This is a genomic window from Demequina sediminis, from assembly GCF_039545075.1.
In the GTDB taxonomy this organism is placed as follows: domain Bacteria; phylum Actinomycetota; class Actinomycetes; order Actinomycetales; family Demequinaceae; genus Demequina; species Demequina sediminis.
This window is the reverse complement of sequence record NZ_BAABRR010000007.1, coordinates 57,672-168,388: the sequence shown is the minus strand read 5'-3', so window position 1 is coordinate 168,388 and position 110,717 is coordinate 57,672. Positions and strand designations below refer to the sequence as shown.

Sequence of the window (110,717 nt, the reverse complement as noted above, 5' to 3'; positions counted from 1 at the left end):
GGGTGCGGCGGCACTGGTGGTAGCCGCCGGCGTCGTGGGTGCGACGATGCTGGCCGGCGGTGAATCGCCCCTCGCGCCTGCGGGGACGCGCGGCGACGCGCTCATGGCCGAGGACGTGCTTGCCTTGTCACGGGCAGCCGTGGGCCCCGAGTCGACCGGACCGGGACAGGAGATTGCGCACTGCGTGGTCGACCCGCGCGACAACCCGTGGAGCGCGCAGGCACAGGCCGCGTTCATGACCCTGGCCATGGACTGTGGCCGCGCCTTCGCTGGAGACGCACCACTGGTGGAGATGACCACGACGTCCCTCGCGAGCGACGGCAACGGTGTGATGGTCGAGTGGGAGGTCCGCAACGCGTCCGATCAACCGCTGCGCCTCGATCCCGCGGGAAGCGCGGTGGCGGTGATGGTCGTGTCAGAGGACGTCGAGCTGACGCCGTGGGTGTCCGGCAACATCTACGTGGGTCCGCCGGTACGACACCCGGACAACACCCTGGGCGTGGTGCTCGAGTCCGGCTCGGCGCCGCTCACGCTGGCTCCCGGCGACACGCTCAGCGGCGCCGAGTACATTCCCACGGGACAGCAGGTCGAGGGGGTGCCGGACGCCGTCGCGATGATCGTGGCGGGTGAGCTCACGCCCTCGATCGCCGTGCAGCTGCGCGTGGCGCCCGCGGGAGAGCCGTCCACCTCCGAAGTGTTCCTCCACGTCGAGTCGGACGCGGTCGAGATCATCCACCGGGGAACGCTCGCGCGCACCGCCGAGGAGTTCGCTGCGGCCTCCGAGCCGCGCGTGCGCGACGGTGTGCGCGGCGGCACTCAGGCCGCGCTTGACTGCGCGGTGCCGCTCGGCGGAAATCCCCGTATCGCGGGCGTGGAGGACGAGCTGGCGTGGGTCGAATGCGATGCGCGCTGGCTGCTGACCGAGACGCCGCTCGTCACCCTCACTGAGTTCTCCACCTCCTACGACGCCTCCACGGGCCAGCTCACCGTGACATGGACGGCGCAAAACACCGCCGGCGAGCCTTTGCGGCTCGACACCGGTGGCGCGATGGTGACGGTCGAGACGCATCCCACCATTGCGCCACCCGACAACGAGATTGCCGAGTCGAGCACGCTCGGCACGGTGACCGCACAGACGCTGTGGCTCGACGAGGAACACAGGTCGGGCGTGATGAGGAGCACCTCCGCTCTCGAGACGGTCGAGCCGTGGCAGCTGTTCGCCGGGGAGGCCATCTTCGACTGGGATGTCACTGAAGGCGCCGTCGATCCGCGATTCGGGCTCCAGGTGAGGATCGCGCGGGAGGACGATGCCGCGGAGGTCCCGGGCTCGAGCGAGCTTCTGCTCGAGGTGCCGTGGGACGCGTGACTCCGGATGCCCGTCCCGCCTGTTCGATGGCACGATGAGGGGTACGGCAGAGGGGGCGGCGTGAAGGCGTGGGTAAGGGCGCTCGAGGAGCTGTCGCGCGACTGGGGGCACGAGCTCCTCAGGGACGCGCGCACTCTCACAGGCGATGACTCCGCCGCCGAGGCCGTGGTCGAGGCCGCGCTGGTCGCGGTGTTCTCACGGCAGGCTCCTCCGGCCACGATGGACGATGCGCGGGTCGCCATGAGTGCCGCGTTGCGTCACGCCGCGGTCCGCCGGGTGCCCGGCGACGCGCCGACCGACCCCGACGACCCCTTCGCGGTCCTCACACCGCGCGAGCGGGCGGTCCTCGCGATGCGTTACGTCGACGGCTGGGCGGTTCCCGTCATCGCCCGCGAGGCGGGCCTGCGCGAGGACGGCGTGCGGGACGCGCTCACGTCCGCGATCGCGCGGCTCGACGGGAGCGAGATGGCGTGGGAGCTCTCGGTGGAAGACGCGCTCCACGGCGGCTCGATCGCACACGAGGACACGAGCGTGGGGGACGCACGGTGAGCCGCGGCGTGGTTGATGCGCTGACGCGTGGGGCGGACCCCGCAGAGCCGCTCTCGCCCGACGTGGTGGTGAGGGCACGGTCCAGGATCGCGGCCGCGCGCCGCAGGCGTGCCTCGTGGTGGGCGGGCGGGAGCGTCGCGCTGCTGGCGATCGCCGCGGTCGCGGTCGGGACGTGGGCCGCGCCGCCGGTCGTTCCTGCGGCGGCAGCAACCCCCACCCCGAGCGAGACGGCGGATCCCCTCCCTGCCGTCCTTCACGCCGAAGACCTCATGGCGATGTCGGAGCCGCGCACGCGCGGCGTCGAGCCCGAGGGCCCGCGCCAGGCCGGGCTCGTGTGCAACCTCGACGACGTCCCTCCGGAGTCGGCGAGACCGGGAGCGACCGCGGGGACCCCCTGTGACGCCGTGTGGGTGGGTGAAGACATGCTCCTCCGGTTGGAGCCGGAGGCGACCACCGCGACCACCTACGTCGTCGGGGATGCCTCACAGGTCCGGGTCATGTGGGTGGTGCGCAACGCGGGAAGCATCCCCCTCCAGCTCGATCCCGCGGGAGCCGTGGCGTCACTGGTCGCGGACCCGGGCTCGGTCGCGACCTCGGGATCGCAGTCCGGATTGACCCAGGTGGCGAGCTCGTTGTGGCAGGACGATCACCACCGCAGCACCGTGCTGACTCGTGGCGCTGCCACGTCGGATTCCTCGCTCGACGACTCGTGGATCCTCCAGCCCGGCGAGTACGCGAGCGGCGAGGCGACATTCATCACCGAGCGGGACGACCCTGTGTCGCGCGTCATCGACGCCGCGACACGATTCACCATGCCCACCCTCTCCGTGCAGATTCCGGTGGTCCCGCTCGGGGCACCTGCCGGCAGCATGATCCTCCTGGAGGTCGAGAGCCAGCTCGTCACTGTCGACCCGGGCACGGCCGGCGACACGCTCGCCTCGATGGGCGTGCCGCGACGGCTCGGGGAGGAGCCCCGGGCGGATGCGCAGGCGGCGCTGCTGTGCGAGATCTCGGATGCGCTCGTCGAGGGCCGCACCCTCGCCATCGCGGGCGAGTTCTCCTCATACTCGGCAGAAGAGTCCTCCTGCACTCCCCTGTGGGTGCCTGGCCCGATCTTCGTGGATGGCGGGGGCCTCGACGTGGTCGGCGACGAACTCGCGACTCCCGACGCCACGTCCCAGCGGCTCGTGTGGACTGTCGAAAATCGGTCCACGTGGACCGTGCTCACCGAGAACTTCTCCCTGCTCGTGGAGGCAGCGCCAGCGAGCCCGCGTCCGGATGGCGACGTCTTGTCACGGCTGGGCGACACGGTGGTGACGGAGTCCAGCGCATGGATGGCAGACGGCAGACGCGCGGTGATGTTGTCGAGCCAGGCCTGGCGATTCGGAATGGAGCCCGGCTCCATGTTTGGCGCCGAGTCGACCCTCTTCCCCGGCATGCTGACGTCGACTGACGTGGTCGACGTCGACGAGCTCGTGGAGTCCCTCAATGGCGACGGCGCCGCCACGGCGCTCATCGAACTCCCCCTGCTCGGTACACCGACCCAGGTGCTCGTCCTTGAGGTACCCGTGAGCGCCGCAGTCGACGGCTAAGACCCGTTGAGTTCCGCGCGATGTTCGCGCCACGGCGGCAGGAACGTGTCCATCACGGACTGGAAGTCCGGTCCGTGGTTGCTCACGAGGAGATGGGCGAGCTCGTGCACCACGACGTACTCCACGAGGTGCAGGTCCTTGCGGGCGAGCTCGACGCTGAAGGTGATCGAGCGGCGCAGCCGATTGCAGCTCCCCCATCGCGTGTGCATGACGCGCAATCGCCAGGTCGGAGTCGGCACCCCCATGCGTGGCACCCACTCGCGGACCAGCTCATCGATGAGGGGCCGCAACTCCCTCTTCAGCGCCTCCGCCTCCGCGCCGGGCGACAGCGGCGCCGGCCTCGCCACGGCATCGGCCCTGCGCGCCTCGATCCACGCGGCCTTGGACCTCACCCACGCATCGATGTCCGCCGTCGCCATGCGCAGCGGCGCGCTCACCCGCACCTCCCCCGTCCCCGGCTGAACGACCATGCGCACGTTCTTCATACGCTTGCGCGTGAGCGTGTACGGAGGAACCGGGCCTGACATGCGACCACTGTAGGCGCGGCCTCCGACACTCTTCGTCGTTATCCCCAACCCTGGAGACGCCGGCTGCGTACTACCCGGCATGAAACGGAGTTGCAGCGCATGAGCGCCTGGTCCCGACTGCTCGACACGCTGGTCCGCGAGCGCGGCCCCGCCCTGTTCGGCTACGCCTACGTGCTCACCGGAGACAAGGATCGCGCCGAGGATCTCCTGCAGGACGCGCTCGTGCGCACCTTCCGCAGCGGCAGGGCACTGGGCTCGCTCGACTCCGCTCACGCCTACGTCAAGCGTGCGATCACCACCGCCTTCATCGACAGCGGGCGCCGCGAGGCCGCGCGGCCCAAGAGGGACGGCGTCGACATCCTCGACCGGCCCGGAGTGGCCGTCTCCCCCGACCCGTCGGGCCGCGTGGACGATGCCGTGGACCTGCGGGCGGCCCTGCTGAGTCTGGCGCCGCGCGAGCGGGCGTGCGTCGTGCTGCGCTACCTCGAGGACCTGCCGGTCGCTCACGTGGCGTCCACGCTCGGTCTCGCGGAGGGCACGGTCAAGAGGTACCTCTCGGATGGGGTCGCACGCCTGCGTGCCGCCGCGCCGGGAGTCGAATTCACGGAGGTCGAGACGGTCGGCGTCCACACCCACTCAGGAGGTTCACGATGAGTTCGGCACACGACACCCTTGCCGCCCTGCGCGACGCCGGGGCCCGCGACTTCGCGGGCACCTCTCTCGCGCTCGACCTCACTCCGGTGCGCCGCCGCGTGCGCCGCCACCGCGTGGTGCGCACGGCCGTCACCTCGATCGCGGGAGTCGCCGTGGTGGGCGCCGGCGCGTACGGGGTCAAGCTGTGGGATCCGACGTTCGGGGCGACCCTTGCCCCCGCCTCGAGCGCCCCGGCGGAGGACACTCCCGCGCCCTCGCCGAGTGCTTCTCCCAGCGAGAGCACTGTCCCGCTCGGCTTGACGGCCTCCGACATCGTGGTGGAGGGCGAACGCGTCGAGGCCACGATCGACCGGCTGGCGACGACGCACGGTGTCACGGTGGAGCGTGCCCGCGAGGCGCTCGTGGCCGCGCTTCCCCCTGAAGCGGGCGGCGAGCCGGAGGGCTGGGTGTCGCCGGGCGACTACCCGATCGGCGCCACCGTCGAGGAGACCGCCCACCTGCTGGTGAACATCCAACTCCAGAACCTGCAGTCGATGGGCGTCGCGTCCGAGGACAGGCAGGCGACGCTGACCGTGGCGTCCATCTTGGTCAAGGAGTCGGGCAACGCGCAGGAGTGGCCCGCGCTGTCGCGCATGATCGCGAACCGTCTCGACGCAGGCATGCGCCTCGAGCTCGAGTCACCGCTGGTCTACATCACCGGCGCCGACGAGCAGACGGTCACCGACGACGGCTTCGCCCTCGACTCGCCGTTCAACACCTTCATGTACGAGGGGCTACCGCCGACCCCGATCGCTGCCGTGGACCTTGGAGCGGTCGACGCCGCGGCTCATCCCTCGGAGGGCGACCAGCTCTACTTCGTCCGCAACGCGGACGGCGCGCTGCTCTTCGCGGACACCTTCCACGACTTCCAGCTCCTCCTGGTCGACCAGGGCCAGCTCGCTCCGGAGGACGTCCTGCCGGAGTAGCCGGCCCAGAAGCAACTCAGCGCCGCTACTCGGCGTCGCCCTCGGCGGTCTCCTCCGCCGGGGGCGCGTCGAGCACCCGGCGCATCCACCCGTGGGCGTCTTCGCCGCGTCCATACTGGAGGTCGGTGAGACGGGCGAGCACGGCATCGGCCACGCTTCCTCCCTCCCCTGCCCCGCGTACCGTGACGTCGAGATCGTCCGACACGAGCCGGGCGATGGGCGTGACCACAGCGGCGGTGCCGCATGCGAAGAGCTCGAGGATCTCCCCCGACTCGATGCCCTCGACCAGCTCGGTGAGGGCGATGTCGCGCTCCTCGACCGCGCGGCCCTCGTCCCTCAGCAGCGTGAGGATCGAGTCACGGGTGACACCGGGGAGGATCGTGCCGGTGAGGCGCGGGGTGAGGATGCTGCCGTCGGCGCGCACCGCGACGAGGTTCATGCCGCCGAGTTCCTCGACGTACGTGTCCTCGCGCGCATCAAGGAACAGCACCTGTTGGCATCCATGCGCCTTGGCCTCGGCCTGCGGGAGCATGCTCGCGGCGTAGTTGCCCGCGGTCTTAGTGTCGCCGGTGCCACCCGCATTCGCGCGGTGGTAGCCGCGGGATACCCAGATGGATACTCCACCCGGGGCGGCCATGTAGGCACCCACGGGAGAGGCCGTCACGATGAAGTCGACCTCCGCGGCAGGCTGCACCAGCAGGCTGGCCTCGGTCGCGATGACGAGGGGTCGCAGGTAGAGGCTCGATCCCGGCGTGCCGGGAACCCAGGCATGGTCCGCCGCGATGAGGGCCTCGAGGGCCGCGAGGAAGTCCTCCTCGCTCACCTCGGGAAGCGCCATGCGACGACACGATGCCGCGAGCCTCGCGGCGTTGGCCTCGGGGCGGAACAGCCACACCGAGCCGTCCTCGTGCCGGTACGCCTTCAGTCCCTCGAAGGCCTGCTGCGCGTAGTGCAGCACGGCGGCACCGGGGTGCAGGGGCAGGGGGGCCAGGGGGACGATGCGTCGATCGGCCCAGCCGTGCCCGTCGCGCCACGTGGCGCGGGCCATGTGGTCGGTGAAGACCTTCCCGAAGACGGGATCCTCCATCGCGATCCACCGCTCCTCGTCCGTGGCGGGACGGCGGTTGGGGATGACGGTGAACGGGGTGGGCGTCTGCGTCTCCATGCGCCGAGCCTAGTCCCGGCGGGCGATGACGAGGCGCGTGGCGATCTCACCGATCTCGCTGACCGTTCCGTCGGCGACCGCCCACACGAGTGCGAAGGCCTGGTCCTGAGACAACTCGACGCGATAGCCGTTGAAGCCCACGAAGACGGTCGCCGCGAGCCAACCGAGACGCTTGTTGCCATCGACCAAGGCATGGTTCTTGACGAGCGAGTGAAGGAGGGCCGCGGCCTTCTCCTCGAGCGTCACGTAGGCGTCGCGTCCGAAGACTGTGGTCGCAGGCCTCGCCAGCGCAGACTCGAGAAGACCCGGCTCGCGGACGGGACCAATCCCGGCGAGGGCGACGATGTCGAGAAGGTCGTTGAGGTCGAGGTACCGCGTCATGATTCGCTAAGCGGACCCGAGTCGGGCGAGCGTCTCGCTCCAGTCGTGCAATGCCTCGCGTGTCAAGGTGTGCACCTCTCGCGCCCGATCGACGCGTTCCGCCCGTTCGAGCACTGCTCGCCGAATCACCTCCTGTCGCGACAGCCCCTCCTCCTTGACGAGAAGGTCCAGGGCCGCCTCAAGGGCGGAGTCGGTACGCAACGTGAGTGCCATACACGCCACGGTATCACCGCGGTATCACGCGGTCGAGGGTCGGGAGCGCGCTAGAGCCGGGTGCGCCCCGGCTTGGCCGCGGGACCCTGCGGCGCCGTCTCGGGTGCCGCGGGTGCGGGCTCGTCGACCGGAGCGGGGAGCTCGGCCACCTCGGCAAGCGAGATCCCGTGGTCGATGCGCGCCCAGTTGCGCAGGAAGTCGGCCGCCATGGCATCGGCGACCTCCCTCTCGATGGCCGCCGCGGCGCGGCGACCTCCCCCGCCTTCGTGTCGGGACGTGGCGAGACGCGTCTCCGCGGACAGGCGCAGGTCCCGCACGGTCCACCAGTGATCGACGAACGCGTCGCGAGCGTCGTGGAGGAGCTGCTGGGCGCGGCGATAGCGGATGATGTCGGCCACCACCGCGGGATCACCCATCATCGCGGCATGCGCCTCGGCATTGTCGATGCGCGGAATCGCGTCGGCCGGCGTGGGGTCCTTCTGAATCGCCTGCTTCGCGAGCTTGAGCACCAGCTTGTGCTCGAGCGTCTGCGGCGCCGCCGCCATCGCATGTTCGAGCCGCAGGTCGAGCGCACGCCCGCGCACCGCGAGGTCCTCGAGCGCACGATCCATCTCGCGCACCATGTCGATCGCCGGCAGCGCGGCCATCTGGCGCCGCGTCCCGCCCTGCAGCCGTGCAGCCTGCTCGCGCAGGGCGTTGGCGAACTCGGCGGGCGGCACCAAGGAGGTGGGGTCCTTCGCGATCCCCGCAATGAGCAGCTCATGCGCCGCCGACACCGCGACGGGCGCCTCGCGCGTGAAGCGCCGCCGCGCGTGGCGGCGCTCCTCGACGCGTCGGGACAGGTCGAGGTAGCCACCCACGGACGCACCCGTGACCACGGCGATGATCAGGCCGGGGACCAGCAGCGACCAGTCGATAGACATGGCACGACCCTAGGCCTTCGCCGGCGCCCCCACCAAGGACGGAAGGCGCAGAGTCGTCCTATGCGACGACCGGCACTCCCAGCGAGTCCAGCAGTCCCACCACACGCGTGCGAATCTCGTCGCGAATGGGACGCACGGACTCGATGCCCTGACCCGCGGGGTCCTCGAGCTTCCAGTCCTCGTAGCGCTTGCCGGGGTAGTACGGGCACGCGTCACCGCAGCCCATGGTGATGACCACGTCGGAGGCCTGGACGGCCTCGGGCGTGAGCACCTTGGGCTTCTCCGCGCGGATGTCGATGCCCTCCTCGAGCATCGCCTCGACAGCGACGGGGTTGATCTGGTCCGCGGGCATCGAGCCGGCCGAGCGGACCTCGACGGCACCGCCGGAGAGGTGGCGCAGGTAGCCCGCGGCCATCTGGGAGCGGCCCGCGTTGTGCACGCACACGAAGAGCGCGGAGGGGGTGGAGGCGGTGGTGTCGGTCATGAAGGTGTCCTGTCTACGGTCGGGTGGCGGGCAAGGAGAGATCGGGAAGGAGTTGGCGTAGCAGTTCGCGGACGCGACCGTCGATGTCGTCGACGATCGCCGCGACACCGGCCTCCGAGGCCAGCGCGGGGTCGCCCACCTGCCAGTCCTCGTAGCGCTTGCCCGGATAGATCGGGCAGACGTCGCCACAACCCATGGTGATGACCACGTCGGACGCACGCACGGCATCGTCCGTCAGGGGCTTGGGGAAGGCGGCCTCGCCGGCGTCCAGCGCGTCGAGGTGCGGGCGCACCGCGTCGTGGACGCTGGCCGCGGGCGCGGATCCGGCGGAGCGCACCACGACCTTGTCACCCGCGTAGCGGTGCAGAAGAGCGGCGGCGATCTGCGAACGGCCGGCGTTCTGCACGCACACGAAGAGCACCTGCGGCGGATGACCCTCAGGCGAGGCGGCGCGCCTCAGATCCTCAAGGCGCTGGCGCGCGAAGTGGCGCGTCAAGGGGACCAGGTGTTGGCGGATGGTCGCGCGGCGCGCGAGCGACGTGTAGCTATCCCGCACGATCCTCTCGGCCGCCGGCGCACCGAGTTCGGGGAAGCGCTCCGCGAGGTCGCGGATCACGGCATCGAGGGCGCGGTCGACGTGCTCGAGCTCGCCCTGCTCGTGGACCACGTGGCGCGTCGCGCTCGCGGGCACCAGGGTCTCGAGCAGCGCGCGGACGGTCGGGACGTACGGCTCCGCGACCCGGTAGTAGACCCACGTCCCGCGTCGCTCGGACGTGACGAGCCCCACGTCCTTGAGGGTCTTGAGGTGGTGAGAGACGGTCGGCCCGGTGACCTCGGCAAGCTCGGTGAGGTCGCAGACGCAGGCCTCGCCCGTGGGTGCCGAGGCGATGAGGGCCACCATCCGCAGCCGCAGCGGGTCCGCGACCGCCTTGAGTACCGTCGCGGCGCGACCCGCGATGTCCGGCGCGATCGTGTGCGCCTCCAGATGCATCGAGACGCAGCCCTCGTGGGCCGGGTGCGGTTCCGAAACGGCGGCGGTGGCGGTCATGTCAGGCTCCGATGGAGAGGGGTGGGGAGGTGTCAAGGGACGATGCCGCGGCCGGGTGTTCCCGACCGTCGAGGTAGTGCTGGGCGTCGAGGGCGGCGGCGCAGCCCGAGCCGGCGGCGGTGATGGCCTGGCGGTAACGGTTGTCGACCAGGTCACCACACGCGAACACACCCTCCACGTTGGTCGCGGTGGTCCGCCCGATCACCTGGACGTAGCCCTCGCTGTCGGTGTCGACCTGTCCCTTGACCAGCTCGGAGCGAGGATCGTGACCGATCGCGACAAACAATCCCGTCGCGGCCAGCGTCGACTCCTCACCACTCACACGGTTACGGATCCGCACACCCTCGAGCTTCACGTCACCATCCAGACCCGTGACCTCGGAGTTCCACACGAACTCAATCTTCGGATCCGCCGCAGCACGATCCGCCATGATCTTCGACGCCCGCAACTCATCCCTGCGATGCACCAGATACACCTTGGACGCGAACCGCGTCAGGAACGTCGCCTCCTCCACCGCGGAGTCCCCACCACCGACGACCACGACCGTCTGGTCACGGAAGAAGAACCCATCACACGTGGCACACCACGACACACCCTTACCACTGAGACGCTTCTCATCATCCAGACCGAGCTCCTTATACGCCGACCCCGTCGCGAGAACCACCGCGGCAGCCGTGTACTCACCCGACATGCCCGTCACCACACGCTTCACATCACCGACAAGATCAAGCTCCGTCACATCATCAAAGAGCACCTCGGCACCAAAACGCTCCGCCTGAGCCTGCAACGTCTCCATCAACTCAGGACCCTGCACACCCTCCACAAACCCAGGAAAGTTCTCCACCTCGGTCGTGTTCATCAACGCCCCACCAGCCGTCACCGACCCCGCCACCACCAACGGCGCCAACCCCGCACGCGCCGCATAAATAGCCGCCGTATACCCGGCAGGACCAGAACCGACAATGATGAGCTGACGCTGATTCGACATGTCTCTATTTAGACGCAGGTCACAGCAGAAGGCAACCCTTGTCACCCACTGTTCACCCGCATCGGCCGAATCCTGGCTCCCGCCTAGTGCGAGGCAAGCAACTCCCGCACGTGCGCGGCGGTGGGGACGCGACCGGCGACCACCACCTGCTCGTCGACCACGAGGCCGGGCGTGCGCATGATGCCGTAGGCCGCGATCTCGCCGTCGTCGGTGACCTTCTCGACGGTCGCCTCGAGACCAAGCGCGTCGAGCGCCTCGCGGGTGACCTGCTCAAGGCGGGTGCAGTTGGCGCATCCGGGGCCGAGAATCTTGATGTGCATGGCAGTGCTCCTTGCGTGTCAGAGGATGGCGTTGAACAGGTAGCCGACGGCGATGATGCTCGCGCCCGTGATGGCGATGAACACCGCGATGAGCCGGGGCTTGAGGACCCGGCGTAGCAGGACCATCTCGGGCAGGCTGAGCGCGACCACGGCCATCATGAACGCGAGCAGCGTGCCCATCGGCAGGCCCTTGGCGACCAGCGCGTCGAGCAGCGGCAGGACTCCCGCGGCATTCGAGTACAGCGGAATGCCGATTCCAACGGCGACGAGCACGCCGAAGGGGTTGTCGGCGCCGGCGTGCTCCGCGAAGAAGTCCTCGGGCACCCAGCCGTGGATGAACGCGCCGATCCCGATGCCGACCAGCAGGTAGGGCCAGATTCGGCGCAGGATCGCGCCCGCCTCCTCGACGCCCATGCGCAGACGGTCGTCCCACGGGAGGCCCAGGGCGGGGTCGATCGCTTGGCCGCGCAGGTGCGTCTCGAAGACGAACGACTCGACATAGCGCTCCATTTTCAGGCGCCCGATGATGAAGCCCGCGACCGTCGCGATGGTCAGCCCGGCGGCCACGTACAGGGCGGTGGGGCCGAACCCGAAGAGGCCTAGGAGGAGCGCGATCGCGACCTCGTTGACCAGCGGGCTCGCGATGAGAAAGCTCATGGTGACGCCGAGCGGCACCCCGGCGGACACGAAACCGATGAACGCGGGCACCGCCGAGCACGAACAAAACGGCGTGACGACCCCGAGTCCGGCGGCGGCCACATTGCCGACGCCCTCGCGCTTGCCCCCCAGGAGTCGGCGCGTGCGCTCGACGCTCATGAAGGAGCGCAGCACGGTGACCAGGAAGATGATCCCGGTGAGCAACAGAGCGATCTTGACGGTGTCGTAGAGGAAGAAGTGGACCGCGCCGCCCACGCGCGAGTCGAGGTCGAGTCCCAGCCAGTCACCCAGGACCAGGTCCCACCAGGGCTTGTTGACCGAGTACAGCGCCCACCAGGCGAGGGCGACCACGGCGACGATGCTCCAGCGGCGCAGCGCTCGGCGCGCCGTGGTGCGGGGTGCGGCGGGCGCGCCACCTGACCGCCCATCTGACGGCGGGGCGGGGCGTTCCGCGGGCGCGGTCATGGCCGGCTCGCGAGCGCGAGGGTCCGCAGCGGGGCGGGCAGGGCGTCGTGCAGACGGGAGAGCGCGTCAGGGGTGAGGGAGTAGTCGATCCAGCGGCCGCGTCGCGTGCCCTCGATGAGTCCGGCCTCGCGCAGCACCTTGAGGTGATAGCTGAGGAGGTTGCCCGGCACGGCGGGCTCGGTGACCAGGTCGCACACGCACGACGAACGGTCCGCGAGCTGCGCGATGAGCTGGAGGCGAATCGGGTCCGCGATCGCACCCAACAGCGCCGCGTCGGCCGCGTACTGTTCAAGAACCTTTGAACCAATCACAATTGAAGTGTCTCGCCGCACCGAGGCGCTCCGGTGGGACCTCGGTCCCGTGCGACTGCCGGCCTGTTTGACTGCGGGCGCGCGCCGTCGATCTGGGAGGATGCGCGCATGCCCGTGACCGCCGCCGTGCTCGAGCGCCACCAGGTAGCGGTCTACGCGGCCGCACTCGCGGCGGGAGCGACCGTGGGCCTCGCGGCACCCTCCTCCGCCGACGCCGCGGGCACCCTCGCCACCCCAGTGCTGGCGCTCACGCTGTTCGCGACATTCCTCGGCGTGCCCCTGGGACGCCTGGGCGACGCCGCACGCGACCGACGTTTCCTTGGTGCGGTGCTCGCAGTGAACTTCGGGGTGGCGCCCTTGGTCGCCTTTGGCCTGTCTCGCCTGGTGGTGGACGATCACGCGGTGCTGGTGGGCGTGCTCCTGGTCCTGCTCACTCCGTGCATCGACTACGTGATCGTGTTCACGGACCTCGCCGGGGGTGCGCGTGAGCGGCTCCTTGCCGCCACTCCCCTGCTGCTGGTCATCCAGATGGCCCTTCTTCCCGCGTACCTGTGGCTCATGGCGGGCCCCGAGGTGGCCGCCCCCGTCGAGCCGGAGCCCTTCATCGAGGCGCTCGTGTGGCTGATAGCCGTGCCGCTCGCGGCCGCGGCGGTGGTGCAGCGCGCTTCGCGCTCGGGGCGGGCACGCGTGGCCCGGGTCGGGCACGGGGTCGCGCGCTCGGGGGCCGATGCCATGGTTCCCCTGATGGCTCTCACCCTCGGCCTGGTCGTGGCGTCGCAGATCGCGGGCGTGGCACGCGATCTCGCGGCGCTCGTTCCCGCGGCGATGGTGTTCGTTGCCTTCGCAGGCGCGATGGTCGCGATGGGCGCCGCGGCGGGGCGCGTCGCGGGACTCGACGTGGCGGGTCGGCGCGCGCTGACGTTCTCCGGCGTGACCCGGAACTCGCTCGTCGTGCTGCCGCTCGCCCTCGCGCTCGGCCCGGGCTTCGAGCTCACCCCCGTGGTGGTGGTGACACAGACGCTCATGGAGCTCGCGGTGCTCGTCGCGCTGGTGCGGCTGGTGCCGCGGCTCATCGCCACTTGATCACGACAGCGCCGCCGGCACCGGACCCAGCAACGGCAGCGCGGTGTCCTGCTGCTCCCATGGCCACGGGCCCCACAGGTCGGGAGACGGATACACGAGTTGAAGGGCACGCACGGGCCGCACGCCGTGTTTGGCATGCGTGTTCGCCGCAAGGAGGTGGCCGCCGGAGTCGTCGACATCGACGAGTGCCATGCGCACGCCGATGTCGTTGAGGCCATCCACCACAGCTCCGGCCACCAGCTCTACCTCGCCGCTTGTCGCACGGCGGGCCAACTCGTTAAGGATGCCCAGCGAGTCGGGGTACGGGATCCCGAACACGATCACTTCTGGGAGCCCGCGCCGCTCGAGACCCACGGTGTAGGCGTACGGGGGCGATTCGCCGTCAGCCATCACCGCCTGCACCGCCCACCCGTGCCGGGCGATGAGGTGCTCGAGGTGGCCATAGCCACCGGGACCGTCCATGCGCGCCATGCCGCCGCCTCCCGTCGTGATGCGATCAGGCTCGCATCGGGGCGCGGCCCCTCAGGCGCGCCGACGTGAATCTGTGGAGAGCGCCGGCGCCGTGCCGAGTTGGGGGCATCGACTGCCCATCGAGCTAGCGTCCGGGCGCTCCCCAGGTCCAGCGCCACAGGGGCGTCACGGACCACGCGTCCTCACGATGGGAGCGCCACTTGATCATGCCGCGACCACCCTGCGCCGACCCACTCGGCGTTGCTGCTCGTTCGCGGCGAGGACGACTGCCGGCACGAGGTCGATGGCAACCAAGATCGCGCTGCGGAACACGGGCATGACGCGAGCGTCCCAGTGCGCCATTCACCCTGCAAGCCCCCCATTATGGGGGCACTGCTCACGCGCTCGGGTCGAAGCTCACAATCGTCGCAAAGTCCGGCCAGGTGTCCCGCCTAGGCTCGACGACCGTGACATCCTGCAGCCCGCGTTCTACGGTCCAGAGGTGCGAGCCCGCCTCCACGTGCAGACGGGGCAGGTCGCCCCGCTCGAGGTACGCCGTCGCCCCGGTGAGGGAGATGGCATCCCAATCCCCGGCATCGTCCCCGGTCGCGAGCGGGCCGGAGGCCGTGAGGATGTCGTAGAACGACGTGAGCACCACGCCATCCCCCTCGATCTCGCGGGTGACGCGGAAGCCGCCCTCGATCTCCGTGACTCGAATGCCCGGTTCGTCGACCACGAGGATTCCCTGCTCGGCGGCAGCGGCGCGCGCCGCGGAGTCATCGCCCGCGGGCGCGAACATGAGGAGGTACGCCACGACCGCGGCGGCGGCCACCGCCGCCATCGACACCCAGATCACCCACAGGCGCGGATGATTGCTCGCCGGCTCCGAGGTGTCACCGCCGGGCGTGAGCCCGCCGATCACCGGATCCTTCGTGGGCGTCGCGCCTTGGTGAGCCGCGGGATACACGCCTGGATACATACTGACCCCCCTGCTAATGGGGCAAACGCTACTCCTGAAGGGCGCGCCCCGCTACTGCTGCTGGACGCGCTCGACCGTGGGGAGGATCGCCTCGAGCTCGGCGCGAGTGGTGCGCTTGCCGTAGGCCGGCGTGTCGCGCTCGACGCGCCACGACTCCGCGAGGGGACCCACGTCCACGGCGTCGTAGCCCAGGCCATCGAGCAGGGCGATCACGTGCGCCTTGGCGGACTCATCGTCACCCGCGATGGGCAGCGCGCGGCGATCCGGAGTGCCGGCGGGCGAGCCATCGGTGGGGATCTGGGCCGCGTAGATGTTGTTGAAGGCCTTCACGACCTTCGCGCTCGGGACGAGGTCCTGCAGGAGCTCGGACGTGGTCTTCTCGTTGGTGTCGAGCGCCTCGATGCGGCCGTCACGCTGCGGGTAGTAGTTGTTGGCGTCGATGACGGTTTTGCCCGCGAGCGCGTCCACAGGCAGGCTCGCGATCTTGCCCAGCGGAATCGCGACCACCACGATGTCGCCGTCCGAGGCGGCCTGCGCCGCGTCGACGGCCTCGGCGCGCGAACCCAACTCGTGGATGAGCGCGGTGAGCGACTCGGGGCCACGCGAGTTCGAGACGAGGACGTCGTAGCCCTTGGCGATGGCCGCGCGAGCGACGTTCGAGCCGATGTGTCCGGCGCCGATGATTCCGATAGTGGTCATGGTGGGCGGAACCTCGCGAGGCGCGTGGGTATTCCTGTGAGGGTGCTCCTGCAGTGGTGTGGCGGAACGATGCGGTGGTTGCCTTGCGTGGATCTTGCTGGGAAGCTGCGGGAGTGATTCAGGACGGCGAGGCCACTCGCGCACGCATCTATGCCGATGTCATGGCAGCGAGCGGTGGCGGTCAAGCACCACTAGCGCGCGACTGGCTTCTCAACTACACGATCGACGGCGAGCGACTTCCCCTTGTCGATTCGCAAGGGCGGGGTATTCGAAACGTCGACGGCTGGGCTCACACACTGTCGATCACGCGCGTCGAGCGCGGGCGCTATCCGAACCGAGAGTCCGAACCAGGTCTCTGGACCTATCCATACTCAGTACGTCGAGACGGCACCATTGATCCGTCGAACAAGAAGCTGAGCCAATCGGTTCGCGATGGCGTCCCGGCGTTGTACTTCTACAAGCCAGTGAGGAACGTGTACCTCGCGATCGGGTCGGTCCTGCCGATCGACGACTTCGTGAACCGGCGCGAGTTTGTTGTGTCACTTCTGGATGGCGATCAACTCATAGGCGGATCGTCCTCGGTCATTGAACGCGCGTGGGCATCGACGGTCGTCGACCGCCGGCTCCACCAGCCACGCTTTCGCGCAATCGTCATGGCGGCCTACGAGTCCAGCTGTTCGATCTGCGGCCTGCCTGAGGCGACGCTCCTCGATGCCGCCCACATTCGCGGAGATAAGGACCCGAACGGTCAACCGGTTGTCGAGAACGGCCTCGCGCTGTGCTCGATCCACCACCGCGCGTACGACAACAAGTACGTCGGAATCGATGAGGACCTGCGCCTTCACGTGCGTCCAGACGTTCTTGAGGTCTCCGACGGTCCTGTGTGGGAGCACGCACTCCAGCGGCTTCCCGGGCAGACGCTCGCCGTCGTCCCCCGCCGACGCAACGACCGGCCCGATCCCTACCGGCTCGGGCTTACGTTCAAGGAGTTTCTCGACGCGGTTCCCAGGTAGTCTCGCTCGCCGTACTCCTGCCAGCCACACCTCGATCGCGCCGATTCGGCATTCCAGCCTCCTCGATCGAGTCGCCTGCGTCGTCCGAAATGGATACGTAGTGCGTCACCGGCAACTGTGCATCCTCGAGCCACCGCGGCACCACAGAGAACGCCGGAACGCCGCGGTGCAGAGGGGTCGGGATTGGGGCCGCTCTCGCCCGTGTACCCCGCGAGCGCGAGCACCACCGCCATCCCAATCGGCACCGCCACCCGTGGACTCACCCCGGCCTCGGCATCGTCCCTGGTGAGAGGCGCGGTTGCGCGCCGGCCAAGTGCGCGCGCGACCGGCGCACCGAGGCGCCTCTCCAGGAGGTGCGCCATGACCACGGCGGGCGCTCACTCGACGGCACCCCGCACGAGCGGTTCGCGGAACCTGCGCCTCGCGTGGTGGTCGCTCGTGCTCTACCCGGTCGCGTTTGTGGGAGCGTTCGTGGTGGGACAGGCCGTGCCCTGGTGGATGGGGTACGACGTCGCCACCACCGCGGCACCGCGGTGGGTGATGGGACTCGCACTCACCGCGGCGCTCGCCACGTTCGCGTGGCCGTTGCTCGTGACCGCACTGTTCAGCCGCCGCGCGGTCGCCGACTCTCAGCCGGGCGCACGCATGCCCGTCCTGGTCGGCGGCATCGTGGTGGGCGGATTCGCCCTCATCAACCTGTTCAGCGGGCTGATGATGCTGATCTTCGAGTGAGAGGCCGCGGCGCACTCGGGCGCAAGCTCAGCCGCAGTAGTCGCAGACCCCCGTGGCCGGAAGCTTGGTGAAGCACGTGCCGCACGCCGCGACCGGGCGGTCGAACTCGACGCGACGGCTCTGCGTGTAGCCGCCCGCGCGCGTGGGCGCGATCGGCAGGTCGACCCAGGCGCTCTTGCCGCCGCGCGGGTGAAGCGCCACGAAGCCGGCGCCGACGAACGCGAGGTCGGGGCCGCCGTCCTCCGCCTCGAGCCCGATGTGCGAGCGAGAGTTCGGGATGTAGGCGCGCGAGAACTTGACGGAGGCCACCGCCGCACGGATCGGCTCGAGGTTCTTGGCGGGCGGATCGAAGTCGGTCAACGCCGCCTCAAACGACTCGAAATAGGTGCGGGACTCGGACTCCAGGGCGGCGTTCATAGGGCCATCATCCGCTGTTTCGCGCGATTGCGCCCAGGACGAAAATGGCGCCCCTGGGGGCGAACGTGTGCATCGGCCGATGCCGGGCTGGCGTCGGCCCTAGTCTGACCCTATGGGGCGCCTCATCATCGAGCAGATTGTCACCGTCGACGGGTTCGCATCGGGCCTGGACGGGAACCTGGATTTCATGGACATGGCCACGGAATTCGACTCGACCGACCATGACCAGCTCGCGATGCTCGAGCACGTCGACGCGATCCTGCTCGGACGCAACACGTACGCGCTCTTCGAGGACTACTGGCCGGGACGCACCGTCGAGGACGACGCCGTCGCCGAGCCCATCAACCGCCTGCCCAAGCACGTGGTGTCGAACACGATGAGCCGCGCCCCGTGGGGACGCTACGACTCCGCGACCGTCGAGAACGGCGAGCCGCGCCTGACCGTGGCGCGGCTCAAGCGCCACTACTCAGGGGACATCGTCGTATGGGGTTCGCTCATGTTGTGCGGCGCCCTGCTCCAGGCCGAGCTCGTCGACCAGGTGCGCCTGCGCATCGTCCCCGTGCTGTTGGGCGAGGGCCGCACCGCAACCCCCGGCCTGCGCCACGCCCGCACTCTGCGTCACGTCGACACCCACACGTTCGACACCGGCCACGTCACGCTCGTCTACGACGTCCTGTAGCGGGCGGCGCGCCGCCGCGGCTCGCTCAGTAGCAGTAGTCGCAGCGGCCCGTCGCGGGCAGGTTGGTGAAGCACTCGGGGCACGTGGCGACCACCGGCTCGGCGTTCTTCGATGCCGCGGCAACCTCCGTCGCGACCTCCGCGAAGCCCTTGGCACGCAGCTGGTGCGACGGGAGCTCGACCCACGTGTTCTCGCCGTCGCGCGGGTGCAGCGCGATGTAGCCGTGCGAAATGTACGCGATCGCGGCGCCGCCGCCGCGCGGCTCCAGCGCGATGAAGGCGCGCGACTCGGGGATGTACACGTGCTCGAAGTCGAGGTCGCGGACCACCTCGACGATCTGATCGATGTTCTCGGCCGGGGGGCGGAAGTCCGCCAGCGCCGACTCGAAGGACCGGAAATAGGTACGGGGTTCGATGTCCATCGCAACAGTCACCGGAGCATCATTCCGTATCCGCGAGGCGTCCGAGGACACCCGAGGTCCCGGTCGGGTCGGCGCCGCGCGGGGCACGTTCGAGCGCCATGCGGGGACCGTGCGGGCGCCGCTGCTTCGATACATCAGGCGATGTACTATCGGTGTATGACGATCACCGTCGCTGCCCCACTCGAGGCGCTCACGCGCTTCGGACACGCCCTGTCCGACGGCACCCGCGCCAGGATCCTGCTCGCGTTGCGCGACGGGCCCTCCTACCCCGCGGACCTTGCCGAGCGGCTCGAGGTCTCGCGCCAGTCCATGTCGAATCACCTGCGCTGCCTGCGCGGATGCGGTCTGGTCGTGGCCGCTCCGGAGGGCCGACGCACCCGCTACGAACTCGCGGACTCGCGGCTGGGCCACGCCCTCGCCGATCTCGAACAGGTGGTGCTCGCGGTCGACCCCGCGCACTGCGATGCCACCGACGCAAGGAGCGCGCTCGCATGACCACTCACGCCCACCCGGTGATCTCGGCCGCCCGGCGCGCCACACTCTCGCGGCGCATCCGCATCCTCGTGAGCTTCACCATCGCCTACAACGTCGTCGAGGCGACGGTCGCACTTTGGGCGGGTGCCGCGGCGGGATCCAGCGCGCTCATCGGCTTCGGGCTCGACTCGGTCATCGAGGTGTCCTCGGCGGTGGCGGTGGCCTGGCAGTTCGCCGGACCGCGCCCCGAGGAGCGCGAGCGCATCGCGCTCAAGGTGATCGCGGCATCGTTCTTTGGGCTGGCCGCATTCGTCACGTTCGACGCCGTCACCGGCCTCGTCGAGGGCCACGCGCCCGAGCACTCCGGCGTCGGCATCGCGGTCGCCGTGGCGAGCCTGCTCATCATGCCCACGGTGTCGCTCATTCAGCGCCGCACGGGCCACGAGATGGGCTCGCACTCGGCGGTCGCGGACTCGAAGCAGACGCTGCTGTGCACGTACATGTCGGCCGCGCTCCTCGTGGGGCTGCTGGCGAACTCGGTGCTGGGCTGGTGGTGGGCGGACTACGCCGCCGCGCTCGTGATCGCGGGGCTCGCGGTGCGCGAGGGCATCGAGGCGTGGAACGGCGACTCGTGCTGCTCCGCCGAGGTCCTCTTCGAGCGCGACGGGGACTGAACCTCGACGGGCGCCCCGGCGACGGCACTTCTACAGCAAACCTTCATCCGGTAGGCGTCCTATCTTGACCCGCAATCTGGACCATGGAGACCGGCGCCGACATCCGGCGCCACGCTGGCGGCCCGCGCGGCCGCGCCCCGCAAAGGAGGGTCCGATGCTGCCGTGGTGCGGGCCGATGGATCTCGCGGGTTGGCTGATCATCGCCGCCACGTGGAGCGCCATCGTCGGTCTCGCGGTGTGGGCGGTGCTGCTGCTCTTCCCAGTGCGACGCTCGTCGCGCCCGCGTCGCGAGCCCAACGGCCCGCGCGCTACCGAGGCACCATCGACCGCCGTCAGCTGGCCGGCGCCACCACCGGAAGCGTGACCTCGAAGCGCGCGCCCTCGCCCGGTCCCACGCTGTGGGCACTCACCCGGCCGCCGTGCGCCTCGACGAGCGCACGCGTGATGGCGAGCCCCACCCCCGAGCCACCATGCTCACGGTCGCGAGCCGAGTCCGCGCGATAGAAGCGCTCGAACACGTGCGGCAGGTGCTCCGCCGCGATTCCCGTGCCGGTGTCCGTGACCGAAAGCACCACGTGACCCGGGTGGTCGCCCCGCACCGCGGCGAGCGCGACACGGCCGTCGCGTGGCGTGTGACGCAGCGCATTGTCGACGAGATTGCCGAGCACCTGCGCCATCCGGTCGGGGTCCACGGTGATCCGTGGTAGCCCCGGCTCGACGTCGAGCACCAGGTCCACGCCCGCCTGCGCGGCGCGATCGCGGGCCGCGAGGAGCGCCTGCTCGAGCAGGTCGCCCGGCTCCGTCTGTGTGACATCGAGCGTCAGCGCGCCGCTCTCTGCGCGCGTCACCGACGCCAGGTCCTCGCTGAGTCGGACCAGGCGGTTCCCCTGCGCACGCAGCACCTCGACCGTCGCAGGGGTCAGCTGGGCCACCCCGTCCTCGAGCGCCTCGAGCGCCAGATTGATGGTCGCCACCGGGGTGCGCAATTCATGCGCGACATCGGAGATCAGCCGCCCACGGAGCCGCTCCGACTCGTCGAGGCGGTCCGCCATGCGGTTGAACGCGTCCGTGAGCGCGGTGAACTCCGCGCCCATATCCGGACTCTCGACCCTGACACCCACCGCGCCCTGGGCGATGCGGTGCGCCGCAGTGGCCACCGACGCGAGCGAGCGACCGATGCGCCTGGTGAGCACCACGCTCACGGCGAAGGCCGCCGCCGCACCCAGGGTGAGGGACAGCGCAAGAGCGACCGCGCTCGCGGTGCGGAACGCGAGCTCGGCATGCTCGACCGCGGCGTCGGGGTCGTCCACCTGAGAGGCGAGCAGGTGCGCGTGGAAGATCGACGGTCCGATCGCGCCCGCGACCAGCCATGCGGTCAGCGCCGCCGTCGCCAGCACCAGCCCGATCGCGACGAGGAGGCGGGGGGCGAGCCCGCCTCGGGTGATGGCGCCGCGCGTCACTCGCCGGTGCCGATCCGGTATCCCACGCCGCGCACGGTGCGGACATACCGCTGCTGCTCCGCGCTGTCACCCAGCTTCTGCCGCACGTGGAGCACGTGGACGTCCACCAGGTGCTCGTCGCCGACCCATCCACCTCCCCACACCGCCTCCAACAGCAGGGCACGGGTCATGACATGCGCCGGGCGGACGGCGAGGGCGGCAAGGACATCGAACTCGGTGCGCGTGAGCCGGACCAGGTCGCCGCCGACGCGCGCCTCGCGAGCCCCGAGATCGATCTCCAGATCACCGACGGTCACCACGCGCTCGTCGGTGGCCGGGCCCGCCGCCGCGCGGGGGCGCCGCAGCATGGCCCGCACCCGCGCGACGAGCTCACGAGGGCTGAAGGGCTTGGTCATGTAGTCGTCCGCACCGACCGACAGCCCCACGAGCGTGTCGAGCTCGTCGGCCCGAGCCGTCAGCATCACCACGTAGCTGTCCGAGAAGGTTCGCAGCTGGCGGCACACCTCCAGGCCATCGATTCCGGGAAGGCCCAGGTCTAGGACCACCACGTCCGGATCGAAGGCACGGGCGCTCGCGAGCGCGGTCTCGCCGTCGCCCGCGCGCTCGACCTCGAAGCCGTCGCGGGAGAGGTAGCCGGCGACGAGGTCGGCCAGCACCGGCTCGTCGTCGACGACGAGGGCCCGCAGGTGCGTGGGTGCTGATGCCGTCATGCGCACCATTGTCGCGGAACCGCCACGCGTCCCGCGACCCCGGCGGCGCCAACCTTCATCGAACGTTGACCAAACGCCCGGCATCCGCACGGGGCGGCGCCACCACGATGGCCGCATGCGACCCATCCTCTTTTCCATCCTTGGTCTCGACGTCCAGACGTACGGAGTCAGCAAGGCCGCCGCGGCAATCGTGGCGGCGTACGTCCTCGCGCGTGCGTTCCGGCGCCACGGCCTCGCGAGGGACGATGCGTATGGCCTGGTGACGTGGGCGACGGTGTGGGGATTCGTGGGCGCCAAGATCTACTTCATCCTCGAGCGGCTGCCCGATGTCACGCCGCATGACCTGGGCGGCTCGGGGTTCACCTGGTACGGCGGCTTGCTGGGCGGCACCGCCGCCGCCCTCATCATGATTCGACGGCGTCACCTGCCGTTCGGCGTGGTCGTCGACGCGACGGCCGTGCCGCTCAGCCTGGCTTACGCGATCGGCCGAGCGGGATGCTGGTTCTCGGGAGACGGCACGTACGGCAAGCCGACCACACTGCCATGGGGCATGAAGGTGACGGCCGGGATGCTGCCCAGCGATGTCGCCGTGCATCCGACGCCGCTCTACGAGGCGGGCGCCGCCCTCATCATCGCCGCCCTCCTCTGGGCCCTGAGCCGCCGCGCGATCCCACCATTCACGGTCTTCGCCGCGTACCTGGTCCTCAGCGGGGTCGCCCGGTTCGGCGTAGAGCTGCTCCGGACCAACCCGCCCGCGTGGTGGGGCCTCACCCAACCGCAACTGTGGTCGGTCGTGAGCGTCGCGGCGGGCATCGCGCTGGCCACCCACGCGTTGCGAAGGACGCGACCGCGCGAGCACGCTCACGCCCGCGACTCTTCATCGAATGTTCACGAAACGCCAGTCGATCCTGCGGTGGCCCGCGCGCACACTGGCGGCGTCCCAACACCGTGAGGAGAACCGCCTTGCCTTCCGCCCCGTCGCATCGCACGCAGATCACGATCGTTCACAGCCCCGCGTGCCACTTCTGCGAGGACGCCGCCGCGGCGCTCGACGATTTCGCCTCGCGCTACCCGCTCGAGATCACCACCGTCGAACTCGAGTCCCCCGCCGGCGCCGCGCTGGTGGCCCGGCACCGCCCGGCCATGAATCCCCTTGTCGTCGTGGACGGCGAGTTCTTCAGCTCGGGCCGCCTGCCGCGCAAGAAGTTGGCGAGGCTGCTCGAGCGGCACACGGACGCCGCGGTCGCCGTCGCCGAGGCGCGCTGACATGGGCTCCGAGCTTCTCGCGACCGGAAGCATCGTCGCGGCGTTCTTCGCGGGCGGTGTGGCGCTCTTCGCGCCGTGCTGCATCGTCTTCCTGGCCCCGAGCTACCTCGCGGGGGCCGTCAAGAACCGCCGCTGGCGGCTCCTGCCCCTCACCTTCATCTTCGCCGCAGGTCTCGCCGTGGTGCTGGTGCCCATCACGCTGGGCATGAGCCTGCTCTCCGGCGCGATCGCCAAGTATCATGCGCCGCTGTACTGGGCGGGCGGACTGCTCATGATCGCGCTCGCGGGACTCGCGATCTCGGGACGCATGTGGTCGTTGCCGTCGTTCCTGCGCGCGCCGGACACCAGCCGCGGCGACAGCGCCAGCTTCTTCGCCCTCGGCGTCTTCTCGGGAATCGCGTCGAGCTGCTGCGCGCCGGTGCTCGCCGGAGTGATGACGCTGTCGGTGCTGTCCGGATCTGCCGCAGGGGGCCTGGTGCTTGGCCTCGCCTATGTGTTCGGGATGGTGTTCCCACTGTTCATCATGGCGTTGGTGTGGGACAAGGCGCGCCTCGGGGAGAAGCGGTTCCTCCGTGCCCGCCCGGTCCGCCTGACCGTCGCCGGGCGCACGCTCGTGACCAACACCGTCAACGTGGTGGTCGCGGTCGCCTTCGTCGTCATGGGCGCCTTCATCATCTCGCTCGCGGGTTCGCCCGGCATGACCGGCGGCACCGCCGCACAGGCATGGGCCTCCGACGCGCTGACGCGGGTCTTCGGGACCGTGCAGGACGCCCTGAGCCCCATCCCCGAGCCCGTCCAGGCTGCCGCGCTCATCGCGGTCGCTGCGGTGTTCGTGTGGGGCACGATCGCGGACCGTCGCACGCCCTGGCGCAGGACCGCCGAGCGGAAGGCCGACTTCGCGCCGGCGGCGCCCATCCCAGCCCCAGCATCGTCCCCAACTGACCAACGCGATAACGCCGTGCACACCGCGCCGCCCGCCACCGACAAGGAGTGACCCATGACGTCAGGATCCACGACGCGACTCAACAAGGAGCGCGACAGGCTGCTCACGCAGACCGGCTCCGCGCGTGAGCGTGAGCAGCGGCGGCGCACGCTGCGGGTGCGGCTGGCGTGGCTCGGCGCGCTCGTCCTGATCGCCGGGCTCGTGACGGCGGCCCTGCTGTCCGCGCGTCCCGAGACCGGGACCGGCGCCGATCAGGCGACGCCGTTCACGCTGCCGCTGAGCGACGGCGGCGAGGTGTCGCTCGCCGACTACGCGGGTAGCCCGGTGCTGCTCTACTTCAACGAGGGAGCGGGCTGCGATTCGTGCCTCATGCAGATGGCGGCGATCGAGCAGAACCCCGACTTCGCGGCAGCGGGCATCGCGGTGCTTCCGATCGTGATGAACACCGCGGAGCAGATCAACGCCGACCGCGACCGTCTCGACGTGCAGGCACCGTTCGCCCTCGACGACGGCGTGGTGTCGGACGCATACGGCACGCTCGGCACCGGCATGCACGCCGGTCTGCCCGGGCACGGGTTCGTCCTCATCGATGCCGACGGTGTCCAGCGGTGGTACGGCAACTACCCCTCGATGTGGGTCGACCCGGCCGAGCTCCTCGAGATCGTGAACGCCAAGCTCGCCTGAGCCGGCGTCGCGTGTCAGCCGGCCTCGACCACGCCCATCATTCCGAGGTCCTCGTGATCGAGGATGTGGCAGTGATACACGGTGACGCCAGCGAAGCGGTCGAACGCGATCCTCACCGTCACCGTGGCGCCGGCCGGCACGTCCACCACGTCCCGGACGTCGACGACTCCGGGAGTCGCGTCCATCACCTGCATCGGCCACGTATGGAGATGGAAAGGGTGATGCATGGGCGAGGCGTTCTCGAGCACCCACTCCTCGACGGTCCCGAGCGACACGTCCTGGTCTACGCGGTCAGCGTCGAATGGCCTGCCGTCGAAATCGAAGGTCATGGCGGCCATGCTGGACATGCCGCCCGTCATCCGAATGATCCGGCGACGGACGACGGGCGCGTCGCGCAGGTCACGGCGGGGGCGCGACGTACGGGGCGCGACGGGGCGCGACGCACCGCCGGGGCCGAGCGTGAGCACCGTGGCATCCGCGGGCGTCGCACCCATCCCGCCCATGCCGCCCATGCCGCCCATGCCGCCCATGCCGCCGCCATGAAGCGCGTAGGCGCGGGCGACGAGGTCGACGGGCTCGGCGGGGACCTCCATCTCCAGGTCCACGCGTCCGCCGGGCACGACCAGGACGCGGCGCGTCTCGACGGCCGGCTCGAAGGCGCCTCCGTCACGTCCGCGCACCCGGACCGTACGCCCGCCGAGGTCGAGGTCGAGGTACCGCGTCGCGCACGCGTTGATGACCAGCACCCGTTCGACCCCGCCGGGCCCGCCGGTGAGCAAGGGCGCGACGAGGCCGTTGGTGAGGAGCGTGTCGCCCACCCGCCCGTCCCCGCTCGCCGCGGCGTTCGGCTGGGCGACCTCCCCGCGCACGATGGTGGTGTCCGAGACGACCGCGATCCGCGGAGCGGCTGCGGACCAGTCGTCGCTGTCGACGACGATCGCTCCGTAGAGCCCCCCGAACACCTGCGCGGCCACGAGGCCGTGGCGGTGCGGGTGGTACCAGAACACGCCGGAGGGGTGATCGGCGGGGATGGAGAGCTCGTAGTCGAACGCCTGTCCCGGCGCGATCTCGATCATCGGGTTGTCGCTCGCGCCCGCAGGCGAAACCTCGAGCCCGTGGGTGTGGAGATTCGTGGGCTCGTCGAGCTCATTGACGAGCCGGACCCGCAGGGTGTCCCCTGGCCGCACGTGAAGGGTGGGGCCCGGCACGGTGCCGTTGTAGGTGAGCATCCGGGCCGCGCCTCCCGCGACCTCAACGGGCGCCGCCGCGACGCGCAACTCGCACGCGAGCAACCCGCCGCTCGATTCCAGGACCGCTGGCTCGGACCACGGGGCCCCACCCGCGGCATCGTCCCCCCGCTGGGTTTTCTCAGGGACGCCTCCGCCCGCGGCCAAACCGGCCACACCCAGCGCGATCGACCCCGCGCCGCACGCCCCGATGGCGATCGCGGTGCGCCGCGAGACGCGAACGGTCACGGGCCCTCCAGGACCCTCAGTCGCTCGGTGAACTCCTCGGCATCGATCTCGCCACGCGCGAAGCGCTGCTCGAGGATAAGCCGCGGGCTGGGTCCGGGCTGCGCCGATCGGCGCGGCGGCTCGGCAACCTCGCGCACCTGAGCGCGAACGCCATCGCGGCCATTCCGATCCCGGGGCTGCCCGGCGAGCTGCACCACCGCGAAGATCAGTGCCGCGACCCCCGCGATGACCAGGACCCACAGCAACACCATGCCGGCGCCGCCGCCCATCATTCCGCCGTATCCATTGCCCCACATGATGACCTCCGCGTCTCGTCCGCGCGTGCGGCGAACGTCTCCCTCCAGTGTGCCCCCGGGGGCATGGTGCACGCGTCGAGAAGCGATGAAGAGTCCGTGAAGATTGCGTCGCTACAGCGGGTGCAGGAGCCTGCGGACGAACTGGCGCGTGCGGTCGTGTTGGGGGTGGCGTAGCACCTGGTCGGGAGGGCCCTCCTCGAGCACCCGACCCCCGTCGACAAAAGCCACCCGGTGTGCGACCTCGCGCGCGAACTGCAGTTCGTGCGTGACCACCACCATGGTCCAGCCCTCCGCGGCCAGGTCCCGCATCAACCCGAGGACGTCTCCCACGAGCTCGGGGTCGAGAGCGGAGGTGGGTTCGTCGAACAGCAGCACGTCGGGCCGTAGCGCGAGCGCGCGGAGAATCCCGACGCGCTGCTGCTGCCCGCCGGAGAGCTCATGCGGGTATGCCCCCGCGCGATCCGCGAGTCCCACCCTGTCGAGCAGCGCCAGCGCCTCCGCGTTGACCTCGGCGCGCGGGCGCCGCTGCACCACCACGGGTCCCTCGACGATGTTCTCGAGCACGGTGCGGTGCGGGAACAGGTGGTAGTGCTGGAACACCATGGCCGAACGGTCGCGCAACGCGCGCAGCTCCCGCGCGGGTGGTCGGGTCGCGAAGTCGACCGAAGTGTGCCCGATGCTCACGCGGCCCGAGTCGGGCACCTCGAGACCATTGAGGCACCGCAACAGCGTGGTCTTACCGGACCCGGAGGCCCCGATCACGGCGAGCACCTCGCCGCGGGCGACGCTCACGTCGACCGAGCGCAGCACCTCGACGTCCCCGAAGCTCTTGGACACGCCTGCCGCGGTGAGTAGGGACGATGCCCGCGCGCCGGTGGGGTCCGGGGTGGCACCCGGCGGGGTATCAGTGGGCGACATATCGATCCAATCGCTTCTCGAGTGAGCCCTGGCCTCCGGCCAGGGCCAGGCAGATCACCCAGTACACGAGCGCCGCCTCGACGTAGAGCACCATGAACTCCTGGCTGAAGGCCGCGATCTGTTGCGCCTCACGGAACAGCTCCGTGACGAGGATGAGCGACGCCAGCGAGGTGTCCTTCACCAGGGAGATGAAGGTGTTCGACAGCGGCGGCACCGCCACCCGCGACGCCTGGGGAAGGATGACCCGCCGCAGCGACGTGGGCCTCGACATGCCGATCATGTAGGCCGCCTCCCACTGGCCCTTGGGGACGGAGAGGATGGCGGCTCGCACCACCTCGGCCGCGTAGCCGCCCACGTTGAGCGAGAACGCGATGATCGCGCTGGGCCACGGGTCGATTGTGAGTCCGAGCGACGGCAACCCATAGAACACCACGAACAGCTGGACCAGCAGCGGCGTGCCACGGATCACGGACACATAGAGCCCCGCGACCGCGGCCACGGCGCGGTTGCCATACAGCCGCATGAGCGCGACCGCCACCGCGAGCACCATGCCCGCGGCGAACGACACCAGCGCGAGCGGGATGGTGCCTCGGATCGCCCCGCTCAGGAGAGGGCCGAGCGATCCGAGGACCAGATCCCAGTCGATGCCGGTCACGAGGCGGGTGCCACCGACACGTCCTCGCCGAAGAACTCGGTCGAGATGTCCGCGAGGGTGCCGTCGGCAGCCAGGGTGGCCAGGGCATCGTCCACCGCCGCGGCGAGCGCGTCGCTACCCTGCGCGAACGCGAAGGCGCTCCGCGACACGTCGTCGGTCTGCGCCGCGACCACCAGGCCGGTCGCGCCGGTCTGCACCTGGTAGTCGAGGAACGTGAGGCGATCGTTGATGGTGGCGTCGACGCGGCCCTGTTCCACCAGCGTGGCGGCCTGGGCCCAGCCCTCGACCGCCTCGATGACTGCGCCGGACTGCTCGGCGAGCACGTACCAGTTCGACGTGAGCGACTGGGCCGTGGTCCGGCCCTCGAGGTCCGCGAAGGAGGCGATGTCGGTAGTGGACTCGGCGACCACGATCACGCCCGGCGAGTACGTGTACGGGGAGGAGAACGTGTAGCTCTCCTCGCGGTCCGGGGTGATGGAGACCTGGTTGGCGATCACGTCGAAGCGACCCGCCTCGAGACCGGCGAAGATCGCGTCCCACTGGGTCTCCTCGAAACGAACCTCGACGCCCAGCTCCTCGGCGACCGCGCGAATCACCTCGACGTCATAGCCGGTGAGGTCGCCCGAGCCGTCCTCGTGGTAGCTGAACGGGCGGTACGTGCCCTCGGTGCCGACCACGAGCTCGCCGGCCTCGAGGACGTTCGCGAGCGAGTCGTCGGTCGAGGCGGACGCGGTCGCGGTGGGCGATGCGGTCGCGACCGGGTCGCCGGCACCGGTAGAGCACGCGGCGAGCAGGGCGGACGATCCGAGGACGGTGGCGGTAAGGACAAATCGGCGCTTCATGGGTGAGCCTTTCGTGAGGGTACGGCCGGGGGAGGCGACCGTGCGAGGGCCGCGCGGCGCGCGGCGGATGCCGGGTGGCGGGTGGGGAGTACCGGGGGACGCCAGCATGTGCGTGGGCACGATGCCGCGGCGAGGTGGCGGGCGATACCGCCTGGCTGTCGAGGGGTCCGCTAGAGCGCGGAGGGCTCGATCAACAGCGGTGCGAGGGCGCCCCACAACACGACGACATGCGGCGGCCATGGGGCGCGGGCATGAGCATCATGGGGGTGGCGTGCATGGGGATGAGGTTAGCCCACGGATCCCGCGACCCGTCACGCGCCGGCGATCTTCATCAAACCTTCATGGTCTGGCGACGGCAGGTTGACTGTCCGATGTGAGGATGAAGACCCCTGCACGAGTCCGCCCTCGGGCGCGACAACCCCGACCCGGCGGCGCCCGAGGCACCGCACGACAAGGAGAGATCCATGGCACGCACGGCTCGCATCACCGTCCTGGTCTCCGGTGCCACCGCGCTGGCGCTCACGCTCGCGGGCTGCGCCTCCTCCGCCGAGCCTGGCACACCTCGCGTGACGATCACGGCATCGGCGCCAGCGGCCACCACCCATAACGCCGCCGACACCGAGTTCGCTCAGATGATGATCGTGCACCACGAAGGCGCGGTCGAAATGGCCGACCTGGTGGTCACACGTGCGGCGACCGAGCAGGTTCGCACGCTCGGTCAACGGATCAGCGCCGCCCAGGGACCCGAGATCGCGACCATGGAGTCGTGGCTTGCGGCATGGGGCGAGGACCTGCCGGACGCCGCCGAGCACGGCGCGATGGATCACGCAGGCATGGACATGAACGGCATGGATCAGGGCGAGGCCATGGCGGCGCTCGACGCACTTGACGGCGAGGCCTTTGATCGGCTCTTCCTCGAGCTCATGATCGACCACCATCGCGGCGCGGTCGAGATGTCGACCATTCAGGTGGCCGAGGGCGAGAACACCGGCGCGATCGAACTCGCTCGCGACATCATCGCCGCCCAGCAGTCCGAGATCGCGGAGATGGAGGAGCTCCTCGCCGAATCCGCCCTGTAGCCGCGGCGCCGGACCGCCCGCCCGGACCTACCGCGGGTCGCGGTACTTCCACATCGTGAGCGAGCCGAACACGGCCACGAGTCCCGCCGCCCACACGAGCGTGGTGACGAGCTCCGCGCCTACCTCGGTGCCGTTCATGAAGCCGCGCACCGCGGTGACCAGGTCGGACACGGGGTTGACGTTGACCCACGCCTGCAGCCAGCCGGGCATCGTGGAGGGGTCCACGAAGATGTTCGATCCGAACAGCAGCGGCATGAGCACAAAACTCGCGACGCCCATGATCGAGCCCGGGGTGCGCAGCAGCATCGAGAGGAAGGTCCAGATCCACCCGAGCGAGAACGCGAACACGAGCAGCAAGGCGACGCCCGCGACCACGCCAGCGACACCGCCGGCGGGACGCCATCCGATCGCGAGACACACGATCGCGGTGACGATCGACGCGACGGTGAACCGCACGGCGTCTCCCAACAGCATTCCGACCAGCGCGGACGGCCTCCAGATGGGCAGCGACCGGAAGCGGTCGAAGACGCCCTTGTCGATGTCGGTGCGCAGCGTCGTGCCCGTGTACATCGTGATGAACAGCACCGACTGGACCAGGACGCCCGGTGCGATGTAGGCGATGTACTCCTCGACCGAGCCCGCGATCGCGCCACCGAACAGGTACGTGAAAAGGAGCGTCATGATGATCGGGAACACCGTGACGTCGAAGAGCTGCTCGGGCACGTGCTTGATCTTGAGCAGTGCGCGCCACCCGAAGGTGACGGAGGTCGACACGGCGGAGGGTCGCGCCGGGCGAGTCGCCCCCGTGAGAGCCGAGGCGATGGCCTCGACCTTGGGAGCGGGCGCCTCCCCCTGAGGCGCGGTCTGCGAAGCGGTCTGAGTGCTCATGCCGCCTCCTCCTCTGCGGGTGTGTCGTCCGACTCGGCATGATGGCCCGTCAGCGCGAGGAAGACCTCGTCGAGAGTGGGCTGCCCGAGCGAGAACTGTGCGAGCCCGATGCGCGCGTCCTCGAGTGCGGTGAGCGCGCGCGTCACGCCCGAACGGTCCTCGAGCCCGGCCACGAGCGCCTGCGGATCGTGCGTGGTGTCGAAGTCGACCCCGAGCTCGCGCACCAGGATCGCGCGCGCCGCGTCGCGCTCATCGCGGTGCATGACGCGCACGTGCAGGGTGCCGGACCCCACGGAGGCCTTGAGTTCGCTCGAGGTGCCCTCCGCGATGATCCGCCCCTGGTCGATCACGGAGATGCGGTCCGCGAGTTGGTCGGCCTCGTCGAGGTACTGCGTGGTGAGCATCACGGTGGTGCCGTGCGCGACCAGCGCACGAATGATGTCCCACACCTCATTGCGCGCACGCGGGTCGAGTCCCGTGGTGGGCTCGTCGAGGAACAGCAACTCGGGACTCACCACCAGCGACGCAGCAATGTCGATGCGCCTGCGCATGCCTCCGCTGTACTTCTTGACCTGCCGGTCCGCAGCATCGGCCAACCCGAACGCCTCGAGCAACTGATCCGCGCGGCCCGCGCCCGCCGCGCCGCGATACCCGTACAGGCGCGCGATGAGCCGCAGGTTCTCCTTGCCCGTGAGGTCCTCGTCAACCGACGCGAACTGCCCCGTGAGGCTCACACGCGAGCGCACCTCATCGGCCTGCCTCTCGACGTCGTAGCCCAACACGCGAGCGCGACCCTCGTCCGGCCGGATGAGCGTGGCGAGCATGCGAATCGCCGTGGTTTTGCCTGCGCCGTTGGGCCCCAGAAAGCCGTGCACACCTCCGCGAGCGATCGCGAGATCGATCCCGTCGACCGCCCGCTGCTTGCCGTAGATCTTCGCGAGACCCTCGGTCTCGATTGCCAGGTCCGTCATGAATACTCCCCCCGGCGCCACCGGGGACGTAGCGCCTCCGTCAGGCTACGCCCGAGGTCCGACAACGTGAAGGGTCACGGCCGCATCCTCGGGCCTCTCCACCACCGCACGATCGCGCGCGCGTGACCCACGGCATCGTCCATCCAGGGCTGATGGCCCTGACCAGGGAGGATGCGCACGGTCGAGCCGGGTGCGTGCGCCGCCCACGCGCGCACCCTCGCGGGAGAGGAGAACGGATCGCGGTCGCCCACGAGCCACAGCGAGGGCGCACGCACTTCCTCGAGCGTCTCGCGACCCGGCGCCCAGCCCGCCCGCAGACCGCGCCAGGACGCGGCGAGGCGGATGAGCGCGAGCTCGTGCGCATACGTGTCCGTGTGGCGCGCGACGGCGACGCGCCACGCGAGATCCGGCCCGGCGAGCCCGCCGCGCGAGAGCAGCCGCGCGTGGCCCATGGCGCGAAAGGAGCGGCGGAGATCGGCCTCCGTCACGCGGCGGCGAGTGACCGCGCGTGCCACCGGTCGCAGGGACGATGCCCGCAGTGGGGCGGGCAGCCGGGCGCCGGCGAGGAGCGGCGCGCCTTCGAGGACGAGCGTGCGCACGAGCTCGGGGCGACGTGCCGCGAGCGTCAGGGCCGCCGCTCCCCCGGCGGAGCTGCCGACGACATCCGCGGGGCCGGCGGAGTGGGCCTCGATGACCGCGGCGAGGGCCGCGGTGGTGGCGTCGAAGAGCTCCCCCGAGGTGGCCGGCGGCGGGTCGAGGGGGTCGCTGAGCCCGCAGCCGGGGCGGTCGACCACCAGCACCCGCAGCCCGGACAGCGGACCGCTCGCGAGCGCTCCCGCGAGCGGCACGAGCGAGGCTCCCGCGGTGGGACTACCGTGGATGAACAGCACCGGGCGGCCCTCCCCGCGCGCGAGCACCCGGATGCGCCCGCGGGGGTGGTCGACCCAGTGCTCGGTCGGACTCGGGAGTTCATGCCGCTCCCAGACGGCCGCCTCCGCGGCCCTGTAGCGGGCATCGTCCCTCATCCCGGGCCTATCGCGAGAAGGTGCCCACGGTGCGCGCCTGCCCGATCACGGCATCCGCGTAGCGCGCGAGGAACTCCGCGCGGGTGGGCTCGCCCTCGACCGGGCGGGAGAGCGCGTAGACCCAGAAGTAGTAGCGATGCACGCCGTGGCCGGGCGGAGGGAAGGCGCCCACGTAGCCGACGCCGGAGTCGTCCTGGGGCCCGGACCTTCCCAGCGCGACCGCGATCTCGCCCTCGATGGGCGGCAGTCCGTACAGCGTCCAGTGGGTGAAGCCGTGCGGGAGCGGGGCGTCGGGGTCGTGGCACACGAGCGCGAGCTCGACGGACCCCTCGGGCACCCCCTCGACGCTCATGCGGGGCGCGAGCGCGCCGTCCTGCCCCGCGAAGGTGTCCGGGATGCGGGTGCCGTCGGGGATGTCGGGGCTGGTCAGCGTGAAGTCGGAGGCGGGCATGAGTTCAGCATGACGCAGGCGGGGTCGCCGCGCGCGGGGAGTACTCAGTGTCCCGCAGCCCGCGAGACTCGCGACGGAGGAGTACTGAGTGTCCCGAACGGTGGCCGGGGGCGGGGCTCGGTGGGGCGCGGGTGGGGTTAGGCGTGGCCGCCGGGGGGCGAGGACTTCTGCTGCGAGTAGATCGACTCGATGAGGTCCTTGAAGTTCTCCATGACCACGGCCCGGCGAATCTTGAGCGAGGCCGTGATCTCCTCGCGGGCCTCGGTGAACTCGCGGGGAAGGATGCGGAACTCGCGGATGGCCTCGGCGCGCGAGACGTGATCGTTGGCCGTGGCGATCGCGCGGCTGATGAGCTCGCGCACGCGCTCGTGTGTCGAGGCGGTCGCGACGTCCATCTCGGGCAGGTCGTGAGCGGCGAGCCAGCTGGGCAACAGCACCGGGTCGAGCGTCACGACGGCGGACACGAAGTGGCGGCCGTCGCCGATCACCACGGAGTCCTGAATCGCGGGGTGCGAGCGGATCGAGTCCTCGAGGATCGCGGGCTGGATGTTCTTGCCCGAGGACAGCACCAGGATCTCCTTCTTGCGACCCGTGATGGTGAGGTTGCCGTCGTGGATCTCTCCCAGGTCGCCCGTCGCGAACCAGTCGCCGCGCATCACCTGAGCGGTCTCCTCGGGTGCGTTCCAGTAGCCCGAGAACAGGTTGACGCCCCTGACCAGGATCTCGCCGTCCTCGTCGAGCTTCACCTCGCAGCCCGCGAGCGGGTGGCCGACGGTGCCCATGACCTGGCCGGTGCTGGGGGTTCCCATGTGCGCTGCGGTGGTCTCCGTGAGTCCGTAGCCCTGCATCACGGTGACGCCCAGTCCGCGGAAGAAGTGGCCGATGCTCGCGTTGAGCTTGGCTCCGCCCGCGAGCACGTAGCCCAGCTGCCCACCCATGAGCGCGCGGATCTTCTTGAGCACCAGCGCGTCGGCAATCCGGAAGCGCACCTTCAGCCCGAGCGACGGTCCGCCGGTCTCGAGCGCCATCGAAGACTCGCGCGCGACCTTGGCCGACCAGCGGAAGATCCGCTTCTTGAGGCCGGTCTGGGCGGCGTCCGCGCGGTTGTAGATCGTCTCGAGCACGCGCGGGACCAGCGGCATCCACGTGGGCCGGAAGCTCGCGAGGTCGGCGGCGAGCGTCTTATGGTTCGGGGTGTAGCCAATCACGGCGCCCGAGGACAGCGCGAGCACCATCGCGTAGCGCGCGAAGACATGCGCGAGGGGAAGGAAGAGCAGCACCCTCGTGTCGCCCTGCACGAACGCGCCGAACTCGGAGTCGAGCTCGACGTTCTTCGCGTGCTCGACCAGGTTGCGGTGGGTGAGCATCGCGCCCTTGGGCCGGCCCGTGGTGCCCGAGGTGTAGATGATGGTCGCGAGGTCGGTGAGCACCACGTCCGCGGTGCGGGCGTCGAGGTCGGCGTCGGAGACGCCGTCACCGGAGGCGGCGAGCGCGTCGAGGCCTTCGGCGGTGAGCGCGACCACCCGGGGAGCCTTGTCGAGGCCCGCGAGCATGGCGCGCAGGTCCTCGGTCTCCGCCGCGACCAGGGACAGCCCCGCGTCCTCGACGATCCACGCGCACTGCTTCGCCGACGACGACGGGTAGATGGGCACGACGATGCCCCCGGCGGCGAGCACCGCGAAGTCCATCACGGACCACTCGATGCGGGTGTCGCCCATGATGCCCACACGGTCGCCCGCGGCCACGCCGGACGCGATGAGGCCCTTCGCCACGGCGCGCACCCGATCCCTGAACTCGGCGAGCGACACGGGGACCCATGCCCCGGCATCGTCCTTCACCTCGGCGAAGGGACCGCTGGGGTTCGCCGCGACGCGAGAGTCGAGCATCGCGGTGAGGTTCATCGCGGGGTCGATGCTGGCGAGCCCCGGTGCTGCCATGTGGTTCTGGGTCATGCTCAATCTTAACCTACGCGCCCGTAGGTTACGCATGCGTAGGCGTGCGACGCGCCGGGCCAGGCCGGGCCGTCGACGCGTCAGAGAACCCGGTGCATCCAGCCGTAGGGATCCTCGGCGCGGCCGTACTGGATCGCGGTGAGGCGCTCGCGCACCGCGGCCGTCACGGGGCCCGGCTGGCCGTCGCCGACCGTCACGTCGAAGTCTGTCGAGGCCATGCGCCCGACCGGGGTGACGATCGCCGCGGTGCCGCACGCGAACACCTCGGTGATCTCGCCGTCCTCGATCCCCTGACGCAGCTCCGCGAGCGTGATGTCTCGCTCGACCACCTTGAGGTCCTGGTCCTCGAGCAGCCTGATGACGCTCGAACGGGTCACTCCCTCGAGGATGTTGCCGTTGATGATCGGGGTGAGCACCGTGCCGTCCGCGCGGACGGCGAACACGTTCATGCCGCCCAGCTCCTCGAGCACGGATCCCGTCGCGGCGTCGAGGTACAGCACCTGGTCGAAGCCGCGCTCGTACGCGGCCATCTGCGGGCGCAGCGACGCGGCGTAGTTGCCGCCGCACTTGGCCGCGCCGGTGCCACCCGGGCCCGCGCGGTGATAGTCGCGCTCGACCCAGATCGACACGGGCTTGATGCCGCCGGGGAAGTACGGCCCCGAGGGGGATGCGATGAGCAGGTAGTCGACGCGCTTGGGCGCGCGCAGTCCGAGGAACACGTCGGTGCCGATGAGGAAGGGGCGCAGGTAGAGCGACGTCTCGGGGGCGTCGGGCACCCACGCGTGCTCGAGCTCGACGAGCGCGCGGATCGAGGCCATGAAGTCGTCGACGCTCAGCTCCGGCAGCGCCATGCGCCATGCGGAGCGCTGGAGGCGCTCGGCGTTCGCGTGCGGACGGAACAGCCGGATGCTGCCGTCGGCCCACCGGTACGCCTTCAGGCCCTCGAAGACCTCCTGCGCGTAGTGCAGCACGGAGGCGGCGGGGTCCATCGGAATGGGGCCGTAGGGCTCGATGCGGCGGTCGTGCCAGCCCTCGTCGGCGGTCCACGTCACGCGCGCCATGTGGTCGGTGAACTGCAGCCCGAAGGCGAGGTCGCGTAGCTTCTCCGCGCGCTCGGCGTCCGTGGCCGCGTGGGGATTGCGGACGACGCGGAAGGCCTCGCCGGTGGACGATGCGATGGTGTCAGTCACTTCTGGGCCTTCCTTGGTCTTGGCATGGGGTGAGTCCTGCGAGGTGCTGAGTGCTCAGAATCGGCGGATTCGCGCACTCAGCACCTCACAGGGCGTCCTAGAGGGGATGGGTCCTAGGCGCGGATGCGGGCGGCGAGGGCGTCGCCGACCTCGGCCGTCGAGCGAACCAGCCCGGACTCGGCCTTGGCCGCGGCATCGGCCGCGACCGCCGCCTCGACCTTGGCCGCGAGCTCGCCGTGGCCCAGGAAGTCCAGCATCATCGCGACCGACAGCACGGTGGCGGACGGGTCCGCCTTCTGCTGACCGGCGATGTCGGGGGCCGAGCCGTGGACCGGCTCGAACATCGACGGTCCGGTCTTGTCGGGGTTGACGTTGCCCGAGGCCGCGAGCCCGATGCCGCCGGAGACCGCGGCCGCCTGGTCCGTGAGGATGTCGCCGAACAGGTTGTCCGTGACGATCACGTCGAAGCGCGAGGGGTCCGTGGTCATGACGATCGTCGCGGCGTCGATGTGCAGGTAGTCCCACGTGACGTCGGGGAACTCCGGCGCGACCGCCTCGACCGTGCGGCGCCACAGGTGACCCGCGTGCACGAGCACGTTGTGCTTGTGCACCAGGGTCACGTGCTTGCGGTCGCGACCCGCCGCGACGGAGAACGCGTAGCGGACCACGCGCTCGACGCCGTGACGGGTGTTGACGGAGACCTCGGTCGCGATCTCGTGGGGGGTGTCGACGCGCAGCGCGCCGCCGTTGCCCACGTACGGACCCTCGGTGCCCTCGCGCACCACCACGAAGTCGATCTCGCCCGGCTCACGCAGCGGCGACACCTCCCCGGGGTACAGGCGCGACGGACGCAGGTTGACGTACTGGTCGAGCGCGAAGCGCAACTTGAGCAGCAGCCCGCGCTCAAGCACGCCCGACGGCACCGTGGGGTCGCCGATCGCGCCCAGCAGGATGACGTCGTGGCCCTTGATCGCCTCGAGGTCGGCGTCCGTCAGGGTCTCCCCCGTCGCGTGCCAGCGCTTGGCACCCAGGTCGAACTCGGTGGTCTCGAACACGATTCCGGTGCCCTCGGTCGCGGCGGCGAGGCACTTGAGCCCCTCCGCGACAACCTCCGGGCCGATCCCGTCGCCCGCGACCACCGCGAGGCGGTAGGTGGTCTCGGTCATCGGGCCGCCGAGCCGTCCACGTAGTCCTTGTCCTGCGCGGCGCCGGACCACGAGAACAGGGCGCGGAGCTCCTTGCCGGTGGTCTCGATGGGGTGCGACTCCTCCTTGGCGCGCAGCTCCTTGAACTCGACGGCGCCGTTGTCCTGGTCGTCGATGAAGCGCTTGGCAAACGCGCCGGACTGGATGTCGGCGAGCACGGCCTTCATGTTCTCCTTGACCTCCGGGGTGATGATGCGGGGGCCGGAGACGTAGTCGCCGTACTCGGCGGTGTCGGAGATCGACCAGCGCTGCTTGGCGATGCCGCCCTCCCACATGAGGTCCACGATCAGCTTGAGCTCGTGCAGGACCTCGAAGTACGCGATCTCGGGCTGGTAGCCGGCCTCGGTCAGCACCTCGAAGCCGTACTGCACCAGGTGCGACGTGCCACCGCAGAGCACGGCCTGCTCGCCGAAGAGGTCCGTCTCGGTCTCCTCGGTGAACGTGGTCTTGATGACGCCTGCGCGCGTGCCACCGATCGCCGAGGCGTAGGACAGCGCGGTCGCCCACGCCGAGCCCGACTCGTCGTGCTCGACGGCGATGATGTCCGGGATGCCGCGGCCCGCGACGTACTCGCGACGCACGGTGTGGCCGGGTGCCTTGGGGGCGATGAGGATGACGTCGACGCCCTCGGGGGTCTCGATGTAGCCGAAGCGGATGTTGAAGCCGTGCGCGAACGCGAGGGTCTTGCCCGGCGCGAGGTGCGGCTTGATCTCGTCGTTGTAGATGCCGCGCTGGTGCTGGTCCGGCGCGAGGATCATGATGAGGTCGGCCCACTGCGTGGCGTCGGCGACGCTGAGGACCGTGAAGCCGTCCTCCTCCGCCTTCGCGACCGACTTCGAGCCGTCGCGGAGCGCGACGCGCACCTCGACGCCCGAGTCGCGCAGGTTCTGCGCGTGAGCGTGGCCCTGCGAGCCGTAGCCCACGACCGCGACCTTCTTGCCCTGGATGATCGAGAGGTCTGCGTCCTTCTCGTAGAACAGCTCAGCCATGCTGGGATCTCCTTCAGTTGATTGTCGAACGTAAGTGAAGACGGGGGTGAGGGGACGATGCTCGGGCGGGCCGGGCATCGTCCCTCAGGACATCAGGCGGAGGCCACCCGATCGAGCGCACGCTCCGTGATCGAGCGGCCGCCACGGCCGATCGCGACCGTGCCGGACTGGACGATCTCGCGGACGTCGTGGGGCGCGAGCGCAGCGAGCAGCGCCTCGAGCTTCTCGGGCGCGCCCACCGCCTCGATGACGAGCGAGTCGGGAGCAACGTCGACGACGTGGGCGCGGAACAGGTCGACCACCTGGAGGACGTCGGTGCGCTGGCGCGAGTCCGCGCGCACCTTGACCAGCAGCAGGTCGCGCTGGACCGAGCGGTCCTGCTCGAGCTCGACGATCTTGAGCACGTGCACCAGCTTGTTGAGCTGCTTGGTGACCTGCTCGAGCGGGAGGGCGTCCACGTCGACCACGACGGTGATGCGAGAGATCTCCGGGTGCTCCGTCTGGCCCACCGCGAGCGAGTGAATGTTGAACGCGCGGCGCGAGAACAGGCCCGCGACGCGCGCGAGCACGCCCGGCTTGTTCTCGACCAGCACGGACAGGGTGTGCTTCGTCATGGGTCAGTCCTCCCGGTCCCACGCGGGGGCGATGCCACGCGCGTACTGGATCTCGTCATTGCTCTTGCCCGACGCGACCATGGGCCACACCATCGCGTCGCGCGACACGGTGAAGTCCACCACCACGGGCTGGTCGTCGATCTCGTTGGCGCGCTTGATCACCGCGTCGACGTCGGCATCGGACTCGCAGCGCAGGCCCACGCAGCCCATCGCCTCGGCGAGCTTCACGAAGTCGGGGACGCGGCGCGTGCCGTGACCCGTGTGCAGGTCCGTGTTCGAGTAGCGGCCCTCGTAGAACAGGGTCTGCCACTGGCGCACCATGCCCAGGCTCGAGTTGTTGATGATCGCGACCTTGATGGGGATCTCATTGATCGCGCACGTGACAAGTTCCTGGTTGGTCATCTGGAAGCAGCCGTCGCCGTCGATCGCCCACACCGTCTGGTCGGGCTGGCCCACCTGGGCGCCCATCGCGGCGGGGACCGAGAAGCCCATGGTGCCGAGGCCGCCCGAGTTGATCCAGGTGTTGGGGCGCTCGTACTTGATGAACTGGCTCGCCCACATCTGGTGCTGGCCCACGCCGGACGTGTAGATGGTGCTCTCCGGGTCGTTGAGCTCACCCAGGCGCTGGATCACGTGCTGCGGGCTCGACAGTCCGTCGTGCGTGGGCGTGTAGCCCAGCGCGTACGTCGAGCGCCAGTCGTCGAGCTGCGCCCACCAGGCCTCGAGGTCCGGCTTGCCGTGGCGCTCATGCTCCTGCGCGAGTGCGGGCACCAGCGCCTCGAAGACCTCCTTGAGGTCGCCGACGATCGGCACGTCCACCGCACGGTTCTTGCCGATCTCGGCGGGGTCGATGTCCGCGTGCACGATGGTCGCGTGCGGCGCGAAGCTGTCGAGGGCGCCGGTGACGCGGTCATCGAAGCGCGCGCCGAGCGAGACCACCAGGTCCGCCTTCTGCAGCGCCGCGACGGCCGCCACGGTGCCGTGCATGCCCGGCATGCCCAGGTGCTGCGGGTGGCTGTCGGGCAGCGCGCCGCGGGCCATGAGCGTCGTGACCACCGCCGCACCGGAGAGGTCCGTGAGCTTGCGCAGCCCTGCGCTCGCGCCGGAGCGGATCACGCCGCCACCCACATAGAGCACGGGCCGGCGGGCGGTCGCGAGCAGGCGCGCGGCCTCCTGCACCGTCTTGCTGTGCGGGCGGGCGCCCGCGTTGAAGCCGGGCAGCTCGATGCGGCCGGGCCACTGGAACGCGGCGGTGGCCTGCTGCGCGGACTTGGCGATGTCGACGAGCACCGGGCCGGGGCGGCCGTGGCTCGCGATGTAGAAGGCCTCCGCGATCGCGCGCGGGATGTCAGCGGCATCGGTCACCAGCACGTTGTGCTTGGTGATGGGGGCCGTGATGCCCACGATGTCCGCCTCCTGGAAGGCGTCCGTGCCGATCATTGCCGCACCCACCTGGCCGGTGATGGCCACCATGGGGATCGAGTCCATGTTCGCGTCGGCGATCGGGGTCACGAGGTTGGTCGCGCCGGGCCCCGAGGTCGCGATGCACACGCCGACCTTGCCGGTCGCGTGCGCGTAGCCCTGTGCCGCGTGGCCCGCGCCCTGCTCGTGGCGCACGAGGATGTGGCGCAGCCGCGTCGAGTCCATCAGGGGGTCGTACGTGGGCAGGATCGCCCCGCCGGGAAGACCGAAGACGTCCGTGACGCCGGCGTTCTCCAGCGCGCGGATGATCGCCTGTGCCCCCGTCATCTCGACGCCGTTGAGCGCGGGATCCGGGTTCGACTGCGGCGTGGGGTGCGCGAGCGAGGGAGTGCTCGACGCCTGGCGGGAGCGGGACGCTGGTGCGCCCGGCTTGGCCTGGACCTGTGCCATCTTCTCTCCTGGTGGTGGGTGGGAGGCGGGCCTCGCGTCCGCCTCGCATGAAGAAACCCCTGGGCCGAGGTGGCCTTCGGGGTCTGCGCGCGGACGATGCGTGGGTTAGGGGTGGCTGTCCGCGCGCCCGATAACTCGTACGAGGATCGTCTGCATGGTGAGACTCTACGCCCGGGGTGGGGGCGGTGTCGCCCCGCGGTCGCACAATCTCACATCTTGGTTCACCGTCTTGCATTCTAAGACGCAGTAGGCGGGCGTCGGCACCGGTGCCACGCGGCCCGCCCTTGCGCAGGTCACACATCTGACGACCGGTCCTCGCGCTCCAGACGGGAATCCGCGCGCACCCGGCGCCAGATGTGTGACCTCCGACGGGACGGGCGGCGGAGACGCGGGCGGGGGCGGGCGTCACGGAAAGGCACGGCACAACGAGCCGCCCGTCCCCCGCATTGACAGATTGTCAATAGCGCGCAGTGGTGGTCGCATGGACCAGGGCCGTTCCCGCGCAGGGCGCACCGGGCGCGCAGGGCGCACCGGGCGCACCGTCAAGGCGCCCCAGGTGCGCCGCGAGGAGATCGTCTCGGCAGCGCGCCGCCTGTTCGCCACGCAGGGAGTCCACGCGACCACGTTCCAGCACATCGCCGACGCGGTGGGCGTCACGCGAGGCCTGGTGTACCACTACGCGGGATCCACCCCCGAACTGGTCGAGATGGTGCTCGACGCATGTGTCTCCGACTTCGCCGATGACCTGCGCGCATGGGATGCGGCCCGCACACCCGGCGACATCGACGGCGCCGTGCGCGACTACATCGCGCTGTTCCACCGCCACCTGCCCGGTCGCGACGTCGAGCCGGGAGCGGACCCCGCCAGGGCATCGTCCGCTCCCCCGGTCCCGCGCGTCGACGACGCCGGACTGTACGTCCGCTATGTCGACGCCTCCGTCGATGCGCTCCTCGCGGTCCTCGAGGCCACGACCATTCCCGCGTACGCGGCTCGCCACCGCATCGAGATCCGCCACGTGCGGGAGACGTTCGCGATGTTGCTTCACGGCCTGCTGGGCCTGATGCGCACGCGACCCGAGGTGGGCGACGACGTGCTCGCCGACCTCGTGCGCCAGACCCTCCGGCTGGCGCCCACCCCCTCCAGCGACCCCGGCCTGGACCCACCACTCGAAGGAGAGTGAGATGTTCCTGTTCGGAGACATCGGCTGGCAGGCCGCTGTCATGTTCTTTGTGGTGCTCGGCGCCCTGATCGGGCTCAACGAGCTGTCACGCCGCTCGAAGCTGTGGGGCCTCGGCCTCTTCGTGGCGGTGCCCCTGGTCCTCACGGTCTTCGTGTGGCCTCACACGGCAGGCGAGGGCTCCTCGACCGGCACGTGGTTCCACTGGGTCAAGGTGTATTCGGCGCTCGCCGGATGCCTGGGCTTCATGGCGATCCGCTACTACCCCCGCCTCGCGGCCAACCGCTGGGTGCTGCTGTTCCCGCCGCTGATTCTCGCGATCAACATCGCGGAGGCCGTCACGCGCGACTTCGAGGTCGCCGGCCTCACCGAGGGCATCCACGACGGCGCCTACATGGTGCCCGGCATCTGGAACACCATGAACGGCGTCGCGGGCATCCTCAACATCGTCACGATCTGCGGCTGGATGGGCATCTACATCTCGCGTGACAAGACCAAGGACATGATCTGGCCCGACATGCTGTGGTTCTGGATCATCGCGTACGACCTGTGGAACTTCGCGTACGTCTACAACTGCGTGGGTGACCACGCGTTCTACGCCGGCGCCGCGCTGCTGCTGTCCTGCACCATCCCGGCGTTTTTCCTGCGCAAGGGCGCCTGGCTCCAGCACCGGGCCCACACCCTCGCGTTCTGGATGATGTTCACGATGGCGTTCCCTGCGTTCGTGTCGACCTCGCAGTTCTCGGTCGACGCGTCGCACGACCCCACCGCGCTGTTCGTGGTCTCGGCACTGTCACTCGCCGCCAACGTCGCCGTCGTGATCTACCAGGCGCGGCGCATCATCTCGCGCCGCCTCAACCCGCTCACCCAGGAGCTCTACACGGATCACGCGAAGTTCCGCGAGGTCGTGGAGTCGATCCCCGGACGTGGGGACGACGCCGTGGAGGCGGCCGCTCCCGCCGTCGCCGGGGCGCGGGGCTAGGTCGGGAGGGGCTAGGTCGGGTAAGGCTCAGCCGCGCAAGACTCGACCGCGCGGGGCAACCCCCTCGCCACGTGCAGAAGTCACACCTCTGGTGACAGGTGTCCGCGATCCACATGGGGAGCGGCGCACACCCGGCGCCAGCGGTGTGACTTCTGGGCGGCGAGGGCCCAGCAACCCGCCGCTACGAGAGCACTGCGCCCTTCGACGCCGAGCCCACGAGCTTCTGGTACTTGCCCAGCACACCCTTGGTGAAGCGCGCGGGGATGGGCTCCCAGCCCTCCTTGCGCGCCTCGAGCTCCTCCGCGTCGACGTGCAGCTCGAGCGTGCCGTTGGCCACATCGAGCGTGATCCGGTCGCCGTCGCGCACGTATGCAATCGGTCCGCCGTCGACCGCCTCGGGGGCGATGTGCCCCACGCACAGCCCGGTGGTGCCGCCGGAGAAGCGGCCGTCCGTCACGAGCAGCACGTCCTTGCCCAGTCCCGCGCCCTTGATCGCGGCCGTGATCGCGAGCATCTCGCGCATGCCGGGGCCGCCCTTGGGGCCCTCGTAGCGGATGACCACGCAGTCACCCTTCTGAATCACTCCCGCCTCGAGAGCGTCGAGGGCCGCGCGCTCACGGTCGAACACGCGGGCGGTCGCCTCGAAGACGTCGTCGTCGAATCCGGCCGACTTCACCACGGCGCCCTCGGGCGCGAGTGAGCCCTTGAGGATCGTGATGCCGCCCGACTTGTGGATCGGGTTGTTGAGGGCACGCACCACGCGGCCGTCGATGGTCGCGGGCTTGAGCTCGGCCATGTTCTCCGCGAGCGTCTTGCCGGTCACGGTCATGACGTCGCCGTGCATGAGGCCCGCCTCGAGCAACGTGTTCATCACCGCGGGCACGCCGCCCACGCGGTCGACGTCGTTCATCACGAACTGGCCGAACGGCTTGAGGTCACCCAGGTGCGGAACCTTGGCGGCCACGCGGGAGAAGTCGTCGAGCGTGAGGTCGACCTCGGCCTCGTTGGCGATCGCGAGCAGGTGGAGCACCGCGTTGGTCGAGCCGCCGAACGCCATGACCACGGCGATCGCGTTCTCGAACGCCTCCTTGGTCATGATGTCGCGCGCGGTGATCCCCAGGCGCAGCATGTTCACCACGGCCTCGCCCGACTTGTGCGCGTAATAGTCGCGGCGGCGGTCGGCGCTGGGCGGCGACGCGGAACCGGGGATCGACATGCCGAGCGCCTCACCCACCGAGGCCATGGTGTTCGCGGTGTACATGCCGCCGCACGCGCCCTCGCCGGGGCAGATCGCCTTCTCGATCGCGAGGCGGTCCTCCTCCGACATGAGGCCGGCGGCGCACGCGCCCACGGCCTCGAACGCGTCGATCACCGTGACGTCCTTGGACGTGCCGTCGGAGAGCGTGACGTGCCCGGGCATGATCGAACCCGCGTAGAGGAACACGCTCGCGAGGTCGAGGCGTGCGGCGGCCATGAGCATGCCGGGAAGGGACTTGTCGCAGCCCGCGAGCAGGATGCTGCCGTCGAGGCGCTCGGCCATCATGACGGTCTCGACCGAGTCGGCGATGAGGTCACGCGACACCAGCGAGTAGTGCATGCCCTCGTGGCCCATCGAGATGCCGTCGGAGACGGAAATGGTGCCGAACTCGAGCGGATAGCCGCCGCCCGCGTGGACGCCGTTCTTCGACGCCGCCGCGAGGCGCTGCAGGGACAGGTTGCAAGGAGTGATCTCGTTCCACGAGGAGGCGATGCCAATCTGCGGCTTCGCGAAGTCCTCGTCACCGAGTCCGACGGCGCGCAGCATGCCGCGCGACGCGGTCGCCTCCAGGCCGTCCGTGACCTGGCGGGAGCGGGGCTTGATGTCGGGCGTCTCAGTCATAGCGCCGAGTGTAGGACCAGACGCGCGCGCGAGGGCGCCGCATCGTGGACACGGCGAGTGACGGACGATGCCGGGGCCGGCACCGCACTCAGGTGGCAGTCGGCAGGTCCATGCCCGGGGCATCGGCCGGGCGGGGGACAAAACCGTGGCGCGCGGAGAAGTCCGCACGACCCGTCGCGGCGAACAGTTGCACCTGCACCACGCCGGCGCGCTCGGCCGCGTCGACCAGGCGGCGCAGGATCCGCGCGGCTCACCGGCGTGACCAGCCGCACCTTGCGCCACTACGACGCGATCGGCCTGCTCACACCCGCGCACACCGGCGCCGACGGCAGGCGCCGCTACGGGGACACCGAACTCGCGCGGCTCCAGCACATTCTGGTGCTCCGCGAACTCGACGTGCCGCTCGAGACCATCGCCGCCATCGTCGACGGCGACGACCCCGCCACCACCGCCGCGCGTCTGCGCGACCACCACGAGGCGCTGCTCGCCCGGCGCGACCGCCTCACGACGCTTGCGGCGACCGTCGCACGCACGCTCACCCGCCTGGAGAAGGGACTTCCCATGACTGCCACTGACATGTTCGACGGCTTCGATCACGCACGCTACGAGCCCGAGGCGCGGGCGCGATGGGGGGACGATGCCGTCGAGTCGTCGAACGCCCAGTGGGCCTCGCTCGGCGAGGGTGGTCGCGCCGCTCACCTCGCGGAGCACCGCGAGATCGCGGCAGCGTTGGGTCGCCTCGCGGCGGAGGGTGCGCAGGGGGCGGACGCCCGCGTGCAGGCGCTCGTGCAACGGCATCGCGCATGGGTGTCGACATTCTGGACGCCCGACGCGCAGGCCTATCGCGAGCTGGCCCGGATGTACGTCGAGGACGCACGGTTCAGGGCCACTTACGCCGCTCATGGCGAGGGCACCGCCGAGTTGCTGCGGGCAGGAATCGAGGCCGCCGTCGCCGAGTGAGGTTCGTCACTATCTGACACTTGTCGGGAATGCGCCTGGGAGGACAGACGTTACGGATCCCAACCGCGAGGGGGGCGGCTGCAGTTCTTCCACTCCACCGTTGCCGAGGAAGGAATAGTCGATGCCGGTCATCGGTCTGCTGTTGGGTCAGTTGCCCGAGGTGCGCACCACGCGCCTGCTCTCGACGCTTCTCCACACCGTTGCCCCCCGGGGCACGACCGTGGTCGAACTCACCGCGTCGGACCTCCCACTCCACGCCCCGTACACGGACGCGCCCTTGCCCACCGCCGGCATCGCCCTGAAGCGCGCGATCGACGAGGTCGATGGCGTGCTGGTCCTCACTCCTACGCACGAGCGCTCGATACCCGGCGCGCTCAAGCACGCGATCGACTGGGCCACCGCGTCACCCTCGTCGCTCGTGGGCCGTCCGGTCGCGATCGCGGGTGCCGCCGCGCCTCGCGCCGGTTACTTTGCCGCGCTCACTCACCTGCGGACTGTCCTCAAGGACGCCGGAGCGACGGTCATGGGCCAGCCCGAGCATGCGCTCTCGGTCGACGCGGCATCGTTCGACGAGCACGGCGCGTGCGTCGACGCGGACCTCGAGGCGCAGGCCAAGGAGCTCCTCGCGGCGATCGCCGGCTTTGTGGTGCATCAAGCTCGCGCGTCGCTCGCGGCGGGCGAGCAGCCCGCGACGCCCGTCGCCCCGGTCACCCCCGCGACTCCCGCTCGCGGCCTCACCGCGCCGTCAGACCCGGTCGCGGCAGTACTCGCCGAACGCGCGCCGGGACCACCAAGCCCCACCGTGGGAATCCCGGCGTTCGTCGATGCCGTGTCGACCGCAGACCCCCTGGTAGAGACGAGCGACCCGCTCGCCGTCTCGCTGCGGACCGACTCCACCACGGGCGCACCCACACCCTGACTCGGCTCACCGCCGCGGCAACCGACTTCCGTAGACGCGTCACCTTCTGGAATAGTTGACGCGTCACCGTCGTTGCGGTGACCGTCCGGCACTGTTGTCGGAGCCTCCCACCACACCTTCAAGGAGACACCCATGCCCCGCATCGGCATCATCGTCGGATCGCGCTCGAGCGCGTCCATCAACCGCAACGTCGCCCGCGCGCTCCAGGCGCTCGCCCCCGCCGGCGCCGAGCTCGTCGAGCTCGACTACAGCGACCTCCCCGTGTACTCCCCCGACTTCGACGCGGACTACCCGACGGCCGCACGAGAGTGGAAGGCCGCGATCGAGGGCGTCGACGGCATCATCATCGTCACCCCCGAGTACCTCCGCTCGATCCCCGGCGCGCTCAAGAACGCGATCGACTGGGCCTCGCGCCCGTGGGGCACCAACTCCTTCAACGGCAAGCCCGTCGCGATCGCCGGCGCCTCGATCGGCTCGATCGGCACCGCCGCCGCGCAGCAGCACCTGCGCGCGATCCTCGGCCACCTCAACGCCCCCACGCTCGGCCAGCCCGAGGTCTTCCTGCACTACACGCCCGCGGCCTTCGACGCCGAGGGTGCGCTGGTGGACGAGGGCGTGAAGGCGATCCTGACCGGCTTCGTGGCCGCCGCCGTCGCGCACGTCGAGCAGTACGCCGCACAGGGCGCCACCGCGTAACGCGCACCACTCTGCACGAGCGTCGCGGCCCCGTCGGAATCATCCGGCGGGGCCGCCGCGTTGTGGGGTCATGACCCTGGCAGGCTGGCGCGCATGACCGAGATGTGGTGGATCCGGCGTGATGCACGCCTCGCGGACAATCCGGCGCTGCTCGGCGCGCAAGAGCACGGCCCCGCGGCGGCCGTGTTCGCGTGGACCCCTCCGATCGATCAGTGGTCGGGACGCCGCCGCGCGCACCTCGCACGCGTGCTGTCGAGCCTGCGCGAGGCCACCGGAGGGGCGGTGGGGATCCGCCGCGACCGCGCGGACAACGCCGTGCTCGCCGTGGCACGCGAGCACGACTCCCGTGTGGTGTGGGCCTCCCGCGAGTACTCCCCCGCAGGAATCCGCGCACAGGAGGCCGTGCAGCGCGCCCTCGCCGACGACGGGCGCGAGCTGAGGTTCGTCGGTTCGCCGTATGCGGTCGCCCCCGGCCGTGTGGTCAAGAATGATGGCGACGAGTACCGCGTCTTCACGCCGTTCTCGCGTGCGTGGCGCGAACACGGCTGGCGCGCCCCCGCGCACGCGGCGGACCCCGACTACCTCGCGGCGGTCGACTCGGACGTCGACCTGGAGGCCGAGGCGGCACGCGGGGACAGCGAGGACCCCCTGGCGGAACCGGTCGAGGCGCGCGAGGCGGGCGTGCTCGACGCGTGGCACGAGTTCGTCGAGAACGGCCTGGGCGCCTACGCGGCCGAGCGCGACCGCCCCGATCTCGAGTCGACGTCGCGACTCTCGGTGCCGCTCGCGTTCGGGCAGATCCACTCACGCACAGTGCTGGCCGCGACCGGCGCGATACGCGGTGACGCCGCGCGCAAGTTCGAGTCCGAGGTGGCGTGGCGCGAGTTCCACGCGGACGTGCTCTTCCGCCATCCGCGCGCGCAACGCGAGTCGCTCACCCCCGTGATCCCCGAGGATGCGTGGGCTCGGGACGACGAGTCCGCCGATGCCTGGGCCGCCTGGCGCGACGGCCGGACCGGCTACCCCTTGGTGGATGCGGGGATGCGCGAGCTTGCGGCGACCGGCACCATGCACAACCGCGTCCGCATGGTGGTCGCATCCTTCCTGGTTAAGGACCTCCACGTGCCGTGGCAGCGCGGAGCGGACCATTTCCGCCGCGCACTGCTCGACTACGACCACGCGCAGAACCAGCTCAACTGGCAGTGGGTCGCGGGCACGGGGCGCGATGCGGCGCCGTACTTCCGTATCTTCAATCCCGAGTCTCAGGCCGCGAAGTTCGACCCCGAGCGCCGGTACGTGCGGCGCTGGATCTCCGAACTCGACACGCCGGACTACCCCTCCCCGATCGTCGACCACGCCACCGAGCGCGCGGCCTCGCTCGCGGACTTCCAGCGCGGCAAGGCGCTCCGCGCGGGCTGACGCACGCCGGCTGACGCACCCACCCGCGAGACTCGCGCATCGTTCCCCCGTGGTGTCCGATTTCCGCGAGCCCGGTCACGGAGGATGCGTCACACTCGTGCCTATGTGGGACGACTCGATGCGCTATGCGGTGATCCGCGGCAAGGACGCGCGTTACGACGGTCAGTTCTTCACCGCGGTCCGCACCACGGGCATCTACTGCCGGCCGTCGTGTCCCGCGCGCACCCCCGCGCGCGCCAACGTGACCTTCTTTCCCAGCGCCGCGGCCGCGCAGCGCGCGGGTTACCGCTCGTGCCGCCGATGCTTCCCCGACGACACCCCCGGCTCCCCGCGGTGGCGCGTGGGCGAGGACGTCGCGAGCCGCGCGATGCGTCTCATCGAGGACGGGGTCGTGGATCGCGAGGGTGTCGCCGGGCTCGCGCGGCGGCTGGGCTACACCGAGCGCCACGTGTCTCGCGTCCTCACGGATCAGCTGGGCGCCGGCCCGCTGGCCCTCGCGGTCGCTCACCGCCTGCAGCACGCCCGCACCCTGCTCGAGACCACCCCGATGCCCGTCGCGGACGTCGCCTTCGCCGCCGGCTTTGGGTCGGTGCGCCAGTTCAATGATGCCGCGCGCACCTCATGGGATCTCACGCCGTCCCAGGTGCGCGGTCGCGCGAGCGCCCGCGGCACCGCACTGGCCGGGGGCGCCGGGGGCGCCGCGGGCGAGATTCGCCTGCGCCTGCGTCACCGCGAGCCCGCCGACGTCCCGCGCGCACTGGCATTCCTGGGGGCGCGCGCGATCGCGGGCGTCGAGGCGTGGGACGGAGAGGAGTATGCGCGGACGATGCTCCTGCCGCACGGCGGCGCGACGGTGCGCCTGCGCGCGGGCGCGGGGCATGTCGCGGCAAGCCTGTCGCTCGCCGACGTGCGCGACCTGGGCGCGGCGGTGGCACGGTGCAGGAGGCTGCTCGATCTCGACGCGGATCCGATCGCGATCGACGCGACGCTCGGCGAGTCTGCGGCAATGGCTGCCCTCGCGGCTGCCGCACCGGGGCTACGCGTGCCCGGCGCCGTCGACGGATTCGAGATCGCAGTGCGTGCGATCGTGGGCCAGCAGGTGAGCGTCGCGGGGGCGCGGAGGACGCTTGGGACGATGGTCGAGCGGTGGGGAGGAGTGAGCGTCCCCCATGGCCCCAGGGAGGCCGGATCGGAAGTCCTGAGCGTCCCGAACCGGGTCTTCCCTGGCGCGGAGGCGCTCGCGGACGTCGATCCCGGAGTGGGGCTCATGCCACGCTCGCGCTGGAGTGCCGTGTCCGCCGTCGCGCGCGCGGTGCTCGACGGTTCGCTCGACCTCTCCCCCGGCGCGGACCGCGCCCACACCCGCGCCGCGTTGCTCGACCTGCCGGGCATCGGGCCGTGGACCGCGGACTACATCGCGATGCGCGCCCTCGGCGATCCCGATGCCCTACCGTTCACGGACCTCATCCTTCAGCGCGCGAGCGGTCTCGACGCGCGCGGACTCGCCCACGCGGCGGAGTCCTGGCGGCCATGGCGTGCGTACGGCGCGATCCACCTGTGGACCGCGAGCGCGGAGGGGCGTCTGCCTGGTTCGACGCGCGCGACACCGGCCGCCCGCGTAGCCTGAACCCATGGCGGACAATCAGGTGGACGTCTGGATGGCCCACTACGACAACCCCATGAAAGTGGTGGTCGAGAGGGTCCGACGCATCCTGCTGACCGCGGACGATCGCATCGAAGAGTGCATCAAGTGGCAGGCACCCACGTTCACCTATCGAGGCAACCTCGCGAGCTTCTTCCCCAAGTCCAAGGACCACGCCACCCTCATGTTTCACCAGGGCGCGCTCATCCCGGGGCGCTATCCGCACCTCCTCGGCAGCGGGCGCGAGGCGCGTTCGATGCAGTTCGTGTCGATCCACGAGGCCGAGGAGAGGCGCGACGAACTCACCGAGATCGTCAAGGCCTGGATCGCGTTGCGCGACGAACAGGCGGGGCAGCAACTCTGAGGGGCGGCGCCTTCCCCGCGACGGTCGCGCTACGCGGGGAAGGCGCCCATCATCACGAAGTTGACGGGATCGTCCCCATGGCGGCGCGCCTCGATCTGGCGGTGGACCAGGCCCGTGTAGCGACGGTCCGTGAGTCGCTCGACGCCCGCGACGTGAGGGACCACAATGCAGCGCGGCGCCGTCCAGAGCGGGTGCCCCGCGGGCAGCGGCTCGGGGTCGGTGACGTCGAGCGCGGCCCGCAGGCGACCGGACTCGAGCTCCGCCACCAAGGCCGCCGTGTCCACCACCTTGCCGCGACCGACGTTGATGAGCAGGGCATCGTCCTTCATCGCCGCGAGGAAACGGGCGTCCACCAGGCGGTCCGTGTCCTCGGTGTGTGGCGTGACCACGATCACGATGTCGTGGTGAGGCAGCAGGCTGAGCAGGTCGCTCGCGGCGTGCACCAGCGTGCCGTCAGGGGCAAGACGCGCGGTGCGGGCGACTCCTTCAACGTGGGCCTCGCACGCGCGCAGGCGAGCGCCGATCGCCTCGCCGATGCTCCCGTAGCCCACCACGAGAACCCGCGTGTCCGCGAGGCTGGGGGCGTCGAAGTCCGGCGCCCACTCGCCACGGCGCTGCGCCTCAAGGAACTGCGGAAGCCGCCGCTGAGAGGCGAGGGCGAGCAGCAGGGCCATCTCCGCGACGCGCGTGTCGTGCACGCCGCGAGCGTTTGCGAGGGAGACGCCGGGCGGGACGAAGGGCACCGCGTGCTCGAAACCGGCCGAGGGGATCTGGATCACCTTGAGGTCGGGACAGTCGGCAAGGCGGCCGTAGACGGTGCGGCCTCCCGTGTAGTGCGCGAGGCACGCGATCGTGACGCGCTCACGCTCGGCGGGCGGAACGTCCTCGACCGCCGGATCCCACACGATCACCCTGGCATCGGGACCGGGGTGACCCAGGGCATCGGCAACCTCCTGCGTGGGAACCGAGACGGTGATCATGTCGCCAGTGTGCCAGCGGCGTCACAGCGCGCGCAGCGCGACTCCCGCGGGGTCGGCGAGCAGCGGGGCGAAGGCGCGCTCCGCGGCGCCGATCAGCAGCCGATTGCCGCCGAGCGCCGCGCGGGCGATCGCCACGTCCTCGGCATCGGGCCGGAACGCGAGGTCGCGCACTCCCGTCTCGATCGCGGCGCGCCGCTCGTCGTACAGCGCACCCAGGTATCCGCCGAGCACCACCAGGTCCGGGTCGAACGCGACCTCGAGGTTGGCGATCGCCGCCGCAAGGATGCCCGCGAGAGCATCCAGCGCGGACGCCTCGTGGCCCGCGGCGTCGAGCCGCTCGGCGTTGAGCTCCGTCTCGAGGCACCCCGCGCGTCCGCATGAGCAGCGCTCGCCGTCGGAGCGAATCATCATGTGGCCGAACTCGCCGCCGTAGCCGCGCCCGCCGCGCAGCATGCGTCCCCCGATGAGCGCGGCGCCGCCGATTCCCGAGGCGGAGCCGTTGAGGTACACCACGGTGTCGACGCCGCGGGCGGCGCCATAGCTCCACTCGGCACGCAGCCCCAGGTTCGCGTCGTTGCCGACGGTCGCGGGCAGGTCGAGCGCCTCCTGCAGCGCGGTCGCGAGCCTCACTCCGCGCCAGCCCAGGTGGGGGGCGTCGACCACGGTGTCGCCGTCGACCGCGACCAGTCCGGGCACGGCGGCAGCGACTCCCGCGACGCGCGCGTCGCCCAGGTCGCGCGCGAGCTCGCGGGCAGCGGACTGCGCGAAGACGACGGCCTCCTCGGGGCTAGGCGACGACACGACCGACTTGCGCCTGCGCGCCACGACGGAACCGTCGATCGCGACCGCTCCGAGTTCGAGCGCATCGACGTCCGGGTGCAGCGCGAGCGCGACGACATCGGTGCGCGGACGGACGATGAGGCTCGGCCGACCGACGGCGCCCGTCTCCTCGGCCGCATCCTCGATCACGAGGCCCAGCTCGGCGAGCTCGGCGACCAGGCCGCCGATGGTCGAGCGGTTGAGGCCCGTGTCGCGCGTGAGCTGCGCGCGCGTCAGCGGACCGCCGTAGTGCACCGCAGTGAGCAGGGCGGACAGATTGTGGCGTCGCGTGTGGTCGTTGCGGCTGCCGCGCGCGGGCGCCACCCGCGGCGTGTCCGACCCCGCACGTTCCTCAGCCATCTGCTCCTCCTCCGTGCCCGTCAGTATGCCCGCTCCGGCGCACCCCGCCGCACCGCGTCAGCGTCATGTCCGCCACCGCCCGGGCATCGTCCCCTCTCCGTTTTGACAGGACCCCTCTGCGGGGATATGTTTTATGCGGGAACATTTTAACCCGATTCAACGACGATAGGAGAGGCGCGATGTCGCTCACCCCCACCCCGGCCGACAAGTTCACGTTTGGTCTGTGGACCATTGGCTGGAACGCTCAGGACCCCTTCGGCTCCGCGACGCGCGGCCCGCTCGACGCCGTGACCGCGATCCACACGCTCTCCGAGCTGGGCGCGTACGGCATGACGTTCCACGATGACGACCTCTTCCCGTTCGCCTCGACCGACGCGGAGCGCCGCGCCGCGATCGACGCGCTGAAGAAGGCGTGCGAGGAGACCGGGATGACCATCCCGATGATTACCACGAACACGTTCTCGCACCCGGTCTTCAAGGACGGCGGCGTCACCTCGAACGCCCGCGACGTGCGCCGCTTCACGATCCGCAAGATCCTGCGCAACATCGACCTGGCCGCGGAACTGGGCGCCAAGACCTTCGTGATGTGGGGCGGCCGCGAGGGCGCCGAGTACGACTTCTCCAAGGACATCCGCGTCGCGCTCGAGCGCTACCGCGAGGCCGCCAACATCTTCGGTCAGTACGTGATCGACCAGGGCTACGACATCAAGTTCGCGATCGAGCCCAAGCCCAACGAGCCCCGCGGCGACATCCTGCTGCCGACCGTCGGTCACGCGATGGCCTTCATCAACACGCTTGACCACCCCGAGCTGGTGGGCCTCAACCCCGAGGTGGGCCACGAGCAGATGGCCGGACTCAACTTCACCGCTGGCATCGCTCAGGCGCTCGATCACGGCAAGCTCTTCCACATCGACCTCAACGGTCAGCGCGGCATCAAGTACGACCAGGACCTGGTCTTCGGCCACGGCGACCTGTTCAACGCGTTCTCGCTGGTCGACCTGCTCGAGAACGGTGGGCCCAACGGCGGCGCCGCGTACACGGGCCCCCGACACTTCGACTACAAGCCCTCGCGCACCGAGGACATCGACGGCGTGTGGGAGTCCGCGAAGGCGAACATGCGCATGTACCTGCTGCTCAAGGAGCGCGCGGCCGCGTTCCGCGCCGACCCCGAGGTGCAGGAGGCCATTGCGGCCACCCGCCAGCTCGAGCTCGCGCAGACCACGCTGAACGAGGGCGAGACCGTCGCCGACCTGCTCGCGGACACCTCCGCCTACGAGCAGTTCGACGCGGACGCGTACTTCGACGGCAAGGGCTTCGGGTTCGTCCGCCTGCAGCAGCTCGCCGCCGAGCACCTGATGGGCGCTCGCTAACCAGCCTCCTCGACCCAGGCGCCCGCCCCGTCAGTGCACCCGGACGGGGCGGGCGCCGCTCTCTCGTCTCACGACGAGGACTGAGTGTCCCGAACCGCGCTCTTCGGCGAGGATTCGAGTACTCAGTGTCCCGAACAGTAGATCGTGCGTGAAGGAAGACCCCATGACCCTCGTTGTCGGCGTCGACTCGTCCACTCAGTCCTGCAAGGTCGTCATCCGCGACCTCGACACCGGCGCCGTGGTGCGCACGGGGAGGGCGTCTCACCCCGACGGCACCTCGGTCGACCCCGAGCGCTGGTGGGATGCGCTGCAGACCGCGCTCGCCGAGGCGGGCGGCCTCGCCGACGTCGCGGCGATCTCCGTGGGGGGCCAGCAACACGGCATGGTCGCGCTCGACGCGGCGGGAGCCGTGGTACGCGACGCGCTGCTCTGGAACGACACCCGGTCCGCCGGCGCCGCCGCCTCCCTGATCGAGGAGTTCGGGGCCGATGCCCTGGCCGAGCGGACGGGACTGGTGCCCGTCGCCTCCTTCACCTCTACCAAGCTGCGCTGGCTGCGCGACGCGGAGCCCGAGAACGCCGCGCGGGTCGCGGCGGTGGCGCTGCCTCACGACTGGCTCACCTGGCGGCTACGCGGATACGGACCCGAGGGCGAGTCGCCGCTCGGTCCGGTGCTCGAGGAGCTCACGACGGACCGCTCGGACGTCTCGGGCACCGGCTACTGGAACCCCGCGACCGGCGAGTACGACCGCGATCTGTTGGTGGCGGCGCTGGGGCACGATGCCGTGGTCCCGCGGGTGCTCGGACCCGGCGAGCGCGCGGGCTCGGTCCACGGACTGGAGTGCGTCGTCGGCCCCGGCGCGGGCGACAACGCCGCCGCCGCGCTGGGACTCGGCGCGACGGTGGGCGACGTGGTCGTGTCGCTCGGCACGTCCGGAACCGTCTTCGCGGTCACCGAGCAGGGCTTCCGCGACGCGACGGGAATTGTCGCGGGCTTCGCGTCCGCCTCGGGAGAGCACCTTCCCCTGGTGTGCACCCTCAACGCGTCGCGCGTGCTCGATGCCTTCGCGCGGGTCCTGGCCGTGGGCTACGACGAGCTCGGCACCCTCGCGCTCGAGGCCGAGCCGGGCGCGGGCGGACTCACACTGGTCCCCTACTTCGAGGGCGAGCGCACCCCCAACCTTCCCGACGCTACGGCGACGCTGTCCGGCATGACCCTCGCCAACACCTCGCGCGCGAACATGGCGCGGGCGGCGATCGAGGGCATGCTGGCGGCTCAGGCCGTGGGGCTCGAGGCGATCCTGTCCGCGGGCGTGGTCGCCAAGCGCGCGCTCCTCGTGGGCGGCTCCGCGCAGAACGCTGCGGTGCAGGCGATCGCGGCCCAGGTCTTCGACGTCCCCGTCGAGGTGCCCGAGCCAGGCGAGTATGTCGCCGCCGGCGCGGCCGTGCAGGCGGCGTGGGCGCTGACGGGATCGCGACCCGAGTGGCCCCTCGCGGTGGTTGCCTCGCCCGCGAAGGACACGCGGCCGGAGATCATGGCGGCCTACGCCGTCGCGGCCGGGGCGTACCTGAGCTAACGCTGCGCGGGTACCGGCGCGTCGAGTGCGGGGTTGTCGAGTGCAGCGTTGTCGAGCGCCAGCGCCTGCGGCGCCGCGACCGGCGCGGCGGGGAAGATGATCTTGAAGACCGGGAAGTAGATCATCAGCTGCACGCCGCCGTTGATCACCGTGACGAGCAGGTTGTAGACGGCGGGATCCGCCCACTCCTTCACGAGCGGCACGTACAGGCTCATGAGGAAGCTGCACAGCACCGTGATGAGCACCAGCGCCACCACGTACCACGCGAGCTGGAACCCGACGCGTCCCTTCGACCGGAACACCACGTTGCGCTGCAGCGGGAAGTTCACTCCCTGCGAGATGACCAGCATGAGCACGAAGGCGACGAAGTAGCTCAGGCCACCCAGCGCATCCCCCGTGGCGGGGTAGTCGAACACGTACGTGTCGAGCGGGCCGAGGGTGACGTGAAGGAACTGGGCCGGGATGGAGCCCCAGTCGGTCGCCCGGAAGAGGACGCCGGGAAGGAACGTGAGCAGCAGGTACTGCAGCGCGGCCACGACAAACGACAAGCCCGAGAACTTGATGATCTCGGCCACCACGGTGTGCTCGGCGCTGAAGTCTCGCCATCGCTGGGCGGGCGTCCGGTCGAGTGTCATGGGCCGTCTCCTCGTGGGCGTCGTGCGGGAGCGGCGCGTGCAGCGCGCCGCGGTGCACGCTAGCGCGGGACGGGGTGCCCGCCGCCCCCTCACTCACAACCTGTCGCCGCTGCGGCTCAACCTGTCGTGGCGGCGCGCGAGCGCGCGACGCGAGAAATGCCTTGGCCTACGCCGCCGCTGTGAAGGCCTCGGCCGGGAGGCACTTCGAGGACAGCTCAAGGATCTGCGAGCGGTCCGGGTACATCCACAGCTCCGCGGCCCATGCGGCGCGGAGAACAGGGCACGCGCGGGGGTCTCGCCGTGAAAGGCCTCCCACAGCTTCTTGTCCTTGGCCGTTCCCTTCATGCTCGCGGAGCGGACGTAGCCCCCCGGCATGGCGTCGACCTCGACGCCGAACGCACGGTCGCTGCGCAGGTCCTCGCCGAGGTCGGCCGGGTTGATGGGACGCAGCTTGATCACGGTGTCCCCCTCCTTGCCCTGGATGCGCCGCGCGCGCACCACGACGCCGTGGCGGTTGAGCAGGAGGTCGGGGGTGTCGAAGAAGGCCACCTGTCGCAGCTCGGCCTCCAGCGGGTCCATCCCAAGCCGTTGGACCACGCGCCGGCGGTCGGCGCCGGGCACGGTCGCCTTGAGCTCGACCGAGTCGGAGCCGGGCAGGAGGGCGAGCACCTCGCCGAGGTGCTCGGCGGTGAGGTCCGGCAATGGTGCGCCGGTCGTCGTTGGAGCGGACATGGCGCACTCTTCCGGTCGGACCTGGGGGCGACGTTGCCACCTCCGCCAGGAGAAAACCGCACGGCAGGTGCTCGCCTGTCGGCTCGGAACGCCCCTACGCCGGGCCGAGGTCCAGGCGACGCAACAGCTGCGCGTTGAGCGCCACCACGATGGTCGACAGACTCATCGCGATCGCCGCGACAGCGGGCGGCATGGTGACTCCCGCCCACCCCAGCGCACCCGCCGCGACCGGAATCGCGATCGCGTTGTAGCCGGTCGCCCACACCAGGTTCTGGCGCATCTTCCGGTAGCTCGCGCGCGACAGGTCGATCACACTCAACACCGCGCGGGGATCGGAACCCGCGAGCACGACGCCGGCCGCCTCGATCGCGACATCTGTGCCGGCCCCGATCGCCAGGCCCACGGTCGCACGGGCGAGAGCGGGGGCGTCGTTCACCCCGTCGCCGACCATCGCGACCCGACGCCCGCGCGCCTGAAGATCGCCGACTGCCTGATCCTTGTCCTCGGGCAGCACCTCCGCGAAGACGTCGTCGATGCCCAGTTCCTCCCCGACCGCGTCCGCGACCGACCGCGCGTCGCCCGTGATGAGCGCCACGCGAATGCCGCGCGCGTGGAGCGCGTCGACCGCGGCACGCGATTCGGGCCGGATCGGGTCGGCGGTGGTGAACGCCCCCACTACGGCGCCGTCGACCACCACGTGAAGCACCGCGCCGCCTCGCGACCGCCACCGGTCCGTGGCCTCGCGCAGCACCGGCGCCGCCTCGAGATCGAGACTGTCGAGGAGCGCGGGCCCTCCCACGGCGACCGCACGCTCGCCCACGGCGGCGCGCACGCCGCGTCCGGGCATCGTCTCGATGTCGCGGGCCTCCGGGACGTCCAGGCCCCTGTCGCGCGCCGCGTCGACCACCGCACGTCCGATCGGATGCTCGGAGTCCGACTCGGCGCCCGCGGCGAGCGCGAGGACCCGGTCCTCGTCCCAGCCGTCAACGGTCGCGACCTCGGTGAGCTCATGCGAGCCGCGCGTGAGGGTCCCCGTCTTGTCGAACAGGACGGTGTCGACGGTGCGCATCGCCTCGAGAGCGGCGGTGTCCTTGACCAGGATCCCGTGCCGCGCGCTCGACGAGGTCGCGATCGCGATCACGAGCGGGATCGCGAGTCCGAGCGCGTGTGGGCACGCGATGACCAGTACCGACACGGCCGCGGTGAGGCCACCGGTCGGATTGCCCGCGATGAGGTGTGCCGCGAGCGTGATCCCCGCTGCAGCGAGGGCGATCCAGAACAGCCACGCCGCGGCACGATCCGCAAGCCTGCGGGTCCCCGAGCGCGACTCCTGTGCCCCCGCGACCAGTCGCTGGATCCCGGCAAGGGCCGTCGCCTCGCCCACCGCCGTGACCTCGACGCGCAACGACGCATCGGTCGCGACGGTGCCGGCCACGACGGGATCGCCTTCCCCCTTGCGCACCGGGGCGGACTCGCCCGTGATCATCGACTCGTCGACGCTGGCCTCACCACGGGTCACCCGCCCGTCCGCGGGGATGCGCGCGCCGGGCCGGACCACCACCACGTCGCCCTCGCGCAGGCCGCTCAGGCTCACGTGCTCGGTGCCGTCGGCGGTGACGCGCTCGGCGTCGTCGGGCAGCAACTCGGCGAGCGCCTGCAGCGCCCCGCGCGCCTGCCCCACCGCCTTCATCTCCTGCCAGTGGCCCAACAGCATCACCACGATCAGCGCGGCCAGCTCCCACCAGAAGTCGAGCTCCCCCACGCCGAGCGTGGCGGCCGCCGAGGCAAGAAACGCGACGGTGATCGCGAGCGAGATGAGCGTCATCATGCCCGGCCGGCGCCGCGTGAGCTCGTCCCGCCAGGCCATGGTGAGGAACGGGCTGCCGCCCCACAGGTAGATCACCGTGCCGAGTACGGGCGGGATCCACGCCGTGCCGGGAAGGTCGTAGCCCAGCCAATGCTCGACCATCCCCGAGGTCGCGATCACCGGCACCGCAAGGATCAGGTTCCACCAGAACAGGCGACGGAACAGGTCCGCGTGGCCAGAATGGTCGGTGCCATGAGCGTGCGCATCATGGGACTGGGTGCCTCCGGACGATGCCGGGGCCGGGTGGGCGTGTGCGTGGGCTGGGGACATGGGGACCTCCGTAGGTCGAGCCGTCCCGACCACCATATTCCTTCCAGTTGGAGAGAAGGTCAAGGGGCGGAGGCGACGCGCGCTACGGCAGCTCGGGCAGCACGAAGCGCCACCCCTCGGCGAGCCGCTCGTCGACGACCTCGATGACGGCGTCCACCGTCCCGCCTCGCGGTCCCCCGCCGTCGTGCACCAACACGAGCTCGCCCGGAGTCATCGCGAGCCGCAGCCGCGACGCGAGCACGGCCGGGTCCTGGTCGACCCAATCCTCGATGGTGTTGACCACGTCGAGCGGCTGCATCCCCAGCGCCACGGCGACGGCGGCGGTCTGGCCCCATGAGCCGTTGGGCGCGCGCCAATACGGCACGGGCACCTCATCGCCCACGGCGCCCTCGATGATCTCGAGAGCGCGCAGCATGTCGTCGCGCACGTCGAGCACGTTCCACTCGCCCATGTCCGCGAACGACGTCGAGTGGTTGCACAGCACGTGCCCCTCCGCCACGATGCGCCGCAGCACATCGGCGCCCGACGGGATGAGTGTGCCGTCGGCCGCGATGCCGGACGGCCTCAGGATCTCCGCGCCGATCACGGCGAACACCGCCCGGATCCCGCGGTCGCGCAGGAAGTCCAGGAGGCGCATCGTGTCGAGCCCGTTGGGGCCGTCGTCGAAGGTGAGCGCGCACGCGGGGGCCGACAATGCAAGACCCCCGCTCGCGACGCGGCGAACGGGGGTCTGGCTGAGCATGCGCGCCCCTAGCCCTCGACGCCCGCGCGCTGCAGGATGATCTCCCGCACGCGTCCGGCATCGGCCTGACCCTTGGTGGCCTTCATCACGGCGCCCACGATCGCGCCGGCGGCCTGCACCTTGCCGTCGCGGATCTTGTCGAGCACCTCGGGCTGCGAGGCCAGGGCCTCGTCGACCGCCGCCTCAAGGGCCGAGTCGTCCGAGACCACCTCGAGGCCGCGTGCGGCGACCACCTCGGCGGGAGAACCCTCGCCCGCGAGTACGCCCTCGAGCACCTGGCGCGCGAGCTTGTCGTTGATGCGACCCGAGTCCACCAGCCCCTGCAGCTCGGCCACGGCGGCCGGGGTCACGGGCAGCGAGCCCAGCTCGACCTCGCGGTCGTTTGCGACCCGCGACAGCTCACCCATCCACCACTTACGGGCAGCCTGGGGAGCCGCGCCAGCGGCGACCGTGTCCGCGATCAGGACCAGGGCATCGGCGGCCACCGCGTCCCTCATCTCGAGATCGCTGAAGCCCCACTCCTCGCGCAGGCGCGCCCGCATCTTGGCGGGGTGCTCGGGGAGGGTCGCGCGGAGCTCCTCGACCCACTCGCGCGACGGCTCGACGGGCAGCAGGTCGGGCTCGGGGAAGTAGCGGTAGTCCTCCGCCTCCTCCTTCGAGCGACCCGGCGTGGTGGAGGAGGTGTCCTCATGCCAGTGGCGGGTCTCCTGAATCACCGGCTCGCCGTTGAGCAGCAGCACCGCCTGGCGCGCGGCCTCGTAGCGCACGGCACGCTCGACGGCGCGCAGCGAGTTGACGTTCTTGGTCTCGGAGCGCTTGCCGAAGGGGATGTCGTCCTGCGACTCGCCCGCGACGGCCTTGGGGCGCAGCGACAGGTTGACGTCCGCGCGCACCGAGCCCTGCTCCATGCGGCCATCCGAGATCCCCAGCGCGCGCACGATGTCCCTGATGGTCGCGACGTATGCGCGCGCTACCTCGGCGGTGCGGTCTCCCATGCCCGTGATGGGCTTGGTGACGATCTCGACCAGGGGCACGCCACCGCGGTTGTAGTCCACGAGCGAGTAGTCGGCGCCCTGGATGCCTCCCGAGCCGCCCACGTGCGTGTTCTTGCCCGCGTCCTCTTCGATGTGCGCGCGCTCGATGCCCACGGTCACCACCGTGCCGTCGTCGAGCACCACGTCGAGGGCGCCCTCATAGCAGGTCGGCTCGTCGTACTGCGAGATCTGGTAGTCCTTCGACAGGTCAGGGTAGAAGTAGTTCTTCCTGGCAAAGCGCGAGGACTCGCGGATCGAGCAGCCGAGCGACAGGCCCAGGCGGATCGCGGACTCGACGGCCTTCTCGTTGGTGACGGGCATCGCGCCGGGCAGACCGAGGCACACCGGGCACACCTGCGTGTTGGGCTCCGCGCCGAACTCGTTGGCGCAGCCGCAGAACATCTTGGTCTTGGTGTTGAGCTCGACGTGGACCTCGATGCCGAAGACCGGGTCGAACTCCTCCATCGCCTGCTCGTACGTCATCGTGGTCACTTGCCGACCTCCAACTCGGGTGCCTGCGCGGACAACGGGCCGCCCCACTCGGCGGCCAGCGAGGCCTCCAGCGCGGCGCCGATGCGGTAGAGGCGGGCGTCCTCGCGCGCGGGGGCGAGGATCTGGAAGCCCACCGGCAGCCCGTCCTCGGGCGCGAGACCCGCGGGCAGCGACATGCCGGGGATGCCGGCGAGGTTCGCGGGGATGGTCGCGATGTCGTTGAGGTACATCGCGAGCGGGTCATCGATGCGCTCGCCGAGCTTGAACGGCGTCGTGGGCGTCGTGGGCGACACGAGCACGTCGCACTGCGCGAACGCGGCGTCGAAGTCGCGCTGGACCAGGGTGCGCACCTTCTGCGCCGAGCCGTAGTACGCGTCGTAGTAGCCAGCGCTCAGCGCGTACGTGCCGAGGATGATGCGGCGCTTGACCTCGTCGCCGAAGCCGGCGGCGCGCGTCGCGGCCATGGTGCGCTCGATGGTCGCTCCCTCGACGCGTATGCCGAAGCGCACGGAGTCGAACTTGGCCAGGTTGGACGAGGCCTCGGACGGCAGGATCACGTAGTACGCGGCGAGCGCGTACTCGAAGCTGGGGCAGGACACCTCGACCACCTCGGCGCCCATGCCGCGCAGCCTCTCGAGGGACTCCTCGAAGCGCTGCTTGACGCCGTCCTGGAAGCCACCCTCCGCGCCCGACAGCTCGCGCACCACGCCGACGCGCACGCCGGTGAGGTCCATGCGGGCGCCCTCGAGGGCCGCGTCCACCACGGGGGGCACGGGCTCGTCGAGAGACGTGGCGTCCATGACGTCGTGACCGCCCATGACCTCGTGCAGCAGCGCGGTGTCGAGCACGGTGCGGCCGCACGGGCCCAGCTGGTCGAGCGACGAGGCGAGCGCGATCGCGCCGTAGCGCGACACGCCGCCGTACGTGGGCTTGACGCCCACGGTCGCGGTGACCGAGGCCGGCTGGCGAATCGAGCCGCCCGTGTCGGAGCCGATCGTGAGCGGCGCCTCGAAGGCCGCGAGGGCCGCGGCCGAGCCGCCTCCCGAGCCGCCGGGGATGCGCTCGAGGTCCCACGGGTTGTGGGTGGGGCCGTAGCCGGAGTGCTCGGTCGACGAGCCCATCGCGAACTCATCCATGTTGGTCTTGCCCAGGATGGGCATGCGCGCCTCGCGCACGCGACGGGTCACGGTCGCGTCGTACGGCGGGATCCAGCCCTCGAGGATGCGCGAGCCGGCGGTCGTGGGCAGGCCCTGTGTGACGAGGACATCCTTGATGCCGATCGGCACTCCCGCGAGCCGCGGCAGCTCGACGCCCGCGGCGCGGTCGGCGTCCACGGCGCGCGCCGTCTCAAGGGCACCCTCCGCGTCGATGTGGAGGAACGCGTGAACCGCGCTCGGCGTGTCGAGTCCGTCGACGGCGGCGATGCGGTCGAGGTGCGCCTGCACCAGCTCGACGGAGGTCACCTCCCCTGCCGCCAGGGCATCGGCCATCTGCGCGGCGGTGGCGCGGGTCCAGTCGGTCACGCTCATGCCTCCTCCCCCAGGATCTGAGGCACGCGGAAGCGGCCGTCCTGGGCGTCCGGCGCGCCCGACAGGGCGGCCTCCTGCGCGAGGGACGGGCGCACCACGTCCTCGCGGTGGACGTTCGCCATCGGGATGGGGTGGCTGGTCGCGGGCACGTCCTCGCCGGCAACCTCGGCCACCTTGGCGACGGCGTCGAGGATCACGTCGAGTTGGCCCGAGAGGCGGTCGAGGTCCGCGTCGGTCATGTCGATGCGCGCGAGCGCCGCGAGGCGCGCCACATCGGAACGGTCGAGGGTTGACATGGGCCCGAGTCTAGTGGCTGGGAGTCAGGGCTCCCACGAGTATCCGAGCAGGCGCACGCCCTCCGTGGCGCACGAGGGTTCGCGCTCGAGATGAGCGGGCGACAGCCGCGTCACGGTGCCGTCCTCGTTGTCCTTGACCACCCAGTCGAGCTCCTCGCGCCGCACGAATCCCATGCGCTCGTAGAGCCGATGGGCGACGTGCATGGTCTCCATCGTGGACAGGACGATGCGGGAGGCACCCTGCGCGACGGCGCGGTCCATCGCGGCCTGGGCGAGCGTGCGGCCGATACCGCGCCCGCGCTCGATGGGCGACACCGCGAGCATGCGCAGTTCAAACTCGCCGTCCTGGGCAAGCTCGATGAAGGGGCTGCCCGGCGGGACGAGCGTGATGGTGCCGACGATCGCGCCCTCGCCCCGGTCTCCGTCGAACATCGCGAGGAGGTCCGCGTGGCGCGCGCGCGCCGCGGCGTCACGCAACTGCGGAAGATAGGGGTGCGCGTGATCGATCAGCCCGTCCGCGAGGTATGCGAGGGCCGTGAGTTCGCCGATTTCTTGGAGCCGTGAGGTCTCGTCCGGGGATACCGCCCGCACGGTCGCCGTCACTGGGGTCCCTCGTTCGGGTCGATGCGACGGTCCCAGTGCGGGGTCGACGTGTCGGACGGTGTTCCCTCGACGGGATCGGGGTGCTGGCCGGTCGGGCCGCGACCCGGTTCCTCGGGCGGCTCGGACTTGCGGTTGGCGACGCTCACAAGCGCGATGACGACCGCGATGAGCACGATCACGCCGACGACGATGCCGATGACTGCGGTGGTGTTCATGGCTCCTCCAGGGGTCCCGCTGGGCCCGTCTTCCAGACTACCCACGCACGCCGCGACACGCCCGAGCGCGGGTTCAGGCGCGTCGCCTCGGCCCGCGGGTCATTCGCCGGCGAGCGCCTCGGGCCCGCCCTCGAGGAGGCGCACGAAGGCGGCCTCGTCGAGGATCGGCACGCCCAGCTGCTCGGCCTTCGCGGCCTTCGAGCCCGCGTTCGCGCCCGCGACCACGTAGTGCGTGTTCTTGGACACCGACGAGGCCGCCTTGCCGCCCCGGGACACGATCGCCTCCTTGACCGAGTCGCGCGTGAATCCCTCAAGGGAGCCGGTGGCGACCACGGTGAGACCCTCGAGCGTCCTCTCGATCGACTCGTCACGCTCGTCGACCATCCGCACGCCGGCGGCGGCCCACCGCTCGACGATCTCCGCGTGCCACGGGACGGTGAACCACTGCAGCACCGACTGCGCGATCACCGGCCCGACGCCGTCGACCGCCGCGAGCTCCTCCTCCGAGGCCGCGCGGATCGCATCCATCGAGCCGAAGGCGGTCGCGAGCGCGCGGCTCGCGGTGGGGCCCACGTGTCGGATCGACAGCGAGACCAGGACACGCCACAGCGGCTGGCTGCGCGCGGCGGCGAGGTTGTCGAGCAGCTTGTGCGCGTTGGCCGACAGGTCGCCCGCGCTGCGCGTCACACCCCCCACCTTCGAGTCCTTCTCGAGCACGAAGAGCGGCACCCGCCGGAGATCGTCCTGGGTCAGATCGAAGAGTCCGGCCTCGTTCTCCAGCACGCCGGACTCGGCGAGCGCCGCCGCAGCCTTCTCCCCCAGCACCTCGACATCGAAGGCCCCGCGCGAGCCGATGAAGGCGATGCGATCCACGATCTGCGCGGGACAGAACTGCGCGTTGGGGCAACGGAGGTCCTTGTCGCCTTCCTTCTGTTCGACCAGCTCCGTGCCGCACGACGGGCACGCGGTGGGCATCGTCCACTCGCGCTCGGCTCCGGTGCGCGCCGCGACCACGGGGCCCACGATCTCGGGAATGACGTCGCCCGCCTTGCGCAGCACCACGGTGTCGCCGATCCGCACGCCCTTGCGCGCGACCTCATGGGCGTTGTGGAGCGTCGCATACGTCACGGTGGACCCGGCGACCGTCACGGGTGTCATCACGCCATAGGGCGTCACGCGACCGGTGCGTCCGACATCGACGCGGATGTCTTCGAGGGTGGTGTGCACCTCCTCGGGAGGGAACTTGTACGCGATCGCCCAGCGCGGCGCTCGGCTCGTCGAGCCGAGCTGTCCCTGGACCGCGCGGTCGTCGACCTTGAGCACCGCGCCGTCGATCTCGTGCACCATCGCGTGACGACCGGACTCGAGTTCCCTGAGGTACGCGTCGACCGCGTCGACACCCTCGACCACACGCGCGTGCGCGGTCACGGGCAGGCCCCACGACTCGAGCATCGCGTAGATGCCGTGCTGCGATCCCACGCGCGGGTCGGGAGCACCGTCGCCCCAGTCGAGCGCCCCCAGCGCGTACGTGGTCACGGCGAGCGGACGCGTCGCCGTCACCGCGGCGTCCTTCTGACGCAGCGAGCCCGCGGCCGTGTTGCGGGGATTCGCGTACGGCGCCTTGCCCTCCTCGAGCAGCCGAGCGTTGAGCTCCTCGAACGCCGCGACGGGCAGGTACACCTCGCCGCGCACCTCGACGAGCGCGGGCACGTGCTCGCCCGCGAGGGTGCGCGGCAGCCCCGCAATCGTGAGGACGTTCGCGGTCACGTCCTCCCCGGTGGTGCCGTCCCCGCGGGTGACGCCGCGCGTCAGCTCGCCGTGCTCGTACGTGAGGGAGATCGACAGGCCGTCGATCTTCGGCTCGCACACGACGGGCTGCGGCCCCGCCTCGCGCTCGACACGCGCGAGCCACGCCTCGACGTCCTCGAGGGAGAACGCGTTGTCGAGGCTCATCATGCGCTCCCGATGCGTGACGGACGCGAAACCGAGCGCGACCGTTCCACCCACGGTCTGCGTGGGGCTCTCCGGGGTCGCGAGCTCGGGATGAAGCGCCTCGAGCTCGCGCAACTCGCGCTCAAGGGCGTCGTACTCGGCATCCGACACCGTGGGCGCATCCTCCGCGTAATACGCGTGACGATGCGCCTCGATCTCCTGGACGAGCTCCTGGTGGCGGGCGCGAGGGTCGGTCACGGTCCTATCCCACCACGGCCGTCCGACAGCGCGCACCAGCGACCGGAGTCGCGCGCGGGACCGTTCACTAGTCTGTACGCATGCGTGCCGCCCCCGTGACCCTCGCCGCGCTCGCCGCGTTGGGGCTCTCCACCCTGGTCCTCGCCGCGTGTGCGGGCCCGGCGGAGCCCTCGCCGCGCGTCACGGTCACCGCGACCGCGACCCCCGACCCCGGCATCGTCCCCTCGCCCACCGTGACCGTCACGGCGGACCCCTTCGCACGTCCGGAGTGGCTCGGCAGGGCCGTCCTGGAGAAGCAGGACAACGACCTCGCGTTGCCCGTGGAGACGCCTCCCGAGCTGCGCGACCGCCGCCTCTCGCCCCGTCCTGGCGCGCATCCCGACCCGTCGTCGGACGCGTGGTTCGTCGAGATCACGCCCGTGCCCGATGAGGTGCTCGAGCGGTCCTCGTGGCGCGAGGAGTGCCCCGTGCCCGCGGAGGACCTCGCGTACGTCGTCATGCCATTCTGGGGCTTCGACATGCGCCCGCACACGGGCGAGATGATCACGTCGGCCGCGCACGCGGAGGACCTCGCGAGCGTCTTCGAGCAGATGTACGAGCGCCGCTTCCCGATCGAGGAGATGCGCGTCACGACCTGGGAGGAGGTGCGCGGGGACCACACGGGCGACCTCAACGTCACCATCTCCTTCGAGTGCCGCATGGTCACGGGCGGCTTCGACCGCTGGTCGCAGCATGCGCACGGCCTCGCGGTCGACATCAACCCCTTCCACAACCCGTGGGTGCGGGACGGATACGTGTTCCCCGAGCTCGCGTCGGCGTATCGCGACCGCACCTGGCTGCGCCCCGGCATGGTCGAGACCCAGCGGCAGATGATCGCGGACTTCCAGGGAATCGGCTGGGACTGGGGCGGCACGTGGACCGACCTCGACGACTGGATGCACTTCTCCGCGACCGGCCTGTAGCGCGCGGGACCTCCGGCCACACGGGACGATGCCCACGAGGGCCACACTGGGGGCATGAGCGTTCACGTGCCCACCGCCGCCGAGATTGTCGCGGCCGCGGCCGCGATCAAGCCCCACGTGCGGCACACCCCCGTCATCGAGATCCCCGGCGACACGCTCGGGATCGACGCGACGCTGGTCTTCAAGCTCGAGTACCTGCAGGTCACGGGGGCCTTCAAGGCGCGCGGCGCGGTGCACTACGTCGCCACGCAGCCCATCTCGCCGTCAGGGATTGTGGCGGCGTCAGGAGGCAACCACGGCGCCGCCGTCGCGTACGCGGCGCAGCGGTTCGGACACGAGGCGCACATCTTTGTGCCCACCACCGCGAACCCGGCGAAGGTCGAGCGACTGGTCCACCTGGGGGCCCACGTGCACCGCGTGGGCACCACGTATCCCGAGGCGCGTGAGGCCTCGTACGTCTACCTCTCCGAGCACGAGGCCACCACGATCGAGGCGTTCGACGACCCCGTCGTGATGGCGGGCGCGGCGACCGTCGCGCGCGAGTTCGAGGCCGATGCCGTGGGCGAGGACGGCCGCGGCCTGGACGCCATGCTGTGCGCGGTGGGTGGCGGCGGGCTCGCGGGTGGCGCCACGGCCTGGTGCGGAGACCGCATGCGCATCGTGGGCTGCGAGACGGTGGGGACGGCGTCCTTCGCGGCCTCGCTCGAGGCGGGCACGCCCACGCCCGTGCCGATCTCGGGCGTCGCGGCCGATCACCTGGGAGCGCAGATCGGGCTCGTGCCGTGGGCCGCGCTCACGGCCGCCGGCACCGAGTCCGCCGTGGTCACGGACGAGGAGGTCCTCGAGGCCCAGGCGCGGCTGTGGAGGCTGCTGCGGGTCATGGTCGAACCGGGAGTCGCGGCGCCCTTCGCCGCGTTGCTGACGCGTCGCTGGGTGCCCGAGCCCGGCGCACGCATCGGGGTGGTGCTGTGCGGGGCGAACGTGGTCAATCCGGCCGTGGTTCCCGCGACTACCCTGGTGTGATGTCCCCACTGACACTGATTGAGGGCGGTCACGTCGCGACCGTCGACGCCGTCGGAACCGAATGGGAGCGCGGCTGGATCGCCGTCCGCGGCTCGCGCATCGTCTCGCTGGGCGAGGGCGCGGCACCGTCCGAGGTGCGCGACGCCGCCGCGACACGCATCGACGCCACCGGCACGCTGGTCACCCCCGGCCTCATCAACACCCACCACCACCTCTATCAGTGGCTCACGCGCGGATGGGCGCAGGACGCGATCCTGTTCGACTGGCTGGTCGCGCTGTACCCCACGTGGTCACGCATCACCGCGGACACGGCCGGCGCGGCCGCGGCCGGGGCAATGGCGGTGCTCGCGCGCTCGGGCTGCTCGACCGTGGGCGACCACCACTACATCTTCCCGCGCGGCTCGGGCGACATCGTGGGCGCGATCGCGCACGAGGCGTCCGCACTGGGACTGCGCCTGCACGCGACGCGCGGCTCGATGGACCTCGGAGAGTCGGCGGGAGGCCTCCCTCCCGACTTCGCCGTGGAGACCACGGCCGATGCCCTGGCGGCGTCGGCCGAGGCCGTCACCAGGTACCACGATGCCTCGTTCGACGCGATGACGCGCGTCGCGATCGCGCCGTGCTCGCCGTTCTCCGTGACGGCCGACCTGTTGCGCGAGGCCGCGGTGCTCGCGCGCGACCTCGACGTGCGCCTCCACACCCACGGCGCCGAGACCGTCGAGGAGGAGGCGTTCTGTCGCTCGCGGTTCGGGATGTCGCCTACCGACTACCTCGAGTCGCTGGGCTGGCTGGGACCCGACGTGTGGATGGCGCACTGCGTGCACCTGTCCGACGACGACGTCGCGCGCTTCGCTGCCACCGGCACCGGGGTGGCCCACTGCCCGTCGTCCAACGCGCGCCTCGCGGCGGGAATCGCCCCCGTGCGCGCGCTGATCGACGCGGGCGCCCCGGTGGGGCTGGGCGTGGACGGCGCGGCCTCGAACGAGCACGGCCGGCTCGGCTCCGAGATTCGCCAGGCGGCGCTCATGGCACGCCTGCGCGACGGCGCAGGCGCGATGCCCGTGCGCGACGCGCTGCGCCTCGCGACCATGGGCGGCGCTCGGGTGCTGGGGCGCGAGGCCGAAATCGGCTCTCTCGAGGCGGGCAAGCTCGCGGACATCGCGCTGTGGGAGCTCGGAGAGGTCGAGCACGCCGGCATCGCGGATCCCGTCGCTGCGCTGGGGCTGGGCTCGCTGCCGCGTGTGCGGCGCCTCCTGGTGCAGGGGCGCGATGTCGTGGTCGACGGCGAACTTGCTCGCGCCGACGCGCGAGAGATCGCGGGGCGCGTGGAGGTGGCGGCGGCCGCGCTGCGTGGTTGAAAAGGCGGCGTGGTTGAGAAGGCGGCGTGACTGAGAAGGCCGCGCGACGGTGAAGCAGCCGGGCTAGCGTGCCTGCTGCTTCACCACGAGGAGCCGGTACGCCCCCGAGTCCGACCACCAGCGGTGACGCACGCCGCCCGCGTAGTAAATCGAATCCCCCATGCCCAGGCGGTGGGTCTTGCCATCCGTCTCGACCACGGCCTCGCCCTCGAGCACGTACACGAACTCGTCCTCGGCGTGCACGAAGGTCTCCCCCGGCTCGAGGGCGTCCGAGTCAACCACGATCGGCGTGAACGGCCGCGAGCCGCGCACGAGAGACGTGGCCGTGCCGCGCGCGAAGCCCTCCGCGGTGGACCGGCGCGATCCCGAGCGCACCACCTCGACGCGGCGCGGCGCGGGCCCCTGCTCGACCGCCGCCACGAGTTCGACGGGGCTGGTCTCGAGCGCGAGCGCGAGCCGACGCAGCGACTGCAGCGACAGGTTCGCGAGTCCACGCTCGACCTGGCTGAGGAACGGGTGCGAGAGGTCGGTCGCCTCCGCGAGCGCCACGAGTGTGAGGCCGCGCGCCTTGCGCAGCTCGCGCACGCGAGCGCCCAGCCGCACGGCGGCCTCGTCCACGTCGGCCTCACCGTGCGTCGTCGCCAAGGTCACACTCTCTTCTCCGGATGCATGCCCATCCGCGCCAGCACCGTGTTTTCCACGATGAGCACCAGGTTATAGAGCACGAGCGAGACGAGCGTGACCACCACGACGGCGGCCCACACATCCGAGAACTGTGCCGAGGAGACGTAGCCGCCGATCGCGCCGCCGATCCCCCGTCCTGTCGCGAGCCACTGCGCGAGGAGGGCACCCGTGATGGCGCCGGGGGCCGAGATCCGGACCGCGGCGAAGAACGCGGGAAGGGAGGAGGGCAGCGCCACCTTCCGCAGCGCGGTGGCGGGGCCGCCGCCGTACACGGCCACGACATCGTTCATCTGGGGCGAGGCGCTCTTGAGCCCGTACGCGATGTTCACGAGCGCCGGGAAGAGCACCACGATCGCGCCCATCACGGCGGTGGTCGCGGCTTCGCGTCCGAAGATCATGATGATGACCGGCGCGAACGCGATGAGCGGCACCGAGCGCAGCAGCAGCGCGAGCGGCATGAGCGCGTGCTCGAGGCCCTTCGACAGCTGGAAGGCCGATGCCGTCGCGAGCGCGAGCGCGAGTCCCGCCACGAATCCGATGCCCGCGTCGACGAGCGTCTCGCCGAGCAGTGCCATGAGCGTCGAGAGGTTCTCCGCCGCGTCGTCGTCGACGAAAAGGTGCTCCCACACCTGCACGGGACCCTTCGCGATGTAGGGCGACAACCCGAAGGCCCAGATCGAGCCCTGCCACATCACGAGGACCGCGACGAGGGTGAGCACGAGGGTCAGCACCGAGGAGCCGAGCGCCCTCAGCGTCGCGCGGCGCGATTCGCGCCGAATCTCGCCCTGGAGAGAGGACGATGCCACGGTCGCGGTCATGAGGCGGCCCCCCTCGACCACGGAGTGGCGAGCCGCGTCAGCAGGCCCACGATCAGGTAGCCGGCGAGAGCGACGGCTCCCGACGCGAGCGCGATGCCCCACACGCGGGGCGAGTTGAGCGACTGCTGCGCGATGACCATCGCGGGGCCGATTCCCGTCTCGACCTTGCCCAGGTACTCGCCGAGCACGGCGCCGAGGAACGCGGCGGGCACGGCGATCTGCAGCGCCGTGAGGATCGCGGGAGCCGCCGCGATGATGCGCACCTTGCGCAGCTGCGTGAAGCGCGAGCCGCCGTACACGGCCACCACGTCGAGGCTCGCCTTGTCCGCGGACTTGAGGCCAAGCAGCGCGCCCACGACGGTGGTGAAGAACACCGACAACCCGGCGAGGAACACGGCAGTGCCCGAGGGCTCGCCCGGCTTCGGCGGGCCCAGGATCAGCAGGATGATGGGGCCGATCGCGACGATCGGGATGCAGTAGGTGATGACCGCGATCTGGTTGACCACGCCGTCGAGACGGGGGGCGACGAGCACGATTCCCGCGAGCAGTAGCGCGATGCCGTTGCCCCACAGGTAGCCCTGGGCCGCCTCGTTGAGGGTCACCGTGAAGTTGCGGACGTAGAACTCCCAGCCGGAATCGGCATAGCCCTGCGCCACCTGCCACGGCGTGGGCACCGCCTTGGTGTTCCCCGATCCCACGTTCGCGAACACGGTGACGGAGAGAATCCACCACGCGGCGACAATTCCGACCGCGCCGAGCGCGCCACTCGCCCACGGCGGCAGTCGACGCTCCATCAGTCGTCTCCCCCGAACAGCAGCTCGGAGGCGTGGTCGACATACGCGTGGAACTCGGGAGAGCGCTGGATCTCGGGGGTGCGCGGGCGCGGCAAGTCGATCTCGATGATCTCCTTGACGCGGCCCGGCCGCGGGCTCATGACCGCGACCTGGTCCGCGAGGAAGATCGCCTCCGTGATGCCGTGCGTCACCAGCAGAGTCGTGGCCGGCTTGGCGGACAGGATCCGCATGAGCTCGAGGTTGAGCTTCTGGCGCGTCATGTCGTCGAGCGCTCCGAACGGCTCGTCGAGCAGCAGCACCGAGGGCTTGAGCACGAGCGCGCGGGCGATCGACACGCGCTGGCGCATGCCGCCGGACAGCTGGGCGGGCTTGGCCTTCTCGAATCCCGTGAGCCCCACGAGCTCGATGAGCTCGCGGATGTACGCGTCGTCGACCGCGACGCCGGCCACCTCGAACGGCAGCCGGATGTTCGCGTAGACGCTGCGCCACGGCAAGAGCGCCGAGTCCTGGAACGCGATCCCGAGCTCGTTGTACGCGCGCAGGTCCTTGGGGCTACGGCCGTCGACCCGCGTGGTGCCCGTGGTGGGCTGCTCGAGACCGGCCAGGATGCGCAGGATGGTCGACTTGCCGCAGCCCGAGGGACCCAGCAACGCGAGGAACGACCCGCGATCCGTGTGCAGGTCCGTGTCCTCGAGCGCGACCACCTGGCGTCCGCGCGTGGTGAAGACCTTGGACAGTCCGGTGATCTGCAGGCCGGTGCCCAGGGGAGTTCCCTGGACACCGGCCTCGGCAGTGGGGCTCACGATCAGCCCGCGTACGCGATCAGCTCGGGGTACTCCTCGTAGACCTCGGCCAGCAGCGAGAGGTCGAAGAGGTCGGCCGCCTCGATCGTGATGCCCGCGCCGGCGAGCGACGCGACCGTCTCGGTCTGCAGCGACTCCGAGATGGTGAAGAGGCCGTTAGCCTCGGTCTCCTCGGACACCAGCAGGTCCTCGGCCTGCTTGATGGCTCCCGCGATCGAGTTCTCGGGGATGAGGTCGAGGTCGACGCCGTACTCCTCGTACGCGAGGCGAGCGCCCTCCTCGGGGTCGTTCACGGCATCGGTCCAGCCCTTGATCTCCGCGACCAGGAAGGCCTTGAGCGCCTCACGGTTGTTCGCGATCGCCTCGTCGGTGACGGAGAAGGTCTCCGCGACGAACGGCAGTCCGTTGTCCGCGAAGGGCAGGTCCACGATCTCGTAGCCGGCCGCGGCAACGGTGATCGACTCGTTGGTGAGGTACGCGACGAAGCCGTCGACCTCGCCGTTGGTGAGCGGCGCGGGGTCGTACTGCACGGGCACGATCTCGAGCTGGTCCTCGGTGATGCCGTTCGCGGCGAGCAGCGCCATGAACAGCGACGTGTTCGAGTCCTGCACGCCGATCTTCTTGCCGATCATGTCCTCGGGCGTGACGATGTTGCCGCCGTCGGCCAGCGACAGGATCGTGAAGGGGTTCTTCTGGTACGTGGCGCCGATGATCTTGAGCGGCGCGTCCTCGTTGGCGACGGCCGAGCCGATCGACACCGCGTCGGAGAGCGCGACGTCGACGGTGCCGGAGACCAGCTCCGCGACGCCGGTCGACGGACCGGGGGTCAGCGTGACGGAGTCGAAGCCCGCCTCGGTGTAGTAGCCCTTCGAGTCCGCGAAGAACTCGCCCGCAAACTCCTCGTTCTTGATCCACGACAACTGGACCGAGAAGTCGCCGAACGATGCGGCGGCCTCGCCCTCGGCGGACTCGCTGCCGGCAGGCGCGGCTTCGCCGGACGAGCAGGCCGCGAGCGCGAGCGCGGCGACGGCGGCCGCGGCGGTGACCGCGGCGCGACGCCCGGCCTTCCCGAACGTGAAACGCATGTGGTTCTCCCTCGTTGAGTGGACGCGGCATCCGTCGGGCGGAACAGTGGTGGGGTGGTTCCGTCGACGGCCGGGCGCATGCCCGGGGCGTCGCGGTCGACGCTAGGGAATGTAGATTTCACCAACATGCGCACTTGTGTTTCGCCCTCGTAAATTCGTGCGCACGTGACACAAACGTGACATTCGGCCGTGGCAGACTTCCCCGAACCAAGGCCAGCCAGGAGGGAGGCGACATGGATCTCACCGCCGTCACCGGCTTCCGCCGCGCGACCACCCGCGCGGACCTCACCCTCGCCGCCGGCGAGCGCTTCCTCGCGGGTGGTACCTGGCTGTTCTCGGAGGCCAACCCCGATGTCACGGGGCTGGTCGACCTGTCGGGCATGGGGTGGGACGTCCTGCGGGTGGACGATGCCGGGCTCGCGATCGGCCCGACGTGCACCATCGCGCGGCTCCTCGCGGAGCCCGCGCGGCCCGGCTGGGCCGCGCAGCCGCTGTTCGAGATGGCGGCCCATGCGCTACTTGCGGGCTTCAAGATCTGGAACGAGGCCACCGTCATCGGCAACATCTGCCGCGCCTACGCCGCCGGAGCGATGCTGGCCGCGTGCGCGACGCTCGACGCGGATGCGGTGATCTGGACGCCCGATGGCGGCCAGCGCATCGTCCCCGTCGCGTCGCTGCCCACGGGAAACGGCACCACCTCGCTCGCCCACGGCGAGCTCGTTCGGGAGGTGCGCATCTCCGCTGACGCGCTGGGCGCGCGCACGTCGCTGCACAAGATCGCGCTCGCGGAGCTGGGCCGTTCGGGCGCGGTCGCGAGCGGCCGCGCGCACGCGGACGGCACCGCGGTGGTGGTCATCACCGCGGCGACCCTCACCCCCACCGTGCTCCGCTGGGATGCCCTTCCGTCCCCGGCCGAGGCGCGCGAGGCGGCCCAGTCTGCCGAGGGTTACTACTCCGACGCGCTCGGCGCCGCGGATTGGCGCAGGCACGTCGCCGGGGTCCTCGCGGCGCGCGTGATCAACGATCTTGCGGAGGCCTCGTGAGGATCAGCGTCGACGGCGCACCCCTCGAGGGCGAGCCGCGCCCCGGCCAGTGCCTGCGGACGTACCTGCGCGAACGTGGCACCTTCGAGGTCAAGAAGGGCTGCGACGCGGGCGACTGCGGAGCATGCACCGTGCTGGTGGACGGCACCCCCGTGCACTCGTGCCTGTATCCCGCCCAGCGGGCGGACGGCGCGGCAATCACCACCGCCGGCGGCCTCGCTCCGGGCGAGGACCTCCACCCCGTGCAGGAGTCCTTCGCGCGCCACTTCGCCTTCCAGTGCGGCTTCTGCACCCCCGGCATGACCGTCACCGCGTCGACGCTCACGGAGGACGACCTCCCCGATCTGGACCGCAAGCTCAAGGGCAACCTGTGCCGCTGCACCGGCTACCGACCCATTCGCGAGGCCGTCGAGCACGCCGTCCGCGGCTGCGGCGGCGCATGCGTGGGATGCCCCAGCACGGGCGCGGCGGACAATGCGCCGGTCGCCGTGGGCGCGAGCGCCCAGCCTCCCGCGGCGGCCCGGGTGGTGCAGGGTCGCGAGCCGTACACGTTCGACGCGGACGTGCCCGGCCTCACTCATCTCAAGGTGCTCGGCTCCCCGCACGCCCACGCGCGCATCGTCTCCATCGACGCCTCCGCGGCCCTCGCGATGGAGGGCGTGCTCGCGGTGCTCACCCATGAGGACGCGCCCGCCATCCGCTTCTCGACCGCCCGGCACGCCTCCCGGATGGACGACCCCCGCGACACCCGCATCCTCGACTCCGTGATGCGCTTCCGCGGCCAGCGCGTCGCGGCAGTGGTGGCCGAGACCGCCGGGATTGCGGAGGCGGCGTGCGCCGCGCTGCGAGTCGAGTACGAGGTGCTGCCGGCCGTGCTCGACCCCGAGGAGGCGCGCTCCCCCGGCGCGCCGGTGATCCACCCGGGGCTGACCCCCGAGGACGGCGTGGCCGAGTCGGGCCGCAACGTCATCGCCTCGTGGCGGGGCAGCTATGGCAACGTGGGCCGCGGCCTCGCGCGGTCCACCGCGATCGCGACGGGCACCTGGTCGACCGCGCGCGTCAGCCACGCGCAACTGGAGACGCACGGCAGCCTGGGATGGATCGACGAGGACGGCCGCCTCACCCTTCGGACCAGCAGCCAGGTGCCGTTCCTGACCCGCGACGAGCTCGCGCTCGTCCTGGGCCGCGACCCCGGGTCCATCCGCGTGTTCACGGCGCGCGTGGGCGGGGGCTTCGGCGGGAAGCAGGAGATCTTCACCGAGGACATCGTGGCGCTCGCGGTGCTGCACACCGGGCGGCCGGTCGCGTACGAGATGACGCGCGAGGAGGAGTTCATCCGCACCGCGACGCGTCACCCGTTCCGCGTCACCGCCACGCTGGGTGCCGATTCGGACGGCCGCCTCACCGCGATGGACATCGAGGTGCTCTCGAATACGGGCGCGTACGGCAATCACGCCATCGGCGTGATGTTCCACGGCTGCGCGGAGTCCCTCGAGGCCTACCGCTCCCCCGCCAAGCGGCTCCACGCCGAGGTGGTGTACACGAACACGACCCCGGCCGGAGCGTTCCGCGGGTACGGGCTGGGGCAGGTGATCTTCGCGGTGGAGTCCGCGCTCGACGAACTGGCGCTGAAGCTCGGGATCGATCCGTTCGAGCTGCGGCGCATCAACGCGGTCCGCGACGGCGACAAGCTCGGCGTCACGGAGCGGCGCCACCATGAGGACCTCGTCTTCGGTTCCTACGGGCTTGACCAGTGTCTCGACCTGGCCGAGGCCGCGCTCGCACGCGGCAACGGCGTCGAGGCCCCTGCCGGTTGGTCCGTGGGCGAGGGCATGGCGCTCAGCATGATCGCCACCATCCCGCCGCGCGGTCACCCCGCCACCGCATCGGTCACGGCCTTCCCCGACGGCACCGCGCTGGTCGCGGCAGGCACGGTCGAGTTCGGCAATGGCACGCACACGGTGCTCACGCAGATCGCCGCGGAGGCGCTGGGCCTCGCGCCCACCGCGGTGCGGCTGCGCACCTCCGACACCGACGCGACCACGCACGACACGGGGGCGTGGGGATCGACCGGCATCACGGTCGCGGGCAAGGCCGTGCACGCCGCTGCCGTCGCGCTACGGGCACGCCTCGACGCGGGAGCGGAGATCCCGCCCGAGGGGCTCTCCGCGGAGGGCGCCACGGACGGCAAGGTCCGCTCGCTCGCGTTCAACGTCCAGGCGTTCCGCGTTGCCGTCGAACCCGATACCGGCACGGTCAGGATCCTGCAGTCGGTCCAGGCCGCCGACGCGGGCGTGGTGCTCAACCCCGCCCAGTGCCGCGGCCAGGTCGAGGGCGGCGTCGCGCAGGGCATCGGCTCGGCGCTGTACGAGGAGGTCCTTGTGGGCGAGGACGGCGCCCCTGCCAACCCCGCCTTCCGCGTGTATCGCGTGCCTCAGATGGCCGACGTGCCCGACACGGAGGTCTACTTCGCGGACACCTCGGACGTGCTCGGGCCGATGGGCGCGAAGTCGATGTCGGAGTCGCCCTACAACCCCGTCGCGCCCGCGCTCGCGAACGCGATCCGCCGCGCGATCGGGGCGCGGCCCATGGAGCTGCCGATGACGCGCGACCGCGTGTGGCGCCTCGCGTCATCCGCGCCGCGGGACGCTCAGGACTCGTGACGGGGATGAATCGGCCCGCGCGTCTCGCCCAGCGGCCTCCCGCTCGCGCCCGCGCGCGTCGCGATCACCTCGGCGAGGATCGCGACCGCGGTCTCCGCGGGACTCGACCCGCCCAAATCCAGGCCGATCGGCGAGCGCAACCTCGCCAGGGCATCATCCCCCACCCCGGCCTCGCGCAACCGGGCGAGCCGGCGCTCGGACGCGACCCGCGAACCCATCGCGCCCACGTAGCCGGCGGGACTCGCGAGCGCGGCCGCGAGCGCGGGAACGTCGATGCGGTCGTCGTGCGTGAGGACGCAGATCACCGTGCTGGGCTCGATCTCGAGGCCCGCGAGGAAGCGGTCGGGCCACGCGACGTGCACCTCGTGCGCCGCGGGCAGCCGCTCGGGGGTCGCGAAGACCGGCCGCGGGTCGACCACGATCACGCGGTATCCCAGCGCCCGGCCGGCCGCCGCGAGCGCGGGCGTGAAGTCGACGGCGCCCACGATGACCAGCCGCGGCGCGCGCGGTCGGGTCACGACGGCGCCGCCGGGGAGGGTCAGCGTGACCTCGCCGTCCTCGAGGGATCGCTCGAGCGCGGAGACGATGTCGTGGTCGCCAGGTCCCACGTGGAAGGCGAGGACGTCGACGGCTCCGCCACACGCGAGGCCCGGGCGGTAGAGATCGCCCTCACCGCCGAGTGTCTGCGTCAGCGGAGAGCGATCTGCCAGGCGCGACAACGCGAGCTCGTAGGCCTCGCCCTCGATGCAGCCGCCCGAGACGGCGCCCAAGGCGCGCCCGTCCGCGCACACCGCGATGGCGGATCCCGGCGCGCGCGGCGTCGAGCCGTGCACTCCCGTCACCACCACGACCCCCAGCGAGCCGCCCTCGTGGAGCACTGCCAGCGCCTCTCGCGCGATCTCGAACACGAGCGCCAGTCTGTCACCCGACCCGGAGGGATCTCATGACCTCGGACCTCGTCATTCGCGCGCCGCGCGCCATCCTGCCGGGCGGCGAGGGCCCCGCCGCGGTCGCCATCGCGGGCGGGAGGATCGTCGCCATCACCTCTGTCGATGCGCCGGTCGATGCGCGAGCGGAGATCACGCTGGCTCCTGACGAGGTCCTGCTGCCGGGCGCGGTCGACACCCACGTGCACGTCAACGAGCCCGGCCGCACCGCGTGGGAGGGCTTCGACTCGGCGACCCGTGCCGCGCGTGCGGGCGGCGTGACCACCCTGATTGATATGCCGCTCAACTCGATCCCGCCCACGACTACTCCGGCGGCTCTCGACGCCAAGCGCGCGGCGGCCACAGGCAAGACCCACGTCACGGTGGGGTTCTGGGGCGGAGCGGTACCCGAGAATCTGGGCTCCCTGCGCGAGCTGTGGGACGCGGGGGTGTTCGGCTTCAAGTGCTTCCTCGCGCCCAGCGGCGTCGACGAGTTCGGCCACCTCGACCGCGGGCAGCTGCGCTCCGCGATGGAGGAGATCGCCGGCTTTGGGGGCAGGTTGATCGTGCATGCGGAGGACCCTGCCGGGCTCCTGCCCCATGCGGGAGGCCGCGACTACCAGGGCTTTGTCGACTCGCGCCCCGAGGCGTCCGAGCTGAGCGCGATCGCGGCCGTCATCGACGGGGTGCGCGCCACCGGGGTGCGCGCGCACATCCTCCACCTGTCCGCGGCATCGGCCCTGCCCTTGGTGGCCGCCGCGAAGGCTGAAGGACTGCCCCTCACCGCCGAGACCTGCCCTCACTACCTGACCTTCGATGCCGAGCACATCCCCGCGGGCGGCACGCAGTTCAAGTGCTGCCCGCCCATCCGCGACGCCGCGAACCGCGAGGCGCTGTGGGCGGCGCTCGCGGACGGCACGATCGACTTCGTGGCCTCGGACCACTCTCCCGCGACCGCGGAGCTCAAGCTCGCCGGCGCGGGCGACTTCGCCGCCGCGTGGGGCGGGATCGCGGGGCTGCAGGTGTCGGTGGCCGCCGTGTGGACGGGGGCGCGGGCGCGCGGATTTCCTCTGGCCGATGCCGTCGGCTGGGTGAGCACACGTCCCGCCGCATGGGCGGGGCTGGGCGGCAAGGGCGCGATCTCGGTCGGGCGCGACGCGGACCTCGTGGCCTTCGCGCCGGACGCGCCATTCGAGGTACACGCGGCGGACCTCGAACACCGCAACCCCGTGAGCGCATTCGACGGCGCGCGACTCATGGGCCGTGCGCGGCGCGTGTGGATCGGCGGATCCGAGACGGCGGACGGCGTCATGATCGGGCGGCCCTAAAGGCGCGTGCCGCGGCTCCGCCACACGCGAGCGACCATGGATGTCCCATGGCGAGCACGGACCTGCGAATAGCGACGGTGAGCGTCCCATTGCGCGCGGGCGTGTGGCGGAGCCGCGTTTTCGTGTGGCGGAGCCGCGGCAGGGGCAGGGGCAGGGGCAGGGGCAGGGGCAGCGCCGCACGGTCAGCGCGAGGTGTCGCGCCCGAGTGCGAAGAGAGCGTCGCCGTTCATCGACTCACCCGGCGAAGCGAACACCGCCGTGACCACCACTCCATCCGGATCGCGTTCACCCGAGCGATCGAGGTCACCGATCCACACCAGGAAGGGCTCGTCGAGTTCGTCGCTCGCCAGCCCCTGGTCCGCGTTGAAGGCACGGATCGCCTCAACGGTGCGCGGACCGTGGAGGCCATCGACGGCGCTGTTGCCGTAGCCCGCCTCCGCGAGCATCCACTGCTTCGCATGGGTTCGGGTCCATGCCCCAGCGGCTCGCGCATCCGACTCGGGGGTCCATCCGTCTGCGCTCTCGAACGGCGCGGGCCCCGCGTAGGCGACCACGGGACGGCCGTCGATCTCGGCGACGATGTCCCCGGTCCAGATGCGGTCTCCCGTCTCGACGTGGATCGCGGAGAGTTCGCCCGCGACAGCAGGAGTCACCGTCGCGGGCGTCTCGGAGTGGTCGCCTTGCAGGGCCACGACGCCCGTCTCGGACGAGAACGCCACGTCGGCGTCCGCACACGGCACGTCCTCGAGACCGGTGATGGTCCGGGCGCCTGCATCGATGGTCACCGACCAGCAACCACCCGCACTCGCGTGCCCCGCGAACCAATCCGCGCCCCCGCCCGTCTCGGCCGATGCCCCGGTCCTCACCACAACCGTCGCGACCTCGCCGTCAACCTGCTCGCCGACGATGTCCGAACGTGCGTTCGTGACACCCTTGCCGGCGCAGTCGCGAACCACGGCCACGGCGTCCGAGCCGTCCGCGGGGGCGGCCAGCTCGCTCGTCTCGAGCGCCACGCACCCAGCCATCCCCTCGAATGCGGTCGCCACCTCCCAACGCGCCTGCTCCGCGGCCTGGCCATCGTTGGATCGCTGCTCCCACGCGACCAGCACCGCCGGCACCGCGATTACGAGGGCCGCGCCGATCGCAGCCACCACGATCAGCGCGCGCACCGCCGTCCGCCACGGCGCCCGCGCCGGCGTCGGCGCCGGCGCCGGCGCGTGACCGTTCTCTCCGCCCCCCGGAGTGTCACCCATGCCGCGACTGTAGCGGGCGGCGCCGCGGGCCCGCCATCGGAGCGTTACGTGAGGAAATGCCCACGTAACGCGCGGTGGCTACCGTGGACCGAGGGGCGCTGCATGCACGCCTGACCATCCGATCGAAGGGCTCCACCATGGGCATCATTCTGGGCGACAACCAGTACGGCAAGGCCGAGAACCGCATCGTCCGAATCGTGCGCGACAGCGCGCGCCACGAGATCCGCGACGTCAACGTCTCGACGTGCCTCCGGGGCCGCTTCGACGACGCCCACCTCACCGGCGACCAGGGTGCCGTCCTGCCGACCGACACGCAGAAGCAGACGGCCTACGCGTACGCCAAGACGGTCGGACTCGCAAGCCTCGAGCGGTACGCCCTCGCCCTCGCGACGCACTTCATCGCGGATATCGAGCCCGTCGACCAGGCGAGGGTCGAGCTCGAGGAGTTCGCGTGGGAGCGCGTGAGCGTGGGCGGCGCGGAGCACGACCACACGTGGGTGCGTGCGGGCCAGGAGGTGCGAACCGTCGCGGTCACCGTCGAGGACGGCGCGACGTGGATCACCGGCGGCCTCAAGGACCTCACCGTGCTGAAGTCCACCGGCTCGGAGTTCCACGGCTTCCTCTCCGACGAGTACACGGTCCTCGAGCCCACGTCCGATCGCATCATGGCGACCTCGCTGGTCGCGAAGTGGCGATTCGGCGACGTGGACGCCGCGACGTTCGACTTCGACGAGTCCTACGCGGAGATCAAGGCCGCCCTGGTCGAGACGTTCGCGGACCACCACTCTCTCGCGCTCCAGCAGACGCTCTACGAGATGGGCAAGGCCGCACTCGAGGCCGTGCCCGAGCTGGTCGAGGTGCGACTCAGCGCGCCCAACAAGCACCACTTCCTGTACGACCTGGGGCGCTTCGGCATCGACAACGCCAACGAGGTCTTCCACGCCGACGACCGCCCCTACGGACTCATCCAGGCCTCCGTGACCCGCGAGGACGCGCCCGCCGCGGGTCCGGCATGGCAGCAGTACACGGGGCTGGTGTGAGCGGGACGCACGTCTATCGCGCCCACGTCTTCCACATCGCGGGCGCCCCGGCCCAGTCCGAGGTCCCCGCCGCGCTGGTCTCGCTCCCCGACGGCGCGCTCGTGGTCTCGGGGGACGGCGAGATCCTGTGGCTGGGTGAGTTCGCGGCGCTGCCGCCGCAGTGGGACGATGCCCCGGTCACCCGGGCGGACTACCTCCTGCCCGGCTTCGTCGACGCGCACGTGCACTTCCCCCAGTCGTATGCGACGGCGGCTCACGGCGGCGGCCAGCTGCTCGAATGGCTCGACCATTGCATCTTCCCCACCGAGTCACAGTTCGCGGATCCCGACTTTGCCGACCGCGCCGCGAGGTACTTCGCGCGCCGCCGCATCGCGGCGGGCACCACCGCCGCGATGGTCTTCGGCAGCGCCTTCCCCGTGGCGCAGGACGCGCTGTACCGCTCGACGCTCGAGGCGGGACTGCGCATCGTCTCCGGGCGGGGCGTCCAGACGGTGGGGCCACCCGCGGCATCGGCCCTCCTCACGTCGGAAGACACCGCGATCTCACTGGTCGCGGACGAGATCGACCGCTGGCACGCGGTCGACACGGGCGACCCGCGCACCGCTCACGTGCAGGTGGCGATCGTCCCGCGCTTCTCGCTGTCGGTGACGCCGCTCACGCTCGCGGCGATGGGCGAGCTGTACGACGAGGCACAGCTGCGCGGCGTGTACTTCCACAGCCACCTCAACGAGAACAACCGCAAGGGCGACGGCGAGATCGCGGCGGTGCTCGGCCAGTACGGCGTCGAGACCTACCTCGACACGTACGACGGACGCTTCCTTCCCGGCTCGAAGGTCGGCGGCCACTCGCTGCTGGGCCGGCGCTCCTCGCTCGCGCATGCGGTCCACTCGCAGCCTCGCGAACTTGCGCGAATGGCGGAGACGGGCACGTCGATCGCGCATTGCCCCACGTCCCAATTGTTCCTCGGTTCAGGGACGATGCCGTGGCGGGCGACCGTCGACGCGGGGGTCAACGTGGCGCTGGGCACCGACGTGGGGGCCGGCGACGAGTGGCTCATCTCGCGCGTGGCCGGCGACTGCTACAAGGTCCACATCTCCGAGGAGGGGGACGCGGGGACGGCGCTGCACCCCGCGGAGCTGCTGTTCGCGGCGACGCTCGCGGGGGCCAGGGCGCTCGACATGGAGCACGCGTTCGGCAACCTCGACGCGGGCAAGGACGCCGACTTCCTGCTGATCGACGTGTCGCGCTGGGAGCCGCTCGAGGGGATGCTCACCATGGGAATCCGCTCGGATGATGAGGAGCAGGCGACCCTCGAGGAGCTGTTCACGCTGCTCATGGGGCTGCGGCAGCCGGCGATCGCCGAGGTGTACGTCGCGGGCAAGCGGGTGGTCGCGCCGGAAATGTGAGGTGCGCGCTGTGCGGCCCTGCGCGCTGCCCCGCCCCTGCGCGCTGCCCCGCCCCTGCGCGCTGCCCCGCCCCTCTGCGTCCTGGGAGGTGCTCAGTGCCCAGAATCGCTCGATTCGGGCACTGAGCACCTCGCGGGACGACACACACCTCGCGGGACGATGCGCGCGTCGCCGCGTGAGAGGATCCTCGCCGTGGCAGTGGTGAGCGATCGGATCGCGGAGCGAGCAGGCGAGGACTTCGGCCGCTCCGCGCCCAGAGTTGTCAGCGCGCTCGAGCGCCTCACGGTGAACCCGGGAGTCGACCCCGAGCGGCTTCAGGCTGCGGCCCTGCTCGCCGCTCGCGGCGACCTCACGCTCTTCGAGGACGCCCTCGAGCACGCCCGGGTCGACTGGCGGGACCTCGTCGACCGTGCCGGACTCGCCGGTGCGGACTGGCGCGATCGCCTCGATGACGCGCTCGGACTCACCTGAACCGATCGCATGCACTGAGGTCCTACCCGCGTGCCAGTCAACCGGGCTAGCCTGACACCCGTGACTGCACCCATCGATCCCACGACCACGTCCGCCTGGGCCGAGCTCACCTCGCTCAAGGACGGCTTCGCCCCCGATCTGCGCGCCTGGTTTGCCGCGGATCCCACGCGCGTCGAGCGACTGACCCTTGACGTCGCCGACCTCCACGTCGACCTGTCGAAGAACCTCGTCACCGATGAGATCCTCGCCGCGCTCGTGAAGCTCGCACAGGAGACCAAGGTCGCCGAGCGCTACGCCGCGATGCTCGCCGGCGAACACATCAACACCACCGAGGACCGCGCGGTGCTCCACACCGCACTGCGCAGGCCCGCCCGCGACGTCGAGCACCTGGTGGTCGACGGCCAGGATGTCGACCAGGACGTGCAGGAGGTGCTCGCGAAGGAGTACGCCTTCGCGGAGAAGGTGCGATCCGGCGAGTGGCGCGGCATCACCGGCAAGCGCGTCACGCACGTGGTGAACATCGGCATCGGCGGCTCGGACCTGGGCCCCGTCATGGTTTACGAGGCGCTCGAGCCCTACGCCACCGCTGGCATCTCGGCGCGCTTCGTGTCCAACATCGACCCCACTGACATCGCGCAGAAGGTCAAGGGGCTCGACCCCGAGACCACCCTGTTCATCGTCGCCTCGAAGACCTTCACCACGCTCGAGACCCTCACCAACGCGCGCCTCGCGCGCGACTGGCTGTGGACGTCGCTCGCCGCGGCTGGCGTCGACGTCTCGACCGACGCACTCAAGGACGATGCGGTCGCGCACCACTTCGTTGCGGTCTCGACCGCGCTCGACAAGGTCGCGGCGTTCGGGATCGACCCGACCAATGCGTTCGGCTTCTGGGACTGGGTGGGCGGCCGCTACAGCGTGGACTCGGCGATCGGCCTGTCGCTCACGATCACGCTCGGCCCCGACGTGTTCCGCCAGCTGCTCGCCGGCTTCCACGCGGTCGACCGCCACATGGCGGAGACTCCGCTCGAGAAGAACGTGCCCGTCCTCATGGGCCTGCTCAACGTCTGGTACGTCAACTTCCTCGGCGCGCAGTCGCACGCGGTGCTCCCCTACGCGCAGCAGCTGCACCGCTTCGCTGCCTATTTGCAGCAGCTCACGATGGAGTCCAACGGCAAGTCCGTGCGCTGGGACGGTTCTCCCGTCACCACGGCGACGGGAGAGATCTTCTGGGGCGAGCCAGGCACCAACGGCCAGCACGCGTTCTACCAGCTGATTCACCAGGGCACGCTGCTGATCCCCGCGGACTTCATCGCGGTGGTCAACCCGGCGTACCCGCTCAAGGACGGCGGCCAGGACGTCCACGCTCTCTTCCTCGCGAACTTCCTCGCGCAGACCAAGGCGTTGGCGTTCGGCAAGACCGCAGCCGAGGTCGAGGCCGAGGGCACCACCGGCGCCCTCGTCGCCGCGCGCACGTTCGCGGGCAACAAGCCCACGACCTCGATCTTCGCGCCGTCGCTCACGCCCTCCGTGGTGGGCCAGCTCATCGCGTTGTACGAGCACATCACCTTCACGCAGTCCGTGGTGTGGGGCATCAACGCGTTCGACCAGTGGGGCGTGGAGCTCGGCAAGCAGCTCGCGCTACAAATCGCCCCAGCGGTCGAGGGCGACGCCGCCGCACTGGACGCGCAGGACGCCTCGACGCAGGCGCTCATCGCGTACTACCAGGAGCACCGCAAGTAGGTTCTCACCAGGCATAGCGAAGGGGCGGGTCCGGCGACGGGCCCGCCTCTTCGCGCATCCGTTGTTGCGATCCGCCAGCTACTCGGACGCCGACTCCCACCGGAGGATGTCGCCAGGCTGGCAGTCGAGGACGTCGCAGATGCGCTCGAGGGTGGTGAAACGGATCGCCTTCGCGCGGCCGTTCTTCAGCACCGCGACGTTGGCGGGCGACAGACCCACGCGCAGAGCGAAGTCTCCGACCGACATCTTCCGCCGGGCAAGCATGACGTCGAGATCCACGATGATCGGCATCAGATCACCTCGGCGAGTTCGGCGCGGTCCGAGATCGCGACGGCAAGCAACCCTCGCATCACGATCATGAGGAGTACGAACGCGCCTCCCGCCACCACCGCAGCGACCCCACCGAGAACCACTCCGGGGCCACCGATCCCCTCCCACGCGACCAGGTGCGCGCCCGTAGCCGCGCAGATCGCCGCCGCGAGTCCACCGCACCATGCGATGGCCTCGACCCAGCGAAGAGCGCGCCTCGTGTAGATGCGACCGGACTCGACCATGCCGAGCAGCGCCCAGATGCACGCCACCGCCGCCTGAAGGCACGCGACCGCGAGGATCCCGGCGACCGAGTACGGCACCACCAGGTGGGAGACCTCAGGTGCGCGCCGCCCCTCGTCCGCCGCGATGAGCGGGATCAACAGTTGTCCAAGGACAGAGCCGACGAGCACGAGGATCAACAGGAATCGGAGCCAGGCCATCACACGAGAAGTCATGTATCGATAATCGAGAGATTTACAGCGTTTGTCAAGAGGCGTGCACTCCGGAAGGCGCTCGCGGCGCGCAGCACGCGCGGCCGTGACCGCTTCGCGCATAGGATTTTGCGACTTTTCAGGCTGATTTGCGCTTCGCGCAGAGGATCTGCGGATGTGCCCTCCCGAAGGCGTCCGCGTCGCTCGACTCACACGGCTCGCTCAGCTCGCACCTCCAGAGCCGCCCGCGCTCCGTGCAATCGCAAGATCCGATGCACCAAGCCCGATTCGGGCTCGAAAACCGCAGAATCCTATGCGCGTGGCGACGGGGTGGCGCGGCGAGTGGCCGCCTCACACGACAGGCCGCCAGCGCCGACAGCGCGGGTGCCGCGGGTCGATCAGGACCCCCGCGCCTCCCGAGCCTTCGACAGCGCGAGCGCGAACGTCTCCACCGGCTGCGCCCCAGAGATCGCGAACGCGCGGTCGAACACGAAGAACGGCACACCGTTCGCCCCATAGGCCGCCGCCTGCGCGATGTCCGCGGCGACCGCGTCCTCGTACGCATCGGAGGTGAGCACGGACCGCGCCTCGTCGGCATCCAACCCCACCTCGGTCGCGAGTCGCACCAGGGTGTCGGCGTCGTCGACGATCGCGCCCTCGGTGAACTGCGCCCTCATGAGCCGCTCCTTGAGCTGCGGGCCCAGCCCACGCTCGTGAGCCAGGTGCAGCAGCCGGTGCGCGTCGCGCGTGTTCGCCATGATGTAGCTGTCGAAGTCGTACGAGATGCCCGCCTCGACGCCCAGGTCCACGATCCTCTGGTTCATCTCGCGCACCTGCTCGGGCGTCGCGTTGAACTTCTTCGCGAGCGCCTCGGCGTGCGGAGTGTGGTGGCCGTGCGGAATGGTCGGGTCGAGCTGGAAGCTGCGGTACCTGACCGACACCTCCTCGCCCGAGGCCTCGACGGCCTCCTCAAGGCGGCGCTTGCCCAGGTAGCACCAGGGGCAGGCCACGTCCGACCAGATCTCAATGTCGATAGTCACGCGGGGTCAACGCCTCACCGCGCGCGGAGATTCCTGACGCGTCAACTGCCGCGGTACGTCGAGTACGCGAACGGGCTGAGCAGCAGCGGCACGTGGTAGTGCGGCTCGCCGTCGACCGCGAACGGGATGCGCACCTCGGGATAGAACGTCGCGACCCCGCGGTCCGCGAACCACGCGCCGGTCGCGAACACCATCGTGTACGTGCCGGGATGCAGCACATCGGGCCCGAGCGAGCCCACGCGCCCGTCGGAGTCGGTCACCCCGACCGCGACCTCGACGTCGCCGTGCAGGAGCCGCACGTGGACCCCCTCCGCGGGACGGCCGTGCGCCGCGTCGAGCACATGCGTGGTGACGTGACTCATGACTCACCTCCATAGGTCGCGCGCAGGCGCAGCAGGGCGATCCCACGCAGCTGATCGGCCACCTCGGCCAGTTCGACACCGGGCTCGTTGTCCAGCCGCCGTTCGAGTTCGGCCACAATCTCCTCGCGCGAGCGCCCGGCCGCGCGGATCACAAACACGCGCCCGAAGCGCTCCTCGTACTCCGCGTTGAGCGCCGCGAGCCGCGCGGCCAGAGCCTGGTCTGCCGACGCCGATGCGGACTGCTCCTCGCGCGAGAACCGCGCCTCGGCATCGTCCCCGTCGCGCCGGTCCCCGATGCGGGGGTGCGCCGCGAGCGCCTCGTCGATCTCGGCGGGCGACAGCGGCGTCGCGGCAGCGACCGCGGCGCGCTCAAGTTCGAGCATCGTCGCGTACGCGCGGGCCGCGAGCGCGTCCGCCCAGCGCTCGACGTGCAGACACGCGAGGAGTTCCTCGCGGGTGGGTTCGATCATGCGTCCTCCTTAGGATGTCCAGCATGGCAGAGCGACTCGCAGGCGTGGTGCTTGCGGCGGGCGCCGGTTCGCGGCTGGGCGGCCCGAAGGCCCTGGTGAGGGACGATGCCGGGGCCTGGCTCCCTCGCGCCTGTCGCCTTCTCGCCGGGGTGGGGTGCGCGCCCGTCATCGCGGTGCTTGGCGCGAGCGCCGATGCCGCGGCGGAGCTGCTCCCCGACGACACCACGGGTGTGGTGGCGGACGACTGGGCCGCGGGGCTCGGGGCAAGCCTGCGCGCGGGCCTCGAGACGGCCCGCGGCGCGGGCGCGGGGGCCGTGCTCATCACCCTCGTGGACCTGCCACGACTTGCGCCCGAGGCCGTCGCTCGCGTCGCGTCGCACTGGGTGGGAGATCCCACCGTGCTCGCGAGGGCCACCGATGCGGGCACCCCCGGTCATCCGGTGCTGATCGGCGCCGCGCACGTCGACGCGCTGCTCGCGACGCTCAACGGGGACCGCGGGGCGGGTGCGTACCTGCGCGCTCACGGCGCGGTCGAGGTGGACTGCACAGGGCTCGGCGCGGCGGACGACGTCGACGAGGCGGACGACGTCGACACGGCGGACGTCGACGGCAGGTAGGTCACTCCGCTCACGCGCGGTCGGCGACCGCGAGCACGGCCGCCTCGAAAGCGTCGATCGCGAGTGCGACGTCCTCGAGCGTCACGGACTCGTCGGGATGGTGGCTCACGCCGCCGTTGCCGCACCGCACGAACAGCATCGCGTAGGACGTCAGGGACGCGATCGCCATCGCGTCGTGACCGGCCTTCGACAGCAGCTCGAGCGGCCGCTCCTCGCCCGTCGCGGTGCGAATGCCGTGCTCGATCGCCTCGCTGAGGCGGCGCTCGGAGGAGGTCGCGCGCGCGACATGGCGCAGGTTCTCGGTGAAGGTGAGCCGCCGTTCACCCGCCGCCTCGAGAGCGTGCGCGCGGATCGCCTCCCACGCCCGGTCGCGGTGGGCGTCCGTCGCTGCGCGCACGTCGAGCGAGAACTCCGCGCGGCCAGGGATGACGTTGGCGGCGCCGGGGAACACCCTCAGCTCTCCGACCGTGCCGACCACTCCCTCGTCGAGCGCGACCCGTTCGACCGCGAGCGCGGTCGCCGCCGCGCCCAGCAGTGCATCGCGGCGATGACGCATCGGCACCCCGCCCGCGTGTCCCGCCTGACCGTCCATCGCGAGGTCGAAGCGCTTGGCCCCCATGATTCCCGACACGACGCCGAGCGGCCGGTCCGCGTCGAGCAACAGCGGCCCCTGCTCGATGTGCGCCTCGAGATAGCCCACGACGCGCGCGGGGTCGAGCGCGGCGGTGGCGACCGCGTCGGGGTCGAGCCCAAAGGTGATGAGGGCGTCGCGCAGGGTGATGCCGGAGTCGTCCCGCAGTTCGAGCCAGCCCTCCTCCCACGTGCCTGCGACGGCGCACGAGCCCAGCAGCGTGCGGCCGAACCTCGCGCCCTCCTCATCGGCAAAGCCCAGCACCTCGATCCCGAAGGGAAGCCGCACGCCGCGCGCGGATAGCCGCGCGACCACCGCGAGCGCGATCATCACGCCCAGGATGCCGTCGTAGCGGCCCGCGTCGGGAACGGTGTCGAGGTGCGAGCCCAGCAACAGCACGGGGGCGTCCGGCGTCGCGCCGGGGTACGTGCCGCGCGCGTTGCCCGCGGCGTCCTGCCAGGCACTCATCCCCGCGTCCGCGATCCACCCGGACACGATCGCGTTGGCGCGGGCGTGCTCGGGCGACAGGTAGACGCGCTCGATCGCGCCCTCGCGAGCCGAGACCCCGGCGAGCAGGTCGCAGCGGCGCAGCGCCTCGCGCGCGTCGGCGATCGCGGCGGGCGACGCGCCCCGCGCGCGGGACCTCTTCACGCCGGCGACCCGTCGCCGGCGTTCACGTAGCACTCGCCTGCGGCCTCGACACCGCCGACCGTGGGCACCGCATGGCCCTGCGCACGCAGCACCGCCTCGAGCGCGGCCAGCGTCGTGAGCACGGCGTCGCGGCGCGCGTTGTAGCCCATGGTGCCGATCCTCCACACGCGGCCCGCGAGCGGTCCGAACGAGGTGCCGATCTCGATGCCCCACTCCTCGAGCAGCGCGCCGCGCACGGCCTCGCCGTCGACGCCCTCGGGGATCACCACTCCGACGATGTTCGCCATCTTGTGTGCGCGATCGCCGTAGACCTCGAGGCCGAGCCCCTCGACGCCGGCGAGCATCGCGGCCCCGTGCAGGGCGTGACGCTCCTGGTACGCCGCCAGTCCCTGGTCAAGCACGAGGCGCGCGCACTCGTGGGCGCCGTAGAGCATCGTGGTGGCCTCGGTGTGGTGATTGAGCCGGCGCGGCCCCCAGTAGTCGAAGATCATCGCGAGGTCGAAGTAGTTCGAGCGGATGGGAGCCGCCGCCACCGGGTCCCCCTCGACGCGGATGCCCGCCTCGATCGACCGGCGTGCCTCGATCGCCTCGACGGCGCGCGGCGAGAACGTCGCGGGAGCAGAGCCGGACGGCCCGCCCAAGCACTTTTGGAGCCCCGCGGTCGCCGCATCGACTCCCCAGCCGTCCACGGGGAACGGGTTGCCGCCCAGCGTCGCGGTGACGTCGGCATAGAGCAGGCAGTCGAAGCGGTCGCACAGTTCGCGCAACCCCTCGAAGGGCTGCATCATCGTCGTCGACGTGTCGCCATGCACCATCGCGAGGACCCGCGGGCGCACGCGCTCCATGGCCGCCGCGATCGCGTCGATCTCGGCGACGCGCCCCCACGGGACGTCGAGCGTGTGGACCTCGGCGCCGCTACGGCCCGCGATCTCGGCGAGCAGGTGACCAAAGCGCCCCATGATGGGCACGAGCACCCTGTCCCCCGGCGACACGATCGACACGAGCGCCGCCTCGATCGCTCCGCGCGCCGTCGAATCGATGAGCAGCGTCTGCGGGTTGGCGGTCTCGAACACCCCCCGATACAGCTCCTGCACCTCGGCCATGACCTGGGTCATGTACGGGTCGTATTGCCCCACGAGTTGGGCCGACATCGCGCGCAGCACGCGCGGGTCGGCCGTGATGGGCCCCGGGCCCATGAGGAGTCGGGCCGGCGGGTCGATCGGGCCGGGCAGGGGCATGGCTGGCCTCCCACGAAATGTTGGTGTGACTTACACAGTGTGCCGCACGGATGTTACGCGGGGATTGCGGGACGTCATGCGCGCGCCAGGTGATCCTCGAGCTCGAGGCCGAGCTCGACCAGCGCGAGATCACTCCCCCTCGGCCCCACGAGGCACAGCCCCACGGGACCCTCCGGGGTCACGAGCAGCGGCACGGACAGCGCGGGCCGCCCCGCGATGCCAGCGATCGCGGTCATGCCCAGCGTCGCCTGGCGTCGTTCCTCGAGTTCCGCATCGGGCGCGTCGAGCGCCGGGGCGGCCGATGCCGCGGCGGGGATGAGCAGGACGGCGTCACCGAGCGCGTGATCGAGAGCGGCGGCGAGCCGCGCGGCGTCGGCGAGGGCCGCCGCCTCGCGCTCGGGGGTGACGTCGCGCGCCCACGCGAAGCGCGCGGCAACGTCGGGGGCGAGCGCGCCCGGATGGGCGTCGACCCACGCGCCGTCGGAGCGCCACGCCTCGGCGGACTGCGTGACGCGGAACGTCATGAGCAGCTCGTCGAGGGCGGGAAGCTCGACGGCGTCGACCTCGCGTCCGGTCGCGACCAGCCGCTCGACGGCCCGGTCGAAGGCCTCCCGCACGGGCTCCGCGCACGACGCCATCGCGCCAGGCGCGGCGACCAGGTCGCCGGTGTGCGCGCCACCGCCGCGCAGACCACCTGAGGGCCGCGCCGCGCCGGACCCGGCCAGTCCCACGCGGGCCGCCCGCAGCATCGTTCCCCCGTCTCGCGTCAGCCAACCGACCGTGTCGTAGCGCGGAGCGAGCGGCGCCACCCCCTCGAGCGACACCGCGCCGTGGGTCGGGCGCAGACCCCACAGTCCCTGATAGGACGCGGGGACGCGGATCGAGCCGGCGGTGTCGGTGCCGAGCCCGATGCTCGCCTGGCCGAGCGCGACCGCGCTCGCGGGCCCCGAACTGGAGCCGCCCGGGATCCCACCGGGCACGGCGGGGTTCACCGGCGTGCCGTAGTCGGGGTTGAGCCCGGCGATCGAGTACGCGAACTGATCGGTCTGCGCGATGCCGACCACGTCAGCCCCCGCGTCCACCAGGGCGGCAACCGCAGGGGCCGTGCGGTGCTCGAGCGGCGACTCGGCGAGGTACGCACGCACGCCCACCCCGATGCGGTGGCCAGCGATCGCGAAGAGATCCTTGACCGCGACCGTCTCCCCCGCGAGAGGCCCGTCGGGAGCGCCCGCGACCAACGGCGCCCCGACCACACGCCACACACGCTGATCGATCGCACGGGCGGGGGCGGTGACATGGGCGGCGGCGATGCGCCAGCCCGCGGACTCGTTTCTCACCCACAGCTGAGAGACGGCTCCGCGTCCTCCCGAGGCGGGGGCGTTGACGGTGACCACGTGGGCGGCGGCGTCGCCGAGCACGTGAACACGCAGCTCGCGCACCTCGCGCACTCCCGCACCTCCACGGCGGCCCCGGAAGGCCGTGATGCGGTCGTGGCCCACGAGCAGCCCGTTCGCGTCGGCCCGCAGCGTGTCGGCCGCGGGCACGAAGAACGCCGCGAGCGCCTCCTGATCGTCGGCCGCGAGCGCCGCCTCGTACGCGAGCACGGCCTCGACCAGGCCCTCGGGCGCGTCGCCCGTCACGGACGGAAGGGTCACAGGACCTCCTCGAAGTCGGCGCGACGGATGCGCGCGTGGACGCCGCTCACCAGGTCGACCACCTGGGAGATCTCGAAGTCGGTGGCCGCCGACAGATACGCGTAGGCCAGGTGGGGTGCCATGCCATACCGGGCTCCCAGGAGGGCGATCGCCTGACGCACGCAGGCCCTCATGGCCTCGTCGAGGTCGGCGTCAATGCCGGTGGGCATGAGGTGCGTCGCATCGGCGGCGAGCGGACCGGCGAGGGTGCCGAACTCGCGTGCCGCATCGGTCGCGTCAAGAAGGTCGAACCGGACGCGCACCCGCAGCGAGGCCTCGAGCGCGGTGAGCGCGACCTCTCCGTTGCCCTGCGCGAAGTGCGGGTCGCCCACGTACGCGAGCGCGTCGGGCACCTGGACGGGGACGTAGAGCGTCGCGCCCTCAGTGAGGTGACGGATGTCGACGTTGCCGCCGTGCGCACCGGGGGGCACCGAGTGGGCGCGCTCGGCGGTGTCCGTCGCGACGCCCATGATGCCCAGGAACGGCGCGAGCGGAAAGGACACCGCGCGCTCGCCGCCCTCGGTGAGCGGGAGGCGGCCCCGCCACTCTCCGTCCGCCTCCAGGGAGATGGGCGTGAAGACGCTGACGTCGTGCGGCCCGGCGGGCATCTCGCCAGCCAACGCGCCGCGCCCGTGGCGGTTGGAAATCACGCCGTAGTCGACCCGCGGCGTGGCCTCGAGCAGCGTGATCGCGAGCAGGTCGCCCGGCCGGGCGCCCCGCACCGCGATGGGCCCGCTCACCACGTGAGGGCCGTCCTCTGCGCGGCGCGTGCGGGTCGCCGCGATCGCGATCGCGTCGTCCAGGACGCGCTCCCTCGGCACGCCGTGAGCGCCGAAGAACGCGGCCGGATCCTGCCCCTGATCGGGCAACAGGCCCTCGTGGCTCACCGTGTCGATCGTGATCTCGTCACCCGGGTCGAGAGTCACCACGGGCGCGTCTCCGCGTCGCGGCAGCCGGCCCCATCCCACCGTCGACGCGTCGGCGGGAAGGTAGGCGGAACCGTCCAGGTTCTCGCCGGGCTGAAGTATGCCCTGGTAGTCGGCCACGCGACCTCCCGTGATGTGTGTGCCCTAGTCTGTGGCCGAGACTACAGCCGCCCCGGGCGCAGTCAACGGACCCGGCCGGGGCCCCACCCACCCGGAGGTCCCGTGCTCGACCGGATGCGCCGCAATCCCGCCAACGCCCACCTGGGGCTCATGCTCGCCCTGACGTTCTCGACCGGCATCATCGACGCGGTCGGCTACCTGGGCCTCGACCGCGTCTTCACCGGCAACATGACGGGCAACGTGGTGATCCTCGGCATGGCCCTCGCGGGCGACACCGGGCTGCCGGTCGCGGGGCCCCTGATCGCGCTGGCCGGATTCATGGCGGGCGCGGCCGCTGGGGGTCGCGCGCTGCGCGGCGCGGCGGCGGCGTGGACCGCGCGCCACACCGTGCTCTTCGTCGCGGTCGGCATCATCATCGCGCTGGCGGCGGTGCCCGCGGCACTCGTCGCGGAGCCGGGGCACGTGCTCCAGTATTCGATCACCGCCGCCCTGGGCCTCGCGATGGGCTGCCAGGCGGCCGCCGCGCGCCACGTCGCGGTCAAGGACGTCACCACGGTGGTGGTCACCTCGACCATCACGGGCCTCGCGTCAGACTCGGTGCTGGGCACGGGAGGCGGGCAGCCGTGGAAGCGGCGCGCGGGGGCGGTCGTGCTGATCGGGCTCGGCGCGCTCGCCGGCGCGCTGCTGCTCCATGTGCACATCGGGGCCGGCATGGCGCTGTCCGCGATCATCACGCTCGTCGTCGCATGGCTGGGTCACGTAACCCACCCCGGTCGGGTCGGACGCATGCCCTACGACACGGAGTAGCGCGCCTACCGCGCCGGCCGGGCGGCAGAAACACTTCGTGTGCCAGGAGGAACGCTTGACTTGAGCGAAGGCCGCTCAAGTCTTATCCTGGAGGCGGAGCGCTTCACCGCTCGCCCGCGAGGGCGCCATCCCGACCGGGCCACCCGATCCTCCAAGGAGGTCAGATCATGGCACGAGAGATTCTCCGTCGCTCCGTTCCGGCCGCTGCCGCGTCGCCGTGGCCGGACGACTTCCAGCGCATCGTCCAGCAGTTCTTTGGAGACACCGACACGACCCTGTCGGGAGCCTTCTCCCCCGCCCTCGACGTCGAGGAGACCGAGGACGGCTTCACGATGCACGTGGAGCTTCCCGGCGTGAAGCCCGACCAGGTGGACGTGTCGCTCGAGGAGAACGTCCTTACGGTCTCCGGCGAGCGCAACTTCTACGACGAGAAGAACGCCGAGGGCTTCCGTCGCGTCGAGCGCAGGTTCGGCCGGTTCCACCGCGCGGTGCGCCTGCCCGACCGCGTCGACCCCGACAAGGTCACGGCGTCCTACAAGGACGGCCTGCTTACCGTCACCGTCGCCAAGTCCGAGGCGGCCAAGCCGCGCCGCATCGCGGTGAGCACCGACTAACGCGACGTGTGCCCCGGCCCCACTCGGGCGCCGGGGCACACGCGTATGAGAGTCGGGAACCCTGCCTGCCTAGGCCGAGTCTCGCACCACGAGCTCGGTGGGCAGGATGAGCGAGTGCTCGCGATCCGTCCGCCCCGCGAGCACGTCGATGAGGATGTCGGCCATGTGCCAGCCCATCTCCCGCGACGGCTGGCGCACGGTGGTGAGCCGCACACCCGTCGACAGCGCCGCGCTCGAGTCGTCGAAGCCCACGATCGCGACGTCCTCGGGCACCCGGATGCCACGGTCGAGCAGCACGGGTAGCGCGCCGGAGGCCATGAGGTCGGAGGCGACGAAGATGCCGTCGACCTTGTCACGCGACTCGAGGATCTCCCTCATCGCGCGCGCGGCACCGAACATCGTGAAGTCACCGTCGACCACGGGACCGGCCGCGACCCCGGCCTCGTCGAGGGCGCGACGCCAGCCCGTGAGGCGGTCGATCGAGCCCTGCATCGTGAGCGGGCCCGCGATGGTCGCGATCCGCTGGCAGCCTCGCTCGATGAGGCGGCGGGTCGCCGTCTCGGCTCCCGCGACGTTGTCGACGTCGACCACGTATGTGTCGGGCCCCGCCACCGCGGAGCGACCACCGAAGACTACGGGAAGGGACTCGGTGATGCGTCGCAGGAAGCGGTCGGACGTGTGGTGGGACACCACGATCGCACCGTCGACCGCGCCGCCACCCAGGTAGCGCATCGTCTTCCCACTGGGGTCGTGATTCGCGATCATCAGGTTGAGCACGTAGTCGGAGTTCTCGAGACGGGCGTCGATGCCCGCGACGATCTCCGCGAAGAACAGATCCCCAAAGAACCGGTTGACGTCCTCGGGCGCGACCAGCGCGATCGCCTGAGACTGCTGGCTCACGAGCGAACGAGCGGCCCTGTTGGGGACGTAGCCGAGCTCCTGAATCGCGCGACGCACGGCCTCGGCGATCGGCGGCGACACCGACGGAGCCCCGTTGACCACCCTCGAGACGGTGGCGCGCGAGACCCCCGCGCGCGCGGCCACCAGCTCGAGGGTGGGCGCGGAGGCGCGCCCGACGGTCGTCATGGGCTGACCTTCATCGGCGGGCATGAGGCCATCATCTCGAAAATGACCCCATGCCCGCCAACGGCGACAGGCATCCCCTCCTAGCCCTTCACCGCGCCCTGCATGATGCCCGACACCAGCTGGCGTCCGGCGAACATGAACAGGAGGAGCAGCGGCACCGTTGCCAACAGCACGCCCGCGAGCACGAGCGAGTAGTCCACGAAGTAGTTCGCCTGCAGAATCGACAGCGACACGGGAAGGGTCGGGCTCTGCTGGTCGAGCACGATGTACGGCCACATGAAGTTGTTCCACGAGGTCACGAACGTGAAGAGGAACAGCATCGCGGCCGCAGGTCGCGCGGCGGGAAGGCCCACGTGCCAGAACGTGCGGATCATCGAACAGCCGTCCACGCGCGCCGCCTCGATGAGCTCGGTGGGCAGCGACTGCTGGATGTACTGCGTCATCCAGAACACACCGAACGCCGTCACGAGGCCCGGGATGATCACGGCGCCGATGTTGCCGGTCCATCCGAAGCGCTGCATGAGGATGTACAGCGGCACGATGCCGAGCTGAACCGGCACCGCCATGGTCGCCACGACCGCGATGAGCAGCGGCCCCGAGCCCTTGAAGCGGAGCTTCGCGAAGGCGTAGCCGGCGAGAGTCGACAACACGACCGTCGACACGGAGACGGCGGTCGACACGATGATCGAGTTGCTGAGCGCCTTCCAGAAGTTCACGGCAGGGTTGTTGATGACGGTCGCCGCGTTTGCGAGGAAGTTCCCCCCCGGCCACCACGACAGATTCGGGTCATTGACCGTGAAGCGGTCACCCGAGGCGATGAGGAACGACCAGTAGAAAGGGAACATGGAGGCGATAAGCACGATGGCCAGGGCCGCGTAGACGAACCAGCTAGGGCGCATCGTGGTGACGGCGCTCGCGCCGCCCGACTTGCGCTTGATCAGGGTGCTGAGGGCGGTCACTTGGTCACCTTCTTGGACTTCTTGGTGCTCGCTCCGGCATCGCCGGCAATGAAGCGCCTGGTAATGAACAGGTTGAGGAGTCCGATGGCGATGATAATGAGGAACAGGATCCACGCCACCGCCGCCGCACGACCAAAGTCGAAGTCAACCCAGCCCTTGTTGTAGAGGTAGAGCGCGATGGTCTCCCACTGGTGGTTGGACCCACCCTGGCCGTTCGTGTCGAACATGCGCGGCTCGTCGAAGATCTGCAGGCCACCGATGGTCGACGTGATGATGACGAAGATCATCGTGGGCCGGATCTGCGGAAGGGTCACCGAGAAGAAGCGGCGCATCGTTCCCGCACCGTCGATTGCGGCGGCCTCGTAGAGGTCGCGCGGGATGGCCTGCATCGCCGCGAGCAGGATCAACGCGTTGTATCCCGTCCAGCGGAAGTTGACCATGGTGGCAATCGCGACATGGCTGGGGATCACGTCGACGTGCCACATGATCGAGCTGAGGCCGATGTCGTTGAGGAACGAGTTGATGAGGCCGTAGCGGTCTCCGAACATGTTCGAGAAGATCAGGGCGACCGCGACCGGAGCGACCACGTACGGCAGCAGCACGCCCATGCGCCAGAAGGTCTTGGCGCGGATGTTCTTGTCGAGCATCGCGGCGATGAAGGTCGCGGCGACGAGCTGCGGCACCGACGACAGCAGGAAGATCGAGAAGGTGTTCCGCAGCGACAGCCAGAACTCGCGGTCCTGGAGCACGAAGGCGAAATTGTCGAAGCCGACCATCGTGCCCGTGTTGCGCACGAGGTCCCATTCCTGGAACGAGATGACGGCCGTGTAGAAGATCGGGAAAAGCCCGACGATCGCGAAGACGATCCAGAAGGGCGCGATGTAGAGGTACGGAGAAAACTTGACGTCCCAGCGCCCCATTCGCTGACGCATGGTCAGCGGCGCCGGTCGGCGCTCGGGGCCGCGAGGCGTGGGGACCTCGGTGTGCGGCTTGGTGGTGGTCATGAGGCGAGTCCTGTGTCGAGGGGGGTAGTGGGCCGATGCGACGGGTGCGGGCCGCCCCCCGTGGGAGGCGGCCCGCACCGCGTGCGTGTTAGCCGATCGCCTGGACGTCAGCCTCGAACTGCGCCCACGAATCCGCGGCGGACATCGTGCCCTCGTCGACGCGACGCAGCGCGTTGACCATGGCGTCGTTCACCTGGAAGTAGTGGGGGCCCTTGTACGGGGCAACCGTCACCGCGGCAGCGCGCGTGGTGAAGATCTGACCGATCGGGGCGTCGTTGAAGAACTCGTTAGTCGCGGCCTGGACGGCCTCCGACTCCGAGGCCTCGGGCTGGCTCGGGAAGGCACCCACGTTCGCGAAGGCCTTGGCCTGCTGCTCGGGAGCAGTCAGCCACGCGGCGAGCGCGGTCGCGGCCTCGACGTTCTCGCCGTTGGCGGGAACGGTCAGGTACGAGCCGCCCCAGTTGCCGCCGCCATTCGGGAACGCGTCGGCGATGTCCCAGTTGCCCTCGGGGGCGTTACCCGCGATGACACCGAGCATCCAGGACGGGCAGGGCATCGCGGCGAAGTCGCCGTTGGCCATGCCTGCGGCCCAATCGTCACCCCACTGCTGGAGACCGGCGGAGATGCCGGCGTCGGAGGCAGCGGTCAGGGTGTCGTAGATCTCCTTGACCTCGGGGTTGGTGAGGGCGATGATCTCGTCCGTTGCCGGATCCTCGTAGGGCGCCTCGAGCTGGCCGATCATGGCCTGCAGGACGGCGGCGTTCTCCTCGTAGAAGCCCTTGCCCGTCGCGTCGGAGTACTGCTTGCCGAGCGCGAAGAAGTTGTCCCAGTCGCCGTCGATGGCAGCGGTCATCGCCTCACGCGAGGCATCCATGCCCGCGGCCTCGATTGCGTCGACGTTGTAGCAGATCGCCTCGGGGCCGATGTCGGTGCCGTAGCCGATCAGACGGCCGTCCTTGTCGGTCGCCGCGTCGGTCTTCCACTGCAGCCAGCGGCCATCGACGTCAGGGCTCGTCAGGTCGGCGAGCAGGTCGGAGTACTGCATGGCCTCGGGCAGCCAGTCGACCTCGATGGCCTCGACGTCGGCAAGACCGCCGGGGCCGAGCTTGGTGAAGAAGTTCTCGCGAGCGGTGTTGGAGGTGTCGGCGACGTTGTAGACCACGTCGACGTTCGGGTTGAGCTCCTCGTACTCGGCGATGAGGTCGTACATGTAGTCGCCACCACCCTCGGACTCCGAGGAGTAGCCGAACTGGTTGAAGGTGGCGAGGGTCAGCGTAATGGGCTCGTCGTTCGAGCCGGTCTCGCCGGGAGCAGCCGAAGACGAGCCCTCCGGGTCGCTCGAGTTGCCGCAGCCCGCGAGAGCGAGTGCAAGGGTCGCGGCTCCGGCCGCGAACCCGAGTGTGGTCTTGCGTCGTGAGAAGCTCACGTTCACTCCTTTGTGTCCGTCTAGTGGGTCGATGATCCTGAGAGCGCTCTCTCTGAGAGAGCGCTCTCTGACATCGCCATCAACCTAGAGCCGCCATGGCCGGAACGTCAAACCGTTTCGAGCACGCCGCGACATTTCGTAGCCGAAACGTTACGAACGGGCACCGGGTGCCACCCGCGCATCGTCGCCACCGCCGCGCCGTGGGACCCTGGTTCCATGCGCACGATCGCCCTTTTCGCCGCCGTCGCCACCCTGGCCGCGTGCGCCTCGCCCGGCGCGCCAGACGCGCCGGATCCGTTGGCCCTCGACGCGCCCCCGGTCCCCCTCGCACGCTACGAATGGGACACCTCGGCGGCGATGGAGGCGCTCCTCGAGGGTCCGCTCACGCTGCGGGACGGGTGCCTCTACGTGGGCGACATCGTGCCCGCGTTCCCGCGCCACCTAGCCTCGTGGGATGCCGACACGGAGACGCTGAGGTACGCGGGCCGCGACTATAACGCGGGCGACGTGATCGCGGCGGGAGGCGGCGTTGCGGCCTCGCTCGACGCGATCGAGATCCCGTCGGGGTGCACGCTCAACCAGTTCGGCGAGGTCTTCTTGGTGCAGGACGAGGACCTCGAGCCGGCGTCATAGCAGGCCGGTCACGGTCGCGGCTCGCGCGTCAGCGTGGCCTGACCGATGACCCGAGTCCCCTGGTAGACCACCAGCGACTGGCCGGCGGCCACGCCTCGCATCGGCGTCTCGAGCGCCGCCACCACGCGCTCACCGCGACGCTCGACGCGCGCCGCCACCGGCTCCCCGTGTGCCCTCACCTGGACCGTGCAGTCTGTCGGGCGATCCGACGCAACGTCCGGCGCGAGCCACACCACGTCCTCGCCGACCAGTTCGCTCACGCTGAGGAGTTGCTCGGGCCCGACAGTGACCACGTTGCGCGCGGTGTCGATGCCCGTGACGTAGCGCGGGGCGCCGTCGGCGGCCGGCCTCGGCAGCCGCAGGCCCTTGCGCTGACCCACCGTGAACGCGTAGGCGCCCGTGTGCTCGCCCACGACCTCGCCGGTCTCGTCGACGATCTCGCCGGGACGCTCGCCCAGCGCGCGCCGGAGAAAGCCGCCGGTGTCGCCGTCCGCGACAAAACAGATGTCGTAGGAATCGGGCTTGTTCGAGACCCCGAGGCCGCGTGCGACGGCCTCCGCGCGGACCTCGGCCTTGGAGGTCGCGGTGCCGAGCGGGAACATCGCGCGCGCCAGGCGCTCGGGGCCCATCACGGCCAGGACATAGGACTGATCCTTGGCGGGATCCGCGCCGCGATGGAGCTCGCGTCCGCCGTCCTCCCTCAGCTCGATGCGCGCATAGTGGCCCGTGCACACCGCGTCGAAGCCCAGCGCGATCCCCCGCTCGAGCAGCGTGTCGAACTTGATGTGCTCGTTGCAGCGCACACACGGATTGGGGGTGCGTCCCGCCTCGTATTCGGAGAGGAAGTCGCTGACGACGGTGTCGTGGAACTCGTCCGACAGGTCCCACACGTAGTACGGGATGCCGAGCTTGTCCGCGGCACGGCGCGCGTCGTTCGCGTCCTCGATCGAGCAGCAGCCGCGCGAGCCGTTGCGGTGCTCCGCCCGCGAGCGCGAGAGCGCCATGTGCACCCCGACCACGTCGTGTCCGGCGTCCACCGCGCGCGCCGCGGCCACGGCGGAGTCCACTCCACCCGACAGGGCCGCAAGAATTCGCATCGTTCTAGGGTACGGGGTCGGCGTCAGGCCCCCGCGGCGCGCGCCCTCTCGATCGCGTCGGGAAGGACGCCCCTGAGGGCGGCGATGTCCTCGGCCGTGGTGGTGCGTCCCATCGAGATCCGCAGCGCTCCGGCGGCCTCCCGCTCGGCCAGTCCCATCGCGCCGAGCACGTGGCTGGTGCGGTGGACCCCCGCGGCACACGCGGACCCGCCCGAGACGGCGATCCCGGAGAGGTCGAGCACGGTGAGCAGTGATTCGGTGCGGGCACCCTCGACGACCACGCTGACGATTCCGGGGAGCCGGCCCGGTCCCGGTCGCGGGCCCGTGAGCCGCACGCCAGGCAGCGACTCGACCCACGCGACCAGGTCACACTGCAGGCCAGCGAGCCGGTCCGCCTCGCTGGCCCGCTCGGCGGCGGCGTCCGCAAGCGCCGCCGCGAAGGCCGCGGCGCCGGGAGCATCGAGGGTGCCCGAACGCACGCGCTGCTGATTGCCTCCGTGGAACAGCGGCTCGAGCATCGCGTCGCGGCGCACGAGCAGCGCGCCCACCCCGACGGGTCCGCCCACCTTGTGCGCCGTCACCGCCATCGAGGTGAGTCCCGACTCCGCGAATCGCACCGGCAGGTACGGCACCGCCTGCACGGCGTCCGAGTGCACCGGCACCCCGTGGTCCGTCGCGGCATCGACCACCGCCTCGAGCGGCTGCACCGCCCCGGTCTCGTTGTTCGCCCACATCACGGACACCACCGAGACGTCCTCGGACAGCCACTCCCCCGCCGGATCCGTGATGATCCCGTGAGCGTCGACCGCGAGTTCCGTGAGCTTCGCCTCTCCGCGCGCGGCGAGGCGCCTCGCGGGGTCCAGCGCCGCGTGGTGCTCGATTGCGGTGCTCACGAGCCGGGTGCGACCCGCCGCCGCGCGCGCGCGGTGAAGCCCCACGATCGCGAGGTTGTCGGCCTCGGTCGCGCCCGAGGTGAGGATCACCTCGGTCGGATGGGCGCCCATGACCGCGGCGATCCGCTCGCGCGCGTCCTCGACGATCGCGCGTGCCCGCCGACCCGGCGCATGACTCGAGGAGGGGTTGCCCTCGTGCTCGACCGCCGCGAGCCAGGCGTCGCGGGCGCTCGCGCGCAGGGGCGTGGTCGCGGCGTGGTCGAGATAGGTCACCCGACCAGTGTAGGAACGCCGCCGCCGTGGTCTCCCACGGCGGCGGCGCTCCCGGTCCTCTCGGCCTTGGCTAGCGCAGCCCGTCCAGGCGGAACAGGAAGGCAGCGATCGCGTCGCGCGTGATGGGCGACACGGGTCGGAACTCGGCGCCGGCTGGCGTCTCCCATCCCGTCGACAGACCCGTCTCACCCATCCAGGCGATCGCGACGGCGTGCTCGCTGAACACCGACGAGGCCGGGTCGGCGGACACGTCCACGAACGGCCCCTCCGTGGGCATGTCGAACTCTGGCTCGCCGTTCGCGCGGTAGAGGAACGATGCCACGGCATCGCGGGTCACGCGGCTGAGGGGGCGGTACTCGACCCCCGCGGCGGTCTCGTAGCCCTGCGACAGGCCCGTGACCGCCATCCACGTGATGGCCTCCCAGTGCTCCGTGTAGTGCGGCGACGACGGGTCCGAGGACACGTCCACGAAGGGCGACTGGGCCGGCATGTCGAAGTCCGGCTCTCCCGCGGCGCGGTAGAGGAACGCCGCGAGCGCGTCACGCTTGGCGTGAGCAAGCGGGCGGAACTCGGTTCCGTCCTCGGTGACCCATCCCGTCGAGATGCCCTCGGCCGCCATCCACGCGATCGCCTCGGCGTGCTCGCTGTACAGCGGCGACGCGGGATCGGCGGAGACGTCCGTGAACTCGGGGGCGGCGGGCGCCGTGAGGTCGAGGCCGATCAGCACCGGGTCGTGGTCCGACGTGCGGTACATGTCGGGGGCGAAGAGGCTCTCGATCTGCGACGCGGACTTGAAGTTGGTGTTGTAGTCGAGCACCGAGGGCTCGTCCGCGTTGATGTGCAGGTGAGCGGAGTCCGTCACCTGCTCCGCCATCGTGGACGAGGCAAACGCGTAGTCGAGCGAGCCCCACTGGCCGTCGAAGACGTACGAGTAGTCCCCGCCGCCCAGCTCGACGTAACCCGCCTCGCGCAGGACCTGAATCGGGTCCTCCTGGCCGTACGAGTTGAGGTCACCCATGATGATGACGTCCTCGTCGGCGACTCCCGTCGGGTCCGTGCCCAGCCAGTCGACCAGCGCCTCCGCGCCTGCCGTGCGGGTCGCGTTCCAGCAGCTCGCACCGTCGCCCTGATCGGCATCGGGGCCCGAGGCCGCACAGCTTCCCTTGGACTTCCAGTGGTTGGCCACCACGGTGAAGGTCTCGCCTGTCGCGCTCTCCTCGAAGGTCTGCGCGATCGAGGGACGGTTGCGGTCGTCGTCGAAGCGGGGGTCCACCGCGGAGTCCAGCACCGCGAAGTCGCCCACCTCGGCGACGGCCGTGGTGTCGTAGAGGAAGCCCACGCGGATCGTGTCGGTGCCCACCACGCCGGTGTCGACGTACGAATAGTCGTCCGAACCGATCGCCTCATTGAGGGCATCGGCGAGCGCCGCGAGGGGCTCCACGCCGGTCGAGTTCTCCATCTCCATGATGCCGATCACGTCGGCATCGAGCGCCTCGAGGGCCGCGACCAACTTCGCGGTCTGACGCTCAAGTTCCTCGGGCGTCTCGGCGCCGCGGCAGTCCTGCTCGAAGCCGTCGGGGCCGCACACCGGGGTGCCCTCGTCAAGCGTGAGGAAGTAGTTGAGCACGTTGAAGGCCGAGACCTTGACGTCGCCGCCCACCTCGGGTGCGGCGGTGGGACGCTCGTTGACCGCCTCGAAGTCGGGCAGCTCGGCGGCCGGACGCACGCGCCACGCATTGCCCGACGCGGAGTTGCCCGCCCACGTGTACGTCATGACGCCCGTGAGGCCGGTGACGGTGTCCCCGCCGCGCAGCGTGTTCGACGCGGACAGCGGCTGCCCCCCACGCCCGAACACCAGCGGGTCGGGGTTCTGGCTGTTGAGCGAGTCGTCGACCTTGATCTTGTTGAGGTTGTTGAGCGCCTGGAGCGCATTCGCCTCGTCGCCGGGAGCGACCACGGCCGTGGGCTGGTCGAGGCGCGCGGTGCCGGACACGGTCACTTCGCCGAAGCGTCCCAGCAGGTACATCTCGGTGACGAACAGCGGCTGGGCGAACTCGACGCTCATGCCCTCGAACGCCTCGGCGTCGGTCGCGGCGGCGAACGGCAGCGACACCTGGGCGGGAGTCACGGGGGCGTCGTGGCTGAGGACCTCGATCGAGCTCACCGAGCCCAGCTGGGTCTGCCCCTGGTACTCGGCGACCACGCCCACCACGGCGACCTCATCGCCCAGGGTGACCGAGTCATCGTTCCCGTTGAAGACAAAGATGCCCTCCGACGTCGCGGGATCCGCGTCGGCGTCCGCGTCGCGGGACTGGACATAGAAGCCGCGCAGCGCGGGAGACGGCCCCTCGTAGTCGCCGACGACGACGCCCTCGATGAGGACCGTCTGGCCGGCAAGGGGGCTCGTGTCGGTGGCGCCCTGCACCGCGGAAATCGGGGTCGGGTCGCCCAGCACCGTGAACGTCGCGGAGGCGCTCGCAGCGAGCAGGTCGGGCTCGCCATCGACATCCGTGACCCGCCCGGCGTCGACGGTGAACGTGCACTCCGCGTTCGCCTCGAGCGGGGCGGCCGGGGTCACCGTGTAGGCGGTCGGCCCACCGGTCGTGGTCAGCGCGAGGTCATCCTCGCCGCAGATCAGCGCGAACGCGTCATCGACGGCGACCGGCTCGGAGAAGGTCACCACGGGGGCGACGCCGGGCAGGACGCCGACGGCGCCGTCCGCGGGGACGATGCTCGTCACGGTGGGCGGCACGTCCACGGGCGGCTCGCCGGAGCACGTGCTCGTGTGCGCGCCCAGCCCGTCGAAGGTGTCCTGCGCGAAGGAGTCCCACTCGACCGCGACGTCGAAGGCGTCGGAGGTGACGGTGTCGCCCTCGCACACGGTGGCCTTGCGGCGCAGCGTGTCGTCTGCCCCACCGCCCGTCCACTCGGTGCCGGGATCGACTCCGACCAGGCCGAACGAGTCGATGACGGTCTCGCCGTGGCGCAGAATCAGGGCGTCGTCGCCGTTGAAGTTCGTCGCGCCTCCCGTCTGGTCCCCGAGAGCCGCCAGCGCCGCGCCAGCGGAGCCGTTGACCACGACGTGGACGTCGCCTGCCGCGAGCGTGCCCGCCAGCGTCGTCACGGACGCGGTCGCGGCGCCGTTCGAGTACAGCTCGAGCGTGTACGCGCTGAGGTCGACCGCATCGGCCGTGCCGTTGTAGATCTCGACGGCCTTGTTGCTAGCGGATCCCTCGACGTACTCGGAGATGAAGAGGTCAGTCGTGGCGGCCTGGGCTGGCACGGCGACCACCGTGGAGACGGCGAGGGCAGCGATCAACCCTGGCGCGAGAATGCGGCGATGCATGGGGAACCTTTCGACCTGGTAGGGGGACCTCTCCACCGTAGACACCTGGTGCCCGAAAGCCCATGGCAAGCGGGAGATTGCCGGGTGAAATCTTGATGACATCTACATTTCCGAAGCGTGACGAGGGGCCCGGGAGGCGGCGCCTTCCCCGCGCTACGGTGGTCCCACACCCGTCGTAGGAGGACTCATGGCCGTCTGGTTCATCACCGGCTGCTCGACCGGAATCGGCCGTGCGACCGCCGAGGCCGCCGCGGCCGCCGGCCACCGCGTGGTCGCCACCGCGCGCCGGCCCGACACCCTCGCGGCGCTGGTCGACCGCTTCCCCGACACGGTGCTCGCCCTCCCGCTCGAGGTGAGGGACGATGCCGCGGTGGCGGCGGCGGTCGAGGCCGCGATCGCGCGGTTTGGCCGGGTGGACGTGCTGGTCAACAACGCGGGGATCGGCTACTTCTCGACCATCGAGGAGTCGACTTCCGCCGACGCTCACGAGGTCATGGACGCGAACTTCTGGGGCGCCGCCGCGGTCACCACCGCGCTGCTTCCCCACCTCCGCGCGCAGCGATCCGGCCACATCTTCACGGTGTCATCGATCGCTGGCGTGCGCGGCTCGGCCGGCCTGGGGTACTACTGCGCGTCGAAGTTCGCGGTCTCGGGATTCATGGAGGCACTCGCGGCGGAGGTCGCCCACCTGGGCATCCGCGTCACGCTGCTCGAGCCCGGGCCCATCCGCTCGCAGTGGATCCCATCCGGCGCCAAGAACGAGGACGTGCTGCCCGACTATGCCCCGGTGATGGAGCCGTTCTGGGAGCGCATTCACGCGCTCCCCGGTCGCCAGCCCGGGTCACCCGCGGCGGTCGCCGAGGCGATGCTGCGGCTCGCCGACGAGGCCGAGCCGCCGCTGCACCTCATCTGCGGCGCCCACGCGGTCACCCAGACCAGGGCCAAGTTGGCGCGAATGGGCGCGGAGGTCGACCGCTGGGAGGGCCTGTCCCTCGGGATCGACCGCGAGGACTGACCGTCCCGGCTCCTAGCCCCTGCGGTGGTCCTCGATGCGTGCGATCGCCTGCGGGAGCACGTCACCCAGGTCGCCCACCACGCCGAAGTCGGCGATCTCGAAGATCGGCGCATCGGGGTCGATGTTGACCGCGACGATCGTCCCCGAGGCCTGCATGCCGCCGCGGTGGTGGACCGCGCCCGAGATGCCGCACGCCACGTACAGCGCGGGGGTCACGGTGGTGCCGGTCTGGCCCACCATGTGCTCGTGCGAGATCCATCCCTCGTCGGTCGCATCGCGGGACGCGCCCACCGCGCCGCCGAGCAGTTCGGCGAGCTCGCGCACCAGCGTGTAGTCGCCGCCGGTGCCGCGACCGCCCGAGACCACCACGGGGGCCTCGGCCAGCGGCACGCCGTCGCTCGCGGGCACGGGCTCGACGGCCACGATCGCCTCGCGAGTCTCGGGAAGAGCGGCCTCGACCGTCACCAGGGTCGCGGCGCCGGGAGTCTCGGCCGCCTGGGCCTGCGTCGTGTTGGGTCGGATGCCCACGATCGCCGCGTCGGACTCGATGCGCGTGCGCACGTTCCACGTCGCCGCGAAGACGGTCTGCAGGGTCTCGACGCGACCGTCGACCAGCTCGGCTCCCGCGGCGTCGACGACCACGCCCGCACCGGTCGCGAGCGCGAGGCGCGTCGCGATCTCCTTGTTGACGAATGTCGAGATGAGCACGACGATCGCGGCATCCGCGGTGGCCGCACCCAGGGCGGCGGCCGCACGCGACACCACCCGAGCATCGTCCCCTGTGGGCACCACGCGCACCTCGGTGGCGCCGTAAATCCCCAGCCGCGCGACCTCCGCGGGCTCGGGGGCGGACCCCAACCACACCGCGACGGGGGTGCCGAGCGAACGCGCGAGCGTGAGCGCCTCGAACGTGGGCTGCGTCACGACTCCCTCGCGGGACTCGACCAGGACTGCGACCGTGCTCATGCGAGGCCCCTCTCGATCAGGAAGTCGGCGAGTCGCGTGCCGCCGTCACCGGTGTCCGTGACCACGACCCTGTTCTCGCGCGGGGGCCGCGGCGAGGCGTCGACCACGACGGTGCGCGCCGCGCCGGCGCCCACGGTCGCGGGATCCACCCCGAGGTCCGCGAGCGACCACGTCGTCACGGGCTTGGTGCGCGCGGCCATGATGAGCTTGAAGTTGGGGTAGCGCGGCTTGTTGGCCTCGTCCGTGACGGACACCACGGCGGGCAGCGGCGCGGAGAGCGTCTCGTGAGCGTCGGGCAGGTGGCGGACGATGCTCGCGGTCCCGTCCTCGACCGTGAGGCCCGAGGCGAGGGTCAGCTGGGACCAGTCAAGCTCCGCCGCGAGGGCGGTCGGCAGCATGGACGTGAGTCCGTCGAGGGCCGCCATTCCCGTGATGACAAGGTCGAGCGGCGCCTCCGCGTGCACCTTGCGCACCGCGGCGGCGATGACCTTCGCGGTGCCGAACACGTCCGAGCCCGCGATCGCGGCGTCGGACACGTGGATCGCGTGATCGACGCCCAGCTGCAGGGCCTTGCGGACCGCCGCCACGGCATCGTCCCCACCCACGGTGAGGGCATAAACCTCGCCCTCCCCCGCGGCCTCCTTGAGTTGGAGCGCGGCCTCGACCGCGTTCTCGTCGAGCTCGTTCATCGTGCCGTCGTCGCCCGTGCGGGTCACCGCGCCGTCCGTGAAGGAGCGCTGCGACTGCAGATCGGGGACGAACTTGACCGTCACCAGGATGCGCATGGGTGCAATCCTAGGGTGCGACGGGTGTGAGGCGCGCCGCACCGGGAATGCGGCACGCCATGGCGGCGTCAAGGACAATGTGAACATGAACACCTCCACGGTCGAGCCGTCCCCCAACCCCCATCGCCTCGGGGTGCACCTGGTCGAGGGAGGAGCGACCGTCGCGGTGTTCGCGGCCCACGCGACCGCGATGCACCTCTGCCTCTTCGATGAGTCGGGCGCGGAGACCAGGATCGCGTTGCACGGACCCCAGAACGGGATCTGGCACGCTCTGGTGCCGGACGTCCGCGCGGGACAGCGCTATGGCTTCCGGGCGACCGGGCCGTGGCTGCCGAAGCAGGGCCACCGGTACAACCCCGCCAAGCTGCTGCTCGACCCGTATGGCCGCGGCATCGAGGGCGATCTTGCCCCCATGACGGACCCCGCCTCGCGCGCGCTGCTGAGCTCGCGGGACTCGACGGA

113 protein-coding genes (2 of these 113 cut by a window edge) are annotated in these 110,717 nt (G+C 70.8%); 42 read left to right on the top strand and 71 right to left on the bottom strand.

Going from position 1 to position 110,717, the window contains the following annotated elements; translation table 11 throughout:
- The 3 genes in view from ABEA62_RS08280 to ABEA62_RS08270 are tightly spaced (at most 60 nt apart) and all read left to right on the top strand, a layout consistent with a single transcriptional unit that may run on beyond the window.
- Positions 1–1,366, top strand: partial view of a hypothetical protein gene (locus ABEA62_RS08280; protein ID WP_345379562.1) — the 3' portion only. 140 nt of this gene lie to the left of the window's left edge; 1,366 of the gene's 1,506 nt are visible here — the last part of the coding sequence; its start codon lies beyond the left edge, outside the window; the stop codon is at positions 1,364–1,366.
- 60 nt (positions 1,367–1,426) lie between these two features.
- Positions 1,427–1,915: a sigma-70 RNA polymerase sigma factor region 4 domain-containing protein gene (locus tag ABEA62_RS08275; RefSeq protein ID WP_286215437.1), complete on the top strand. Its 489-nt coding sequence runs from the start codon at positions 1,427–1,429 to the stop codon at positions 1,913–1,915.
- A gap of 8 nt (positions 1,916–1,923) precedes the next feature.
- Positions 1,924–3,507 carry a hypothetical protein gene (locus ABEA62_RS08270; protein ID WP_345379561.1) on the top strand — a complete coding sequence of 528 codons (1,584 nt, stop codon included), beginning with the start codon at positions 1,924–1,926 and terminating at the stop codon, positions 3,505–3,507.
- On the opposite strand, the gene ABEA62_RS08265 is transcribed toward ABEA62_RS08270, so the two are convergent.
- Positions 3,504–4,034, bottom strand: coding sequence for a M48 family metallopeptidase (locus tag ABEA62_RS08265; RefSeq protein WP_286215433.1), 531 nt, complete (start codon positions 4,032–4,034; stop codon positions 3,504–3,506). The genes ABEA62_RS08270 and ABEA62_RS08265 overlap by 4 nt on opposite strands.
- A 99-nt stretch (positions 4,035–4,133) precedes the next feature.
- Here ABEA62_RS08265 and ABEA62_RS08260 point away from each other — a divergent pair, with 99 nt between their 5' ends.
- Together ABEA62_RS08260 and ABEA62_RS08255 are read left to right on the top strand one after the other, a co-directional pair.
- Entirely contained in the window at positions 4,134–4,688 is a 555-nt protein-coding gene (locus tag ABEA62_RS08260; RefSeq protein ID WP_286215431.1) for an RNA polymerase sigma factor, read from the top strand.
- Positions 4,685–5,653: an endolytic transglycosylase MltG gene (locus tag ABEA62_RS08255; protein ID WP_286215429.1), complete on the top strand. Its 969-nt coding sequence runs from the start codon at positions 4,685–4,687 to the stop codon at positions 5,651–5,653. Before ABEA62_RS08260 ends, ABEA62_RS08255 begins: the two co-directional genes overlap by 4 nt.
- 25 nt (positions 5,654–5,678) lie before the next feature.
- Here the strand turns inward: ABEA62_RS08255 and ABEA62_RS08250 are convergent, their stop codons facing one another.
- The 10 genes from ABEA62_RS08250 to ABEA62_RS08205 form a co-directional block, all read right to left on the bottom strand.
- Positions 5,679–6,818, bottom strand: a complete 1,140-nt coding sequence (locus ABEA62_RS08250; RefSeq protein ID WP_286215428.1) for a branched-chain amino acid aminotransferase — start codon at positions 6,816–6,818, stop codon at positions 5,679–5,681.
- Between the two features lie 9 nt (positions 6,819–6,827).
- Positions 6,828–7,199, bottom strand: coding sequence for a type II toxin-antitoxin system death-on-curing family toxin (locus ABEA62_RS08245; protein ID WP_286215427.1), 372 nt, complete (start codon positions 7,197–7,199; stop codon positions 6,828–6,830).
- Between the two features lie 6 nt (positions 7,200–7,205).
- Complete coding sequence (locus ABEA62_RS08240) at positions 7,206–7,412, bottom strand: ribbon-helix-helix protein, CopG family (protein WP_345379560.1); 207 nt, start codon at positions 7,410–7,412, stop codon at positions 7,206–7,208.
- A gap of 50 nt (positions 7,413–7,462) precedes the next feature.
- Complete coding sequence (locus ABEA62_RS08235; RefSeq protein WP_345379558.1) at positions 7,463–8,335, bottom strand: hypothetical protein; 873 nt, start codon at positions 8,333–8,335, stop codon at positions 7,463–7,465.
- A 58-nt stretch (positions 8,336–8,393) separates the two neighbouring features.
- On the bottom strand, positions 8,394–8,819 hold the full coding sequence (locus ABEA62_RS08230; protein WP_286215424.1) for an arsenate reductase ArsC: 426 nt from the start codon (positions 8,817–8,819) through the stop codon (positions 8,394–8,396).
- Positions 8,820–8,832: 13 nt separating this feature from the next.
- On the bottom strand, positions 8,833–9,867 hold the full coding sequence (locus tag ABEA62_RS08225; RefSeq protein WP_345379555.1) for a metalloregulator ArsR/SmtB family transcription factor: 1,035 nt from the start codon (positions 9,865–9,867) through the stop codon (positions 8,833–8,835).
- A gap of 1 nt (position 9,868) precedes the next feature.
- Positions 9,869–10,855 (bottom strand): thioredoxin-disulfide reductase, encoded by a 987-nt coding sequence (gene trxB, locus ABEA62_RS08220; protein ID WP_286215423.1) that lies wholly within the window; start codon positions 10,853–10,855, stop codon positions 9,869–9,871.
- 83 nt (positions 10,856–10,938) lie between these two features.
- Positions 10,939–11,175 carry a thioredoxin family protein gene (locus tag ABEA62_RS08215; RefSeq protein WP_286215422.1) on the bottom strand — a complete coding sequence of 79 codons (237 nt, stop codon included), beginning with the start codon at positions 11,173–11,175 and terminating at the stop codon, positions 10,939–10,941.
- Positions 11,176–11,193: 18 nt separating this feature from the next.
- Positions 11,194–12,297: a permease gene (locus ABEA62_RS08210; protein ID WP_286215421.1), complete on the bottom strand. Its 1,104-nt coding sequence runs from the start codon at positions 12,295–12,297 to the stop codon at positions 11,194–11,196.
- The gene (locus tag ABEA62_RS08205) at positions 12,294–12,608 is read right to left on the bottom strand and encodes an ArsR/SmtB family transcription factor (RefSeq protein ID WP_286215420.1); all 315 of its coding nucleotides are present in this window, start codon (positions 12,606–12,608) and stop codon (positions 12,294–12,296) included. The genes ABEA62_RS08210 and ABEA62_RS08205 overlap by 4 nt, the downstream gene beginning before the upstream one ends.
- A 108-nt stretch (positions 12,609–12,716) precedes the next feature.
- Between ABEA62_RS08205 and ABEA62_RS08200 the strand changes: the two genes are divergently transcribed.
- Positions 12,717–13,691 carry an arsenic resistance protein gene (locus ABEA62_RS08200; protein ID WP_286215419.1) on the top strand — a complete coding sequence of 325 codons (975 nt, stop codon included), beginning with the start codon at positions 12,717–12,719 and terminating at the stop codon, positions 13,689–13,691.
- Here the strand turns inward: ABEA62_RS08200 and ABEA62_RS08195 are convergent, their stop codons facing one another.
- The 3 genes from ABEA62_RS08195 to ABEA62_RS08185 form a co-directional block, all read right to left on the bottom strand.
- Complete coding sequence (locus tag ABEA62_RS08195; RefSeq protein WP_286215417.1) at positions 13,692–14,162, bottom strand: DUF4262 domain-containing protein; 471 nt, start codon at positions 14,160–14,162, stop codon at positions 13,692–13,694.
- A 376-nt stretch (positions 14,163–14,538) separates the two neighbouring features.
- Positions 14,539–15,120, bottom strand: a complete 582-nt coding sequence (locus ABEA62_RS08190) for a hypothetical protein (RefSeq protein ID WP_345379551.1) — start codon at positions 15,118–15,120, stop codon at positions 14,539–14,541.
- 51 nt (positions 15,121–15,171) lie between these two features.
- Positions 15,172–15,873, bottom strand: coding sequence for an NADPH-dependent F420 reductase (locus ABEA62_RS08185; protein WP_486304399.1), 702 nt, complete (start codon positions 15,871–15,873; stop codon positions 15,172–15,174).
- Between the two features lie 59 nt (positions 15,874–15,932).
- On the opposite strand from ABEA62_RS08185, the gene ABEA62_RS08180 reads away from it, so the two are divergent.
- On the top strand, positions 15,933–16,832 hold the full coding sequence (locus ABEA62_RS08180; RefSeq protein ID WP_286215414.1) for an HNH endonuclease: 900 nt from the start codon (positions 15,933–15,935) through the stop codon (positions 16,830–16,832).
- Between the two features lie 360 nt (positions 16,833–17,192).
- Positions 17,193–17,564, top strand: coding sequence for a hypothetical protein (locus tag ABEA62_RS08175; RefSeq protein ID WP_286215413.1), 372 nt, complete (start codon positions 17,193–17,195; stop codon positions 17,562–17,564).
- 27 nt (positions 17,565–17,591) lie between these two features.
- Here ABEA62_RS08175 and ABEA62_RS08170 read toward each other — a convergent pair whose 3' ends face one another.
- Positions 17,592–17,981: a hypothetical protein gene (locus ABEA62_RS08170; protein WP_286215412.1), complete on the bottom strand. Its 390-nt coding sequence runs from the start codon at positions 17,979–17,981 to the stop codon at positions 17,592–17,594.
- Positions 17,982–18,093: 112 nt separating this feature from the next.
- On the opposite strand from ABEA62_RS08170, the gene ABEA62_RS08165 reads away from it, so the two are divergent.
- Positions 18,094–18,660 carry a dihydrofolate reductase family protein gene (locus ABEA62_RS08165; protein ID WP_345379547.1) on the top strand — a complete coding sequence of 189 codons (567 nt, stop codon included), beginning with the start codon at positions 18,094–18,096 and terminating at the stop codon, positions 18,658–18,660.
- Positions 18,661–18,685: 25 nt separating this feature from the next.
- On the opposite strand, the gene ABEA62_RS08160 is transcribed toward ABEA62_RS08165, so the two are convergent.
- Positions 18,686–19,081 carry a hypothetical protein gene (locus tag ABEA62_RS08160; protein ID WP_345379545.1) on the bottom strand — a complete coding sequence of 132 codons (396 nt, stop codon included), beginning with the start codon at positions 19,079–19,081 and terminating at the stop codon, positions 18,686–18,688.
- 156 nt (positions 19,082–19,237) lie between these two features.
- Between ABEA62_RS08160 and ABEA62_RS08155 the strand changes: the two genes are divergently transcribed.
- Both ABEA62_RS08155 and ABEA62_RS08150 read left to right on the top strand, forming a co-directional pair.
- Positions 19,238–19,576 carry an ArsR/SmtB family transcription factor gene (locus ABEA62_RS08155; RefSeq protein WP_286215410.1) on the top strand — a complete coding sequence of 113 codons (339 nt, stop codon included), beginning with the start codon at positions 19,238–19,240 and terminating at the stop codon, positions 19,574–19,576.
- Positions 19,573–20,229: a cation efflux transmembrane domain-containing protein gene (locus ABEA62_RS08150; RefSeq protein ID WP_286215409.1), complete on the top strand. Its 657-nt coding sequence runs from the start codon at positions 19,573–19,575 to the stop codon at positions 20,227–20,229. Before ABEA62_RS08155 ends, ABEA62_RS08150 begins: the two co-directional genes overlap by 4 nt.
- A gap of 332 nt (positions 20,230–20,561) precedes the next feature.
- Here ABEA62_RS08150 and ABEA62_RS08145 read toward each other — a convergent pair whose 3' ends face one another.
- Positions 20,562–21,689: a sensor histidine kinase gene (locus ABEA62_RS08145; RefSeq protein WP_345379541.1), complete on the bottom strand. Its 1,128-nt coding sequence runs from the start codon at positions 21,687–21,689 to the stop codon at positions 20,562–20,564.
- On the bottom strand, positions 21,686–22,408 hold the full coding sequence (locus ABEA62_RS08140; RefSeq protein ID WP_425558002.1) for a response regulator transcription factor: 723 nt from the start codon (positions 22,406–22,408) through the stop codon (positions 21,686–21,688). The genes ABEA62_RS08145 and ABEA62_RS08140 overlap by 4 nt, the downstream gene beginning before the upstream one ends.
- A 106-nt stretch (positions 22,409–22,514) precedes the next feature.
- Here ABEA62_RS08140 and ABEA62_RS08135 point away from each other — a divergent pair, with 106 nt between their 5' ends.
- Genes ABEA62_RS08135 through ABEA62_RS08120 form a run of 4 tightly spaced genes read left to right on the top strand, consistent with a single transcriptional unit; the run spans position 22,515 to position 25,292 of the window.
- Positions 22,515–23,351, top strand: coding sequence for a prolipoprotein diacylglyceryl transferase (locus tag ABEA62_RS08135; RefSeq protein ID WP_286215406.1), 837 nt, complete (start codon positions 22,515–22,517; stop codon positions 23,349–23,351).
- 11 nt (positions 23,352–23,362) lie between these two features.
- Positions 23,363–23,665 (top strand): glutaredoxin, encoded by a 303-nt coding sequence (locus ABEA62_RS08130; RefSeq protein WP_286215405.1) that lies wholly within the window; start codon positions 23,363–23,365, stop codon positions 23,663–23,665.
- A 1-nt stretch (position 23,666) separates the two neighbouring features.
- Positions 23,667–24,659 carry a cytochrome c biogenesis CcdA family protein gene (locus ABEA62_RS08125; protein ID WP_286215404.1) on the top strand — a complete coding sequence of 331 codons (993 nt, stop codon included), beginning with the start codon at positions 23,667–23,669 and terminating at the stop codon, positions 24,657–24,659.
- A 3-nt stretch (positions 24,660–24,662) separates the two neighbouring features.
- Positions 24,663–25,292: a peroxiredoxin family protein gene (locus ABEA62_RS08120; RefSeq protein WP_286215403.1), complete on the top strand. Its 630-nt coding sequence runs from the start codon at positions 24,663–24,665 to the stop codon at positions 25,290–25,292.
- Positions 25,293–25,306: 14 nt separating this feature from the next.
- Here the strand turns inward: ABEA62_RS08120 and ABEA62_RS08115 are convergent, their stop codons facing one another.
- The 5 genes from ABEA62_RS08115 to ABEA62_RS08095 form a co-directional block, all read right to left on the bottom strand.
- A complete protein-coding gene (locus tag ABEA62_RS08115; RefSeq protein WP_345379537.1) occupies positions 25,307–26,767 on the bottom strand; it encodes a multicopper oxidase family protein in 1,461 nt (486 codons plus the stop codon).
- Positions 26,764–27,063, bottom strand: coding sequence for an SHOCT domain-containing protein (locus ABEA62_RS08110; protein WP_286215400.1), 300 nt, complete (start codon positions 27,061–27,063; stop codon positions 26,764–26,766). Before ABEA62_RS08110 ends, ABEA62_RS08115 begins: the two co-directional genes overlap by 4 nt.
- A 111-nt stretch (positions 27,064–27,174) precedes the next feature.
- The gene (locus tag ABEA62_RS08105; protein ID WP_286215399.1) at positions 27,175–27,981 is read right to left on the bottom strand and encodes an amino acid ABC transporter ATP-binding protein; all 807 of its coding nucleotides are present in this window, start codon (positions 27,979–27,981) and stop codon (positions 27,175–27,177) included.
- The gene (locus tag ABEA62_RS08100; protein ID WP_286216797.1) at positions 27,968–28,627 is read right to left on the bottom strand and encodes an amino acid ABC transporter permease; all 660 of its coding nucleotides are present in this window, start codon (positions 28,625–28,627) and stop codon (positions 27,968–27,970) included. Before ABEA62_RS08100 ends, ABEA62_RS08105 begins: the two co-directional genes overlap by 14 nt.
- A gap of 5 nt (positions 28,628–28,632) precedes the next feature.
- Positions 28,633–29,478, bottom strand: a complete 846-nt coding sequence (locus ABEA62_RS08095) for a transporter substrate-binding domain-containing protein (RefSeq protein ID WP_286215398.1) — start codon at positions 29,476–29,478, stop codon at positions 28,633–28,635.
- Between the two features lie 464 nt (positions 29,479–29,942).
- Between ABEA62_RS08095 and ABEA62_RS08090 the strand changes: the two genes are divergently transcribed.
- The gene (locus ABEA62_RS08090) at positions 29,943–30,557 is read left to right on the top strand and encodes a DUF305 domain-containing protein (RefSeq protein ID WP_286215397.1); all 615 of its coding nucleotides are present in this window, start codon (positions 29,943–29,945) and stop codon (positions 30,555–30,557) included.
- Positions 30,558–30,584: 27 nt separating this feature from the next.
- Here the strand turns inward: ABEA62_RS08090 and ABEA62_RS08085 are convergent, their stop codons facing one another.
- The 10 genes from ABEA62_RS08085 to ABEA62_RS08040 all read right to left on the bottom strand — a co-directional run bounded on the left by ABEA62_RS08085 (position 30,585) and on the right by ABEA62_RS08040 (position 41,714).
- The gene (locus tag ABEA62_RS08085) at positions 30,585–31,445 is read right to left on the bottom strand and encodes an ABC transporter permease (protein ID WP_345379531.1); all 861 of its coding nucleotides are present in this window, start codon (positions 31,443–31,445) and stop codon (positions 30,585–30,587) included.
- Positions 31,442–32,416, bottom strand: coding sequence for an ATP-binding cassette domain-containing protein (locus ABEA62_RS08080; RefSeq protein WP_286215395.1), 975 nt, complete (start codon positions 32,414–32,416; stop codon positions 31,442–31,444). The genes ABEA62_RS08085 and ABEA62_RS08080 overlap by 4 nt, the downstream gene beginning before the upstream one ends.
- Positions 32,417–32,490: 74 nt before the next feature.
- Positions 32,491–33,441 carry an alpha/beta fold hydrolase gene (locus ABEA62_RS08075; protein WP_345379529.1) on the bottom strand — a complete coding sequence of 317 codons (951 nt, stop codon included), beginning with the start codon at positions 33,439–33,441 and terminating at the stop codon, positions 32,491–32,493.
- Positions 33,442–33,448: 7 nt separating this feature from the next.
- Complete coding sequence (locus ABEA62_RS08070) at positions 33,449–33,892, bottom strand: YbhB/YbcL family Raf kinase inhibitor-like protein (protein ID WP_286215393.1); 444 nt, start codon at positions 33,890–33,892, stop codon at positions 33,449–33,451.
- A 137-nt stretch (positions 33,893–34,029) separates the two neighbouring features.
- A complete protein-coding gene (locus tag ABEA62_RS08065) occupies positions 34,030–35,844 on the bottom strand; it encodes an AMP-dependent synthetase/ligase (RefSeq protein ID WP_345379526.1) in 1,815 nt (604 codons plus the stop codon).
- 80 nt (positions 35,845–35,924) lie between these two features.
- Positions 35,925–37,034 carry a branched-chain amino acid aminotransferase gene (locus ABEA62_RS08060; protein WP_286215391.1) on the bottom strand — a complete coding sequence of 370 codons (1,110 nt, stop codon included), beginning with the start codon at positions 37,032–37,034 and terminating at the stop codon, positions 35,925–35,927.
- A gap of 113 nt (positions 37,035–37,147) precedes the next feature.
- The gene (locus tag ABEA62_RS08055; RefSeq protein WP_286215390.1) at positions 37,148–38,200 is read right to left on the bottom strand and encodes a 3-isopropylmalate dehydrogenase; all 1,053 of its coding nucleotides are present in this window, start codon (positions 38,198–38,200) and stop codon (positions 37,148–37,150) included.
- A complete protein-coding gene (gene ilvC / locus ABEA62_RS08050) occupies positions 38,197–39,306 on the bottom strand; it encodes a ketol-acid reductoisomerase (RefSeq protein WP_345379522.1) in 1,110 nt (369 codons plus the stop codon). Before ilvC ends, ABEA62_RS08055 begins: the two co-directional genes overlap by 4 nt.
- A 14-nt stretch (positions 39,307–39,320) precedes the next feature.
- Positions 39,321–39,842 (bottom strand): acetolactate synthase small subunit, encoded by a 522-nt coding sequence (gene ilvN / locus ABEA62_RS08045; RefSeq protein ID WP_286215388.1) that lies wholly within the window; start codon positions 39,840–39,842, stop codon positions 39,321–39,323.
- Between the two features lie 3 nt (positions 39,843–39,845).
- Positions 39,846–41,714 (bottom strand): acetolactate synthase large subunit, encoded by a 1,869-nt coding sequence (locus tag ABEA62_RS08040; protein ID WP_286215387.1) that lies wholly within the window; start codon positions 41,712–41,714, stop codon positions 39,846–39,848.
- Positions 41,715–42,195: 481 nt separating this feature from the next.
- Here ABEA62_RS08040 and ABEA62_RS08035 point away from each other — a divergent pair, with 481 nt between their 5' ends.
- Both ABEA62_RS08035 and ABEA62_RS08030 read left to right on the top strand, forming a co-directional pair.
- Complete coding sequence (locus ABEA62_RS08035; RefSeq protein ID WP_345379519.1) at positions 42,196–42,894, top strand: TetR/AcrR family transcriptional regulator; 699 nt, start codon at positions 42,196–42,198, stop codon at positions 42,892–42,894.
- Between the two features lies 1 nt (position 42,895).
- Positions 42,896–43,873 carry a DUF5692 family protein gene (locus tag ABEA62_RS08030; RefSeq protein WP_286215383.1) on the top strand — a complete coding sequence of 326 codons (978 nt, stop codon included), beginning with the start codon at positions 42,896–42,898 and terminating at the stop codon, positions 43,871–43,873.
- A gap of 181 nt (positions 43,874–44,054) precedes the next feature.
- Here the strand turns inward: ABEA62_RS08030 and ilvD are convergent, their stop codons facing one another.
- Positions 44,055–45,752, bottom strand: a complete 1,698-nt coding sequence (gene ilvD, locus ABEA62_RS08025) for a dihydroxy-acid dehydratase (RefSeq protein WP_286215382.1) — start codon at positions 45,750–45,752, stop codon at positions 44,055–44,057.
- A 57-nt stretch (positions 45,753–45,809) separates the two neighbouring features.
- Between ilvD and ABEA62_RS08020 the strand changes: the two genes are divergently transcribed.
- The 6 genes from ABEA62_RS08020 to ABEA62_RS07995 all read left to right on the top strand — a co-directional run bounded on the left by ABEA62_RS08020 (position 45,810) and on the right by ABEA62_RS07995 (position 51,752).
- Positions 45,810–46,712, top strand: coding sequence for a MerR family transcriptional regulator (locus ABEA62_RS08020; RefSeq protein ID WP_345379514.1), 903 nt, complete (start codon positions 45,810–45,812; stop codon positions 46,710–46,712).
- A gap of 121 nt (positions 46,713–46,833) precedes the next feature.
- On the top strand, positions 46,834–47,631 hold the full coding sequence (locus ABEA62_RS08015) for an NADPH-dependent FMN reductase (protein WP_286215379.1): 798 nt from the start codon (positions 46,834–46,836) through the stop codon (positions 47,629–47,631).
- A gap of 132 nt (positions 47,632–47,763) precedes the next feature.
- Positions 47,764–48,327 (top strand): NADPH-dependent FMN reductase, encoded by a 564-nt coding sequence (locus ABEA62_RS08010; RefSeq protein ID WP_286215378.1) that lies wholly within the window; start codon positions 47,764–47,766, stop codon positions 48,325–48,327.
- Between the two features lie 93 nt (positions 48,328–48,420).
- Positions 48,421–49,746: a cryptochrome/photolyase family protein gene (locus ABEA62_RS08005; RefSeq protein ID WP_286215377.1), complete on the top strand. Its 1,326-nt coding sequence runs from the start codon at positions 48,421–48,423 to the stop codon at positions 49,744–49,746.
- 103 nt (positions 49,747–49,849) lie between these two features.
- Complete coding sequence (locus ABEA62_RS08000; protein WP_286215376.1) at positions 49,850–51,373, top strand: DNA-3-methyladenine glycosylase 2 family protein; 1,524 nt, start codon at positions 49,850–49,852, stop codon at positions 51,371–51,373.
- A 4-nt stretch (positions 51,374–51,377) separates the two neighbouring features.
- Positions 51,378–51,752: a DUF1801 domain-containing protein gene (locus tag ABEA62_RS07995; protein ID WP_345379509.1), complete on the top strand. Its 375-nt coding sequence runs from the start codon at positions 51,378–51,380 to the stop codon at positions 51,750–51,752.
- A gap of 29 nt (positions 51,753–51,781) precedes the next feature.
- Here ABEA62_RS07995 and ABEA62_RS07990 read toward each other — a convergent pair whose 3' ends face one another.
- The gene (locus tag ABEA62_RS07990) at positions 51,782–52,732 is read right to left on the bottom strand and encodes a 2-hydroxyacid dehydrogenase (RefSeq protein WP_286215374.1); all 951 of its coding nucleotides are present in this window, start codon (positions 52,730–52,732) and stop codon (positions 51,782–51,784) included.
- A 21-nt stretch (positions 52,733–52,753) separates the two neighbouring features.
- On the bottom strand, positions 52,754–53,911 hold the full coding sequence (locus ABEA62_RS07985) for an ROK family protein (RefSeq protein WP_345379507.1): 1,158 nt from the start codon (positions 53,909–53,911) through the stop codon (positions 52,754–52,756).
- A 179-nt stretch (positions 53,912–54,090) separates the two neighbouring features.
- Between ABEA62_RS07985 and xylA the strand changes: the two genes are divergently transcribed.
- Positions 54,091–55,281 carry a xylose isomerase gene (gene xylA, locus ABEA62_RS07980; protein WP_286215371.1) on the top strand — a complete coding sequence of 397 codons (1,191 nt, stop codon included), beginning with the start codon at positions 54,091–54,093 and terminating at the stop codon, positions 55,279–55,281.
- 163 nt (positions 55,282–55,444) lie between these two features.
- Positions 55,445–56,857, top strand: a complete 1,413-nt coding sequence (locus ABEA62_RS07975) for a xylulokinase (protein ID WP_345379505.1) — start codon at positions 55,445–55,447, stop codon at positions 56,855–56,857.
- Here ABEA62_RS07975 and ABEA62_RS07970 read toward each other — a convergent pair.
- The 10 genes from ABEA62_RS07970 to ligA all read right to left on the bottom strand — a co-directional run bounded on the left by ABEA62_RS07970 (position 56,854) and on the right by ligA (position 67,462).
- Positions 56,854–57,492 (bottom strand): hypothetical protein, encoded by a 639-nt coding sequence (locus tag ABEA62_RS07970; RefSeq protein ID WP_286215370.1) that lies wholly within the window; start codon positions 57,490–57,492, stop codon positions 56,854–56,856. The two genes, ABEA62_RS07975 and ABEA62_RS07970, sit on opposite strands and share 4 nt — an antisense overlap.
- 93 nt (positions 57,493–57,585) lie before the next feature.
- On the bottom strand, positions 57,586–58,224 hold the full coding sequence (locus ABEA62_RS07965; RefSeq protein WP_345379502.1) for a CYTH domain-containing protein: 639 nt from the start codon (positions 58,222–58,224) through the stop codon (positions 57,586–57,588).
- A 94-nt stretch (positions 58,225–58,318) separates the two neighbouring features.
- Entirely contained in the window at positions 58,319–60,361 is a 2,043-nt protein-coding gene (locus tag ABEA62_RS07960) for a heavy metal translocating P-type ATPase (protein WP_345379500.1), read from the bottom strand.
- An 82-nt stretch (positions 60,362–60,443) separates the two neighbouring features.
- On the bottom strand, positions 60,444–61,103 hold the full coding sequence (locus tag ABEA62_RS07955) for a polysaccharide deacetylase family protein (protein WP_286215368.1): 660 nt from the start codon (positions 61,101–61,103) through the stop codon (positions 60,444–60,446).
- 8 nt (positions 61,104–61,111) lie between these two features.
- Positions 61,112–62,620 (bottom strand): Asp-tRNA(Asn)/Glu-tRNA(Gln) amidotransferase subunit GatB, encoded by a 1,509-nt coding sequence (gene gatB, locus ABEA62_RS07950; protein WP_286216795.1) that lies wholly within the window; start codon positions 62,618–62,620, stop codon positions 61,112–61,114.
- 5 nt (positions 62,621–62,625) lie between these two features.
- Positions 62,626–64,158, bottom strand: a complete 1,533-nt coding sequence (gene gatA / locus ABEA62_RS07945) for an Asp-tRNA(Asn)/Glu-tRNA(Gln) amidotransferase subunit GatA (protein WP_286215367.1) — start codon at positions 64,156–64,158, stop codon at positions 62,626–62,628.
- Entirely contained in the window at positions 64,155–64,454 is a 300-nt protein-coding gene (gene gatC, locus ABEA62_RS07940) for an Asp-tRNA(Asn)/Glu-tRNA(Gln) amidotransferase subunit GatC (RefSeq protein ID WP_286215366.1), read from the bottom strand. The genes gatA and gatC overlap by 4 nt, the downstream gene beginning before the upstream one ends.
- A 24-nt stretch (positions 64,455–64,478) precedes the next feature.
- Positions 64,479–65,057, bottom strand: coding sequence for a GNAT family N-acetyltransferase (locus tag ABEA62_RS07935; RefSeq protein WP_286215364.1), 579 nt, complete (start codon positions 65,055–65,057; stop codon positions 64,479–64,481).
- Positions 65,054–65,272: a hypothetical protein gene (locus ABEA62_RS07930; protein ID WP_345379497.1), complete on the bottom strand. Its 219-nt coding sequence runs from the start codon at positions 65,270–65,272 to the stop codon at positions 65,054–65,056. The genes ABEA62_RS07935 and ABEA62_RS07930 overlap by 4 nt, the downstream gene beginning before the upstream one ends.
- 99 nt (positions 65,273–65,371) lie before the next feature.
- Positions 65,372–67,462 carry an NAD-dependent DNA ligase LigA gene (ligA, locus tag ABEA62_RS07925; protein ID WP_345379496.1) on the bottom strand — a complete coding sequence of 697 codons (2,091 nt, stop codon included), beginning with the start codon at positions 67,460–67,462 and terminating at the stop codon, positions 65,372–65,374.
- 80 nt (positions 67,463–67,542) lie between these two features.
- Between ligA and ABEA62_RS07920 the strand changes: the two genes are divergently transcribed.
- Genes ABEA62_RS07920 through ABEA62_RS07910 form a run of 3 tightly spaced genes read left to right on the top strand, consistent with a single transcriptional unit; the run spans position 67,543 to position 70,805 of the window.
- A complete protein-coding gene (locus ABEA62_RS07920; protein WP_286215363.1) occupies positions 67,543–68,424 on the top strand; it encodes a M15 family metallopeptidase in 882 nt (293 codons plus the stop codon).
- A 54-nt stretch (positions 68,425–68,478) separates the two neighbouring features.
- Positions 68,479–69,447, top strand: a complete 969-nt coding sequence (locus tag ABEA62_RS07915) for a pyridoxal-phosphate dependent enzyme (protein ID WP_286215362.1) — start codon at positions 68,479–68,481, stop codon at positions 69,445–69,447.
- A complete protein-coding gene (locus ABEA62_RS07910; protein ID WP_345379492.1) occupies positions 69,447–70,805 on the top strand; it encodes an 8-oxoguanine deaminase in 1,359 nt (452 codons plus the stop codon). Before ABEA62_RS07915 ends, ABEA62_RS07910 begins: the two co-directional genes overlap by 1 nt.
- 63 nt (positions 70,806–70,868) lie before the next feature.
- Here the strand turns inward: ABEA62_RS07910 and ABEA62_RS07905 are convergent, their stop codons facing one another.
- Genes ABEA62_RS07905 through ABEA62_RS07885 form a run of 5 tightly spaced genes read right to left on the bottom strand, consistent with a single transcriptional unit; the run spans position 70,869 to position 74,989 of the window.
- Positions 70,869–71,456 (bottom strand): helix-turn-helix domain-containing protein, encoded by a 588-nt coding sequence (locus tag ABEA62_RS07905; protein WP_425558001.1) that lies wholly within the window; start codon positions 71,454–71,456, stop codon positions 70,869–70,871.
- Complete coding sequence (locus ABEA62_RS07900; RefSeq protein WP_286215358.1) at positions 71,453–72,307, bottom strand: ABC transporter permease; 855 nt, start codon at positions 72,305–72,307, stop codon at positions 71,453–71,455. Before ABEA62_RS07900 ends, ABEA62_RS07905 begins: the two co-directional genes overlap by 4 nt.
- Positions 72,304–73,101, bottom strand: a complete 798-nt coding sequence (locus ABEA62_RS07895; protein WP_345379490.1) for an ABC transporter permease — start codon at positions 73,099–73,101, stop codon at positions 72,304–72,306. Before ABEA62_RS07895 ends, ABEA62_RS07900 begins: the two co-directional genes overlap by 4 nt.
- Entirely contained in the window at positions 73,101–73,904 is an 804-nt protein-coding gene (locus ABEA62_RS07890; RefSeq protein ID WP_286215356.1) for an ABC transporter ATP-binding protein, read from the bottom strand. The genes ABEA62_RS07895 and ABEA62_RS07890 overlap by 1 nt, the downstream gene beginning before the upstream one ends.
- Before the next feature lie 2 nt (positions 73,905–73,906).
- Positions 73,907–74,989: an ABC transporter substrate-binding protein gene (locus tag ABEA62_RS07885; RefSeq protein WP_286215355.1), complete on the bottom strand. Its 1,083-nt coding sequence runs from the start codon at positions 74,987–74,989 to the stop codon at positions 73,907–73,909.
- A gap of 233 nt (positions 74,990–75,222) precedes the next feature.
- On the opposite strand from ABEA62_RS07885, the gene ABEA62_RS07880 reads away from it, so the two are divergent.
- Entirely contained in the window at positions 75,223–76,032 is an 810-nt protein-coding gene (locus ABEA62_RS07880; RefSeq protein WP_286215354.1) for an FAD binding domain-containing protein, read from the top strand.
- Complete coding sequence (locus ABEA62_RS07875) at positions 76,029–78,695, top strand: molybdopterin-dependent oxidoreductase (RefSeq protein WP_345379484.1); 2,667 nt, start codon at positions 76,029–76,031, stop codon at positions 78,693–78,695. Before ABEA62_RS07880 ends, ABEA62_RS07875 begins: the two co-directional genes overlap by 4 nt.
- Here the strand turns inward: ABEA62_RS07875 and ABEA62_RS07870 are convergent.
- Positions 78,683–79,603 (bottom strand): XdhC family protein, encoded by a 921-nt coding sequence (locus ABEA62_RS07870; protein ID WP_286215353.1) that lies wholly within the window; start codon positions 79,601–79,603, stop codon positions 78,683–78,685. The two genes, ABEA62_RS07875 and ABEA62_RS07870, sit on opposite strands and share 13 nt — an antisense overlap.
- Positions 79,604–79,638: 35 nt before the next feature.
- Between ABEA62_RS07870 and allB the strand changes: the two genes are divergently transcribed.
- Entirely contained in the window at positions 79,639–80,949 is a 1,311-nt protein-coding gene (gene allB / locus ABEA62_RS07865) for an allantoinase AllB (RefSeq protein WP_286215352.1), read from the top strand.
- Positions 80,950–81,131: 182 nt separating this feature from the next.
- Here the strand turns inward: allB and ABEA62_RS07860 are convergent, their stop codons facing one another.
- Positions 81,132–82,202 carry a peptidoglycan-binding domain-containing protein gene (locus ABEA62_RS07860; RefSeq protein ID WP_345379481.1) on the bottom strand — a complete coding sequence of 357 codons (1,071 nt, stop codon included), beginning with the start codon at positions 82,200–82,202 and terminating at the stop codon, positions 81,132–81,134.
- Between the two features lie 137 nt (positions 82,203–82,339).
- Here ABEA62_RS07860 and pucL point away from each other — a divergent pair, with 137 nt between their 5' ends.
- The 4 genes from pucL (at position 82,340) to pgi (ending at position 86,859) form a co-directional block, all read left to right on the top strand.
- A complete protein-coding gene (gene pucL / locus ABEA62_RS07855) occupies positions 82,340–83,242 on the top strand; it encodes a factor-independent urate hydroxylase (RefSeq protein ID WP_286215350.1) in 903 nt (300 codons plus the stop codon).
- Positions 83,239–84,648, top strand: a complete 1,410-nt coding sequence (locus ABEA62_RS07850; protein WP_286215349.1) for an amidohydrolase family protein — start codon at positions 83,239–83,241, stop codon at positions 84,646–84,648. Before pucL ends, ABEA62_RS07850 begins: the two co-directional genes overlap by 4 nt.
- Before the next feature lie 192 nt (positions 84,649–84,840).
- On the top strand, positions 84,841–85,119 hold the full coding sequence (locus ABEA62_RS07845; RefSeq protein WP_286215348.1) for a hypothetical protein: 279 nt from the start codon (positions 84,841–84,843) through the stop codon (positions 85,117–85,119).
- 60 nt (positions 85,120–85,179) lie between these two features.
- On the top strand, positions 85,180–86,859 hold the full coding sequence (pgi, locus tag ABEA62_RS07840) for a glucose-6-phosphate isomerase (protein WP_286215347.1): 1,680 nt from the start codon (positions 85,180–85,182) through the stop codon (positions 86,857–86,859).
- A 78-nt stretch (positions 86,860–86,937) separates the two neighbouring features.
- On the opposite strand, the gene ABEA62_RS07835 is transcribed toward pgi, so the two are convergent.
- The 5 genes from ABEA62_RS07835 to uraD form a co-directional block, all read right to left on the bottom strand.
- Positions 86,938–87,150: a helix-turn-helix domain-containing protein gene (locus ABEA62_RS07835; protein WP_286215346.1), complete on the bottom strand. Its 213-nt coding sequence runs from the start codon at positions 87,148–87,150 to the stop codon at positions 86,938–86,940.
- On the bottom strand, positions 87,150–87,626 hold the full coding sequence (locus tag ABEA62_RS07830; protein ID WP_286215345.1) for a DUF2975 domain-containing protein: 477 nt from the start codon (positions 87,624–87,626) through the stop codon (positions 87,150–87,152). The genes ABEA62_RS07835 and ABEA62_RS07830 overlap by 1 nt, the downstream gene beginning before the upstream one ends.
- A gap of 374 nt (positions 87,627–88,000) precedes the next feature.
- A complete protein-coding gene (locus ABEA62_RS07825) occupies positions 88,001–88,642 on the bottom strand; it encodes a DsbA family oxidoreductase (protein ID WP_286215344.1) in 642 nt (213 codons plus the stop codon).
- A 41-nt stretch (positions 88,643–88,683) separates the two neighbouring features.
- Positions 88,684–89,004, bottom strand: a complete 321-nt coding sequence (uraH, locus tag ABEA62_RS07820) for a hydroxyisourate hydrolase (RefSeq protein ID WP_286215343.1) — start codon at positions 89,002–89,004, stop codon at positions 88,684–88,686.
- A complete protein-coding gene (gene uraD, locus ABEA62_RS07815; RefSeq protein WP_286215342.1) occupies positions 89,001–89,474 on the bottom strand; it encodes a 2-oxo-4-hydroxy-4-carboxy-5-ureidoimidazoline decarboxylase in 474 nt (157 codons plus the stop codon). Before uraD ends, uraH begins: the two co-directional genes overlap by 4 nt.
- A 23-nt stretch (positions 89,475–89,497) precedes the next feature.
- On the opposite strand from uraD, the gene ABEA62_RS07810 reads away from it, so the two are divergent.
- Positions 89,498–90,091 carry a nucleotidyltransferase family protein gene (locus ABEA62_RS07810; protein ID WP_286215341.1) on the top strand — a complete coding sequence of 198 codons (594 nt, stop codon included), beginning with the start codon at positions 89,498–89,500 and terminating at the stop codon, positions 90,089–90,091.
- A 10-nt stretch (positions 90,092–90,101) separates the two neighbouring features.
- Here ABEA62_RS07810 and ABEA62_RS07805 read toward each other — a convergent pair whose 3' ends face one another.
- The 4 genes from ABEA62_RS07805 to ABEA62_RS07790 form a co-directional block, all read right to left on the bottom strand.
- Positions 90,102–91,373, bottom strand: a complete 1,272-nt coding sequence (locus tag ABEA62_RS07805; RefSeq protein WP_286215340.1) for an allantoate amidohydrolase — start codon at positions 91,371–91,373, stop codon at positions 90,102–90,104.
- Positions 91,370–92,611, bottom strand: coding sequence for a pyridoxal-phosphate-dependent aminotransferase family protein (locus tag ABEA62_RS07800; RefSeq protein ID WP_345379472.1), 1,242 nt, complete (start codon positions 92,609–92,611; stop codon positions 91,370–91,372). Before ABEA62_RS07800 ends, ABEA62_RS07805 begins: the two co-directional genes overlap by 4 nt.
- 74 nt (positions 92,612–92,685) lie before the next feature.
- Positions 92,686–94,266 carry an AtzH-like domain-containing protein gene (locus ABEA62_RS07795; RefSeq protein ID WP_345379470.1) on the bottom strand — a complete coding sequence of 527 codons (1,581 nt, stop codon included), beginning with the start codon at positions 94,264–94,266 and terminating at the stop codon, positions 92,686–92,688.
- Entirely contained in the window at positions 94,263–95,351 is a 1,089-nt protein-coding gene (locus tag ABEA62_RS07790) for an acetamidase/formamidase family protein (protein WP_345379468.1), read from the bottom strand. Before ABEA62_RS07790 ends, ABEA62_RS07795 begins: the two co-directional genes overlap by 4 nt.
- Before the next feature lie 102 nt (positions 95,352–95,453).
- On the opposite strand from ABEA62_RS07790, the gene ABEA62_RS07785 reads away from it, so the two are divergent.
- Complete coding sequence (locus ABEA62_RS07785; protein ID WP_286215335.1) at positions 95,454–96,158, top strand: YoaK family protein; 705 nt, start codon at positions 95,454–95,456, stop codon at positions 96,156–96,158.
- 167 nt (positions 96,159–96,325) lie between these two features.
- Complete coding sequence (locus tag ABEA62_RS07780; protein WP_345379465.1) at positions 96,326–96,772, top strand: Hsp20/alpha crystallin family protein; 447 nt, start codon at positions 96,326–96,328, stop codon at positions 96,770–96,772.
- 69 nt (positions 96,773–96,841) lie between these two features.
- Here ABEA62_RS07780 and ABEA62_RS07775 read toward each other — a convergent pair whose 3' ends face one another.
- From ABEA62_RS07775 to ABEA62_RS07760, 4 genes are all read right to left on the bottom strand, one after another.
- Positions 96,842–97,882: a LacI family DNA-binding transcriptional regulator gene (locus tag ABEA62_RS07775; protein ID WP_345379463.1), complete on the bottom strand. Its 1,041-nt coding sequence runs from the start codon at positions 97,880–97,882 to the stop codon at positions 96,842–96,844.
- Positions 97,883–97,938: 56 nt separating this feature from the next.
- Positions 97,939–98,757 carry a carbohydrate ABC transporter permease gene (locus tag ABEA62_RS07770; protein WP_345379572.1) on the bottom strand — a complete coding sequence of 273 codons (819 nt, stop codon included), beginning with the start codon at positions 98,755–98,757 and terminating at the stop codon, positions 97,939–97,941.
- A 56-nt stretch (positions 98,758–98,813) separates the two neighbouring features.
- Entirely contained in the window at positions 98,814–99,821 is a 1,008-nt protein-coding gene (locus ABEA62_RS07765) for a carbohydrate ABC transporter permease (RefSeq protein ID WP_425557998.1), read from the bottom strand.
- A gap of 88 nt (positions 99,822–99,909) precedes the next feature.
- Complete coding sequence (locus tag ABEA62_RS07760) at positions 99,910–101,247, bottom strand: ABC transporter substrate-binding protein (protein ID WP_286215332.1); 1,338 nt, start codon at positions 101,245–101,247, stop codon at positions 99,910–99,912.
- Positions 101,248–101,463: 216 nt separating this feature from the next.
- Between ABEA62_RS07760 and ABEA62_RS07755 the strand changes: the two genes are divergently transcribed.
- Complete coding sequence (locus tag ABEA62_RS07755; protein WP_286215331.1) at positions 101,464–101,880, top strand: hypothetical protein; 417 nt, start codon at positions 101,464–101,466, stop codon at positions 101,878–101,880.
- Between the two features lie 8 nt (positions 101,881–101,888).
- Here the strand turns inward: ABEA62_RS07755 and mnmA are convergent, their stop codons facing one another.
- From mnmA to ABEA62_RS07740, 3 genes are all read right to left on the bottom strand, one after another.
- Positions 101,889–102,977 carry a tRNA 2-thiouridine(34) synthase MnmA gene (gene mnmA / locus ABEA62_RS07750; protein ID WP_286215329.1) on the bottom strand — a complete coding sequence of 363 codons (1,089 nt, stop codon included), beginning with the start codon at positions 102,975–102,977 and terminating at the stop codon, positions 101,889–101,891.
- Positions 102,978–103,000: 23 nt separating this feature from the next.
- The gene (locus tag ABEA62_RS07745; RefSeq protein ID WP_286215327.1) at positions 103,001–104,143 is read right to left on the bottom strand and encodes a cysteine desulfurase family protein; all 1,143 of its coding nucleotides are present in this window, start codon (positions 104,141–104,143) and stop codon (positions 103,001–103,003) included.
- A gap of 70 nt (positions 104,144–104,213) precedes the next feature.
- Positions 104,214–107,489, bottom strand: coding sequence for an ExeM/NucH family extracellular endonuclease (locus ABEA62_RS07740; protein WP_345379458.1), 3,276 nt, complete (start codon positions 107,487–107,489; stop codon positions 104,214–104,216).
- Between the two features lie 187 nt (positions 107,490–107,676).
- On the opposite strand from ABEA62_RS07740, the gene ABEA62_RS07735 reads away from it, so the two are divergent.
- A complete protein-coding gene (locus tag ABEA62_RS07735; RefSeq protein WP_286215322.1) occupies positions 107,677–108,504 on the top strand; it encodes an oxidoreductase in 828 nt (275 codons plus the stop codon).
- A 12-nt stretch (positions 108,505–108,516) separates the two neighbouring features.
- Here ABEA62_RS07735 and ABEA62_RS07730 read toward each other — a convergent pair whose 3' ends face one another.
- Entirely contained in the window at positions 108,517–109,470 is a 954-nt protein-coding gene (locus ABEA62_RS07730) for an electron transfer flavoprotein subunit alpha/FixB family protein (protein ID WP_286215321.1), read from the bottom strand.
- Positions 109,467–110,255 carry an electron transfer flavoprotein subunit beta/FixA family protein gene (locus tag ABEA62_RS07725; protein WP_286215320.1) on the bottom strand — a complete coding sequence of 263 codons (789 nt, stop codon included), beginning with the start codon at positions 110,253–110,255 and terminating at the stop codon, positions 109,467–109,469. The genes ABEA62_RS07730 and ABEA62_RS07725 overlap by 4 nt, the downstream gene beginning before the upstream one ends.
- 85 nt (positions 110,256–110,340) lie before the next feature.
- On the opposite strand from ABEA62_RS07725, the gene glgX reads away from it, so the two are divergent.
- Positions 110,341–110,717, top strand: partial view of a glycogen debranching protein GlgX gene (gene glgX, locus ABEA62_RS07720; protein ID WP_345379454.1) — the 5' end (the start) only. Its footprint extends 1,774 nt past the window's final position; 377 of the gene's 2,151 nt are visible here — the first part of the coding sequence; the start codon lies at positions 110,341–110,343; the stop codon falls past the right edge of the window.

Bases quoted from the DNA above. Each gene is read 5' to 3' on its own strand.
- ABEA62_RS08265 (WP_286215433.1), bottom strand. From the start codon at position 4,034: ATGTCAGGCCCGGTTCCTCCGTACACGCTCACGCGCAAGCGTATGAAG.
- ABEA62_RS08260 (WP_286215431.1), top strand. From the start codon at position 4,134: ATGAGCGCCTGGTCCCGACTGCTCGACACGCTGGTCCGCGAGCGCGGC.
- ABEA62_RS08255 (WP_286215429.1), top strand. From the start codon at position 4,685: ATGAGTTCGGCACACGACACCCTTGCCGCCCTGCGCGACGCCGGGGCC.
- ABEA62_RS08250 (WP_286215428.1), bottom strand. From the start codon at position 6,818: ATGGAGACGCAGACGCCCACCCCGTTCACCGTCATCCCCAACCGCCGT.
- ABEA62_RS08245 (WP_286215427.1), bottom strand. From the start codon at position 7,199: ATGACGCGGTACCTCGACCTCAACGACCTTCTCGACATCGTCGCCCTC.
- ABEA62_RS08240 (WP_345379560.1), bottom strand. From the start codon at position 7,412: ATGGCACTCACGTTGCGTACCGACTCCGCCCTTGAGGCGGCCCTGGAC.
- ABEA62_RS08235 (WP_345379558.1), bottom strand. From the start codon at position 8,335: ATGTCTATCGACTGGTCGCTGCTGGTCCCCGGCCTGATCATCGCCGTG.
- ABEA62_RS08230 (WP_286215424.1), bottom strand. From the start codon at position 8,819: ATGACCGACACCACCGCCTCCACCCCCTCCGCGCTCTTCGTGTGCGTG.
- ABEA62_RS08225 (WP_345379555.1), bottom strand. From the start codon at position 9,867: ATGACCGCCACCGCCGCCGTTTCGGAACCGCACCCGGCCCACGAGGGC.
- trxB (WP_286215423.1), bottom strand. From the start codon at position 10,855: ATGTCGAATCAGCGTCAGCTCATCATTGTCGGTTCTGGTCCTGCCGGG.
- ABEA62_RS08215 (WP_286215422.1), bottom strand. From the start codon at position 11,175: ATGCACATCAAGATTCTCGGCCCCGGATGCGCCAACTGCACCCGCCTT.
- ABEA62_RS08210 (WP_286215421.1), bottom strand. From the start codon at position 12,297: ATGACCGCGCCCGCGGAACGCCCCGCCCCGCCGTCAGATGGGCGGTCA.
- ABEA62_RS08200 (WP_286215419.1), top strand. From the start codon at position 12,717: ATGCCCGTGACCGCCGCCGTGCTCGAGCGCCACCAGGTAGCGGTCTAC.
- ABEA62_RS08195 (WP_286215417.1), bottom strand. From the start codon at position 14,162: ATGGCGCGCATGGACGGTCCCGGTGGCTATGGCCACCTCGAGCACCTC.
- ABEA62_RS08190 (WP_345379551.1), bottom strand. From the start codon at position 15,120: ATGTATCCAGGCGTGTATCCCGCGGCTCACCAAGGCGCGACGCCCACG.
- ABEA62_RS08175 (WP_286215413.1), top strand. From the start codon at position 17,193: ATGACCACGGCGGGCGCTCACTCGACGGCACCCCGCACGAGCGGTTCG.
- ABEA62_RS08170 (WP_286215412.1), bottom strand. From the start codon at position 17,981: ATGAACGCCGCCCTGGAGTCCGAGTCCCGCACCTATTTCGAGTCGTTT.
- ABEA62_RS08165 (WP_345379547.1), top strand. From the start codon at position 18,094: ATGGGGCGCCTCATCATCGAGCAGATTGTCACCGTCGACGGGTTCGCA.
- ABEA62_RS08160 (WP_345379545.1), bottom strand. From the start codon at position 19,081: ATGGACATCGAACCCCGTACCTATTTCCGGTCCTTCGAGTCGGCGCTG.
- ABEA62_RS08155 (WP_286215410.1), top strand. From the start codon at position 19,238: ATGACGATCACCGTCGCTGCCCCACTCGAGGCGCTCACGCGCTTCGGA.
- ABEA62_RS08150 (WP_286215409.1), top strand. From the start codon at position 19,573: ATGACCACTCACGCCCACCCGGTGATCTCGGCCGCCCGGCGCGCCACA.
- ABEA62_RS08140 (WP_425558002.1), bottom strand. From the start codon at position 22,408: ATGGTGCGCATGACGGCATCAGCACCCACGCACCTGCGGGCCCTCGTC.
- ABEA62_RS08135 (WP_286215406.1), top strand. From the start codon at position 22,515: ATGCGACCCATCCTCTTTTCCATCCTTGGTCTCGACGTCCAGACGTAC.
- ABEA62_RS08125 (WP_286215404.1), top strand. From the start codon at position 23,667: ATGGGCTCCGAGCTTCTCGCGACCGGAAGCATCGTCGCGGCGTTCTTC.
- ABEA62_RS08120 (WP_286215403.1), top strand. From the start codon at position 24,663: ATGACGTCAGGATCCACGACGCGACTCAACAAGGAGCGCGACAGGCTG.
- ABEA62_RS08110 (WP_286215400.1), bottom strand. From the start codon at position 27,063: ATGTGGGGCAATGGATACGGCGGAATGATGGGCGGCGGCGCCGGCATG.
- ABEA62_RS08105 (WP_286215399.1), bottom strand. From the start codon at position 27,981: ATGTCGCCCACTGATACCCCGCCGGGTGCCACCCCGGACCCCACCGGC.
- ABEA62_RS08095 (WP_286215398.1), bottom strand. From the start codon at position 29,478: ATGAAGCGCCGATTTGTCCTTACCGCCACCGTCCTCGGATCGTCCGCC.
- ABEA62_RS08090 (WP_286215397.1), top strand. From the start codon at position 29,943: ATGGCACGCACGGCTCGCATCACCGTCCTGGTCTCCGGTGCCACCGCG.
- ABEA62_RS08085 (WP_345379531.1), bottom strand. From the start codon at position 31,445: ATGAGCACTCAGACCGCTTCGCAGACCGCGCCTCAGGGGGAGGCGCCC.
- ABEA62_RS08080 (WP_286215395.1), bottom strand. From the start codon at position 32,416: ATGACGGACCTGGCAATCGAGACCGAGGGTCTCGCGAAGATCTACGGC.
- ABEA62_RS08075 (WP_345379529.1), bottom strand. From the start codon at position 33,441: ATGAGGGACGATGCCCGCTACAGGGCCGCGGAGGCGGCCGTCTGGGAG.
- ABEA62_RS08070 (WP_286215393.1), bottom strand. From the start codon at position 33,892: ATGCCCGCCTCCGACTTCACGCTGACCAGCCCCGACATCCCCGACGGC.
- ABEA62_RS08065 (WP_345379526.1), bottom strand. From the start codon at position 35,844: ATGACCCAGAACCACATGGCAGCACCGGGGCTCGCCAGCATCGACCCC.
- ABEA62_RS08055 (WP_286215390.1), bottom strand. From the start codon at position 38,200: ATGACCGAGACCACCTACCGCCTCGCGGTGGTCGCGGGCGACGGGATC.
- ilvC (WP_345379522.1), bottom strand. From the start codon at position 39,306: ATGCCCGGCCCGCCCGAGCATCGTCCCCTCACCCCCGTCTTCACTTAC.
- ilvN (WP_286215388.1), bottom strand. From the start codon at position 39,842: ATGACGAAGCACACCCTGTCCGTGCTGGTCGAGAACAAGCCGGGCGTG.
- ABEA62_RS08040 (WP_286215387.1), bottom strand. From the start codon at position 41,714: ATGGCACAGGTCCAGGCCAAGCCGGGCGCACCAGCGTCCCGCTCCCGC.
- ABEA62_RS08035 (WP_345379519.1), top strand. From the start codon at position 42,196: ATGGACCAGGGCCGTTCCCGCGCAGGGCGCACCGGGCGCGCAGGGCGC.
- ABEA62_RS08030 (WP_286215383.1), top strand. From the start codon at position 42,896: ATGTTCCTGTTCGGAGACATCGGCTGGCAGGCCGCTGTCATGTTCTTT.
- ilvD (WP_286215382.1), bottom strand. From the start codon at position 45,752: ATGACTGAGACGCCCGACATCAAGCCCCGCTCCCGCCAGGTCACGGAC.
- ABEA62_RS08015 (WP_286215379.1), top strand. From the start codon at position 46,834: ATGCCGGTCATCGGTCTGCTGTTGGGTCAGTTGCCCGAGGTGCGCACC.
- ABEA62_RS08010 (WP_286215378.1), top strand. From the start codon at position 47,764: ATGCCCCGCATCGGCATCATCGTCGGATCGCGCTCGAGCGCGTCCATC.
- ABEA62_RS08005 (WP_286215377.1), top strand. From the start codon at position 48,421: ATGACCGAGATGTGGTGGATCCGGCGTGATGCACGCCTCGCGGACAAT.
- ABEA62_RS08000 (WP_286215376.1), top strand. From the start codon at position 49,850: ATGTGGGACGACTCGATGCGCTATGCGGTGATCCGCGGCAAGGACGCG.
- ABEA62_RS07995 (WP_345379509.1), top strand. From the start codon at position 51,378: ATGGCGGACAATCAGGTGGACGTCTGGATGGCCCACTACGACAACCCC.
- ABEA62_RS07990 (WP_286215374.1), bottom strand. From the start codon at position 52,732: ATGATCACCGTCTCGGTTCCCACGCAGGAGGTTGCCGATGCCCTGGGT.
- ABEA62_RS07985 (WP_345379507.1), bottom strand. From the start codon at position 53,911: ATGGCTGAGGAACGTGCGGGGTCGGACACGCCGCGGGTGGCGCCCGCG.
- xylA (WP_286215371.1), top strand. From the start codon at position 54,091: ATGTCGCTCACCCCCACCCCGGCCGACAAGTTCACGTTTGGTCTGTGG.
- ABEA62_RS07975 (WP_345379505.1), top strand. From the start codon at position 55,445: ATGACCCTCGTTGTCGGCGTCGACTCGTCCACTCAGTCCTGCAAGGTC.
- ABEA62_RS07970 (WP_286215370.1), bottom strand. From the start codon at position 57,492: ATGACACTCGACCGGACGCCCGCCCAGCGATGGCGAGACTTCAGCGCC.
- ABEA62_RS07965 (WP_345379502.1), bottom strand. From the start codon at position 58,224: ATGTCCGCTCCAACGACGACCGGCGCACCATTGCCGGACCTCACCGCC.
- ABEA62_RS07960 (WP_345379500.1), bottom strand. From the start codon at position 60,361: ATGTCCCCAGCCCACGCACACGCCCACCCGGCCCCGGCATCGTCCGGA.
- ABEA62_RS07955 (WP_286215368.1), bottom strand. From the start codon at position 61,103: ATGCTCAGCCAGACCCCCGTTCGCCGCGTCGCGAGCGGGGGTCTTGCA.
- gatB (WP_286216795.1), bottom strand. From the start codon at position 62,620: ATGACGTACGAGCAGGCGATGGAGGAGTTCGACCCGGTCTTCGGCATC.
- gatA (WP_286215367.1), bottom strand. From the start codon at position 64,158: ATGAGCGTGACCGACTGGACCCGCGCCACCGCCGCGCAGATGGCCGAT.
- gatC (WP_286215366.1), bottom strand. From the start codon at position 64,454: ATGTCAACCCTCGACCGTTCCGATGTGGCGCGCCTCGCGGCGCTCGCG.
- ABEA62_RS07930 (WP_345379497.1), bottom strand. From the start codon at position 65,272: ATGAACACCACCGCAGTCATCGGCATCGTCGTCGGCGTGATCGTGCTC.
- ABEA62_RS07920 (WP_286215363.1), top strand. From the start codon at position 67,543: ATGCGTGCCGCCCCCGTGACCCTCGCCGCGCTCGCCGCGTTGGGGCTC.
- ABEA62_RS07915 (WP_286215362.1), top strand. From the start codon at position 68,479: ATGAGCGTTCACGTGCCCACCGCCGCCGAGATTGTCGCGGCCGCGGCC.
- ABEA62_RS07910 (WP_345379492.1), top strand. From the start codon at position 69,447: ATGTCCCCACTGACACTGATTGAGGGCGGTCACGTCGCGACCGTCGAC.
- ABEA62_RS07900 (WP_286215358.1), bottom strand. From the start codon at position 72,307: ATGACCGCGACCGTGGCATCGTCCTCTCTCCAGGGCGAGATTCGGCGC.
- ABEA62_RS07895 (WP_345379490.1), bottom strand. From the start codon at position 73,101: ATGGAGCGTCGACTGCCGCCGTGGGCGAGTGGCGCGCTCGGCGCGGTC.
- ABEA62_RS07885 (WP_286215355.1), bottom strand. From the start codon at position 74,989: ATGCGTTTCACGTTCGGGAAGGCCGGGCGTCGCGCCGCGGTCACCGCC.
- ABEA62_RS07880 (WP_286215354.1), top strand. From the start codon at position 75,223: ATGGATCTCACCGCCGTCACCGGCTTCCGCCGCGCGACCACCCGCGCG.
- allB (WP_286215352.1), top strand. From the start codon at position 79,639: ATGACCTCGGACCTCGTCATTCGCGCGCCGCGCGCCATCCTGCCGGGC.
- ABEA62_RS07860 (WP_345379481.1), bottom strand. From the start codon at position 82,202: ATGGGTGACACTCCGGGGGGCGGAGAGAACGGTCACGCGCCGGCGCCG.
- pucL (WP_286215350.1), top strand. From the start codon at position 82,340: ATGGGCATCATTCTGGGCGACAACCAGTACGGCAAGGCCGAGAACCGC.
- ABEA62_RS07835 (WP_286215346.1), bottom strand. From the start codon at position 87,150: ATGCCGATCATCGTGGATCTCGACGTCATGCTTGCCCGGCGGAAGATG.
- ABEA62_RS07830 (WP_286215345.1), bottom strand. From the start codon at position 87,626: ATGACTTCTCGTGTGATGGCCTGGCTCCGATTCCTGTTGATCCTCGTG.
- uraH (WP_286215343.1), bottom strand. From the start codon at position 89,004: ATGAGTCACGTCACCACGCATGTGCTCGACGCGGCGCACGGCCGTCCC.
- uraD (WP_286215342.1), bottom strand. From the start codon at position 89,474: ATGATCGAACCCACCCGCGAGGAACTCCTCGCGTGTCTGCACGTCGAG.
- ABEA62_RS07810 (WP_286215341.1), top strand. From the start codon at position 89,498: ATGGCAGAGCGACTCGCAGGCGTGGTGCTTGCGGCGGGCGCCGGTTCG.
- ABEA62_RS07800 (WP_345379472.1), bottom strand. From the start codon at position 92,611: ATGCCCCTGCCCGGCCCGATCGACCCGCCGGCCCGACTCCTCATGGGC.
- ABEA62_RS07780 (WP_345379465.1), top strand. From the start codon at position 96,326: ATGGCACGAGAGATTCTCCGTCGCTCCGTTCCGGCCGCTGCCGCGTCG.
- ABEA62_RS07775 (WP_345379463.1), bottom strand. From the start codon at position 97,882: ATGCCCGCCGATGAAGGTCAGCCCATGACGACCGTCGGGCGCGCCTCC.
- ABEA62_RS07770 (WP_345379572.1), bottom strand. From the start codon at position 98,757: ATGCGCCCTAGCTGGTTCGTCTACGCGGCCCTGGCCATCGTGCTTATC.
- ABEA62_RS07765 (WP_425557998.1), bottom strand. From the start codon at position 99,821: ATGACCACCACCAAGCCGCACACCGAGGTCCCCACGCCTCGCGGCCCC.
- ABEA62_RS07755 (WP_286215331.1), top strand. From the start codon at position 101,464: ATGCGCACGATCGCCCTTTTCGCCGCCGTCGCCACCCTGGCCGCGTGC.
- mnmA (WP_286215329.1), bottom strand. From the start codon at position 102,977: ATGCGAATTCTTGCGGCCCTGTCGGGTGGAGTGGACTCCGCCGTGGCC.
- ABEA62_RS07740 (WP_345379458.1), bottom strand. From the start codon at position 107,489: ATGCATCGCCGCATTCTCGCGCCAGGGTTGATCGCTGCCCTCGCCGTC.
- ABEA62_RS07735 (WP_286215322.1), top strand. From the start codon at position 107,677: ATGGCCGTCTGGTTCATCACCGGCTGCTCGACCGGAATCGGCCGTGCG.
- ABEA62_RS07730 (WP_286215321.1), bottom strand. From the start codon at position 109,470: ATGAGCACGGTCGCAGTCCTGGTCGAGTCCCGCGAGGGAGTCGTGACG.
- ABEA62_RS07725 (WP_286215320.1), bottom strand. From the start codon at position 110,255: ATGCGCATCCTGGTGACGGTCAAGTTCGTCCCCGATCTGCAGTCGCAG.